Genomic DNA, 114,036 nt, shown 5'->3' with positions numbered 1-114,036 from the left:
TTTATACATCGTCGCGTAGGTAAATATAACTTTTTGCGCGTTGAGCGGCGGCGCCGTTCCGAACGCGCCTTGTCCGTTCGTCAGAGCGAGCAGGGCCAAGCGGCTGGGCAGGTAGAATCGCGGGTTCGAAATCTGTTTGTGCGCCCCGCGAAGTGAGTGAACCTGTGATGACCGACACGCCCTTTCCCTCGACCGACACGAATGCCGAGTTCCTCGGACCGGACGACAGCGTGCATGAAGAACGTCTGTGGCGCGACAACGGCTGGACCGCGCGCATCATCAAGAACGAAGACGACGAAGGCTGGGCCGTCGAAATGATCAAGGACGGCGAGGCGGAGCCTGCGCTCGTCGGACCGTGGACGATGGGCCGCAACAAGAAGGATCCGAAGCCGCTCGACGTATCGGCGTTCAACACGCTCGTGAAAACCGCGGCGGAAGTGCTGCGTCGTCACGAGCAGCAACTGCGCGCGCAACTCCACAAGACGGTGCGCGTGCCGAGCGCGGACGGCAACGACGAACTCGACATCACGCTCGACATCGTTCCCGACGAAGACGAGCCGTACGCACTGTTGAGCGCGCTCGATATTTTCGGCGAGCAGATCGCGCAAGTGCAGGTTGCGCCGACGTTCAAGCTCAGCAAGGCGAGCGCCGCGGCGTGGGTGGCAAACGAGTTTCGTCGGCCGGGGTAAGTGGCGGTTGTAGGCGCGGTTGCGTCGTGATCGGATCCACTGGTCGCTGACACTGCCGGCGATCATGGCGCAGCTGGCAGAGCGGCGCTGCTATGTCACTGGCCACTCGAACTGGCTCGTGGTCGAAAATATCGACGATCGTGGCGAAACGGTCGAATACGACGTCTCGCCAAACCCTATCTGCGCTTGCAGAAAATCGCGGTGATGAGCGGCGCGACGTGATGCACGATCGCCGTGCTGCCGGCGTTTTCAAGCGCGCTTTTAACATTGTCGTCGCTGCCGAACACGACCGCGCCATACGCGGACTGGGCGACCGGTTCGCCGTCGCCGACCCGGAACATCGGGTCGTCCTTTTCGAAGCCTACCACCGCGAATACGCGGAAACCGAACGCGGTCAGATGCACATCGGGCATCGGCGAAAACGCGTTGATCGAGTTGCTTTCGACGTGACTTGGCTTCGGTTTGATCAGCTGCTGCTGCATCAGATCGGCAATGAACTGGTGGCCGCTCTCATTGCATGTCAGCGGCGCGTCGAGCTCCACGGCGAACGAGGAAAGGGGCAGCGCGGCGGCGGCGGCAAACAGCAGAGGGACAAGGAGACGGTTCATGAGCGTAGGCGGGCGTCAACAGTCGATGTCGTGGATTAGCAACCACTGCGCCATCCCCCGGAGGGCACGAGCGGTGCTGCACATCGAACAGATTCCGCGTGACTGGCACAACTGGATTCGCACTGTACAGCGATTCGGTGAATTCCGCTTTGTGACGGACACACGAACGGCATTTGCAAATTGCAGAGAAACGTATGACATAACAGCAAGCTTTCAGAATCCCGTATATATTTCCGCCTTATGACTTCGCAACCCCGACCTCCAATCAACGTTCCGCCGCCGCGTACGTGGGACGCCCGGCTCGCCCGCCGGCTCGTGACACCGCTAGTCGACACCTGGGTCACCCCGAACCATTTGACCACGCTGCGCCTGCTGATCGGCGTCGCAGGCGCGCTGTGCCTTGCGCACGGGGGATTCGCGTGGGCCAATGCGGGCGCACTGCTGATCGTCCTGTCGAATTTCGTCGATCACACGGACGGCGAACTCGCGCGAGTGGGCGGCAAGTCGAGCCGCATCGGTCATTTTTACGACCTCGCCTGTGATGCGCTCGTGACCGTGATGCTGTTCGTCGGCATGGGTATCGGTGTCGGCGGCGCGCAGATCGACGTTTTGAAGCTCGCGCCCGGCGTGCTCGGCGCGGTGGCTGGTGTCGCGGTCGCCCTGATCTTCTTTTTGCGCATGCGGATCGAGGAAATGGTCGGCAAGGCCGGCACGAAGCAGGCATCGATGGGGGGCTTCGAAACCGAGGACGTGCTGTACCTGCTGCCCATCGTCACGCTGACGAATGTCGTCGCGCCGTTCGTGGTGGTCGCGTCGATCGGCGCGCCGCTGTTCGCCGTATGGGTGGTGATCGACTACTGGCGCGTCGCGCGCCGTAGCGCTCGCCCGACGGCCAAGGCCGCCAGCGCGTCTGAATCCCGTCAACAGCGGGCCAGCAAATGAATCTGCACGCCGAAGACGACGTGATCGCGCGCGTGTCGTCAGGCACGCCCGTGGCGGCGCTCACGCCCGCGCCCGATGCCGACCGCGCGGTCGCGAGCCGTACCCGCACGTTCGACAACGCGCGTCTGCGTAAAGACTTCGCCGCGCAGGACGCGTTTCTGTATCTGGACGAGTTCCTCGCGCGGGAAGTGACCGCGCAGCTGGTACACAGCGCGCGCGCGCTGCTCGACGAAGTGAACCGCAACTATCTGCCGGGTCACAAGCAGGGCGGCAGTGTCAGCCGCCATACGATCGACCGTCTGGCGCCGTTCATCGCCGAGCTGTATCGCTCGAAGGAGTTGATCGGCTGGCTCGAGCAGCTTAGCGGCGACCAGTTGCAGGTGTCGCCCGCCGACGATCCGCACGCCTACGCGCTCTACTACTACACGCGCCCCGGCGACCATATCGGCTGGCACTACGATACTTCGTATTACGACGGACGCCGCTACACGCTGCTGCTCGGCGTAATCGACGAATCGTCGTGCCGGCTCGACTACGAACTGCATACGCGCAATCCGGAGGTGCCGGACCAGCCGGGCTCGGTGCAGATTCCGCCGGGCGGCCTCGTGTTTTTCGATGGCGACAAGCTGCGTCATCGCATCACGCCGGCCGGGCCGAACGAGATGCGTGTGTCGCTGACGTTCGAATACGTCACCGATCCCAACATGCGGCCATGGCGCCGCTTCGTTTCCAACATGAAGGACGCGATCGCGTACTTCGGTTTCCGCCAGGTGTTCCGTCAGATGGCGTCGCGCGGCAAGGACGCCGCGTGAGTCGGGCGGCCCTGCTTCTGCTGTCGATTGGCTCGGCGCTGTTCGTCGGCCTGCTCGCCTGGCAGGGCTTCGGCTCGGTGGCGTCGACCTTGCTCGCAGCCGGCTGGGGGCTCGCGGTCGTCGCCGCGTTCCACGTGGTGCCGCTCGTGCTCGATGCGGCTGCGATCGCCGTGCTGTTCAGGCGCGACCACCCCTCGCGTGACGGTGCGCATGAAGGTCCGGCAAGCGGTGCAACCAGCCGCCCGACTAGCGCTGCACGAGCCGAACCCTCGCTGCGCGATGCGCTGTCCGCGCGCTGGATCGGCGAGTCGGTGAATAGCCTGCTGCCCGCTGGGCAGATCGGCGGCCCGGTGGTGATGGTGCGTCAACTGTCGCAGCGCGGCATGCTGCTGCGCGACGCGGCCGCCGCGATCACCGTCAGCACGACCTGGCAGGCGCTCGCGCAAATCGTGTTCGCGCTCGGTGGCCTCGCGATGTTCGGCGCGTACGCCGCGCACGGCACGCTGCACGACCTGCGCACCGCAACGCTGATTGCGACCGGCGTACTCGGCGCGCTGATCGCCGCGTTCTACTTCGCGCAGCGGCGCGGTCTGTTCGGCCGGCTGCTGGGCGTGGTGTCGAAGGTGTTCGGCAAGCGCGACTGGTCGTCGCTGATGACGCGCGCGGAAGCCGTCGATGCCGCCGTGCAGTCGCTGTACCGCGAGCGCGGCCGCGTGGCGGCGAGCTTTGCGCTGAGCCTCGTGGGATGGGTCGTCGGCACGGCCGAGGTATGGCTCGCGCTGCGTTTTCTCGGTCATCCGGTCGGCTGGATCGACGCGCTGCTGCTGGAAAGCATCGGCCAGGCGATTCGCGGCGCGGCCTTCATGATTCCGGGCTCGCTCGGCGTGCAGGAGGGCGGCTATCTGCTGCTCGCGCCGCTGGTGGGTTTGCCGCCCGACGCGGCGCTGGCGTTGTCGCTCGCCAAGCGTGCGCGTGAACTCCTGCTGGGCCTGCCGGGCCTGCTTGTATTGCACTTCAGCGAACGAAGCTGGCAACGGCGGCGCGCTCCACGGCGTGTGCCGGTTGCCGATTGACCTCCGTACTTTTTTCAAAGGACCGCGCATGCGCGCAATCATTCTCGCAGCGGGCCTCGGCCTGCGTCTCCAGCAGCCGCCGCAAGCCCAGTTTCCGAAATGCCTGTTGCAGTTCGACGGCATGAGCCTGCTCGAACGGCATCTGCAGATGCTCGAAACCGCCGGCGTGACCGACGTCGTGCTGGCGCTCGGTTTCCAGCCGGAATCCGTGCAGGCGGAACTCGCGCGCATCGACTGGCCGCACAAGGTCGAGACCGTGCTCAATCCGCGCTTCGATCTGGGCAGCGTGCTGACCGTGCATACCGTTGCCGACGCGTTGACGCGCGGCGGCGACGTGCTGCTGATGGACGCCGACGTGCTGTACGACGAGCGCATCCTGAGCGCGCTGGTGGCGGGCGAGTCGGTCAACCGTCTGCTGATCGACCGCGATTTCGAAGCGGGCGACGAGCCCGTCAAGCTGTGCCTGAAGGACGGCGTGCCGGTCGAGTTGCGCAAGCAGCTCGCGGTCAATCTGGAGTACGACACGATCGGCGAGTCGGTCGGCTTCTTCCGCTTCCGCGAGGAAACCGCGCGACGCTTCACGCAGATCGTCGCGGGCTATATCGACAGCGGCCGCGCGAACATGCCGCACGAAGAGGCGGTGCGTGACCTGCTGCTCGAGCGCAGCCAGGTGTTCGACACGGCCGAGGTGAGCGGCGCGCCGTGGATCGAGATCGACTTTCCGAACGACGTCGCGCGCGCCGCCAACGAGATCCTGCCGCAGTTGCAGCCGCTCGTCAGCGCATCGCGCTGAGGCGTCCGTGCCGCGCGCGAAGATGCACGGCAGCGCGCGATGGCACACGGCAAAATCCCCTCGCGCGACAACATTTGTTGTCGCCGCGATGCCATAATCGACGCTTTCCATTGATGGCTGGCCGCCCGTCGCCATGACAATGCTGCTCGCTTTAGGCGCTTTCATCGTTCCGCTGATCGTCGCGTGCGCGATGTTCATGGAAAACGTGGACGGCACGGTCATCGTGACGTCGCTGCCGGTTCTGGCACGCGACCTCGGTCATGATCCGATCACGCTGAAGCTTGCGGTCACCGCGTATGTGATCGGCCTTGGCGTCTTTATCCCGATCTGCGGCTGGGTCGCCGACCGCTTCGGTTCGCGCACCGTGTTCCGCACCGCGATCGGCATCTTCATGGCGGGCTCGCTGCTGTGCGCGGCCTCCACTTCGCTCGTTACCTTCGTGCTCGCGCGCTTCGTGCAGGGCATCGGCGGCGCGCTGATGGTGCCGGTGGGCCGCATCATCATCTTCCGGTCGCTGCCGAAGTCGGAGTTCATTCGCGCGATGAACTATCTGACGGTGCCGGCGTTGCTCGGTCCGGTGGTCGGGCCGCCGCTCGGCGGCTTTATCACCACCTATCTGCACTGGCGTCTGATCTTCGTGATCAACGTGCCGATCGGCCTGCTCGGCATCTGGCTCACCAACAAGTACATCGCCAATACGCGCGAGCCGCATCCGGGCCGGCTCGACTGGCTCGGCTTCGTGCTGTCGGCTAGCGGGGCTTCGCTGTTCATGCTCGGGCTCTCGCTGGTCGGCGGCGAACTGGTGTCGACGGGACAATCGGTCGGCATGTGCGTGACCGGCATCGTGTTGCTGCTGCTTTATGCGCTGTACGCGAGCCGCGTCGCGCTGCCGGTGCTCGATCTGCGTTTGCTGCGCATTCCAAGTTTTCATGCGAGCGTGATCGGCGGTTCGCTGTTTCGGATCGGTCTTGGCGCCGTGCCGTTCCTGTTGCCGCTCGCGTTGCAGGAAGGGCTCGGCATGACCGCGTTCAGAGCCGGCGCGATCACGTGCGCATCCGCGTTCGGTTCGATTTTCATGAAGACGGTGGCGTCGCGCATTCTCGAACGCTTCGGCTTTCGTACCGTGCTGATGGTCAACGCCGCGTGCGCGGGTCTCGCGATCGCCGTGTACGGGTTGTTCTTTCCCGGCACGCCGCATTGGGTGATCTGGTGCATCGTGCTGGTGGGCGGCTTCTTTCCTTCTCTGCAATTCACGTCGCTCAATACGCTGGCCTATGCGGATATTCCGGGCAGCGACGTCGGCCGCGCGACGAGTGTCGCGAGCGTCATCCAGCAGATGTCGCTCGGCCTCGGCGTGACGATCTCGGGCATCGTGCTGCAGATTTCGCATCGTGTGCAAGGGCATCCGAACATCGTGTTCTCCGATTTCTGGCCGGCGTTTCTCGTCGTCGGTCTGTTCTCGTGCCTGTCGATTCCGATTACGCGGCGGCTGCCGCGAGACGCGGGCGATGAGATCTCGCGCGGCCGTCGCGGGCGCGCGTAAGCCATCATGCGGATGTCGTCGTCGATGAGGAGGTCATGAACTTGTTTCGCAACGTCAAAGCTTCAACCAGTGCTTCGATCAGCGGTCTTGCCCTGATTGCAATCCTCTGCGTTTCAACCGGGTTTCTCGAGGCGGCGCCTGCTGTCGCGAAAGCGCCCGCGAAGACGCAACCGGCCGTGCTTGCCGGTTCGGCGATTGCGGTGCCGGACTCATACAGCGCCGATGCCGCCGAGCAGATCTTCAACGAAGGCGGCAATGCGGTCGATGCGGCCGCCGCGATCGCCTTCACCCTTGCGGTCACGTTCCCGGATGCGGGCAACATCGGCGGGGGCGGGTTCATGACGCTGTACGTCGACAACAAGCCGTATTTCCTCGACTATCGCGAGCGCGCGCCGCTCGCCGCGACGAAGAACATGTATCTCGACGACAAGGGCGAGATCATCAAAGGCATGAGCCTGGTCGGCTATCGCGCGGTGGGCGTGCCAGGCACCGTCGACGGCATATGGCAAGCGCAGCGCCGTTTCGGCAAGCTGAAATGGCAGCAGGTGCTCGCGCCGGCTATTCACTATGCGCGCGACGGCTTCATGGTCGCCCCGCAACTGCAGAAGCTGCGCGACGATGTGGCGAAGAACTTCGCGGGCAAGACCAATTTCGACACCTACTTCGGCAATCTGAAGCAGGGCGTCACCTTCAGGCAGCCTGACCTTGCCGCGGTCCTGCAGCGTATTTCCGATCAGGGCGCGAGAGATTTCTACACGGGCAAGACTGCGGATCTGATCGCCGCTTCGATGCGCGGCCACGGCCTGATTACGAAGGCCGATCTCGCGCAGTACAAGGCGGTTTGGCGCGAGCCGGTGCAGGCGAACTGGAACGGCTACCGCGTGATCACCGCGCCGCCGCCGAGTTCGGGCGGCGTCGGGCTCGTGCAACTGCTGAAGATGAAGGCCGATATCGCGCCCGAGTTCAAGAACGTGCCGCTCAATTCCGTGCAATACGTGCATCTGATCGCGGAGCTCGAGAAGCGCGTGTTCGCGGACCGCGCGCAGTATCTCGGCGACCCGGATTTCTACAAGGTGCCGGTCGCGCAACTGATCGACGATCCGTATCTGGCCAAGCGCGCGGCAGAGGTCGATCCGAATATGCCGTCGGACACGAAGAGCATTCAGCCGGGGCTCGGGACCTCGATGCCGGAGAAGGCGGAGACCACGCATTTTTCGGTGGTCGACAAATGGGGCAACGCGGTGTCGAACACGTACACGCTGAACGGCGCGTTCGGCTCGGGCGTCGTGGTGGATCGGGCAGGCATCGCGCTGAACGACGAGATGGACGACTTCTCCGCGAAGCCGGGCGCCGCCAACATGTTCGATGTGGTCGGCAGCGACGTGAATGCGATCGAGCCGAAGAAGCGCCCGTTGTCGTCGATGGCGCCGACGATTCTGACGAAGGACGGCAAGGTCGCGCTCGTGATCGGCACGCCGGGCGGATCGCGGATCTTCACGACGATCTTCCAGGTGATCAACGACATCTACGACTTCGACATGCCGTTGCCGGATGCGCTCGCCGCGATGCGTTTCCATCACCAGCTATTGCCGCCGAATACGATCTATTCGGAGCCGTACAAGCCGATCGAGGGCGAACTCGCGCAGCAGCTCGAGGCGAAGGGCTACAAGCTGGAAGGGCAGGAATTCACCGGCGATGTTCAGGTGATCAGGATCGATGGGGACGAGCCGGAGGCGGCGGCCGATCCGCGCGGGCGAGGGGTGACGCGGGTGGTTCGGTAGGGAGGAGAGCCGGTTGCAGCCATTCTCTTCGACGATAAGCCTAGGGTCTGTTTACATATGGAACGCACGTGCGTTGCCGCGAGAAGGGCCGCTCGCAAGGATTGCGACGCCGCGAATACTCGACGTATTCGCAAGGAGCATGACGCAGCGAGCGGCCCTTCTCGCGGCAACCCCAGTTCTGAATTCCATTCCAGGGGAATGCCCGCTATCGGCCGCATGGCGGCGTCGTGCGTCGCTCACGTGGCGCGGCCACGCAGCGCTCCTTACTCCTTGCCCTGCGGCCGATAGCGGGCATTCGCACGTGCGTTCCATATGTAAACAGACCCTAGTCCTGATCGACTTCGGGCCATAGTCTCGGGAATAGAAATCGAAGACTTTTCAATGGGAGTCCGAACGAGAGATTGCCGCGATGGGAAGGCGAGTCGAGCAGTCCAATATCAAGTAGAGAGCGCGTAATCCGGCGAGCCAGAACATCAGTAACGCCAAGTATCTGATTGAATTCGGCGCGGCTGACTGCACGCCGCGTCGCCACAAACTCCATCGCCAGTGCCGAGGCCTCCGGTTTGATCACCGATTTTTCGGAGCCGATCATCCACGGATTCGAATCGAGGTAACGCAATAGATCGAGCAGGCGATCTGCAATGCCATCGAACTCGGTCATGCGAACCATAAAGCTTACCTGGTCCAGGCAGCAATCGAGAAAGAACCGCGCGAAACGCACCAGGCCTTCCTGGGATAGATTGCCTCGGCCATCGAGGTCATTGCGGCGCGTCTGGTCGGCTTCGCTCAATCTTGCGTAGTACAGCTCATGTTCGCGTGCGAGACCGCGAAGCGGAGACCATAGGCCATGCGTCAAGTCGGCCGATCGTAAAGCGAGATGTGAATGCAGACGTGCCACCCGGCCATTGCCGTCTGCGAACGGGTGAGTCCATGCCAACCGATGATGCGAGCAGGCGATGCCGATCAACTGATGGTCCTTGATCCGTAGGCGCGCATATCGCTTGGCCCATGCATCGAGCAATGGCGCGATCATTTCAGGTTCTGGCGCGAGATGCCGGCCCACGGTGACGTCCGATTTGCGAAGTTCGCCCGGCACGATCGGTTCGCCCTCGCTGGTAAATCTCTCAGCGACCGGTAAATAGGAAAAAAATCGCTCATGAATGGCCGTAAGTCGTGCGGGCTCGAACAGGGCGGGCGTCGCAAGCAAATCCCACTCTTCTTCGAGCGAGGATTCCGTTGCAATATGCGCCATCGCAAGGCGCTGCTTTTTGCGCTCGGCGACGTCAGCTGAATAGTCGCGCTTGAGAGCGGCCTCGATCCTGGCGGGCGTGGTGTGCTGGCCTTCGATCTTATTTGTGTAGTACGAATTCATCGCACGCAATTGCGGGACGAGCGCCGCGGCCAATGGCGTCCCGCTTACGGCAAGGAGCTTTTGCGATGAGTCGACGAGTTCGGTCGTGCGCTCGATCAGCGGATCCAATACACGGTCCTCAGGAAACAAGGGTTCGAACGATACGACGGTCGTCATGGCGGATTGTAGGGTTTGATGTAGAGTTATATGTTGTTTATTATATCGTTCAATAAATTGATTTATAAGGATTTTAATTATTTCTTGTAGAGTCTAATGTAGGGTTTGCGGTAGGATGGCGCCTGACTGTTCACCCCGCAGTCCCCGGCAATCCCCCCATCACCCTGCCTGCTCCACCGGCGTCACCGTCAACTCCACCCGCTGCGCGCCGCGCAACACCGTCACGTTGACCGGCTTGTCGATACGCGAAGCATCGAGCGTGCGTTGCAGTGCATCCACATCCTGCACCGGCTGCGCGTCGATCGCGACGATCGTGTCGTCGGTGCGCAAGCCGCCGAGCGCCGCCGGACTGCCTTTGACGATCTCCATCACGCGCACGCCGCTTTGCGTGCCGAGCCCGAAGTAGCGCTGCACGCGCCGCGACACCGGCGTCGTCGTGCCGGCCACGCCGATATACGCGCGTCGCACGCGACCGTGCGCGAAGATCTGCATGATGACCCACTTCGCGGTATCGATCGCGGTCGCAAAACAGATGGCCTGTGCGCCAGGAATGATCGCGGTATTCACGCCGATCACCTGACCCGCCGAATTGATCAGCGGTCCGCCCGAGTTGCCCGGATTCAACGCCGCGTCGGTCTGGATCACGTCGTAGATCATGCGGCCGGAGTTCGAGCGCAGCGACCGGCCGAGCGCCGAAACGACGCCGGTCGTCACGGTCTGTTGCAGCCCGAGCGGGTTGCCGACCGCAATGGCGATCTGCCCGACGCGCAGCTTCGATGATTCGCCGAGTTCGACATGTGACAGCGGTTCCGGCGAACCGATGCGCAGCACCGCGAGATCGCTGCCGGGATCGTCGCCGACCAGATCGGCGTCGAACTTCGCGCCGTCGGCCAGCGTCACCTGGATATGCGTCGCGCCATGCACGACGTGGCTATTGGTCAGCAGGTAGCCGTCGGGCGTGAACAGGAAGCCCGAGCCGGTGCCGCCGCGCGCGCCGCGCCCATGCGCGGACGCGTCGCCGGGCAGCCGGCGTTCGACGGCGATAAACGCGACCGCCTGCTGCACGCGCTCCAGTGCACCGATCACGGTGCGGGAGTAGGCGTCGAGCAGCGCGTCGTCGTCGTGGGTCAAAAGGTCGGTGGATTGGGGCCCGGGGGCGTCGGATGCGGCGCTCGACAGGTCATCGATGAAGCGTGGGCGGCTTCCCATAACGATGCTCCGGATAGACGGGCTCCGAGATGCGGGGCGCTGCGCGAGTTTTCAAGTGCATCCCGGGGGCGTGGGCGGCGTCCCGGCCGCGCCGCCAGACCGGTGGCCACTGCCCGTGAGACACTTTCCCGGGCGGGCCGTCGCTCGCCGCTCGCTCGCGCCACGGAGACCCTGTTCATGTCCGCATCTAACGCTTCAGCGCCGCAATCCCCGCAGCCGGGTCCACGCATCGAGTCGCTCTGTGCGATCACGCTCGCCACCAGCGACATGCAGCGCGCCGTCGCGTTCTACGAAGCGCTCGGCTTCCCGCTCAAGTTCGGCGGTCCGCGCGAGGCCTTCACGTCGTTCGCGTTCGGCAGTTCGTATTTGAACCTGATCGCCGATGCGCGCGCGCCGGTCAACTGGTGGGGGCGCGTGATCATCTACGTGTCGGACGTCGACGCGTTCCATGCCAGGGCGGTGGCGGCAGGCTTGCAGCCGACGTTCGCGCCGTCGGATGCGCCGTGGGGCGAGCGCTATTTTCATATCACCGATCCGGACGGCCACGAACTGAGCTTCGCGCGGCCGCTGCCCTAGCGGCGGAAGTCGGGGCAAAACTCGCTATCATGGGGTTACCACGCATGTGCAGCGGCCGCCCACGCGGTAACACGGCTGACACCTCGCGCTTCGATAATCGAACGCGACCGCGTCGCGCTAGCCGCCGCGCACCATCCCATTCCTGTTGCGAGGAGAGCCGCAATGAAAGAGCCGGACCCGAGACCCGATATCGAACTGATGGCGGAGCGGCAACGCCGTTTCGAGGAAGACCTCATCGATGCCTACGACGAAGAACTCGAAATGGAGGTCGACGACCGCATCATCGACGGCCCGGCCGGCCTTACGCCCGAGCATCGCGAGGCGCGCAAGCAATACTTCCGCGAACTGTTCCGGCTGCAGGGAGAACTGGTCAAGCTGCAGGACTGGATCGTCGCGACCGGGCACCGGCTCGTCGTGATCTTCGAGGGGCGCGACGCGGCCGGCAAGGGCGGCGCGATCAAGCGCATCACACAGCGCCTCAATCCGCGCGTGTGCCGCGTGGCCGCATTGCCCGCGCCGAACAATCGCGAGCGCACGCAATGGTATTTCCAGCGCTATGTATCGCATCTGCCGGCGGGCGGCGAGATGGTGCTATTCGATCGCAGCTGGTACAACCGCGCGGGCGTCGAGCGCGTGATGAACTTCTGCACCGACGAGGAATACGAAGAGTTTTTCCGCTCGGTGCCGGAGTTCGAAAAGATGCTGGCGCGCAGCGGCGTGCAGATCCTCAAGTACTGGTTTTCGATCACCGACGAAGAGCAGGAAATCCGCTTCCAGAACCGCATTCACGATCCGCTCAAGCAGTGGAAGCTGAGTCCGATGGATCTGGAAAGCCGGCGCCGCTGGGAAGCCTATACGCTGGCGAAGGAGGTGATGCTGCAGCGCTCGCATATCCCCGAGGCGCCGTGGTGGGTCGTGCAGGCCGTCGACAAGAAACGCGCGCGCCTGAACTGCATTCAGCATCTGCTGAGCCAGGTGCCGTATCACGAGATCGAGCATCCGCAGATCGACTTGCCGTCGCGTGTCTATCACGAAGACTATAGCCGTCAGCCGGTGCCTCAGTCGATGATCGTGCCCGAGGTGTATTAAAAGCGGATCGTATGAAATAGCCGGCCAACGAAAAAGCGCGGTACGTATATCAGCGTACCGCGCTTTTCTTCTTGCTTCGCCCCGCCAGATCGGCGAACTCAGAACACCGAACGGAACACCCAGAACAGCCCGCCCGCGAGCGCGATCGACGCGGGCAACGTCAGCACCCATGCGAGGATCAGACTGCGCACCGTGGCCCATTGCAGACCCGAGCCGTTGGCCGCCATCGTGCCGGCCACGCCGGAAGAGAGCACATGGGTCGTCGACACCGGCAGACCGTAGACGTCGGCGGCACCGATCGTGACCATCGCGACGAGTTCAGCCGACGCGCCCTGGCCGTACGTCAGATGCTGTTTGCCGATCTTCTCGCCCACCGTAACGACGATGCGCTTCCAGCCGACCATCGTGCCGAGACCCAGCGCGATCGCGACTGCCACCTTGACCCACGGCGGAATGAACTTGGTCGCGTGGTCGATCTGCGTTCTGAAGTTGGCGATGATCTTTGCGTCCTCGGGCGAGAACTGCGGCTGATTGGTCTTCTGCATCAGACGGATCGCCTCGGAGGTGACATACATGTTGTTGCGCACGTTATCGACGATGCCTTGCGGCACCGCGGCCATCGAGCCCGACTCGCCGACCTGGCGACCGATCTGCTCGGTCAGCTGCTGCAGCGCCGGCAGCGTGGCGGGCGTCAGCTGACGGGTGCGCACGAAGGCCTCGACGTCGGCGCGCGGATCCGCGGAAGGCACCGCGCCCTGCGTGTAGCGCGACAGCGTCGCCGCGGTTTGATGCGCGACCGCGACGAAGTTTTGCGTTTGCGCCGGCGTGACCGCCTTGTTCAGCGCGTAGGCGGTGGGCACAGTACCGATCAGGATCAGCATGATCAGCCCCATGCCTTTCTGGCCGTCGTTCGAGCCATGCGCGAACGACACGCCCGTGCAGGTCAGAATCAGCAGGCAGCGAATCCAGAACGGCGGCGGCTCCTTGCCCTTCGGCTCGGCATACAGCGCGGGCACGCGCACGACGGCCTTCAGGATCAGCAGCAGCAGGCCCGCAAGCAGAAAGCCCACGATCGGCGAAAACAGCAGCGACTTGCCGACGCCGAGCGCCTGGTTCCAGTCCACGCCACTGGTGCCGTTCGCACCATGCAGCATCTGATTCATCAGACCTACGCCGATGATCGAGCCGATCAGCGTGTGCGAACTCGAAGACGGCAGGCCCAAAGACCACGTGCCCAGATTCCAGATGATCGCGGCGATCAGCAGCGCGAATACCATCGCGAAGCCGGCGGCGCTGCCAACCTGCAGAATCAACTCGACGGGCAGCAGTTGCAGCACGCCGAAGGCGACCGCCCCGCTCGACGTCAGCACGCCCAGAAAATTCCACGCGCCGGACCAGACGACCGCGATATTCGGCGTCAGCGCGTGGGTATAGATGACGGTGGCGACCGCGTTGGCCGTATCGTGAAAGCCATTGACGAACTCGAAGCCGAGCGCGATCAGCAGCGCGACACCGAGCAGCAGATACGGCAGTACCGAGCTTTCGCGTACCGGCTGCAGATCGTCTATCAGATGAACGCCGCAGTACACGACGCCCGCGATGAGCAGGGCAACGAAAATAACCAGGCCCGCGTTACGGCCTTTGCCGCTGGCGGCGCCTGGTTGCGGATACGAAAGTTCCGGCATGACGTGAGCCCCAAAAAGTGGTCGCAGAGTGTTTGATGCTGCTTTCGCTGTGTGTCGCAAGGATGACAACTACGTGACGGCATTGGGGGTGCTGGAAAAGCAGGCGCGGCGCGGCCTATGCTGCGCCGCTCACGCCGGTAAATGCTACGCAGGCTGGCGGACGGGAATAGTAAGATGTCCGAACCGGACTAAGCAAGTGATGAATGGCACGAGCGGCGAGCGGGCTTCGGTTGCGCTTACGATGCGCTGATTACTTCGCCGCTTGCGCTGCCACCGAGGGTGCGTTTATAAGCTTGCGCGACGATTTCCGCCGGTACCCCTTGCGACGGATCGCGGCCCATCGATTCGAGCGTTTCGGCGACCCACCCCGGGCTCACCACATTGACGCGGGCCTTGCCCCGCAACTCGAGCGCGGCCGAGCGCGCGAACGCTTCGACACCCGCATTGACGATGCTGACCGCGGCGCTGCCTTCCATCGGCTGTTGCGCAAGCACGCCGCTCGTCAGTGTGAACGAGCCGCCTTGCGACACATGGTCCACGCCGCAGCGCACCAGATTGACCTGCCCCATCAGTTTATTGGCAAGACTAAAAGAAAAGTCTTCGTCGCCAAGCGCCGCGAGCGGCGCGAATTTCGCGGAGCCGGCCGCGCAGATGATCGCGTCGAAGCTGCTGGCTTGCGCATACATCGCTTCGATGCTGCGTTTGTCCGACAGGTCGACGTGCAGTTCGGAGCCTTTGCGGCTCGCGCCGACCACGTCATGCTCCGTGGCGAGCAGCCTCACGATGTGCGAACCGAGCAGGCCGGTCGCACCGACAACGAGTATTCGCATACATCCTCCTAAGGTCTGTTTGCGGCATTTGCCGCGCGCTGCACACTGCATCGTCGCCGGAGCACTCGCCGAGCCGTGCAACGCGCGATCCTATCGGTCGAGGATAGACGCTGCCGGCGCGACGCGCCAACGCGTGAGGGAAGAGCCGGCTGACACGCGCCGCGATCCTCCTGAGCATCATTTTTGCTACGCTGGAAGTAAGGTCATGTTTCCCGGGAGCGTCGATGAAGCAAGACAGCGAGACAGTCAACGAGCCGGTAGAGGACGAACCGGCACAGCGTGCCTTCACTTCCTATGCCGCGCCGCTCGTCGATGAGGCAATCCGGCTCGCCAACAGGGTGCACGGCCGGGGTGCACGGCGACGCGTCACCCGAAGCGCTGCACAAACTGCGCGTTTCACTGCGGCGTTTGCGTTCGTTATGGTGGGCTTTCGCACCGCTGCTCGACAAGGGCGAAAATTCCCGGCAACGCGCGGTCTACAAGTTTCTCGCCACCGCGGCGGGTAAAACGCGCGATTGGGACATCCTGATCGCGTTGCTCAAGCAGCAAGACAGCGGCGCGCAAGCATTGATGCCGAAGCTCGAGCAGGCGCGCCGCGACACGCTGGCGACCAGCCGCGAGACGTTGTTGAACGCCGACGTCAAACACCTGCTGCGCGATGCGTTGGCCACCACTTCCGCGCAACTGCACGCCACGCACGATTCGGCTAGTGCGCTGCGCAAATTTGCCGCTCGACGCATAGGGGCGTCGGAGCGCTCATTGAAAAAGCGCATCAAAGGCGCGCGCCATGCGAAACGCTCGAATTACGCAGCCTTTCACGATGTCAGAAAAGCGGGCAAGAAACTGCGCTATCTGTTCGAGTTTTTCGGGCCGGTGCTTAAAACCAGCCATAAGCGCACGCTCAAGCGCCTGAAAAAAATCCACAAGCGCTTCGGCATGCTCAACGATACCGTCGCCAGCGAAACGCTGTTGCGCGACAATGCCGCGTCGCTTGCCGAGGCGGACCACATCGAAGCCGCGTTGGGTTGGCTCGACAGGAAACGCAAACGCCGCTTGCGCGCGGCGTCGGAGCTACTGGGCTGAGAGAGCGCGTTCGGTCCTCGCTAGCGCGGAGGATCCGCAGCCCAAAATGCACGGCGCACCGCGCTGCGGTCCGAAAGAATAGTCCGCGAAGGAGGCGAGGAGCGTGGCACCGCATGGGCTTTCGCTGCGTCATCGGCTGCGCCTGACGTTGCGCGCCGTTCGAGCCGGGATGACCCGCTATGTGGGCAACCGCCCGTGGGTGGCCGGCGTCGCCGGCACGCTCGTCGCGTTGGCGATGTCGATCCTGACGGCGGCGGAGGTCGGCGAAGGCCGCCGCGAAATGCTCGATCATGCGCGCCAGACGTCGCAAAACCTCGTGTCGATCATTTCCGCCGATCTCGCGCGCAACGTCGAAATTTATAGTCTGTCGCTGCAATCGATGGTGGATGCCGCGGGCGATCCGCTCACCTGGACGCTGCCGGTCCCGGTGCGCCAGGCGATGCTGTTCGATCGCGCGACCACCGCCGCGTTTCTCGGCGGTGCGTATATAGTCGGCGCCGACGGTGAAGTGGCCGCCGCGCAGTACGCCGACGCCAACACCACCGTCCATCTCGACGATCGCGAATACTTTCAGGTGCATCAGCGCAATCCGGCGGCGGGCCTGTATTTCTCGCATCCGTTCATGTCGCGGCTGCGTGGCGGCGAGCTGTCGATCGCGCTGACGCGGCGCATCGACGATGCGCAAGGCCGCTTTGCCGGCATCGCGCTGCTCGCGATCCGCATCGAGTACTTCCAGCACCTGCTGGACCGGATCGACACCGGCGAGCACGGCTCGGTTTTCATCGTGATGGCGGACGGCACGCTGCTCGCGCGCAAGCCGTTCGACGCGCGCGCTATCGGCACGAGCGTCGCCAAGTCGCCGACCTTCGCACCGATGACGGTGCACGACTCCGGCAGCTACGTATCGGTCTCGCGGGTCGACGGTGTGCGTCGCATCTTCACCTACACGCACGTACCGGGCACGCCGCTGATCGTGGCGATCGCGCCCGCTGTCGATGACGTGCTCGCGCCGTGGCAGCGTCGCAGCCACGTGGCCGCCGCGCTGACCATCTCGTTCGGCTCGGTGTTCGTGGTCGTGTCGTGGCTGCTCGCGTTCGCGCTGCGCGACAAACAGCGCGCGCAGGCCGCGCTGCTGCGTCTTGCCGCGACCGATCCGTTGACCGGGCTCAGCAATCGCCGCGTGCTCGACAAGCGGCTCGACGACGAATGGAAGCGGGCGCGACGCGACAACAAGCCGCTGTCGGTGCTGTTCATCGATATCGATCACTTCAAGCGTTTCAACGATACCTACGGCCATGAGAGCGGCGACGAGGTATTGGTCGCGGTGGCTGATTGCATCGCGTCCGTGGCGCGGCGCTCGGCCGATCTGGTCGCGCGCTACGGCGGCGAAGAGTTCGCGGTGGTGCTGCCGGATACGACCGCGCAGGGCGCGTTCGCGGTCGCGGAGCAGATTCGTCGCAAGGTGGAAAACCAGGTCATCGTGCGCGGACACGATGCGCCGCGAGCGGTGACGGTGAGCGTCGGCTGCGCAACGGCGCTGCCGAGCGCCACGGATGTCGCGAACGGACTCGAACTGATGGCGGTCGCTGATGGACAGTTGTATGTGGCGAAGAACGAAGGGCGCAATCGCACCCGGTCGGCGCAGTGGGACGAGTATTCGGCGACGCAGGGGGCCTCGCGCACGGGGGCGGCGCCTTAACGCCAGGTGTTCGTTCGCGTGAGCGTGAGCGCCTTCCCGGCCCAGATTGTCGCGACGCAGCGCAATTCAGGCGTGCTCCGCACTGCGCGGCGCGAAGCCGCGCAACGTCACCGCCGCTGGTGTTTCGTCCAGCAACGCCGAGCGCGGCCGATCGGCGGCCGCACCATCCGCGTGAGCCAGCAAGCCCACCGGGAAGCCACGCCGCTGCCATGCATCGAGCCCGCCGGGCAGTGCGCGAATCCGCGTGTAGCCATTGCTGCGCATAAGTTGCGAGACTTCGAGCGCGGTCGCGCTGTCCGGGCAGATGCAATAGATGACCATGTCGTGCGTGCGCAGCGCGCCGTCGATCTGCTCAGGCGAATGCGGATCGAGCGCGCGCGCGTCGGGAATCTGGCGTCGCAGATCGAGCAGCGCAGCGCCGGGCCGCGCATCGAGCACGCGGGACGGCGCCATGCGGCGCAGGCGGCCGGAGCGCCGCCAGCGCCACGGCATGCTCGACGCGGCGGCACTCGCCGATGAAGCCTGCGTCGGCGCGGCCAGCATCGGCGCGGCTTGGGCCGCCGTGGCTCGCGTGAACCGGCGCCGTTCGTAATATCGCAGATACAGCCGGTAGAGCAGATAGACGAGCGCCACCGCAAGAAGAATGTCGGCGATCGTGCCGCCGCGCTGCTCGACGAACGCGCGCAGCATATGCACCTCGCGTTCCACGGCCGCGCCGCCGAGCAGCCAGAACGTCGCCCACGCGATCACGCTCGCCAGATCCCATAGTGCGTAGATGCGGATGTCGACGGCGGTCGTACCCATCAGCGGCGGCGTGATCAGGCCGAGGCCGGGCACGAACTTCGAAACCGACACGAGCGGCACGCCATAGCGTTCGAATAGCTCGCGCGCGGTTTCCAGCCTCGTATCGACGGCGGGCGACAAGCGGCCGAGCCACGCGAGCAGTTTGCGTCCATACAGCCGGCCCGCTGTGAACCAGGTGCCGTCGCCGATCAATGCGCCCAGCACCGCCGCGCCGAGGGTCGGCCAGAACGCCAGGGTGCCCGCGGCGATCGCCGAGCCCGCGAACAGCAGCATCGGCACGGCCGGAATCGGTACGCCGAGGCGCGTCAGCAGGACGTTGACGAACACGATAGCGCTGCCCCAGGTTGAAACCGCCGACAACGGAAACTCGACCAATTGAGGCGCTCCTGTTGCTGCTGTTGGGCTGCCATGCGTGGACGGCCGGTGTCGACCATCGGCCTCAATCGTCAATACGCAACTAACTGTCAACCCCGCGTGCCCACCGCAAGGTGGCCGGCGTGCTTGAAGAGAGTGCGCGCGGGCGCGCACGCTGGATTCGCAGGGGCGGGGGCTGCATCGTCAACGAACCACAAGCGGCCCCCGGATCCACCTCATCAGGCATTCGGCATCGCCACCACGCCCGGATTCCCGACGATCGCCAGAAACTCCCGCCGTGTCGACGGATCGGTGCGGAACGTGCCGAGCATGCGCGACGTGACCATCGTGACGCCCGCCTTGTGCACGCCACGCGTCGACATGCACTGATGCGCGGCTTCGAGAATCACGCCCACGCCGGCCGGCTGCAGCACGTCGTTCAGCGTATCGGCGATCTGCACCGTCATCTTTTCCTGGATCTGCAGCCGTTTCGCGAACGCATCGACGAGGCGCGCGAGCTTCGAAATGCCGACCACGCGATGGTTCGGCAGATACGCGACGTGCGCGCGTCCGATGATCGGCACCATATGGTGCTCGCAATAGCTTTCGAAGCGGATGTCCTTCAGCACGATCATTTCGTCGTAGCCGTCCACTTCGGAGAAGGTACGCGCGAGGATGTCGCGCGGATCGACCTGGTAGCCGACGAAAAACTCGTCGTAAGCGCGCGTCACGCGTGCCGGCGTGTCGATCAGGCCTTCGCGCTGCGGATCGTCGCCGGCCCAGCGCAGCAGCACGCGCACGGCTGCCTCGGCTTCTTCGCGGCTCGGGCGTTCGGTGGCTGCTACGGGTTTGGTCTTCTTTGCCTTGCTGCTGGTCATGCGTCGCTCTCCTGGATCGCGCGTCGACGCTGCGCGGCGCGCGGGGTCAGTAACTGAGGTCATTGTTCCATGTTTTGCGCTGAAGGTGCCGATGCCCCTTTCGCGGCCGGGGCAGTCGCGGGCGTGCTGCGCACGGCTACTTTGGCCATTCGTCCATCGCATCGTTGAACAGCTCGGCGACCACGCCGCGCAGCCAGCTGCCGCGCGGATCGTTATGAAACTTGCGATGCCAGTGCTGCCGCAGGTCGAAGCGCGGCAGCGGCAGCGGCGGCTCGACGAGCATGATCGACGCATGCTCCGACACGTACGCGAAGCCGATCGCGTGCGGCACGGTCGCGAGCAGGTCGGTGCGCGCGAGGATGAAAGGCAGGCTCATGAAGTGCGGCGTTTCGAGCACCGCGCGTCGCTTGATGCGCTTCTTTTCGAGGTACTGCTCGAGCACTTCCTGGCTGCGTCCCTCGGCGCGCACGACCGCATGGCCGGACGCCACGTATTGCTCGAGCGTGAGCGGCCCCTTCGACAGCGGATGTCCGCTGCGCATCAGGCAGATGAAGCGATGCGTGAAGAGCCGCTGCTGAAAGAAGTTGTTGCCCGCCAGGTCCGGAAAATAGCCGACGGCGAGATCGACATCGCCCGATTCGAGCCCGCGTTCCACTTGCGACGGCGACAGCGTGACCGAGCGCAGATTCGCGGACGGCGCGCGCTCGGCGAACAGCTGCAAAAGACGCGGCAGAAACACGATTTCGCCGACGTCGGACAGCGCGATCGAAAACGTGTGCGTGCTCGTCGCCGGATCGAAATCCTGCACGTCGAGCATGCCTTTCTCGATGCGCAGCAACGCGTCGCGCGCGGCGGGCAGGATCGCGAGCGCGCGCGGTGTCGGCTCCATGCCTTTCGATGTGCGCACGAACAGCGGATCGTCGAAGTATTCGCGCAGGCGCCCAAGCGCGGTGCTCACGCGCGGCTGGCTCACACCGAGCTGCTCGGCGGCGCGGCTCACGTTGCGCGTGTCTTCCATCGCGACCAGATAGGGGATCAGGTTCAGATCCAGATGTGTCTCGGACATGCTTGTTATGGCTCGCGGGGCGGGCGGGGCAAGGGAATGCTTATGCCGTATCGCTATAGAGCCTAGTTGAAAAATCGCCCGTAAGCATAATGGGATTTTGCGCGGCCGGCATTTTCGCGCGCAGGGCGAGCGCTGGACGAGGGCATCCCGGACCTTCGCCGCCGCGCGCGGCGACCTATGATGAAGGGGGTTTCCCTGCCTTGACAACCCGCCCACAGGACAACCATAATCGCCGAAGCGTTCGCTAAACGAATCACTGTTCACGCAACGAACAATTCAGCGGCGAAGCAATCGAAGGCGCCAGCCCGCTCTCCCCCCTCGCGAGCCGTCGCCAGCATGCCCGGAGACTGTTTCCGCGCGAGCCTTGCCGGTTACGGCTGTCAGCCCAGCGGCACGTAGCGCCCCCAAAGGAAATTCGACATGATCAACAAGATTTTCGAGACACTTCAATCGGCGGTCGCCGATGTCCACGACGGCGCGACCGTCATGATCGGCGGCTTCGGCACGGCCGGCATGCCGTCCGAGTTGATCGACGCGCTGATCGAGCAGGGCGCGCGCAACCTCACCATCGTCAACAACAACGCAGGTAACGGCGATATCGGCCTCGCGGCGCTGCTGAAGGCCAAGCGCGTGCGCAAGATCATCTGCTCGTTCCCGCGCCAGACCGACTCGTATGTGTTCGACGCGCTCTATCGCGCCGGCGAAATCGAACTCGAACTCGTGCCGCAAGGCAACCTCGCCGAGCGCATCCGCGCCGCGGGGGCGGGCATCGGCGGCTTCTTCACGCCGACCGCGTACGGCACCAAGCTCGCCGAAGGCAAGGAAACCCGTCTGATCGACGGCCGTCACTACGTTCTCGAAGCGCCGCTGCACGCGGACTTCGCGCTGATCAAGGCGTACAAGGGCGATCGCTGGGGCAACCTGATCTATCGCAAGACCGCGCGTAACTTCGGACCGATCATGGCGAGCGCCGCGAAGACCGCGATCGTGCAGGTGTCGGAAGTGGTGCCGCTCGGCGGCCTCGATCCGGAAGAAATCGTCACGCCCGGCATTTTCGTGCAACGCGTGATCGCGGTGCCGCAAGCGGCGCATGCCCCCACGCCCAATCCTCACGACGCTGCTGCCTGACCCGGAGACCGACATGAAGAAACTGACTCGCGATGAAATGGCCAGGCGCGTTGCCCAGGACATCCCTGAAGGCGCTTACGTGAACCTCGGCATCGGCGTGCCGACGCTGGTGGCGAACCACCTCGCCGCAGACAAGGAAATCTTTCTGCACAGCGAAAACGGTCTGCTCGGCATGGGCCCGGCACCGGCGAAGGGCCAGGAAGACGACGAACTGATCAACGCCGGCAAGCAGCACGTCACGCTGCTGACGGGCGGCGCCTACTTCCATCACGCGGATTCGTTCGCGATGATGCGGGGCGGCCATCTTGACTTCTGCGTGCTCGGTGCGTTCCAGGTGTCGGCGAAGGGCGATCTCGCGAACTGGCACACCGGCGCACCCGACGCGATTCCGGCGGTCGGCGGCGCGATGGACCTCGCGATCGGCGCGAAGCAGGTCTACGTGATGATGGAGCATCTGACCAAGCAGGGCGAGAGCAAGATCACCGCCGAGTGCTCGTACCCGGTCACCGGTATCGGTTGCGTGACCCGTATCTATACGGACCTCGCAATGATCGACGTCACGAAGGAAGGCCTCGTCGTGCGCGAGATTTTCACGGACATCGGCTTCGACGAACTGCGGAAGCTGACCGGTGTGCCGATGACCGACGGCACGCAGGCCGCGCGCGCGGCCTGATGGTTGGCTGAGGCGTCGCGGCGGCGGTCTGCTTTGCGGCCGCGTCGATGGCGTCTCGTCTGAAAGCGGCATTGCGCGAACGGGCCAGCGCTGACGGGGCGAACTCCTCGTCAGCGCTGGCCTGGCAACTTCAGCGACGGGCTGACCGCGTTTGGCGCACAATACGCAGCACATACCGCGGCATACGCACGGCACGAGCGCTTGCTCCGCCACGGCGTCTGCTTCGAACCGCCGCGCGCCGTGCCGCTTCTTCGCTTCCGATTCCCTCAAACATCGTCGTCACCATGTTCGACTCCAGCGCCCGTCTGACTGGCCTTCTTTGCGGGACACAGCCGATGAACGACATCTGGGCGCCGCGTGCCACGCTGCAGCGGATGCTCGACGTCGAAGCCGCGCTCGCGCGTGCCTCTGCCGCGCACAAAGTCATTCCCGAATCCGCCGTCCCTGCGATCGAAGCGGCCTGCCAGGCCGACCAGCTCGACGCCGACGCGCTCGCACGCGACGCCGCGCTCGGCGGCAACCTCGCGATTCCGCTCGTCAAGCAACTGACTGCACGCGTCAAAGCCGCCGATGCCGAAGCTGGCAAATACGTGCATTGGGGCGCGACGAGCCAGGACATCATCGACACCGCGACGGTACTGCAACTGCGCGACACTTTCGACCTGCTCGACGGCGGCCTGCAAGCCACCTGCGACGCGGTCGCGAAACTCGCGGCCACCCATCGCGCGACACCGATGATCGGCCGCACGTGGCTGCAACAGGCGCTGCCGATCACGCTGGGTCTGAAGTTCGCGCAATGGCTCGACGCGCTGTTGCGTCATCGCGAGCGGCTCGACGCGTTGCGCGAACGTGTGCTGGTGCTGCAATTCGGCGGCGCGGCCGGCACCCTCGCGAGTCTGCGCGAGGCGGCGCCGCAGGTCACGCAGTCGCTCGCCAAGGAACTCGGCCTCGCGGTACCGACCTTGCCGTGGCACACGCAACGCGATCGCATCGCCGAGACGGCGTCGCTGTTCGGCATGCTGATCGGCACGCTCGGCAAGATCGCGCGCGACGTGTCGCTGCAGATGCAAACCGAAATCGACGAACTCGCCGAACCGGCTGCGGCCGGCAAGGGCGGTTCGTCGACGATGCCGCACAAACGCAACCCGGTCGGTTGCGCGGCGGTACTGACGGCCGCGACGCGCGCGCCCGGCCTCGTGGCGACCGTGTTCGCCGGCATGGTGCAGGAGCACGAACGCGCGCTCGGCGGCTGGCAGGCCGAATGGGACGCGCTGCCGGATCTCGCGCGCCTCGCGGGCGGCGCGCTCGCGAACATCGAACAGATCGCGTCCGGCCTGAGCGTGAACAAACCGCGCCTCGCCGCGAATCTCGACGTCACGCACGGCCTGATCCTCGGCGAAGCGGTGATGCTCGCGCTCGGCGATTCCATCGGCCGGCTCGACGCGCATCATCTGGTCGAGCGCGCGTCGAAGGCGGCGATCCGCGACGGCAAGACGCTGTATGACGTGCTCGCCGCCGACGCGGCCGTCACCGAACATCTTTCGTTCGAGCGCCTGAAGCAGCTGCTCGATCCCGCTCAATACGTCGGCCAGGCGCACGCATATGTCGACGCCGCCCTGACGCTTCACACCACGCGCGCGCAGCGCGCCCATTCCAAGGAGTAACCGGCATGCCCTACGCCGCAGTCAACGGCACCGAGCTTCACTATCGTATCGACGGTGATCGTCACGGCCACGCGCCGTGGCTCGTGCTGTCGAATTCGCTCGGCTGCGATATGTCCATGTGGACGCCGCAGGTCGCGGCGTTGTCGAAGCATTTCCGCGTGCTGCGCTACGACACGCGCGGCCACGGTCATTCGGAAGCGCCGAAGGGTCCGTACACGATCGAGCAGCTGAGCGGCGACGTGCTCAGCCTGATGGATACGCTGAAGATCGCGCGCGCGAATTTCTGCGGCATATCGATGGGCGGCCTGACCGGCGTCGCACTCGCCGCGCGTCACGGCGACCGCTTCGAGCGCGTCGTGTTGTGCAACACGGCCGCGCGCATCGGCTCGCCGGAAGTGTGGGTGCCGCGTGCCGCGAAGGCGCGCAGCGAAGGCATGTTCGCGCTCGCCGACGCGGTGCTGCCGCGCTGGTTCACGGCAGACTTCATCGAGCGCGAGCCGGTCGTGCTGGCGATGATCCGCGACGTGTTCGTGCATACCGACAAGGAAGGCTACGCATCGAACTGCGACGCAATCGACGCGGCCGACCTGCGGCCCGAAACGCCGGGCATCAAACTGCCGACGCTCGTGATCAGCGGCACGCACGATCTGGCCGCCACGGCCGCGCAAGGCCGCGAACTTGCGCAGTCGATTCCGGGCGCGCGCTACGTCGAACTCAATGCCTCGCATATCTCGAACATCGAAAAGGCCGGTGAGTTCACGAAGACCGTGCTCGACTTCCTGACGGAGGCAAAATGAACGACGAAGACCGTTACGAAGCCGGTATGGAGGTGCGTCGCGCGGTGCTGGGCCACGCGCACGTCGACCGTTCGCTCGCGAACCGCACCGAGCTGACCGAGGGGTTCCAGAACCTGATCACGCGTTACGCATGGGGCGAGATCTGGACGCGTGAAGGTCTGCCGCGTCATACGCGCAGCCTGCTGACGATCGCGATGATGGTGGCGTTGAATCGCAGCGAAGAACTCGCGCTGCATCTGCGTGCCGCGAAGAACAACGGCGTCACGCGCGAGCAGATCAAGGAAGTGCTGCTGCAGACCGCGATCTACTGCGGCGTGCCGGCGGCCAACTCCGCATTCCATCTGGCCGACAAGCTGTTTCGCGAGGATGATGCGGCGGCCGCGGCGGCGAAGTCGTAAAGACTGAGCACACGTAACTGGCCCTGCGCATCGCGCAGGATCAGGTCGAAGGTGAGGGCAGGCGTGCTCACGACGGACTCCGCAGCTCACGCAGGAAACGCTGCACGGCCACCCGCACGATCTGCTGCACCCGAAGGTGGGTCGCCTTCGACACCGCGCGCAGTTCATCGAGCAGTTCCTGCGGCAAGTACTGGCGGTAGGAAGGGTTGCGGTAGCGGCCGGCCATTTCAGTTCGTCCATTCCGACCGGCCGCGACAGGTCAGGACTGTCTTGCGTTCAATGCAGGCCAGCGGGCCAGGGCAATGAACCAGAGCAGAATGACGTTCACCACCGGAATGAAGGCAAGCAGCGACCAGGCGCCCGCATATCCCGCCTTCTTCAGGATCAGCCATAGCGGGATAATCTCCGCGATGACGACAACAAGAACAAACACCAGCCAGTGCCATATGGAAAGAGCGCCCACGCATACCTCCATTTTTTAAAGTTGACGGGCAGAGCTGAGTATAACGACGCACGGCTGACTCCTTTTTCAATATTTCCGGCTGCCATCGATGCCGCACAGCCGCTGCGCTTTACGCGCGAAGTCCTGCAACGCGGTCAGTTTCCGTATGGTCGCATCCCCGTCGCTGGTGATACCGGGAAGATCGTCAGCAGCCGCTGCGTCAAGTCCGGCTGTACCGGCTCCATCAGCTCCAACCATCCGTTCGCATCCGACCTTGCGGGAGGCGGCCAGACACTTCCGCGCCACGCAGCAGGCCGTACTCGACGCGTGCGAAGACTGGGAGGGCGATGGTTACATGCGGCCCGCAACGGGCTTTCGCGCCGGAAGCGGTATCGGATCGATTGCCCGCCTTGACGACTATCTCGTGGAAGCCTTACAGACGGATCCGAACCAGACGTACAGGCCGCGCGGGCAAGGGGTGTAATGACTGAAACAGAGCGAGGCAGGGGCCTTATGACGCGCTGCTCGCAGGCAAAAAAAGCCCCGCGCGATGCGGGTCCGGGTCTGAACTGGCGCGGTTCACTCGATATGCCTGTACCGAGTGTCCCCGCCGCCACGCTGCAACTGTTTCGAAACGATAAGAAACTGCTCGTCACTAATCGTACACTCCAGTTCGCCTATCTCGTACACAGCAATCAGCTTGATCTTATTTCCGTTTCGCTCCTCAAAGGTAATCTGATAGACTCCGCGCCACATTGGTTCGCCATCCTCATATTTACCGATCTTCTCGGACGCCAGTCGCACGGCCCTTGTTTTCGTAGCATCGAAATCCAGGGAGAGGATGTCAGTTTTTCTTAGCGCCATCTGGGCCACATAGGCCGGAAACCGGTCGCCGCATGGCGGGTATGGTCCGGGTTCCGCCAGGCATAGCGCGGGAAGGGATAGCAGCAGGACTGCAAAAGCGTGTTTCATGGATTCAAAGGACCTCACTCTATCTGCTTGAACATTCTGTCAGCCTCGACTCTTGACAGCAAATGCTTCGAAACGACAAAAACCTCTACGGCACTCATTGAGCATTCAAATTCGCCAGCGTCGTTCACAGCAATCACCTTGACCTTGTTTCCGTTTTTTTCGTGAAAGGTGATGTGATAGACCTCACGCCACAACTGTTCGCCATCCTCATCTTTTCCTATTTTCTCGGACGCCAGTTGCACGGCTTGGGTTTTCGTATAGTCGATATTGCCAAGCATGCCAGCCTTTTTTAGGCTGTTTTCGGCGATGTTGGTCGGCCACCCGTCGCATGGCGGGTTCGGTCTGCCTTGCGCCAGGCATAGCGCGGGAAGGGATAGCAGCAGGACTGCAAAGGTGCGTTTCATGGATGTTTCACCCTAAGCATTCTGTCGCCACTGTTCCAGATTTGCTTGCGGTATGGCAAGTGCAAAACGATACATCCATTTGACGCGTTGCCGGGATCGGTCTGGCTGTCGCCGTGGATCATGAAGGCGGAACGTTCGCCTAAGCACGTTCCGCAAACCGGGTTAAGCCGCATCGAGAACGGTCCAGTTTTAGGGTGCGGAAACGGTGCCGTAATTTCATACAGGCCAACGGGGATTGGTCCCCAGTCGCGGACATACTGGCTACTGTGTTTATTCTTGTGCTCCCCCTTGCCGGAATATCCCTTATCTGTGATTAATTTGTCGTTGTGATACAACAAGTGGCTCTCATGCTTGTAAATCCACACCATCGTCTTTTCCTCATTGGTTGTACGAACCAACGATTACACCAGATCATCTGGCTGCACACAATTTTTAAGATATACGTCAGTTTGATCTGCATCCCCGTATCGAGCCGACAGAGGCAAGTGCAATTGATCGCGAAAGATCACGGCTAATATGAGTATGGGGCCGATTCGTGGGGAAAACAAAACCACGCCGCAACGATTGCCGGCGCAACACAATGTAAAGAATGCGAATCAAAGCAACAAAAAAGAACGCGAAGATGCAGCCGCGACGAACGTTCAAAACGCAGATGTGCAAAAGCCGGACGTTACGAAGGTCGGCGAAGTGAAGCCTCAAGCCACGAAAACCGCAGCATACGAAAGCCGCAAAACGAAAACGCCTGTTACCGTTGTGAAGGAATGCGCGCCGTTCAGGACTGGTATCGAAGGAATCCGCACGGCATTCGCGAATTCGGCGCGCGTCGATATTTTTTATGCGGTAGTAGTCGCTACAACGCTCACCGGCGCCTGCACGCACACCGCGCGCAACACCGTCTCCTTGATCACCTCGCGCCAATGCGCGAGCGCCGCCTTGTCCATCAGCGGCTCGCCGAGAAACGCGCCGAGCGTGTACTGATTGGCGTTATAGAAATAGCCGAGCGACGCGATCATCAGATATACGTCGCGCGCCGCGATATCGGCGCGAAACACGTGCTGCGCGCGGCCCGCCTCCAACAGCCTCTGCACGACCGAAATCGCGTAGCCCGAAATCTCCTTGAGCTTCTGCGATTTTTTCGCATGCTTGCCCTGGTGCAGATTTTCGCTCGACAGCAGCGTCACGAACTCCGGGTGATCTAGGTAGTACTGCCAGACGAACTCGACCATCTGTTCGAGGCCATGCACCGGATCGCGCAGATCGAGATCGAGTTTGCTTTCCGCTTCGTTGAACTGCGTGTAGATCGTCTCCAGCACTTCGATGAACAGCTGCTCCTTGCTGCCGAAGTAGTAATAGATCATCCGGTCGTGCGAACGCGCGGCCTTCGAAATACTTTCGATGCGGCCGCTCGCATAACCCTGCTTCGCGAACACCCTGATGGCCGCCTTCAGGATCTTGGCGCGCGTGTCCTGCGCCTGTTTCGCGCGGATACCGATGGCGCCCGGCTTGCGGGCGGCGGTGGGGCTCATGACGGTCTCGGATCTCTTTGTCAGCGTAGGTTTGAACGGCGGGCGCACAGACTCAGCACGCCGATGCCGCATTGCACCATGATTCCGCGTGACGGAAAACACGTTGCACAGTCGATTTTGATCGAGTAGATTTCAATCGAGTTTGGTGTAGAAGATACTACATGAACGGTGAGTGACCGCAACATGAAAATGGGCGGACCACGCGGAAATGCCCTGAAACCGGGACGATTCGCGCACCACGCAGCACCGCCAGCCATGTCGCGCCTGTGATGTCGTAGGGAACCCCACGATGACAGAACATACGAAGGTCGATTTCGGTGCAGAGAGTGTCGATCGCGATACCGCGTCGACGCCGGGGCCGACCGTGCTCGCAAAGTCGGCGCCGCGCAGCGAGCGCATGGCCTCGAACAAGATCGAATGCAATGCGTGTCCGGTGCTGTGCCAGATCTCGGAAGGGCGCACCGGCGCGTGCGACCGTTATGCGAATGCGGATGGGCGGTTGATTCGCGTCGATCCGGTGGTGTTTCTGTCGCGTGCGAACGATGCCGACGCCGATCCGGCAAATGCGGCGATCGAATTCGGCACAGCCCCCGCCGCGGACCCAGGCACCACCGAACCCGCCCTCTTCGTCACCGGCGTCGGTGCCTCCTCGACCTATCCCGACTACAAGCCCGCGCCGTTCATCGTCGCGTCGAAGCTCGACGACGTCGACATGGTCACCGTCGTCACCGAAGGCATCTTCAGCTATTGCAGCTTCAAGGTGAAGATCGACACCGACCGCTTTCTCGGCCCCGAACAGGCCAACGTGCGCTGCGACGGCGAGATCGTCGGTCACGTGAGCACGGCCGAATACGGCTCGCAGATGCTGAGCCTCGGCGGCGTCCATCATCTGACCGGCGGCAGCAAGAAAGAAGGCCGCGTGAGCTGCGACATGATGCTCGCGCTCGGCAACAAGGAGGCGGTCGAGCTTGGTATCGACGGCGGCGCGAGTCTCGTGATTCGCGCCGGCGTCGCGCCGATCGTCGACGGTGTCGAGGAGCAGCGCATGCGCGTCGGCTGCGGCTCCGCGACGATCGGTATCTTCGCGAAGCAATGGTTCGGCCACGTCGATGAGGTGGTGGTCGTCGACGATCACATTACGGGCGTGCTGACCGAGCACCAGGCGGGCCGCTGCCTCGGCATGACGCGCTCGGGACTCAAGATACGCGGCCGCAAATCGACGCCGGGCCGCTATTTCCAGGTTGCCAATCCTGGCACCGGTTGGGGGGGCACCGACATTCAGGACCCGCTCGCGATCGTCGAAGGATTCGATCCGTCGGTCGCGAAGCCGGGCATGCGCGTGCTGATGGTCTCGACGACCGGCGAACACGTGCAATGGTACGAACTCGACGCACAGCTCGTGCCGCGCATCGCGCCGATGCCCGACGCGGTGCGCCGCACGGTCGAGCGGATCGGTGAGAACTGCGAGCCGTCGCTCGCGACGGTGCTGTTTCTCGGCGGCGCGGGCGGCAGTCTGCGCGCCGGCGCGACCGAGAATCCGGTGCTGCTCACGCGCGCGATCAAGCGCAAGCTCGTCAACGTCACGTGCGGCGGCGCGCCGGCTTATGTGTGGCCGGGCGGCGGCATCACCGTGATGGTCGACGTGACGCGCATGCCGGACCGCTCGTTCGGCACGGTGCCGACACCGGCGCTCGTCGCGCCGATCGAATTCACGATGACGTACGACACGTACCGCGATCTCGGCGGCCACGTCGAGGCGGTGCGCTCGTTGCAGAGCGTGCTCGCGAGCGGGCCGACGCATACGGAAGGCGCGCCGCTCGCGCGGCGGACGCTGGCTCGCGATCCGGACAATCCGTGGCCGCCTGCAATGCCCGGTTAAGCACCCTGACCAAAAAATCACACGATGACCCCCACCCGAACCCGCCTCGACGAACACCGCTGGCATTGGCAGCACGGGCCGATCGACCTGATCCTCGGCGCCGACGGCGAGCCCGACGCGGTGCGTGCCGCATATGACGCATGCTGGGAGCGCTTCAGTCCTGTGCTGGAAGAGCTGGTCCGCGAATTGAACGTGCTTCGGCAACCAGTGCAGGCTGTGGCGGCACGACATGATTGCCCGCTTCGAGGGCCGGTCGCGACGCGTATGTGGCATGCGTGTCATCCGCATCGTTCGAGCTTCATCACGCCGATGGCCGCAGTCGCGGGCAGCGTCGCCGACGAACTGATCGCCGCGTTCGCGCGCGACGGCATCGCGCGTGCGTTCATCAACAACGGCGGCGACATCGCGCTGCACCTGGCGGCGGGGCAGCAGTATCGGGTGGGCGTGTTGGCGGACCTCGCGCAAATTTCGGGCACGCGTTTCGCGCACGACCCCGCGCTCGACGCGCATCTGACGCTCGACGCTCGGCAGCCGATTCGCGGCGTCGCGACGAGCGGCTGGCGCGGCCGCAGCTTCAGTCTCGGCATCGCCGACAGCGTGACCGTGCTCGCGCGCGATGCCGCGAGCGCCGACGCCGCCGCGACGATGATCGCGAACGCGGTCGAGCTCGACCATGCGGGAATCGTGCGGCGTCCGGCGTCGTCGCTGAAGGACGATAGCGATCTCGGCGATCTGCTGGTGACCGTCGACGTGCCGCGTCTGCCGCAGCCGCTGATCGATTTCGCGCTCGCGCGCGGCGTCGATGTCGCGAAGCGGTTGCGCGGCCAGGGTTTGATCGAAGGCGCCGCGCTGTTCCTGCAAGGACGGGCGCGGGTCACCGGCATCGACGATTCACGCGCGTTGTCCGCCACGCGCGTTTCACTGACAACGGAGGCTCCGTGTTCGAAATACGCCGCGTGCTGACGCACGTCGAAGACATCTTTCACGAGTTCGGCCCCGCGCCCGCGCAGCCGCTCAAACGAGGCGCGATCGCCGCGGTGATGACGAATCCGTTCGCGGGCCGCTACGAGCCGAAAATCGAACATGCGATGGAAGCGCTGAAGCCGATCGGCTTCGAGATGGCGCAACGGCTGCTGACGGCGATGGCGGTGCCGCATGCGTCGATCGAAAGCTATGGGAAGGGCGCGATCGTCGGCGCGCGCGGGGAACTCGAGCACGGCGCGCTATGGCATGTGCCCGGCGGCTACGCGATGCGCGAGCTGCTCGAAAAGCACGGCGTGCCGACCCACGCGATCGTGCCGTCGACGAAGAAGGTCGGCGCGCCGTCCACCGCGCTCGACGTGCCGCTCACGCATGTCAACGCGAGCTACGTGCGCAGCCACTTCGATGCGATCGAAGTACGCGTGCCCGGCGCGCCCGCCGCCGACGAGATCGTCTACATCCTCGTGATGAGCACGGGGCAGCGCGTGCATGCGCGGGTGGGCGGCCTCGCGAAAGAGGCGATCGTCGGCAAGGATGGCTTGCGCTGAAGCGGCGCGCGGCAACCATACTGCAAGGCAACGAAACTCGGAGAGCGCAAATGGCAATCAGGCTTCGCAAGCTGGTCGTGCAGGTCGACGAAACACGCATCGAAATGGGCCAGACCGTCGAGCCGCCCGCGCGCCGCGCGGTCGCGATCGCGGTGATCGATAATCCGTATGCGGGCCGCTATGAGGCGAAGCTCGACGCGCTGATCGAAGCTGGCGAGGAACTCGGCGCGCTGCTCGGCAAGCGCTGCGTCGAGGCGTTGGGCATCGCGCCCGGGGCGGCGCAAAGCTACGGCAAGGCGGCGATCGTCGGCGAGGCGGGCGAGCTCGAACATGCGGCCGCGATCCTGCATCCGAAGCTCGGCGCGCCGCTGCGCGCGGCGGTCGAAAAGGGCGCGGCGCTGGTGCCGTCGGCGAAGAAGATCGGCACCCTGGGCACCGCGATCGACGTGCCGCTCGGCCACAAGGACGCCGCCTACGTGCGCAGCCATTTCGACGCGATCGAGGCGCGCGTGGCCGATGCGCCGCGCGCGAACGAAATCGTCGTGGCGGTCGCGGTGACCGCGTCGGGCCGGCCGCTGCCGCGCATCGGCGGCTTGCAGGCGAACGAGATCAAAGGCGAGGACGGCCTGCGCTGAGCGATCGTTTTTTTCGGCCGCCTGTTTGCCGTCGCTTGTTTTGCGGGTTGTTTCGCTGGTAGTGTCCTGCCGTTGACGCGGGCGCGCATGGTGCCGCCCGCGCAGCAACGTCCGCCGATCGGGCCGCTGCGCATGTTGCGCGCGCGCCGTTCGGCGAACCGCCGAGGGTCGCGATGCTTTCGAATCTGCTGGTACAACTGGTCAATGGACTCGCCGACGCGTCGACGCTGTTTCTGGTCGCCGCCGGTTTGTCGTTGATCTTCGGCGTGACGCGCATCGTCAACTTTGCGCACGGCTCGTTCTATATGTTCGGCATTTACGTCGCGTATAGCATCGCGAGCCGCTTTGGCCACACGGCGGGCGGCTTCTGGCTGTCGGTGCTCGCCGCCGCGCTCGCGGTCGCGGTGTTGGGCGCGCTCGTCGAAATCGTCGTGTTGCGGCGGATCTATCAGGCGCCGGAGTTATTCCATCTGCTCGCCACGTTTGCGCTCGTGCTGATCTTTCGCGACGCCGCGCTATGGCTTTGGGGCCCGGAGGATCTGTTCGGCCCGCGCGCGCCGCATCTCGCGGGCGCGGTCGACTTTCTCGGCCATCCGCTGCCCACGTACGACATCGCGCTGATCGTGATCGGTCCGGTCGTCTTGCTGCTGCTGTGGTACGCGTTGACGCGCACGCGTTGGGGCACGCTCGTGCGCGCCGCGACGCAGGATCGCGAGATGCTCGGCGCGCTCGGCATCAATCAGGCGTGGCTGTTTACCGGCGTGTTCTTCGTCGGCGCGTTTCTCGCGGGACTCGGCGGCGCGCTGCAAGGGCCGCGCATGTCGGCGAACCTGTCGCTCGACCTCGAGACGATCGGCAATGCGTTCGTGGTCGTCGTGGTCGGTGGCATGGGTTCGATTCCGGGCGCATTCGTCGCGGCGCTGCTGATCGCCGAGATCAAGGCGCTGTGCATCGGTATCGGGCACGTGACGATCTTCGGCATCGGTTTATCGCTGAGCCGCTTCACGCTGGTGGCCGAATTCGTCGTGATGGCGGTCGTGCTGGTGGTGCGGCCTTGGGGTCTGCTCGGCCGCGCGAGCGCCGCGGTGCGCGCGATGGGTACGCCGGAAACGCCATTGCGTCCGGCGGGCAGGCGTCTGAAGGGGCTGGCCGCCTTCGTGTTGCTGGTGCTGGTTCTGGCGCCGCTCGCGGCCAACGCGTTTCCGTATATGCCGGTGCTGCTGGTTGAAATCCTGATCGCGGTGCTGTTCGCGGCGAGTCTGCATTTCATCATGGGTCCGGGCGGCCTGCATTCGTTCGGCCATGCCGCGTACTTTGGACTTGGCGCTTACGGCGCGGCGCTGTTTCTGAAGGTGCTGAATCTGCCGATGGAAGCCGCGTTGCTGCTCGGGCCACTGCTCGCGGTGGCGGGCGCGCTCGTGTTCGGCTGGTTCTGCGTGCGACTGTCTGGTGTCTATCTGGCGATGCTGACGCTCGCGTTCGCGCAGATCGTCTGGTCGGTCGTGTTCCAGTGGGACGACGTGACGGGCGGCAGCAACGGCATTCTCGGTCTATGGCCGTCGAACTGGCTGTCTTCGCCGGTCGCGTTCTACTACCTGACGCTCGCGTGCGCCGTGCTCGGCGTGTGGCTGCTGCGCCGCATGCTGTTCTCGCCGCTCGGCTATGCGATGCGCGCGTCGCGCGATTCCGCGCTACGCGCCGAGGCGATCGGCATCGACGTGAAGCGGGTTCAGTGGGCGTCGTTCGTGATCGCGGCGTTGTTCTGCGGACTCGCCGGATCGCTGTACGCGTTTTCGAAGGGCAACATCTCGCCCGAAGTGATCAGCGTGAGCCGCTCGGTCGATGGCCTCGTGATGGTGCTGCTCGGCGGCTTGCAGACGTTGAGCGGGCCGATCGTCGGCGCGGCCGTGTTTACGTGGCTGCAGGACACGGTCGCGCGCCAGACCGACTACTGGCAGGCGCTGCTCGGCCTCGCGATCCTGCTGCTGGTGATCGCGTTTCCACAGGGTATCGTCGGCTTCATTCGCGAGCGTTTCGGCGACGCGAACGGCGATCAGGCCGACAAGACCAACGGCGGCGCCGCGTCGCCGTCGCAACGGGCCGCCGCGGTCAAGGAGGGGCTATGAGCCTGCTGCGCGTAAGCGGTCTGTCGAGATCGTTCGGAGGACTGAAGGCGGTCGATAACGTTTCATTCGATCTCGAGGCGGGTCAACTGCTGGCGCTGCTCGGCCCCAACGGCGCGGGCAAATCGACTTGTTTCAACATGGTCAACGGCCAGTTGCAGCCGTCGTCGGGTTCGATTCTGCTCGACGGTCACGAACTCGTCGGCATGCGGCCGCGCGATATCTGGCGGCGCGGCGTCGGCCGCACGTTCCAGATCGCCGCGACGTTCAACTCGATGACGGTGCTCGAAAACGTGCAAATGGCGCTGGTGTCGCGCGAGAAAAAGACCTTCGGCCTCTGGAAGCCAGCGGGCTCGCACCATGCCGACGAAGCGTTCGCGCTGCTCGAACAGGTCGGCATGGGCGCGCACGCGAAGCGCGCGTGCGGCGTGCTCGCGTATGGCGACGTGAAGCGCGTCGAGCTTGCGATCGCGCTCGCGAACCGGCCAAAGCTGCTGTTGATGGACGAACCGACCGCCGGCATGGCGCCGAAGGAGCGCAACGAATTGATGGCGTTGACCAGGCGGCTGGTGACCGAACACGAGATCGGCGTGCTGTTCACCGAACACAGCATGGACGTCGTATTCGCGTACGCCGACCGGATGATCGTGCTCGCGCGCGGCAAGCTGATCGCCGAAGGCGACGCCGACACGATCCGCAACGACGCGCGCGTGCAGGAGGTCTATTTCGGCACCGGCAAGACGTTCCGGCCGCACGCGCCACTGCAAGACGCGTCAGGCAGCGCGCGGGATCGTGGAGCATTGCAATGAGCGAACCGATGCTGAAAGTCTCCGGCCTCAATGCGTTCTACGGTCGCGCCCACATCCTGTTCGACGTCGGCCTCGAAGTCGGCCGCGGCGAGGTGGTCGCGCTGATGGGCCGCAACGGCGCCGGCAAATCGACGACGATGAAAGCGGTGATGGGACTGCTGCCGCGCCGCCACGGCGAAGTGACGTTTCGCGGCCAGAACATCAGCGCGCTCGCGCCGTACAAGATCGCGCGCATGGGCGTCGGTTTCGTGCCCGAGGACCGCCGCGTGTTCGCGGACCTGACGGTGATGGAAAACCTCGACACGGGCCGCCAGCCGCCGCGCGCAGGCGCGCCGCAATGGACGCCCGACAAGCTGTTCCACCTGTTTCCGAATCTCGGCGAAATGCCGAAGCGCCCCGGCGGCCAGATGAGCGGCGGCGAGCAGCAGATGCTGACCGTGTCGCGCACGCTAATGGGCAATCCGTATCTGGTGCTGCTCGACGAACCGTCCGAAGGCGTGGCGCCGGTGATCGTCGAGCAGATGGCGAACATGATTCTCGAACTGAAACGCGAAGGGCTATCCATTCTGTTATCCGAACAGAATCTGCACTTCGCCGAGCTGGTCAGCGACCGCGCGTATGTGCTCGAGAAAGGGCAGATCCGTTTCAGCGGGACGATCGGCGAACTCGCACGGAACGAAACAGTGAGGCGCGCTTATCTGAGCGTGTGAATTCATCGCGTAGTGTCGGCGAAAGGAGAGGCAGATGGCGGCAGAGACGTTGACAGGCTTGTCGGGCAAGGTCGCGGTAACGAACATCGGGCTGCTGCTGTCGGGCGATATCGATCAGCCGATTCTCGACGCGGACACGCTGGTGATCGACGACGGCTTGATCGTCGCGCTCGGCCGCGAGAAAGACTGCGATCTCGAAGGCGCGCGCACGACGGTCGACTGCAAGGGCACGACGGTCGCGCCGGGCCTGATCGACTCGCACGTGCATCCGGTGTTCGGCGACTGGACGCCGCGCCAGAATCAGCTCGGCTGGATCGAGTCGAATCTGAACGGCGGTGTGACGACGATGATCTCGGCCGGCGAAGTGCATTTGCCTGGCCGTCCGAAAGACGTGCTCGGCGTGAAGGCGCTCGCGATCACCGCGCAGCGCTCGTTCGACGGCATGCGCGCGGCCGGCGTCGGTGGCGGCGTCAAGGTGCTGGCGGGCGCGCCGGTGATCGAGAAGGGCATGGTCGAGCAGGACTTCAAGGAGCTGTCCGAAGCCGGTGTGAAGCTGCTCGGCGAAGTCGGCCTCGGCAGCGTGAAGGGCGGCGAGGAAGCGCAACAGATGGTCGCGTGGGCGCGCAAGTACGGTATCCAGAGCACGATTCACACGGGCGGTCCGTCGATTCCGGGCTCCGGCCTGATCGATCGGGACGTGGTGCTCGCCGCCGATGCCGATGTAATCGGCCACGTCAACGGCGGCCATACGTCGCTGTCGTACCGGCACGTGTGCGATCTGTGCGAGCAGTCGAGCCGCGCGCTCGAAATCGTCCACAACGGCAACGAGCGGATCGCGTTGCTGACCGCGCGCCATGCGATCGAACTGAAATGCCCGCATCGGATCATTCTCGGCACCGATAGCCCGGCCGGCTCCGGCGTGCAACCGCTCGGCATTCTGCGCATGATCGCGCTGATCTCGAGCCTCGCCGACGTCCCCGCCGAAATCGCGTTCTGCTTTGCGACCGGCAATACCGCGCGGCAGCGCCATCTGCGCCAGGGGCTGATCGAGGTGGGCCGTCCCGCCGATCTCGTGTTCATGGACCGCGCGCAGCATACGGCCGCCGACACGCTGCTCGAAAGCTTGCAGCTCGGCGATATTCCGGGTGTAGGGATGGTGATGATCGATGGTCTGATCCGCTGCCGGCGCAGCCGCAATACGCCGCCCGCGACCGAAGTGCCGGTGGTGCTGTGAACGCGCGGCGCGACAGGGTGCTCGCATCATGATGAACCGCGCCGCTCAGCTCGTGCTGAAGGTGAACGGCGCGACGCATGTGGTCAGCGCGGCGGCGCAGACACCGCTGCTCTACTTGCTGCGCAATGATCTCGCGCTGAACGGGCCGAAGTTCGGTTGCGGTCTCGGCGAATGCGGCGCCTGCACCGTGCTGCTCGACGGCATGCCGACGCGCGCCTGCGTGACGACCGCCGAAGTCGCGCTGGGCCGCGAGATCACGACGCTCGAAGGGCTCGGCACGCGCACCGCGTTGCATCCGGTGCAGCAGGCGTTCATCGACGAACAGGCCGCGCAGTGCGGCTACTGCCTGAACGGCATGATCATGACCGCGAAGGCGCTGCTCGATCGCGATCCGCATCCGAGCGTCGCGACGATCCAGCGCGAGCTGTCGCGCAATCTGTGTCGCTGCGGCACGCATGTCGAGATCGTGCGCGCGGTGCAGCGCGCGGCGCAATTGCTCGACGCGCAAACGGACGTGGACGACGGAGCGCGCGTATGACCGGGCCGGACTTCAGCGTCGATCGTCGTGGCGCGACGCCGTCGCGCAAGCAGTTGTACGACGCGCACAGCGTGCTGATCGTCGCGCGGCCGCCGCATGCACCGGTCAAGGCCGCGCTCGGCCAGCCGGGTTCGCGTTCTTCGTTCGTGCCGACCGAGGCGGATCTGTTTCTGGTCGTGCGCGACGATGGCAGCGTGGTCGCGTTCAACGGTCACGTGGACCTGGGCACCGGCATCGGCACCGCGCTCGCGCAGATCGTCGCGGAAGAACTCGATGTGCCGTTGACGCGTGTATCGATCGTGCTCGGCCATACCGGCGAAACGCCGAACCAGGGGCCGACGATCGCCAGCGCGACGATCCAGATTTCGGCGGTGCCGCTGCGGCAGGCGGCGGCGCAAGCGCGTCAGTATCTGGTCGCGCAAGCGGCCGCGCGCCTGAATGTAGATGCGAACGATCTCGACGTGCAGGACAGCCGCGTGTTTCCACGCGATGGCGACCCGGCGCAGGGCATTCACTATGGCGAGCTGATCAAAGGCCAGCGTGTCGAACTGCTGCTGTCGAACGATGCGCCTTTGAAACCGCCGCACGCGTATCGCGTCGTCGGTAAAAGCGCGCCGCGTGTCGACATTCCCGCGAAGGCGACCGGTGAGCTGAGCTTCGTGCACGACGTGCGCGTGCCCGGCATGCTGCATGGACGCGTGGTGCGGCCGCCTTATGCGGGCGTCGCGCAGGGTGAGTTCATCGGGCATAGCCTGCTGGAAGTGAACGAAGCGGCGATTCGCGATTTGCCTGGCATCGTCAAGGTGGTCGTGATTCGCGATTTCGTCGGTATCGTCGCCGAGCGTGAGGAGATTGCGCAACAGGCGGCGCAGCGGCTCGACGTGCGATGGAAAACGGTCGATGGCCTGCCGCCGCTCGACACGAGCGAGCAGGTCGAAGCGGCGTTGCGCGCGAATCCGGCGACGCGGCGCGATCTGGTGATCGAAGGCGACGTGGATGCGGCGCTCGCGCAAGACCCATCGCGCACGTTGGAACGCACTTACGTGTGGCCGTTCCAGATGCACGCATCGATCGGCCCGTCGTGCGCGGTCGCGGACTATCGCAACGGAGACGGCGACGACACGCAGCTGAAAATCTGGTCCGGCACGCAGAACCCGCATTCGCTGCGCGCCGACCTCGCGTTATTGCTGACACTCGACGAAGCGCGCATCGACATCGTGCGGATGGATGCGGCGGGCTGCTACGGACGAAATTGCGCTGACGACGTCGCCGCCGACGCCGCGCTGCTGTCGCGCGCGGTCGGCGCGCCGGTGCGCGTGCAGCTATCGCGCGAGGACGAACACGCGTGGGAACCGAAGGGCGCCGCGCAACTGATGGACGTACGCGGCGCGCTCACCGCCGAAGGCGAACTGGCCGCCTACGACTTTGCGACGCGCTATCCGTCGAACGACGCCCCCACGCTCGCGCTGCTGCTGACCGGCACGATTTCCGCGCAGCCGCAGGTGTTCGAGATGGGCGACCGCACGGCCGTGCCGCCGTACGACTATCGCAGCATGCGCATCGTCTGCGACGACACGCCGCCGATCGTGCGCGCCGCGTGGCTGCGCGGTGTGTCCGCGTTGCCGAACACGTTCGCGCACGAGTCGTTCATCGACGAACTGGCCGAGCAGGCCGGCGTCGATCCGGTCGAATTCCGCCTCACGCATCTGACCGATCCGCGCGCGATCGACCTCGTCAAGGCGGTCGCGGCGAAAGCCGGGTGGCAACCCCGCGAACCCGCGTTCAGAACGCGCGGCGAGGACGACGAAGACGGCAACATCGCGCGCGGCCGCGGCATCGCGTACGCGCGCTACGTGCACAGCAAATTCCCGGGGTTCGGCGCGGCATGGTCCGCGTGGGTCGCCGACGTCGAAGTCGATCGCAACAGCGGCGAACTGGCGGTCACGCGCGTCGTGGTCGGCCAGGACACCGGCACGATGGTCAATCCGGATGGCGTGCGTCACCAGATTCACGGCAACGTGATCCAGACGACGAGCCGCGCGCTGAAGGAGCAGGTCAGGTTCGGCGACAACGCGGTGACGAGCCAGGAGTGGGGCGCGTATCCGATCCTGACGTTCCGCGAAGTGCCGGTGATCGACGTCGTGATGATGCCGCGCCACGGCGAGCCGCCGATGGGCGCGGGCGAGTCGGCGTCGCTGCCCGGCGCGGCCGCCATCGCCAATGCGCTGTACGACGCGACGGGGGTGCGCTTCCGTCGCCCGCCGTTCACGCCGGAAAAGATCCGCGCCGCGCTCGCCGACGCGCAGGCGGAAGACGCCGCGGCGGCGCGCAGGAAAAAGCGCTGGCGGCGCGGCTTTTTCGGCTGGTTGGCCGCGGGCGCGGTCGGCTGGCTTGGCGCGCTGTCGTTTGCCTCGGTTTCCAGCGCGCCGCTTGCGCCGATCACGCCGCCGCTTGCAAGCGCGTTTGCGCCGGAACTGGTCGCGCGTGGCAAGCTGCTCGCGTCGCTCGGTAATTGCGCGGTTTGCCATACCGCCCACAACGGCGTGCCGAACGCCGGCGGCAAGCCGCTCGCGACCCCGTTCGGCATCGTCTACAGCACCAACCTCACGCCCGACGGCCAGACCGGGATCGGCCACTGGTCGCTCGAAGCGTTCGTGCGCGCGATGCGGCACGGCATCAGCCGCGACGGTCATCGGCTGTATCCGGCGTTTCCGTACACGTCGTTCCAGAACATCTCCGATGACGATCTGCACGCGCTCTACGCGTATCTGATGTCGCAAACGCCGGTGCGCAGCCGGCCGCCCGAAACGAAGCTCGCGTTTCCTTTCAGCGTGCGTCCGCTGATGGCTGCATGGAACGGCCTGTTTCTCGGCCGCACCGCGTTTACCGCCAACCCCGCGCAGAGCGCGCAATGGAATCGCGGCGCGTATCTGGTGAATGGCCTTGGCCATTGCAGCGCGTGCCACACGCCGCGCAACGCGTTCGGCGCCGAGAAAACCGGCGCGGCGTTCATGGGCGGAGGCAGCGCCGAGGGCTGGGAAGCGCCCGCGCTGTCGGCGTTGTCGAATGCGCCGGTGCCGTGGAGCGAGGACGAACTGTTCCGCTATCTGCGCGACGGTCACGCGCCGTTGCACGGCGTCGCGGCCGGGCCGATGGCGCCGGTGATCGGCGATCTCGCGGCGCTGCCCGACAGCGATATCCGCGCGATGGCCGTCTATCTCGCGTCGCTCAATCCGCTGGAGGCGAACGCCGATCCGGCCGCAACCGCGCGCGAATACGAACAGGCCAGCGCGATGACGGGCGCGCCGGTCACGGCGGGTGCGCGGCTTTTCGACGGCGCGTGCGCCGCGTGCCATCACGCTGGCAGCGGACCTCAGTTGTTCGGCGCACATCCGTCGCTGGCGCTGAACACGAACCTGCACGGCGCGACGCCGGACAACCTGATTCGCGTGATTCTCGACGGCATCGGCTCGCCTGCGCGGCCCGAACTCGGTACGATGCCGGCTTACCGCGACAGTTTCAACGACGCCCAGGTCGCCGAGCTCGTGTCGTTCCTGCGCGCGCAGTTCGCGGGCGGCAAGCCGGCATGGCAGGACGTCGCCGCGAACGTGGCCAGAATCCGCGCGGAACCGCGCGAGCAATGAGCCGCCAGCCGTCGTCCGAAGGTGCGCAGGTCCACGCGCTTGCACGTCCTCACGTTCGCATGTCTGACTAAAACCACCATTCCTTCTGATAACGGAGAAACGCATGACCACGCGCGCAGGATGGATCTCTCGCCTCATGGTGTCGACCGTGTGCTCGTTTGCCGCGGCCGGCGCGAGCGCACAGCAGACCATCAAGATCGGTGAGATCAATAGCTACAAGGCGCAGCCTGCCTTTCTCGGGCCTTACAAGCAAGGCTGGAATCTCGCACTCGAGCAGGTGAACGCGGCGGGTGGCGTGCTCGGCAAGCAGCTCGAAGTTATTTCGCGCGACGACAACGGCAACCCCGGCGACACGATCCGCGTCGCCCAGGAGCTGATCGCGCGCGAGCAGGTGCAGGTGCTGTTCGGCGGCTTCCTGTCGAACACGGGCCTCGCGCTCGCCGACTTCGCGAAGCAGAAGAAGATCTTCTTCCTCGCGGCCGAACCGCTGACCGACAAGATCGTCTGGGCCGATGGCAACAAATACACGTACCGTCTGCGTCCTTCAACCTACATGCAGGTCGCGATGCTGGTGCCCGAGGCCGCGAAGCTGAAGAAGAAGCGCTGGGCGATCGTGTATCCGAACTACGAGTACGGGCAATCGGCGGTGGCGACCTTCAAGAAGCTGCTGACGGCCGCGCAGCCGGACGTGCAGTTCGTCGTCGAACAGGCGACGCCGCTCGGCAACGTCGACGCGGGCGCCGTGACCCAGGCGATCGCCGACGCGAAGCCCGACGCGATCTTCAACGTGCTGTTCGGCGCCGACCTCGGCAAGTTCGTGCGCGAGGGCAATACGCGCGGGCTCTTCAAGGATCGCGCGGTGGTGTCGCTGCTGACCGGCGAGCCCGACTACCTCGATCCGCTCGGCGCCGAAGCGCCGACCGGCTGGATCGTGACCGGCTACCCGTGGTATTCGATCGATACGGCCGCGAACAAGCAGTTCGTCGACACGTATCAGGCGAAATATCACGACTATCCGCGGCTGGGCTCGGTGGTCGGCTATTCAGCGCTGATGTCGATCGCGGACGGCATCAAGAAGGCGGGTTCGACCGATCCGGACAAACTCGCCGCCGCGTTCAAGGGGCTCAACGTGCAGACGCCATTCGGCCCGATCATGTACCGCGCGCAGGACAATCAGTCGACGATGGGCGCGTATGTCGGCGTGACCGGCGTGAAGGACGGCAAGGGTGTGATGACGTCGTACCGCTATGTGGATGGCGCGAGCGTGCAGCCATCGGACGCCGAGGTGAAGAAACTGCGCCCGGCGGATTGAGGACGTGGCGCGCGGCGGTCCGTCGTGACTGCCGCGCAATGGCCGCGCGAGTGTTGGTGAATGCACGTCCGCAGCGGCTTTTGCCACGTGCGGGCGGCTTTGAAAACGGCGGTTGCCGTCGGCGAAACCTACTCTTCCGCGTCGTGCTCCGTGACGAAGCGCTTCAGATAAGCGAGCACGGCCGCTTCCATCGCGCGATGATCGGCGGTGTTTTTCGAGCCCGCGTTTTCTTCATCGCCGAACAGTGTGGACGGCGCGTTGTGCACGTCCACTTCCTGCCCTTCGCGGAACACGCGAATTTCGTGGACGTCCTCGACGTACTCGGCGATCCAGTGCACGCCCTCGATATGCGTGCCAGCGCGAACCGTAACTATCTTCATGGCTGTCTCCATGCAAGGCGGTCGATTTGAGTTTGCGCTTCGGCGCTTACTCCCGTCCCATGTCCACCACCATACGCCGTCCCGCCGACGCACGCGAGTCCCGCCGCGCAACCGCCGCCGGACCATGGCGCGGATGGGCGCTCCGGCACGCTCGTTGCTGAACGATAGAGACTCACCCATAACCGGAGAACCGTCATGCCAGAGCAGAAAACCTTGAAGCGTGCCGAGGCCGATAAACGCGCCGGCAAATCAGCGAGTACTCAAGCGGGAGAGTTCGTCAAGGAACAGGTGGACAAGGTCCGCGCCGGCAAGCACGGCGTGCGCTCGCCGAAGCAGGCGATCGCGATCGGGTTGTCCGAGGCGCGGCGCGCGGGCGTCGACGTAAAGCCGCCGAAGAAGGGCGCCACGAGCGAGGCGACCCGCAAGAAAGCGCAGAAGGACAGCGCGGCGGGCAAGCACGAAGGCGCCGCGAAGAAGAGTGCGAGCAAGGAGTCGAGCGCGAAACGCTCGCGTGTGTCGGAGAGCGTGCTCGAGCGCGAGAGCAAGGCCGGGGCGTCGTCGGCGGCGATGTCGAAGCAGGCGAAGTCGGCGGCGGCCAAGCGGCCAGCCGCGAGCCGCTCGGCCGCAGCCAAAAAGGCCGCTGCGACGAAGGGCGCGGCTGGACGCTCCGCTGCCGCGAAAAAGGCCGCGCAAACGCGGGCCTCGCGCGCGCATCACTGAGCTTGCGGCTCGCAAAGCGGCAGCAATAAAAAAGAGCGGCGCACGCATGCGCGTGCCGCCGCTCTTTCGTCGTCGCCTGGTGGCGCGCTTGCGCGCCTTCTTACTGCACCGTCGCCAGCACCTCGCCAACGGTGCGGAAGAGCCGCGCGATCTGCTCTTCGTCGATGATCAGCGGCGGCGAGAATGCGAGGATGTCGCCGGTGAAACGGATCAGCACGCCTGCCTCGAAGCATTTGACGAACGCCTCGTAGGCGCGCGCGCCCGGCGCTCCGTCGCGCGATTCGAGCTCGATGCCCGCGACGAGGCCGAGATTGCGCACGTCCTTCACGTGCTTCGCGCCGCGCAGCCCATGCGCGGCGTCTTCGAACGTCGGCGCGAGGCTGGCCGCGCGCTCGAACAACTGGTCGCGGCGGTACAGATCGAGCGTCGCGATCGCGGCCGCGGCAGCCGCCGGATGCGCCGAGTACGTGTAGCCGTGGAACAGCTCGATCGCGCCCGCCGCGCCGCTGCCGACGACCGTGTCGTGGATCGTGCGGCTCGCCGCGACCGCGCCCATCGGAATCGACGCGTTGTTGATCGCCTTCGCCAGCGTGATCAGGTCCGGCGTGACGCCGAAGTGTTCGCTCGCGGTCGCCTTGCCGAGGCGGCCAAAGCCCGTGATCACCTCGTCGAAGATGAGCAGGATGCCGTGCTTCGTGCAGATCTCGCGCAGCTTCTGCAGATAGCCTTGCGGCGGAACCAGCACGCCGGTCGAGCCGGCCACCGGTTCGACGATCACCGCGGCGATCGTCGAAGCGTCGTGCAGCGCGACGATGCGCTCCAGCTCCTCGGCCAGATGCGCGCCCCATGCGGGCTGGCCTTTCGAGAACGCGTTGTGTTCGAGGTTGTGCGTGTGCGGCAGATGATCGACCGCCGGCAACAGCGCCCCCGAAAACGTCTTGCGATTCGGCGCGATACCGCCGACCGAAATCCCGCCGAAACCGACGCCGTGATAGCCGCGCTCGCGGCCGATCAGACGTGTGCGCTGGCCTTCGCCGCGTGCGCGATGGTAGGCGAGCGCGATTTTCAGCGCGGTGTCGACCGATTCGGAGCCCGAGTTCGTGAAGAAGATGCGATCGAGCCCTTCCGGCATCAGCTCGGCAACCTTCTTCGCCGCTTCGAACGCGAGCGGGTGGCCCATCTGGAAGGTCGGCGCGAAGTCGAGCGTCGACAGCTGCTGCGTGATCGCGGCGATGATTTCATCGCGGCCATGGCCGGCGTTCACGCACCACAGCCCGGCGCAACCGTCGAGAATCTCGCGCCCGTCGGTGCTTCGGTAGTACATGCCCTTCGCCGATTCCAGCAGGCGCGGCGCGGCCTTGAACTGGCGGTTGGCGGTGAAGGGCATCCAGAAGGACGACAGATCGTCGATGACGGGGCGCGAAGTCATGGCATCTCCTCGAAGTGGCGCGGTTGGGGCTTTAAGCGTAGCCAAACTGTAGCCCTCGCGGTTTAATGGCGGCATAAACAGTTGACCAAGTGTGGTGTCAACTGTGCTGGTGGATTCGCGCGAACTGTTCCGGTAGGCGGGCGGTCCGCGGTCCGTCTTTTTGCCCCTCGTTTTTCGCCCGAAACATGATCGAACTGGACCTTCAACGCGACCGGCGCGCGGCGCCGACGCTCGTCGAACAGGTCGTGCAGAGCTTCGCGCGCGCGATCGACTCGCAATCGCTGCGCGCCGGCGCACTGCTGCCGTCGGTGCGGCAGCTTGCCCAAAGCCACGAGCTGAGCACCTTCACCGTGACCGAGGCGTACAACCGGCTCGTGTCGATGGGGCTCGTGGTCGCGCGGCGCGGCTCCGGCTATCGGGTGGCGGCGCGCTTGCCGTCCACGCGCGCGGCCGTCGCCGACTGGACGCCGCCGAGCCTGACCGCGACGTGGCTGCTGTCCGACGTGTTCGCCGATCACTCGGTGCCGATCAAGGCGGGCTGCGGCTGGCTGCCGAGCGAATGGACCAACGAGAGCGGCCTGCAGCACTCGCTGCGCGCGCTGAGCCGGGTGCCGGCCGCGCGGCTCGGCGACTATGGCCATCCGTACGGCTTCGCGCCGCTGCGCGAGCGCATCGCCGAACAACTCGACCGGCGCGGGCTGCCCGTCGACGTCGCGAACGTGCTGCTCACGCAGGGCGCGACGCAGGGGCTCGATCTGATCGTGCGCACGCTGCTGCGCGCGGGCGATGCGGTGATCGTCGAAGATCCCGGCTACTGCAATCTGCTGCAGATCCTGAAGCTCGCCGGGCTGGTCGTGCATGGCGTGCCGCGCACGCCGGCCGGCGTCGATACGGACGTTCTCGCAACGCTGGTCGCGCGGCACAAGCCGAAGGCGATCTTCGTCAACACCACGCTCCAGAATCCGACCGGCGCGACCTTCGGCATGTCGGCCGCGTTCCGCTTGCTGCAGATCGCCGAGCGCGAGCGCATCTGGGTGATCGAGGACGACGTGAGCCGCGAACTCGCGCCGGCCGGCGCGCCGCTACTGGCGGCGATGGAAGGCTTGCAGCGCGTGTTGCACGTCGGCGGCTTTTCGAAGACGGTGACGCCGTCGCTGCGCTGCGGCTATGTGGTGGCCGAGCAGGCGGTGCTGCGCGAACTCGCGCGCACGAAGATGGCGGTGGGGCTGACGTCGTCGGAAACGATCGAGCGGATCGTCGACAAGGTGCTGGTGGAAGGGCGTTACGCGCGCCACGTCGAGATGGTCAACGAACGGCTGAAACTCGCGCACGTGGCACTCGAAGAACGGCTGGACGCGCTCGGGCTCGAGGTGTTTCACCGGCCGCGCGCGGGGCTCTTCATGCTGGCGCGTCTGCCGATCGAAGCGGAGCGCGCCGCCGAGGTCGCGACCGCCGCGCTCGCGCACGGCATCTGGCTCGCACCGGGCTCCTACTTCCGTCCCGACGACGCGCCGAGCGCGTGGTTCCGCTTCAACGCGCCGTATTCGAGCGACGACGCGTTGTGGCGCTTCATCGAGCGGGTCGGGCAGGGGGCGTGGTAGACGCGGCGGCGCGCGCCGAAAGCTCAGCCGCCGTGCCCGATCAGCTTCAGCGCGATCGGATACAGCGACGCGACCAGCAGCAGCGCCATCGCGATGTTGAAGACGCGCAGCCGCTTCGGGTTCGACAGCACCTCGCGCATCGCGGTGCCGAAACCGGCCCACACGCAGATGCACGGAAAGCCGATCACATAGAACACCGCAGCCATCGCGACGGCGTTCATGCCGAAGCTGTTGCTCAGGTGAATCGTCGTCGCGGCGGTCAGCACCATCATCCACGCCTTCGGATTGACCCACTGAAACGCGATCGCCTCGTGAAAGCGCATCGGGCGACGCTCGCCGTTCCTGAGCTTCAGTTCGCCCGACGTGCCGATTTTCCACGCCAGATACAGCAGATAAGCGACGCTGACGACTTCGAGCACCGTATACAGCACGGGGAAATGCACGAACGCCTCGCCGAGGCCGATGCCGACCGACAGCATCAACAGCACCACGCCGACGCTGATGCCGGACAGATGAGGCAGCGTGCGGCGAAAGCCGAAATTGACGCCCGACGCGAGCAGCATCGTGTTGTTCGGACCGGGCGTGATCGAGGTGACGAGCGCGAACAGGATGCCGGCGGGCAGCGCGCTGAGAGTGACGAAAGACATGGGGGCTCCGGTGTCGCCAACAGAAAAACGGTGAGGCTCATTCTAGCGACAGGGGCCGGTACAGTACCTGTACGGTTTTGAAAATGATGTCCGGTACGGATCGATGATGACTTGATTGGCCGGAAAGCGTCGCCACGCGGCGTTTCAACACTCGGTAGTTAACATATGTTGCAATTATTTTTTTAATGGCAACATATGGAGACGGCTGGCGCAGCAGCCCGCCATCCATCAGGAACCTGCTGCACGATTGGAGATACCCATGAAAGTGATGAATTGGTCCACTGTTGCCATGCTCGTGGCGGCAACGTTGGCGAGTCCGGGCGCGTTTGCGCAGGACGCGACGTCCACGCTCGCGAAGATCCAGCGAAGCGGCGTGATCGCGATTGGCCATCGCGAGACGTCGGTGCCGTTCTCGTACGTCGACGCGAACAACGAGGTGGTCGGCTTTTCGCAGGACCTGTGCAACAAGGTCATCGACGCGGTCAAGGCGAAAACGAAGCGTCCGGACCTCAAGGTGCGCTTCATCCCGGTCACCTCGCAGAATCGCATTCCGCTCGTGCAGAACGGCACGGTCGATCTCGAATGCGGCGTGACGACCAATCTCGTCGCGCGCCAAAGCCAGGTGGCGTTCGCCGACACGTTCTTCGTCGCGACGACGCGTCTTCTGACGCGCAAGGACTCGGGCATCAAGGACTTTCCGGATCTCGCGGGCAAGACGGTCGTGACGAATCAGGGCACGACGTCCGAGCGCATCCTGCGCAAGATGAACGAGGACAAGAAGATGAACATGCAGATCATCAGCGCGAAAGATTACGGCGAAGGGCGTCTCACGCTCGAAAGCGGCCGCGCCGTCGCGTACATGATGGATGACGTGTTGCTGGCCGGCACGCGCACGCTGACCGCGAAGCCGTCGGACTGGATCATCACCGGCACGCCGCAATCGTCGGAAGCGTATGGCTTCATGTTGCGACGCGACGATCCGGAGTTCAGAAAGCTCGTCGATGACACGCTCGAACAGGTGATGAAAGGACCGGAAATCCACACGATGTACGACCGATGGTTCATCAAGCCGGTGCCGCCGAAAAACATCAGCTTCGACTTTCCGATGAGCGATTCGCTGAAGCAGCTGTACGCGCAGCCGAACGACAAGGCGCTCGAATAACGGCTTTGGCCGCTATTGCGCGTAGGAATGGTTTCTAGTGGCAGTCTTTTGCTCTTTCCTCTATACCTGGCTATAGGCGGCGGGTTTCGGTTGAACGTCGCCTATAGCGGGAACGGAGGTGCAAAGTGAAGAGGCCGATGGAATCTTCGCGGCGCGGACGGATTTTCCCCAGTGGAATTCTTCGTGCTGCGCTGGCGTTGGCAAGCGGCGTATTCATGGTGTCCGCAAACGCCGACGCACAAATGCGCGCGATTACGATCGTATCGGGCACTTATGGCGAGAATTGCGGCGCGCCGCGCGGCAACCTGACTCGTGAGCTCGAGCGTCATTGCAACGGACGGGAAACTTGCGATTACGCGCTGCCCGGCCTGCACAAAGGTGGCACGACGATGGCATGCCCACGCGACTTCCACGCCGAATGGCAATGCGACCACGCGGACTTCCACACTGCGGCGCTGGGTCCCGGCGCGAAATCGGGCGACACGCTCGTGCTGGGTTGCGTCGAGTCGCGTGGCGCGGGCAAATAGCTCCGTGCGCGAATAAAAAGGCCGAGACCCTAACGGGGGCTCGGCCTTTGATTTTTGCGGCGGTCTTTTTAGCTGGCTTTACGAACCGGCGCGAACCGGCGCGAAGCGCCGCTTGCTGAGCGACGGCTTGACCAGATCGCTGCGCGACACGATCTCCCACCAGACGCGTGCTGTTGCGATCGGCGACCACCGGCAGGCGTTCGAGCCCCAGCACGGCGAGCCGCGTCGCCACCAGCCGGCAGGTTTCGGATGACAAAGCAAACGCGGTGTTGTGTTGCGCGAACACGTCGGCGAGCGTCATCGCGCGCTTGTGTTCAGTGTCCTCGGCGCAGAAGCGTTCGAGCAACATGCGGTCGGCCACGCCGATCACCGCGCCGTCGCGCACCACCGGATACGCGCGGCGCAGCTGGTTCGCGCCGAACAGCGTCTGCAGCGTTGCGCCGAGCGTCGTGGCGGCATCGACCGATTCGACCGAGGCGGTCATCACTTCGTCGACATAGTGGCGCTCGAGCGGATCGACGCCGTACTCGCGATAGATGTGATAGCCGCGTCGCGCGATTTTCTCGGTCATGATCGAGCGCCGCATCACGACCGTGGAGAAGCCGTGCGCGATCAGCGTTGCCGTCAGGAGCGGCAACAGCGCGTTGGCGTCGTGCCTGAGGCCGAACGCGAACACGATGGCCGTCAGCGGCGCGCCGAGCGTGGCACCAAGCGTCGCGGCCATGCCGGCCGCCGCGCCCGCTACGAGCAGCGTCTTGCGTTCCGCCGACGTGACCTTCACGCACTGCGCGATCAGCGAGCCGAGCGCGCCGCCGGTCATGATGATCGGGCCTTCCGCGCCGAACGGCCCGCCGCTGCCGATCACGATGCCCGACGACAACGGCTTGAGCACCGCCACTTTCGGCGACATCTTGCTCTTGCCGAACAGGATCGCCTCGATCGCCTCGGGAATGCCGTGGCCGCGAATCTTTTCGGAGCCGAAGCGCGCCATCAGCCCGACGATCAAACCACCGATCACCGGCACGCCGATCACCCAAATGCCAAGCGTATTGGTGGCGGGCGAACGGTCGACGAACGACAGCGTGCCGAAGAAAAACAGATTGGTGAACAGGCGAATCAGGTTCAGCAGAACAAAGGCGGCAATCGTGCTGACGAAGCCGATGCCCGCGGCGAGCGCGAAGATGCCGGGCAGCCGTGCATTCGCCGCGAAGTCGCGTATGTGGGAATCCATGCTCATGGTTAGTCGAGGTCGATCCGTGGAACCTGGAAGGAGCCTTCGAGCGATCTCAATTCGGCGCGATGCAGTGCCGCAAGCCGTTCGAGTACCCGTTCTCCCGCTCTTTCGAGGTGTACTTCAACCTGGCGGCGATCGGTCTCGCTGACCTGGCGGCGCACGAGATTCAGTGCCTCGCAGCGCGATACCAGCGCGACGACGCCGTGATGTTGCGCCTGCAGACGCTCCGCGAGTTCGCCGACGGTCGCCCAGTCGCGCTCCGGATAGCCCTTGATGTGCAGCAACAACAGGTATTGCAACGGCGTGATGCCCTCGCTTTGCGCGGCCTGCTCCGAGAAGCGCTCGAAGCGCCGCATCTGATAGCGAAACTGCGACAACTGCTCGAAATCGCTCTTAACGAGCTTGCGAGTCCGTACTTTCATGGCAAGTCCGCCAATGTGAAGAAAACCGAAAATATATCACGTGATGATGTATTTAAGCGAATTGCGGCCGTCGCAACGGCATCGCGCGGCAGGTCTGCTCGGTCTTTTAGTTGAAAATCAGGCCGCCTCGCGGGCTCGGGTGGCGGTTTGCCGATACAGGCCGGAGATCAGGTCCACCTGCGTGATCATGCCGACCACGCGGCCCGCGCGATCGAGCACCGGGATGTGGTGATGGCCGAAGTTCGCGAACATCGGCACCAGTTCCGTGATCGGATCGGTGGCGGCGGCGCGCGTGCCCGGCGACACCGACACGACGTGGCGCGACATCACGTCTTCGCAGCGCAGTTCGTTGAAGCTGCGCGAGAACGCCTGAAGCTGCGTTTCGCGCAGCAGCGAATAGAGATCGTCGGTGTCGATGTCGAGCAGTGCGTCACGGCGCCCGAGCACGGCTTTGACGTCTTCGCGCGTGAAGCCGACGCGCGCGGCTTCGTCGGCGGCCCGGCTCGGCGTCGCGCGGTCCTGGCGTCCCGCATGCGGATAACGGTGGCCGGTTGCCGCGTGATAGACGAGCGCCGCGAACAGCAGCGCGGCCGACTGGATCGCGATCGGTTCGAGCACGAAGCGGTAGCCGAGCGCATGAATGACCGGGCCGCCCAGCACCGCGGTCAACGCGACCGCGCCCGACGGCGGGTGCACGCAGCGCAGCGCGAACATGCCGGAGATCGACAGCGCCACCGCGAGGGCGGCCGCCAGCGTCGGATCGCCGATCAGCATCGCGCAGGTTACGCCGACCGTCGCGGACACGAGGCTACCGCCGATGATCGACCACGGCTGCGCCAGCGGGCTCGCGGGCACCGCGAACAGCAACACGGCGGAAGCGCCCATCGGCGCGACGAGCAGCGGAATATTTGCGACGGGACCGAGCAGCAGATACATCAGACCGCCGGTGAACGCGATGCCGAGCAGCGCGCCGAGGCACGAACGCGCACGCTCGTGCCATTTCACGGTGACCGGTGCGGGGAGAAAGCTGGCAAGCCAGCCGAGAGCAGGAGAGCGGGACAAGCTAGGAGCAGAAAGTAGTCCATGATGCCGGGCCCGAGATTACCGGGGAAACCCTGGCAACGCGAATACAGTCTGGTCATGATTATATGTCAATATGATATAAAAGTTCTCCCCCCCCGCGCGGCGCGCGGAATCTGTCGCATCTCGCAGACAGTCGAGAACACAGCCGACGTGCTTCAGCATGGCCCTTAAATCACCCCTCGGCGCGTTCTTTTTTGTCACGTCGTGATATAAAATGAGAGCAGACGGATTGAGAGGACTGGTTGGCCGTTGCCTGATAGACCGATAAAGGAGCCATCATGATGATCACGTTTCAATCGACGGCGTCGCCGGATGTCGTCATGCTCAGGGATCTCGCACAATATCTGCTTGGTCTGATCGGCAAGCGGCTCGGCGCGCGGGGCGTTATCAGCCACGACGAGCTGCCCCGCGCGATCGATCGGCTCGAAACCGCCATCACCGAAGACGCGGCCGCGGAAACGACCCTCGAAGCATTGCACTGCTCAACCAGTAATCAACGCGAGTCGCGCAACCGGCTGTCGCAGCGCGCGTGGCCGTTTCTGGACATGATGCGTGCGGCGCGCGACTCGGACGCGGACATCATCTGGGGGCTGTAGTTCGTCGAGGGAATCGCGATGAAACAACTTGCGTCGTGTCGACGTTTCGCAATCGTCCTTATTTCGGTTTGCGCCGTTCCGCTTGCCTATGCGTTCTCACCCGCGCAGCAGACCGGCCGGTACCCGCAGCCGGTGTGCGGCTCTTGCACCGCATCGTGCGGCACGGGGGTGCGAAGCAGTGTGATCGGCGTGTACGGCGGCACCGTTGTCGACCAGTTGTCCAGCGGAGCGGTGGTGCTCGTGAGATGGCCGAACGGTTCGCCGCACGAGGCATGGACCGCTCGGTCGCATGGCTATGGTCTGCCCGTCGATCCCGCGGCAAACGCTGCTCATGTTTTCTTTCTGTGGCCTGAGTCGTAGCGCGGTGTTCCTGATCGCCGTGCCGAGCAACCGCCATTTCAGGGCAGGGATTCGGTGGCCGCCGAAACTGGCGAATAGTGCCTGTTTGACGGCGTTTCTGTAGGTATTTGCATGCATCGGTGTCGCACGGTATATATCACGAACTGACATATAATTAATTGATCACGTGCCGCACGGCGCAAGGAGGTTCTCATGTCGAGCTTCAGGCGCATTCTTCTCTGCTACGACGGAACTCGCGAAGGACAACACGCGTTGAAGGACGGTGCCGCTCTCGCGCAAGACCTGAACGCTGAAGTGCACCTGCTTTCCGTGCTCAACAATACGGCGTGGATGCAGGGCGCGGACATCACGTCCACGGTGCCGATCGATTTCATCAACGAATCCGCCAAAACGCTGCTCGACGAGGGCCTACAGAAGCTCGCCGCACGCGGAATTCGCGCGACCGGTCATCTCGCGATCGGCGAACCACTCGATGAGATTCCGTTTTTCGCTAACGATCTGAAGGCCGATCTGGTCGTCGTCGGTCATCGTCGCAGTCACGGACTCGCGCGATGGTGGGGTGGCCGGCACGACGGGCTGCTGCTCGATCGCGTGACGTGCAGCGTGCTCGTCACGATGGGCGCGGCAACCGATGCGCCGGCCGCAGCCGCAGGCACGGGCGAGACCGCGCGGTCCGCCGAACATTCATGAGCGTTGTGTTGTGTGTTGAGTTGTGTTGCGTTGGCACGGAGGCACATCATGAAAGACGTCGACGAACAGTTCAATCATCCTCATCCTCAGCCCGTCAGGCACAGCGATAACGAAAAGAGCAAGCTGCCGCAGCGCGCCGCCGATGCGCAGCGGCCGAAGAAAAAACCCGAAGGCGAGCCGCCGGTCGAGTAACGAGGGGCGGCGCCACGCCGTTCAGTTCGCGCGGAAACACTAAAACGCTGCCAGCCCGAAAGGCTGGCAGCGTTTTAGTGATGCATGCAAACCGCTGGCACAGGCGACCGACGTCACGTCAGACAATCAGAAGTCGGTGCTGACCGACAACAGGAACGTACGCGGTGCGCCCTGGGTCAGGTACGTCGTCGCGCCGTAGGCCGACACGGCTGACCAGTACGCCTTGTTCGTCACGTTCTGCACGGTGGCGCGCAACGTCGTCCTCTTGCCGTAGATGGACGTCTCGTAACGCGCCCCCAGGTCGAAGCGGTTCCACGACGGGATCGACAGCGTGTTGGCCGCGTTCGCTTCCTGCGCGCCGGTATGGATCCAGCGCGCGTTGACCGCGAGCCCCGGCACCATCGGAATGTCGTAATCGGCGCCCAGATTGAACAGGAAAGTCGGCACGCCCACCGGACGGTTGCCGTCGTAGGTTCCGCCTTGTGTGTTCTCGAGCGTCGCGTCCATCAGCGAAGCGCCGGCCAGCAGACGCAGGCCCTTGAGCGGCTCGCCGTGCACTTCGGCTTCGAGACCGCGATGGCGTTCGTTGCCGTTCAGGCCATAGATATGCGTGGCCGGGTCGGTGAACGCCGACGGCTGTTCGATCTGGAAAGCGGCAAACGACGCACCGAGCCTTTCGGTGTCGTACTTGACACCCACTTCCCACTGCTTCGTGCGGACCGGCGCCAGTTGTTGACCGTAGTTCAGCGTGCCCGCCGGCGCGATGCTGCCCGCGGCCAGCGCTTCGCTGCGGTTCGCGAAGATCGACACGTTCTGCGTCGGGCGCAGAACGAGGCCGAACAGCGGCGTCGTGATGCCGTCGCTGTAGTTGCCGCTGCCGATGCCCGTGTTGTCGTAGTTGGCCGTCGCGATCTGCTGGCGACGCGCGCCGACCGTGAACAGCACCCGGTCATGCAGGAAGCCGAGCGTATCGGACGCGGACACGCTGCGGATCACCGTGGTGGCCGTCATGCCCGGATCGGCCAGGTTGCCGCCTGACATCGTCGTGGCCGGGTAAGGCGTCTGCACCGTGTTGTAGAGCGAGACCGGGCCCATGAAGGCGTAGGTCCACGCGGAGTTGGTGTTCTCGCTCGTGATGGCGCCGCCCGCCGCAACCCTATGCGAGACCGGGCCAGTGTCGAAGCGGCCGCGCACGCCGACTTCGGCGGAGCTCGAATTCTGGTTGTACGGCACGCCGAGACGGGCACCGGTGACGCCGGTCGACGAATAGGTCGGCGAGTAGTACTCACCTTGCTCGACCGTGCGGCGCACACCGCCGGTCGCATAAGCGGTCCAGCCCGGCAGGAAGTCGTATTCGGCCTTCAGGATGCCGACGGTGTCTTCGAGGTTCGTGTACGACCAGTTCTGCGCGTAGTTGTACGTTGCCGGCGGCACGGCGGGAATCGCGTCGGTGAAGTAGACGACCGGGCGGCCGTCGCTGACGTGCTCGCGCTGATACAGGAAGTCGCCGGACAGACGCAGCTTGTCGCCGCGCCAGTCGAGCGCGACGGCCGTAGTGTTGTCGCGGCGGTGTTCGCCGTCGATGCTCGTCTCGCCGTCACGATTCGCCTGGTTCACGCGAATCCCGAACTGGCCTTCGCTGCCGAAGCGTCGGCCGACGTCCACGTGCGCGCCGAACTCGCCGGAGCCGCTGGTTGCGAGTGTCACGTTGGTGGTCGGCGTGTCCTCCGCTCGCTTCAGCTGCACGTTCACGCCGCCGCCGATCGCCGAGCCCGTCGGCGAAGCACCGTTCAGGAACGCGTTGGCGCCCTTGAACACGTCGACCCGCTCGACCGCCGCGGTCGAGACCAACTGGCGCGGCGTAACGCCGTACAGACCGTTGATCGAGATGTCGTCGGCATTGAGCTGGAAGCCGCGAATCACGAACACTTCCGAGAAGTTGCCGTAGCCGTACGCGGTTCGCACCGACGGGTCGTTTTCGACCACATCGGCGAGCGTGCGCGCCTGCTGATCCTTGGCGCCTGCTGATCCTTGGCGCCTGCTGATCCTTGATCAGCTTGGCCGTGTAGGTCGTCATGCTGAACGGCATGTCGATGTTGCGCTGCTTGCCGAGCACACCGTAGTCGGCGCCGCGCGCGACCTGGCCGCCCGCGTATGTCGGCGACAGGTCGCCGGGCAACTCTTCGACGGCGGCCGCCTGAACCTTGATGGCGGGCAGCGTGCCGTCGGCGGCGGGGGCGGAGTCGGTGGATTGAGCGAACGCGCTGGCCGGGACACTGAAAGCGACGGCGATGGCGGCGAGGATGGTGGCGCGATGCAGAGTGGCTTGAGCAGGCGTGGCCTGCGGGCGATTCCAGCGTGAAACGGACATGAATTGGAAAGTAGGCGTGGTCGTCGATCTTCCGTCCCGGGGCGCTAGTTGGAATCCGGGCGGCATTTTTCCTGGTTGCACGCGCGGACGATGTCATTTATGTAAGCAGTCCGAGCGCGAGACGAAAGGTTCGGCGGAAGTACAGTGCAAATAGGAATCATTCCCATTATAGAAGCGCAACGATTTACAGAACTGATGGCAAAAGTGGAGGTTTTGATGACGTCAAGCCGCCGCGACGCGCCGGTTTGACGCCGCCGCAGCCGCGGTACAGCGCTTGCTACCTACCCAAAGGTTTACTCGCAGGCCGCCATACATGCCACGAAATCCGACAACCTGCCAGAGGTGGAGCGCCCGAGAGGTCCAGCTATTGCACGGCGTGCCGCGCGTGCTCGTCATCGACGACAACGAGAACGCCGCCGAAGCGCTTGCCACCTGGCTTTCCTACGAGGGCGTCGAGGCGCGCGCCGCGACCGGCTGCACGGCGGCGCTGCACTGCGTGCGCAACTGGGTGCCCGACGTCGTCGTGCTCGACATCATGATGCCGGAGCGCGACGGCTACGAAACGGCGAGCGCGCTGCGCCGCTATCTGCCGACGCACAGCCTCGGCATCGTCGCGTTTACGTCGCTAGACGAGGACCACGTGAGGCAAACCGGCCGCGAGCGCCACAACTTCGACGGTTATTGCCAGAAGGGCACGGCGCCGGCCGCGCTGCTCGCACTGCTGCGAGGGTTGTGGCGCGGCTAGCGATGGGGCGCGCGTCGATAAAAAAACGCGGCGGCGTGGGCATCGCTCCACACCGCCGCGCTTTTCAACCGCGCTTTTTTGTCGGACCCGCAACCCGCCGCGCTCAACTGCTCAGCTCTTTCGCGCGGTCTGTATCCAGCCGGCTTGCACGCCGAACTGCGCGATCTGTTTCGCGACTGCATCGGCGAGGCGCTTTGCATCGTCCGACACGCCCGCGCGCTTCGTTTCGGTCACGCCGTGCAGGCCCGCGCCGGCCGCTGCCGCGGTCGCGACGGTGCCGGCCGCCGCGCCGACCCCGGCGGTTTCGACCATGCCGGGCATCTTGCCGCTGTCCGCGTTGGCCGTGAAGCTCTGCACGACACGCGGCGTGCCGCCCGCGGGCTGGTAGACGATCCGCACCGCGCTGCTCACCTCGCTCTTGCCCGCGCCCAAGCCGATCAGCGTGCGGCGGCGGCGATTGCCGGCGTCGATCGTCTCGAAGCTGCCTTGCACGAGCAGCACGTTCTGGCCGGCGGGCACCGGCGCGTCGGTGCGCACCGCGTGCAGACCCATCGCCTGCAGCTGATGGACGATCTCGTCGGCGACCTGCTCGCGCACCTGGGCGGCATCGGCAACCTGCTGCTGCGCGCCCGACGAGCCCGACATCTGCATCTTCAGTTTTTGCAGCATGCCGCCGTTGTCGAGCTTGACCTGCTGCGGATCGGCATCGAACGTGTAGACGTAGATCGTGTCCGGGTGCATCGTCGATTGCGTGCCTGCGTCGGCCGTCGCGGACGTGCTCGTCGCGCTCAGATTCGTGACGCTGGCGCCGGCGCAGCCGCTCAGCAGCGCGCCGCCGCACACGAATGCCATGCAGGTGAAACGAGCGGCGTTCTTTTTGATGAAGTTCACTGAAGTCAACATGATGATCCTGTGGTCGGCACGCGGTGCCAGTCTGTTCGAGTCCATCGCCGATGATCGGGCAACCGGGGGATCGTCGATCATCGGCGAAGGGATTCGCACGTGAAGCCTTTCGATCTCATGCGTCTGTGATTCGTCACGCACCGGCAGCGAACGAAGTATGGGTGAGCGGCTCGCCGAACTCCATTCAACAATTATTTCGAGCGATGTCACGGCGAAACGAAGAAGAGCGCGCGGACGTCGAGCCGCCGATCAGCTCAAAGCGAGCTTGACGATGCAGCACAGGACGAAAACTAGCAGGGCGGCGGCAATGGCCATGTCCAGCGGATAGCGCATTCCTTCACCCTGCCCTGACGTTGCGGAGCTCCTATCGTAATCACCTGACGGAAGATGAAAAGCATCAGTGAAGCGCCAATGTGGGACAGGCAACGTAGTCCCGGAAAGCCGCGCGGGGCGGGGCTGCGGGAGCGCACGGACGAGATGCGGCGATGGAGCGGTCGCTCGAACGCGCTCGCATGCTCCGGCGCAAAGAAAAAGCGCCACGTGGCGCGGCGCTTTATTCGCAATTCGCGATGAAAATTTATTGCGGTTGTGCCGCTGGCTGACCCGGCGGCGTGCCATGCGGCGCCTTGTTCGCCGCCACGAGATCTTCGGCGAGACTCGTGCGTAGCGTCGCGATCGCCTGCTCGGGATTGGCGGGCTTCAGCTGCTCCCGTGCGAGCGAGTCGTACACGTAGTGACGCAGCATCCGATCCTGGGTCTTGTTCAGAACCTCGTGGTAGACGGCGACGATCTCGCCTTCATGACCGTTTAGCGCGTATAGACGGCGCAGTTGTTCGAGATCATTGATCACCGCGAAAGCTGGGCTCGGGTGACCCATCATCGGACCATGCCCCGGCGGCCCGTCGCCGCGCGGGCCGCCGTCGTGCATAGCGGCGGGCGGGGACGGCGGCATGCCGTCGTCGGCGAGCGCGGCCGTCGCGATGATGCCAAGAACCGCGGCCACGGCCGCGCCGAAGAATGCGTTTCTCATGATGTCGCTCCCATCGAAAACAGCGCCGGCGCCACGATGGACCGGCTCCTCGCAACGATAGTCGACCCGCTGATTCGTCGGGTTACGAAAACCATTCAGTAACTTTCCGAGCCTTTCGCGGCGCGCGGCCAAGCGGCGCGCGGCTCTGCGGCGCAGACCCCGAAGCGACGCACGTTGCCGTGAACCGGTTTTCGCCAGGGTGAGTCCGCTGGCGCAACCCAGCCGGATAGCGCATGATTGCTCCGATGTGCCGTGCGACCCCAAAAGCACCTTGCTGTGGCGGCACGCGCGGCACACGCAGCCGCCGGCATCGGCGTCGCGCCTGGTGCGGGCGACGCCGAGGCGATGAGTCTTCAACCGCAAGGAGGATTTCGCATGGACCGACCCGATGCAGCCAATCCGTTTGGCGATCTAACCAAAATGCTGGAGCAGTTCAAGCTCCCCGGATTCGACGTGCCCGCCATCATGGAAGCGCGCCGAAAGGACATGGAAGCGCTGGTTCAGGCGAATCAGACAGCATTCCAGGGGATGCAGTCGCTCGCGCAGAAACAGGCCGACATGCTGCGCACCACGCTGGGCGAGCTACAGGCGCTGACTGCGCAGCTCACGGCGGCCGGCACCGCGCCGTCGACCAAAACCGCGGAGCTGATCCAGCAGAGCCTGCACAAATCGCTCGCCGACATGCAACAGCTCGCACAAGCCGCGTATCAGACGCAGGCGGAGTCGTATGGGGTGATCGCGAAACGCGTCGAGGAGAACGTGCAGGAGTTGAAGTCGCTTCTTCAGCAACCGAAGAAGTAGCGCACGCCGCGTGTTCCGGACGATCTATGAAGCGGAGGGCCGCCAGGCCCTCCGCTTTTTTTTTGCCCCGTCGGGATCTGTGCCGCAAGCCTCATGTAGTCAGAGGAATGCGGACTCCGCCCGCTCGTTATTCGGCAGACGCTTACATCGAAGAACAAACGCTGCTCACGTTCGCAACTTTTACGCGTGGCGGCCGCAATTTTCGCAGTCGGTCAGTTCTAAATGTCAGACGGAAACCGAATAAGCGTCAAAGCATTGTCGCCAAAAGGCTTTGCCCACGCTGATCAAACCTGATCGATCGATTCAGGAACTCCGAACAGTTTCGATCGCGCCGCAAACGATTGCCGCGCGCCATTCCCCTGACTAAAGTTTCGCCTCGCCTTTCCGTAGACGCATTCACGCAGCCCAACCGGCGTGAAGGCAACCGGCTTTGCCGGTCAGGTGTGCGCCCCTAGTCTCGCGTTTGTGATCGGCTACATGCAGGTCGCGGCGTTTCACCTCGAAGGAAATCTCTTGAAACCGATGCTTCTCACCCGCATTGCCTGCGCAATGCTCGGGGCGAGCTGCGCGTTGCCGTTCGGCGCGCACGCGACGCTCGGCCAGAACGCCAGCACCGTCGACAGCGATCAGACGCGCCTGCATGCGGTTGCTCGCGCGGCCAGCGCACAGGGCGCGTATTCAGTGCATGCGCTGACGCTGCCGTCCGGCACCCAGGTGCGCGAATACGTGGCGGCCAACGGCATCGTGTTCGGCGTTGCGTGGGATGGCCCGACGCTGCCCGATCTGAAGGCGATGCTCGGCGCGTCCTTCAATGCCTACGTCGCCGCCAGCGCGGCGCGGCGCGGCGCGCCGCTCGCGGTCTCGACCAGTGACCTCGTGGTGTTCTCGAGCGGCCATCTGCGCGCGTTCACCGGCTACGCCTATCTGCCGCAGGCGGCGCCCGCGGGCGTCGACGTCAGCGTTATTCAATAACGGAGCGAATCATGCGATCCAGGTCTTCGTGGATGACTCTGCTGGGCGCGGCGCCCATCGTGGTTCTGGCGCTGCTGTTGAGCGCGTGCGGCGGCGGGGGCGGCAGCGCGAGCACCACGGCCGATTCGAGCACCTCCAGCAACTCGAACGGTTCGAGCAGCTCGACCAGCTCGTCGGGTTCGACCGTGACCAACACGTCGCCGTCGCCGCAGGTGCTGGCCGCCAACGCGGTGCGCGTGACGGTCGACTCGGGCGTCAGCAACGTGCCGAACATGCCGTTCGTCAGCATCACGATCTGCGCGCCCGGCACCAGCAACTGCCAGACGATCGATCACGTGCTCGTCGATACCGGCTCGTGGGGCGTGCGCGTGTTCGCGTCGCAATTGCCCGCGTCGATGAGCCTGCCGCAGCAGAAGGACGGCTCGGGCAACCTGGTTGCAGAATGCATGCAGTTCTTCGACGGCTACACGTGGGGCGCGGTGAAGCTCGCCGATGTGCAGATCGCCGGCGAAAAAGCCGCTGCGCTGCCGATCCAGGTGATCGATCCGGGCTACGCGTCGCTGCCGGGCGATTGCGCGGCCGTCGGCGCGGCGCGCAACACGCCGGCCGCCTTGCAGGCGAACGGCATTCTCGGCATCGGCGTGTTCAAGCACGACTGCGGCGCGAACTGCGTGCAGCAGGCGATCCCCGCGACCTACTATGGTTGCAGCGGCACCAGCTGCACGTCGATACCGCTCGCGCAGACGTACCAGGTCGCCAATCCGGTGCCGTACTTCGCGACCGACAACAACGGCTCGATGCTCAGTCTGCCGACCGTGTCGGGCGGCGCGCCATCGGTGTCGGGGCAACTCGTGTTCGGCATCGGCACGCAGAGCAACAATGCGCTCGGCGGGGCCCAGGTGGTCGGTGTGAGCCCGTCGAACGGCACGTTCACGACGGTGCAGAACGGCACCACGTATACGCGCAGCATGATGGACAGCGGCTCGACGGGACTCTTCTTCCAGACCACCTTGATGCCGGCCTGCGCGAGCCCGAACAGCGCTTATTACTGCCCGAGCTCGACGCAGCAGTTGAGCGCGATGATCGAAGGCGTGAATGGTACGACGAGCGCGGTGACGTTCAGCGTCGGCAATGCGATGTCGATCGCGCAGACTTATAGCGGCGACTCGGCATTGCCGCTGCTCGCGGGCCCGGCATTCGTCACGTCGACGGTGTTCGACTGGGGGCTGCCGTTCTTCTATGGTCGCAATGTCTATGCGGCGATCGAGCAGCAGTCGACGCCGGGTGGGACGGGGCCTTATGTGGCGTACTGAAGTGGCGAGCCGAGCGCGTGTAGCCGGTTGCTCGCGGCTCGATGATGAGCGTCATATGCGCCCGCTGCCGGCTGGTCCGGCGGCGGGCTTTTTTATGCGCTGGTTGGCTCGCGGATGCCCCGCTTGTCGCGCTTGTCACCCGCTGCCGCGATCACGCGATGCACAAAGCGCAGCTTGTCGACCACCGGCGCGGCGAGCGTGAACGGATAGCCGTCGGGCATGCCGAGACTGCGATTCAGACTGTTCAGCGCATAGGTGAGCGGAAACCAGCGCTTCATCAGATTGCCGAAGCTCGCGTCCTCGACCGGCGTGCGGTCGGTCAGCGTCGGCTCGCTCGGATCGTCGGGCAGCAGCGCGAGGCCGTAAGACGTCGACGTGTCGAGCACGTCGACGATCAGCAGATAGTGCGCCCATGTCTCCGCCCAGTCTTCCCACGGATGCATCGTCGCGTAAGCGCTGATGTACGACGCCTGCCAGTCGGCCGGCGCGCCGTCGCGATAGTAGGCGTCCAGCGCTTCGCCGTAGTCGGCCTGCTCGTCGCCGAACAGCTTGCGAAACGGTTCGAGCCAGCGCGGCTCGGTTTCGATCAGGTGGCGGAAAAAGTAGTGGCCCGTCTCGTGGCGGAAGTGGCCGAGCAGCGTGCGGTACGGCTCGCCCATCGCGGTGCGCACTTTCTCGCGATGCGCGTCGTCGGCCTCGGCGATGTTCAGCGTGATCAGCCCGTTGTCGTGACCGGTCATCACGGGTTTGCCGTCGCCGCCGTCGGCGAGAAACTCGAAGGCGAGACCGCGCTCGGGGTCCGCGTCGCGCGATCGCACGTCGAGGCCAAGCTCGGCCAGCGTGTACAGCAGACGCCGCTTCGCGACTTCGAGCCGGTACCAGTAGAGCCGGTTTTCCGGTTCGCTCAGGTTCGGAATCGTGCTGGTCAACTGGCAGGCGTGGCACAGCGTGTCGGGCGAATCGGCCGGGATCATCCAGTTGCAGACGTTTTCGACCGCGTAGTTGTGGCATTGTCGGAACAGCGCGCCATTCGCCTCGGGATGCAGGCTGCGCCAGCGGCCGTCGCCGGCGTCCCCGAACGCGCTGATTTCCCGCAGTTCAGGCAGATAGCCGAGCAGCGACTCGCAGCGCTCGCAGCGGACGTTCTCGTAGAACACGAGGTGCGCGCAGCGATTACAGTGGAAGGTTTTCATCGGGCGGGCCTCGTGATCGGTGCTATGTCGTTTGCGATGATGAGCCATGGTAAGCGGCATCATCAACGCGATAGCGGACGAAAGCCGGTCGCAATCTTCATGCCGCGATTGCAAGACGTCACCGCTTTAACGCACAGTACGGTCATGATCGTGCATCGGCGCTGCGCCGCTTTGGTGCACGGTCCGAGGCGAGCCCGCGGCAGGGCGCGAGGTACGCCATGCAAACGCAGTTCAGACAACACCAAACGATTCATACGGGTTTGTCCAGCAACGGCATAGAGCTTGCTTTTTTGGCGGGCTGCCCCCTTCGTCGAGGAGTCCGGAGTGTCCATACGCGTCGCGTTGCATCACGTTACTCATTACCGCTATGACAGGCTGGTCACGCTGTCACCCCAGGTCGTGCGGCTGCGGCCCGCGCCGCATTGTCGTACGCCGATCCTGTCGTACTCGATGCGCGTCGAACCCGCGGGGCACTTCATCAACTGGCAGCAGGACGCGTTCGCCAACTATCAGGCGCGGCTCGTGTTTCCCGAGCAGACCCGTGAGTTCAAGGTGAGCGTCGATCTGGTCGCCGAAATGGCCGTCTACAACCCGTTCGACTTCTTTCTCGAACCGTCGGCCGAGCAGTTTCCGTTCGACTACGCGCCGGAGCTGGCGGCCGAACTCGCGCCCTACTGCGTGAAGCGGCCGATGACGCCGCGCTTCGCCGAGTTCGTCGCGAGCATCGACCGCACGCCGGCCGGCACCGCGGACTTCCTGGTGGCGCTGAACCAGCGGCTGCAACGCGAGATCCGCTACCTGATCCGGATGGAGCCGGGCGTGCAGACGCCGGAGGAAACCTTGACCAATGCGGCGGGCTCGTGCCGCGATTCGGGCTGGCTGCTCGTCGAGACGCTGCGGCAGCTGGGCTTCGCGGCGCGCTTCGTGTCGGGCTATCTGCTGCAGCTCGCGCCCGACGTCAGATCGATCGACGGCCCGAGCGGCACCGAGGTCGACTTCACCGACCTGCACGCGTGGTGCGAGGTCTATCTGCCAGGGGCGGGCTGGATCGGGCTCGATCCGACCTCGGGGCTGCTCGCGGGGGAAGGGCACATACCGGTCGCGTGCACGCCGGAGCCGGGCAGCGCGGCGCCGATCTCGGGTGCGGTCGACGAAAGCGAGGTCGAGTTCGGACACACGATGTCGATCGAACGCGTGCTCGAGTCGCCGCGCGTCACGAAGCCGTATAGCGAAGCCGCGTGGCGCGACGTGCTGAAGATGGGCGCGCGGGTCGACTACGAACTCGCCGACATGGACGTGCGACTGACGATGGGCGGCGAGCCGACCTTCGTATCGGTGCGCGATCGCGACGCCGCCGAATGGAACACCGACGCGCTTGGACCCACCAAGCGCGGCTACGCGGTCGCGCTGATGGACCGGCTGCGCGACCGCTACGGCGCGAACGGCTTCCTGCATATCGGCCAGGGCAAGTGGTATCCGGGCGAGCAACTGCCGCGCTGGGCGATGTCGCTGTACTGGCGCGCCGACGGCGAGCCGTGCTGGCACAACCCGGCCCTGTTCGCCGACGAACGCGAGCCGGGCCGCTACACGGCCGCCGACGCGCAACGCTTCATCGCGCATCTGGCCGCGAAGTTGTCGCTCGACGCCGACTGCATCCAGCCAGGCTACGAAGACACCTTGTACTACCTGTGGCGCGAGCGTCGCCTGCCGGTCAACGTCGATCCGTTCGACGCGCGTCTGGACGACGAGCTCGAACGCGCGCGACTGCGGCGCGTGTTCGACGCCGGGCTCGCGAGCCCGGCGGGCTACGTGCTGCCGCTCGGCCGCGAGCGCGGCGCGCCGGGCATCGCGCCGACGTGGATCACGGGCCGCTGGTTCTTCCGCGACGAACGCATGTATCTGATTCCCGGCGATTCGCCGATGGGCTACCGGCTGCCGCTCGAATCGCTGCCGTGGGTGTCGAAGACCGACTATCCGTATCAGCACGCGCACGATCCGTTCGCACCGCCGCAGCCGCTGCGCACGGCCGCGCAGTTGCGCGTGCAGTACGAAGGCGGGCGCGAGGGCCGGCAGGTCGCCGAGGAACAGACCAGCGCGCGGCAGGCGGCCGCGCTGTCGCTGCCGGCGGCCGATCTGCTGAGCGGCATGCCGCACGGCGGCGTGCTTGCGTATGCGCCGCAGCGCCATGACGAATCGCTGCCCGCGCGTGGCGAATCGTCGAAGGACACGCTGCGTACCGCGCTGTGCGTCGAGGTGCGCGACCCGAAACGCGCGGCCGGCCCGGAAGCCGAAGCCGATTCGTTCGGCAGCGGCCGTACGCTGCTGCACGTATTCATGCCGCCGCTGACCGATCTCGACGACTATCTCGACCTGCTCGCCGCAGTCGAAGCGACGGCCGCGGAGCTGAAGATGCAGATCGTGCTCGAAGGCTATCCGCCGCCGCGCGATCCGCGTCTGAAAGTGCTGCAGGTGACACCGGACCCCGGCGTGATCGAAGTCAACATTCATCCGGCCGCGAACTGGGACGAGCTCGTCGATCACACCGAGTACCTTTATCAGTCGGCCGCGCACAGCTATCTGAGCAGCGAGAAGTTCATGCTCGACGGGCGCCACACTGGCACCGGCGGCGGCAATCACTTCGTGCTCGGCGGCGCGACGCCGGCCGACAGCCCGTTCCTGCGCCGGCCCGATCTGCTCGCGAGCCTGATCGCGTACTGGCACAACCATCCGTCGCTGTCGTATCTGTTCTCGGGGCTGTTCATCGGACCGACGAGCCAGGCACCGCGCGTCGACGAAGCGCGCAACGATCAGGTCTACGAACTCGAGATCGCGTTCTCCGAACTGCAACGCCAGGTCGATCTGCTCGGCGGTCGCGACAGCGGCAACCCGCCGCCGTGGATGATCGACCGCGCGCTGCGCAACATCCTGATCGACGTGACCGGCAACACGCACCGCGCCGAGTTCTGCATCGACAAGCTGTATTCGCCCGACGGCCCGACCGGCCGCCTCGGCCTGCTGGAGCTGCGCGGCTTCGAGATGCCGCCGCACGCGCGCATGAGTCTCGTGCAGCAACTGCTGCTGCGCGCACTGGTCGCGCGATTCTGGCGCATGCCGTACACGCAGCGGCTCACCCGCTGGGGCACCGAGTTGCACGATCGCTTCCTGCTCGGCACTTTCGTGAAGATGGATTTCGACGACGTGCTCGCCGAGCTCGGCGAAGCCGGCTTCGCCTTCGATAGCGCGTGGTTCGCGCCGCACTTCGAGTTCCGCTTCCCGCTCGTCGGCGAGATGACGCTGAGCGGCATCGACCTGACGATCCGTAATGCGCTCGAACCATGGCACGTGATGGGCGAGGAGGGCGCCAGCGGCGGCACGGTGCGCTATGTCGATTCGTCGGTCGAGCGGCTCGAGGTGCGCGCGCTCGGGTTGAACGGCAATCGTCACGTGCTGAGCGTCAACGGCGTGCCGGTGCCTTTGCAGCCGACCGGCCGCGTCAGCGAGTACGTGGCCGGCGTGCGTTTTCGCGCGTGGTCGCAGCCCTCGGCGCTGCATCCGACGATCGGCGTACACGCGCCGCTCACGTTCGACCTCGTCGACACATGGAGCGGCCGCTCGCTCGGCGGATGCCAGTATCATGTCGCTCATCCGGGCGGGCGCAACTATCAGACCTTCCCGGTGAACGCCTACGAGGCGGAAAGCCGGCGACGCGCGCGCTTCTTCGCGTCGGGTCATACGCCCGGGCCGCTCGCCGTGGGCAGACCGCAGCGCAGCCGCGAATTTCCGTTCACGCTCGATCTGCGCCACAGTTGAAAAACACGCATCACTGACAGCAAACGACCTTGGCCTTTCAATCGACTTTGCCCTTCGAAGCGTCCGCCATGCCGGCGGACGCTTCGTCCCTGTTGCGATTGCTGCCGGGTCATGACGGACATTGGGACGAGCTGCGCGACGCGTCGGGCGCGCTGCGCGAGCCCTGGCGGCAGTTCTTCGCACTGCTCGACGAGGACGGCGTGGCGCGGCTCGCGGACCATCACGCGTCGATCGCGCAGCAGATCCGCGACAACGACATCAGCTACAACGTCTACGCGGACAACGGCAAGTCACGGCCATGGGCGCTCGACCTCCTGCCGTTCCTGATCAGCGAGGCCGAGTGGGCGCACCTCGAGCGCGGCGTCGCGCAGCGCGCGCATCTGCTCAACGCGATCGTTGCCGACATCTACGGACCGCGGACGCTGCTCGAAGATGGCCGACTGCCGCCCGCGCTGGTGTTCGGCCATCCGGGCTATCTGCGTTCGGTGAAGGGCTTCACGCCGCCCGGCGGTCAGTATCTGCAGGTCGTCGCGCTCGATCTCGCGCGTACGCCGGGCGGCGAGTGGAGCGTGATCGCGCATCGCACCGAGGCGCCGTCCGGTCTCGGCTACGCGCTCGAAAACCGCCTGATCGTGTCGACGCTCCTCGCGGAGCCGTTCCGCTCGCTGCGCGTGAGCCGGCTCGCGCCGCTCTATTCGCAACTGATCGCGACGCTCGTGCAGGCCGCGCAAGCGACGATGCGCAACGAGGAAAGCGCCGACGCGTCACCGCATATCGCGCTGCTCACGCCTGGGCCGTACAGCGAAACCTATTTCGAGCATGTGTTTCTGGCGCGCTATCTCGGCGTCACGCTGGTCGAAGGCAAGGATCTGACCGTGCGCGGCGACCGGCTCTATCTGAAGACCCTGGCCGGCCTCGAACGCGTGCACGTCGTGCTGCGCCGTCTCGACGACGCATTCTGCGACCCGATCGAACTGCGCGCCGATTCGACGATCGGCGTGCCGGGGCTGTTGCAGGTGATGCGCGCGGGCAATGTGATCGTGTCGAACGTGCCCGGCTCGGGGTTCGCCGAGTCGCCGGCGTTGCACGGTTTCATGCCGGGTATCGCCGAAGCGTTGCTCGGCGAAGAGCTGCTGCTGCCCGGCGTGCCGACCTGGTGGTGCGGCGAACGGGCCGCGCGCGAGCATGCGTTCGCGCATCTCGACGACGCGTTCATCGTGCCGACCTGGCCGCTCACGGGACGCGACACGCCGCCCGGCATCGAAGGGGGCAGGCAGCCGCTCGCGACATGGCGCGAGCGCATCGACGCGTTGCCCGACGCGTTCACGATCCAGCAGGAGCAGCGCTTTTCCTGCACGCCGCGCTTCGAGGAGGGCACGATCGGCGGAAGGCCGTCGGTGCTGCGCGTCTATGCGATTGCCGACGTCAACGGCGGCTGGCACGTGATGCCGGGCGGTTTTACGCGCATGGCCGCGGAGCGTCAGACCACGGTATCGATGCAGCACGGCGGCAGCAGCGTCGATACCTGGGTGCTGTCGAGCCAGCCGAGCTCGACGTTCACGCTGCTGCCTTCGCCGATGCAGCCCGCCGATCTCACGCGCAAGCATCGCACGGTATCGAGCCGCGCCGCGGAGAACCTGTTCTGGGCGGGCCGCTACGGCGAGCGGGCGGAAAACAACGTGCGTCTGCTGCGGCTGATTCTCGGCTCGCTCGAAGGCAACGACGCCGATTCGATGTTCGCGACGCTGGTCGAACTCGCGACATGGTGCGGCCTCGTGCAGTCGGGCGACCTGGCGTCGCCGCACGGGCTGCCGTCGCCGCAGACGTTCGAGCGCGCGCTCGTCGCGAATCTCGGCGAGAGCGCGGGCAGCGTCAGCATCAGCCAGAACCTCAATTGCCAGGCGCGCGCGAACGGCGAGGTGCGCGGGCGTTTGTCGAATGATCATTGGCGCATGATCCTCGCGGCGCGCAACGACTTTCAGGACGCGTTGCAGGAATTGCTGCCGGCCGTGGACGCGGGCAACGGCGGTGCGGGCGCCGCGAGTAGCGGTAGTGCGTTCGATCGCTACGACCGCGTGACGCTCGCAAATGCGCTCGAGCGTCTGTCGGTGCAACTATCGGCGATCAGCGGCGCGCAAGGCGACCGCATGACGCGCGATGAAGCGTGGCGGCTGCTGTTCGTCGGGCGTCATATCGAACGCGTCGCGACGATGGCCGCGTTCATGCGCGGCGTCGCCGTGAACGGCCAGCTCGCGACGCCGGCCGGCTTCGATCTGCTGCTGCAAATGTTCGACAGCACGCTCACGTATCGCTCGCTGTATCCGGGACGTTTCGAAGTACCGGCGCTGCTCGATCTGCTCGTGATCGAACCGCATAATCCGCGTGGCATTTATGGCGTGTACGAGCGCCTGCGCAACAAACTCGACGAGATCGCCATCGCGGCGGGCAGCGTGCGGCATCGGCCGTTCGCGGAGCTGCTGCCGCCCGTCGAATCGCTGCCGACGCTCGAATCGCTGTGCGAGGTCGACGAACAGGGCTCGTATGGCAAGCTGATTGCGCTGTGTGATCAGATCGGCGGCTTCGCCAACGCGGCCGCGCATGAGATCAGCGCGCGCTATTTCAGTCACGCGACCACGGTTGCCTCGCAGGTGTGGGCATGAAGAACGCGTCGACGGTGCTGTCTGTTTCGCATCGCACTGTTTACCATTACTCGACGTATGTCGAAACCGCGCAGCATCTGGCGACGATCCGGCCGCTCGCGTGTCCGTGGCAGCGTGTGATCTCGCGCAGCGAGCGCATCGAGCCGCAGCCGTCGTATCAGCATAGCCGCATCGACGCGTTCGGCAACGACGTGCTGTACTTCGCGCTCGATACACCGCACGAGCGCCTGCAGCTCGTCAGCGAAACCACGGTCGCGCTGACGCCGCGCTGGACCGACCTCGACGCCGAGGCCACCCCGCCCTGGGAGACGGTGGCCGAGGCGCTGCGGTTTCGCGTGGGCGGCGCGTTCCGTGCCGAGGCGGAGTACTGCTTCGCTTCGCCGAATATTGCGCTACGGCCGTCGCTGCGCGCGTATGCGTTGCCGAGCTTCACGCCCGGCCGGCCGCTCGTCGCGGGCGCGATCGATCTGATGCATCGGATTCACGAGGACTTCGCGTACAAGCCGTCGGCGACGCTGTTCGATACGCCGGCCGAACGCGCGTTTGAGCTGAAGAGCGGCGTGTGTCAGGATTTCGCGCAGGTGATGATCGGCTGTCTGCGCTCGCTTGGCTTGCCCGCACGCTATGTCAGCGGCTATCTGCGCAACGATCCGCCGCCGGGACACCCGCGCCTGATTGGCGCGGATGCTTCGCACGCCTGGGTGTCGGTGCATTGTCCGGCTAGCGGCTGGATCGATCTCGATCCGACCAATGACGTGCTCGCCGATCTGGATCATGTGACGCTCGCGATCGGGCGCGATTACAGCGATGTGTCGTTACTACGCGGGACGATTCTCGGCGGCGGCGCGCATCGGATGGAAGTCGGGGTGACGGTGCTGGAGTTGTGATTGCGGGCGCGGTTCGGTGCCGGTATTGGACCGAGGTCGGCCAACTATTCGCCCCGCAACTCATTGTCGAGCAGAACGCGAATAAAGCCGAATCGCGTTGACTGTCTGTGGCCCGGAACGCTGATCGACCAGCTACGATTATTGGCCTTCTCGCGCAATTCAGGCTCCGCTAGAAGTCCTGCTGTGACTGTCGAGGAAAGACACGAACGCCGCAACCTGCTGGAGCTCATGATCCAGATCGGCGGACAGCATCGCTGGCTACATAGCGACATTCGATGGAGTAAATATCGCACCATGAGTAGACAACCGATTTTGCGCGGTGGCCTTCTCGCGGCATTGCTTGCCGTGTGGTTTTGCTTGGGACGCCCGGTTATTGCTTGTACTATCGGAGAGGTAGCGGCTATTGAGTTGCCATTCAACACGGTTGAACTTTCAAAGGAAAATCGGCGCGCAATCGCAGAGGCGGTGGAAGAGGCAAAGAAGTGGCCTGACGTGCAGATTCAGGCGATTGTGATGGCCGGTGCATATATTGGCGAGCACGATCTTGACGTCTTGCAGGAGCGCCGCGGGGAAAACGTGCAAGCGTATTTGAGGAAGCTCGGTATCAGAAGTGAGAATATCTATATCGTGCCGAAAACTCTTACGGATGGGTTCGTGGTGAAGCGGGCTGACGGTGAACTAGCTGTCCGCCAGATCGAAGTCGAGTTGCATCCGATCTGTAAAGGTAGCTGCGCATGGATGTGCAACGATCCAAGAGTGACCCCACGCACCAGGGTTATCAACACGTAAGCACACGAATAGGGTCCGGCCTCGGCGGGGCCTTTTCATTCCAGCGTGAAACAGAATCACAGATCGCGCGCCGAGACATGCAGCGACCGGGCACCACCACGACCGAGCATAGGCGATATCACCGATGAACTCGATGTCGGTCAGCACGAAGCCGTTAGGACCCATCCAGCTCAGTTCAACATCCTGCAGCGGCGGCAGCGGTTGCGTATCTGCCGAGCCGGATTGCTGGAAGCTCGCCACCTTGCTGGTGCGCTTGTATTGCGCGGACTGTTCGTGATTGATGGTTACGTCGCCGCTTACGGGCTCGGCAGCTTCGATATCGCGTTTGTGCCGGTCTTCGCCGCGCTTGCGCATCGGTGGGTGGCAAGTACTCTCATGGGCTTCGTAATGGCTATCAGGATCAGGAATTCTCGGCACGGGGACAGCGCGAACAATTCCGGCGCCTTTACCGCGTGACTTGCAGAACCCCCATCATTGTCACAGCGTTTCGCCGCGCGATATCGCGATAGCAGTTGTTGAACAGGACGTGTGTGCGCGCCGTGCGCCCCGCAATGTCCTCAATCGGTGGCGCGAGTTCGCGAAGATCGTCGTCGCTATAGTCATGGTTGAACCGTTCCGCCGCCGACTCGGCGCCGCTCAATGTCGACGCGTTGCGGCCATGCAGCCGTACGATCGCGAGTTCGGGCGACGTCGCTTCCCAAACTGAGTGCGCGCGCTTCGTCACGCCTTCCGGCGCACCGACAATCACGTGAACGAACCCGCGTTCACGCTCCATCGCAAGGGTTGACTCGCGGTGCTTATCGCTGAACCGGCTCTCGTGCCGAAATTCGAACGCGGTCACAAACGGGTGCATGCGCTCGGCGCAGTGCTCGACGTGCCTCATCGCTTTCGGTACTGCGGTTATCCAGTTCGGAAACTGGAATAGCACCGCGCCGAGTTTGCCCGCCACACGTGCAGTGGCTGCAGGGCCGCAAAGAAGCGCGCCCACAGTTCCTCGATAACTGGCGGCGGTACATCCTTGTAATAGAGATTCTTCTTGCCTGCTAGGCCATGCTGCCCCCGTTCATGCCGCAGGAAAAAGGAATTCGCTGGATGAGTGCCAGGGTTTGCTGAACTCGAAGGCGTGGAATTCATTGGATTGCAGGGCATGCCCATCGTGACCAAACCCGCCAGAAAGCAGCAATCTCCCTCCCGTCTCGCTGTAGACGCTCTCCAGTATGAACGCCTCGCGCTTGCCGCCTTCCATCTTTGCGACCGGCAGGGGCAGCAACTCCGACATCTGATTACACTTGCGACCTCGATGTTCAGGAGTCTTGCTGTGACTGTCGAGGAAAGACACGAACGCCGCAACCTGCTAGAGCTGATGATCCAGATCGGCGAGAACTACCACGCGACCAACCGCTGCGATCAGGAACTGTTCACGGTGCTTGCGCTCGACGCCAAGGGGCTTCCTAACCGCCAACTGACACCGGCGGACGCGGCAGCGATTCTCGCTGACGCTGCGCAGGGCGCGAACGGGAAACTGGCGGCTATGGACGCCTCATGGACAAAGCACTAACCGGCGTCGATGACTTACGGAAAAAGCGGCTCAATGCCGCTTTTTTTGTTGACGGTGATATTGGAAAACTGCACCTGAAAATGAGATAGGCAGAGCAATTGTGAAATTCCGTCAAAACGGTTTTATCTCGAATTAAAGTAATTGACCGTGTCACGTTTTGGACGGTTAATTCGTCGGGTGTGTTCCGGAAAATCAGCAGAGGTCAGATGGAACAACAGAAACAGGATGAAACCGGGGGCAAGGAAGAGTGCCAGCTTTGCCGTATCACCTATTCAATCTACTCTAACTTTCCGCGAATGCCATCCGCGATGGCGCTCAACGCCGAAACCGGCGAATGGTTTCCGTTCGATAGGCTGAAGTCGTATTCGAACGGTTACGACATGGCTGAAGCCCTGGGTTACGCATGGGCGTGCGATTGTCGCGAGCGTGCCCCCAAGCGGTTCAATGAGCAGTTCGAGCTAAGAGACTCCACCGGCAAGCGACAGACGGGGGTGCGTTACCGGATACGCGTCGGTTCGAGGGTCATCGCGAAAGGTGTCACCGATTTTCAGGGGCGTACCCAGCGTGTTTCGACAGATAACGCAAAGCAGGTGTCTATCGAAGTTGCCGGGCCATAGCGGTGGACAGCAGGTAAGTCTCTTATCACGGGAGAGCAGATGACAAATGAATTCTTGAACAAAAATAGCCAATACCTCAAGACCGACGAGAATGAAGAATGGACCGAGATCGGCACAGCCATTACCAATACAACTCCTGGGTCAATATCCAATGTCGTAATCAATACGACGCCTATCTGTCCAAACATGAGCAACAAGGAATTCCGAAAGGAGGTCATGCGTGCCCGCGATATTGGTGTGGAGTTGGTCAAGCGACGCATCGAGGGTCTGGCGCGTTGGGACGAGAAGGAGCGGGCGCGCGTGACAACTTTCTTTGCCCGCGCAGACGACGCTACAAAAAAGGTACTGAGCGATGGACTGCCGCGATTGCTCGCGGCCATGCAGCAGCTAGTGCCAGAAAAGATCGTACGATTTGACAGTGAAACGAATAGGATGCTGTCGTGTGTACCCAAGCCGGATTCGGGTAAGAATCACGCCGCGGTCTGTAAGCCAGATTCGGAAAAGCGGGTTATTGCTATCTATTCCGCGTTTTGCGGCAGTCCATTTGGCCAATTGTGGAAACCGTGCAAAATAAAAACAATAATCCACGAATGTACGCACTTCACGGATACGTTTAATTCGCGAGACGAGATCTATGTCGATACGGAATCCGGGGCGCGAATATGGGCGGAAAATCATCGAGAAAAGGCGATTCGAAACGCGGATAGCATAACCGGATATATAGCAACTTTCGATAAAGACGTAGAGGAAAAGAAATGAGCTTTCGCTACCGCACACTTGTCGCTGTGCTTAGCTTATGCGCTGGTCTTTGCGGACCAGTTTTCGCAGAACAATCAATCAACGCCGTGGCGAAGCATAGGCCATCCAGCACTGGATGTCGCTTCGTGGAGCACGTTGAACTGCAATTGCCGTTCAACACCATTGCGCTCTCGAAGGATAACCGGCTGTCAATCGAAAAGGCTGTGAAAGAGACGAAGAAATGGCCGGACGTGAGGATTCAGGCAATTGTAATCGCTGGCGCATATATCGGCGAGCGCGATCTGGATATCTTGCAGGATCGCCGTGGCGAGGTGGTGAAAGGATATCTGAGGAAACTTGGAATCCCGAGTGCAGACATATATGTAGAGCCTAAAACTTTGACCGATGTGTTTGCGCAAAAACTTCCCGATGGTAGCACTCGTGTTAGTCAAATCGAAATCGAATTAAGTCCGATTTGCAAGGGTAGCTGCGAATGGATGTGCGACGATCCACGGCTTTGGCCACCTACCACGCCTACCAACCCGTAAGCACACGAACAGGGCCCCGCCTCGGCGGGGCCATTTGAAGGTAGATCACGCAGGCAAGCGGCACCACCACGACTGGGCATAGGCGACGTCACCGATGAACTAGATGCCGGTGAGCACAAAGCCGTTTGGCCGCGAGTGTCGCAAAATGGCCGAACTGAGCCGGACCATCAGACATCGTCTGCCCGACCAAGTCCAGACTTCTACACCTGAAGAACTCATTGGCTGTTCGCTTGGGTTGCGAAGACTTCCATGGGGAATTCAGGCAATGGCGCTTCGTTCACCGCGCAGCGAACGCCTGCATCCATTCCAGTCTTCAGCCGAATGCCGCAGCAGCAGATGACCAAACATCACTACTTTCGGCGCGTAAACCGCATTGGGCGCAGCGGTAAAAGCTTCGGCCGTCAGGGGAGCTTCCCAGTAACATCTGGCCAAGACATGATTGGCAGCAATGTGCCGGTGGGCGACATCCGCGTCAGTCTAGCGATTTCGCGCCGGCAATCAGGCCATCAAGTATCTTCGCCGTGGCTTTGCGGTCCGGATAGGCCCTGCGATTGCTGCTCCCACCGGGTGACTACATCGAGGCGGCGAAAACCATAACGCTGTTCAAGTGCGTCGAGCGTGGCGCAGCGGCGCAGGTCGTCAAAAAGCAGCGAGGACTCACGGAGATTCGATGCACGCGAGCGCCGGCAGGTGGCGGCGCCAGTGCTTCTGTTTTCTTCCGATCACGTGCACGAGTCGTAGTCACGCACTCCGACGGTTCGGTCCATTGGGTAGCTCGTCCGGATACATCTGTTCGGCCGCCAGCCTTGGGACGATCCTCGGCGGCGGCGCGCATCGGATGGCACTGGGGATAACGGTGTTGAATTTGCGATGGCGGGTTCAGTTCGTCGCCGGTATTCAAGTCAGTTCAGACATAATGTAGAAAACGTCGCCGGAGTTCACCCGCTCATGAAGTCTCGTTGCTTGGCAGCAGTTCTCGTCGTTCTCGCTACCGGCTGCACATCGACTCCGGCGAACAATCAGCCGGCGGTCGATACGAACGCCTACATCCTGCACGTTCCAGACGGCGCACCGTCCACTGACTCCACGTCAAGACCACCGAGACTCACTGTCGGCACCAGCTATTCCGACACGCAACTTATTCTGCCTTGGTTCCTCAACGACATCATCAACTTCGTCAACTATCGCTAGTCCGGTGCGCGGGGGCACTCGGGTGACGAGATCACTTTCGGGGTTCCTTCGCCTATCCTTACACTGAGAAATCCTTCAGGCACGCTTTGCGGGAACGGGCGCAGCACCCGATTTCATTTGGCGAACGTGGATGGACACGCGATACTTATAGGCCGTAGTACCCTTCGCAGACTCGGTCAATGGCGGCCGGGCCTGCGTTCGAGCTCTTTCTTCAACTCGCAGCCAGGATCAAAGCCGACGGAATACCAGGCTGGCATTGACGCCCCCAAAAACCAAAGCCATTGGAGATCGCATATTCCGTCGATATCTTGCGGGCCGATCCGCTGACAATGTCGATGCCTTCCGCTGTCGGAACAGGCCGTGTCAAGTTGAGTGTAGGAGGCGCAAGCTGGTCACGCAGCGCAAGCACGGTGAAGATTGCTTCCACGCCGCCAGCCGTCCCAAGCAGATGTCCTGTCGAGGACTTGGTGGCTGACACGGCGGGACCTCGACCTATTCCAAATATAGCCTTTATGGCAGCCAGCTCACTAATGTCGCCTACCGGCGTGGACGTCGCATGGGCGTTCAAACGCCCGATCAGCTTTGGTTCAAGTTTCGCCTGCTGGATCGCCAGTTCCATCGCTCGTCATCCGCCGGCACCGTCTTCGGGCGGAGACGTCATATGGTGTGCGTCGGCGCTCGTGCCATAACCGAGCACTTCCGCAATCGGAGCGGCGCCTCGCCGCAATGCGTGCTCCAGTTCTTCTATGACGAGCATGCCGGCACCTTCTCCCATGACAAAGCCATCTCGTCCAGCGTCGAACGGGCGGGATGCCTGTCTGGGATGGTCATTAAAGCCCGTGGACATGGTTCTTGCGGCGGCGAATGCCCCCAGGCTGACTCGATCGATGCAGGCCTCCGCTCAGCCACACAGGGCAATATCGGCTTCGTCAGCACGAATCAGGCGTGCTGCGTCGCCAATGGCCTGTGCGCTGGCAGCACATGCAGTAACCGGCGCGCCGAGGGGACCACGAAAGCCGTGGCGGATGGATATTTGGCCAGCTGCCATATTGGCCAGGAAACTGGGAACGGTGAAAGGTGAACGCGGAATTTTCCTCGGGATGCCCGCTTGCGTGCACCGCCAGCGGCAACAAAAGGCGCGCGGGGCGATCCTGCGGTTAGCGTGGCTAGAAACAGCGGGCGGGTGTGACAGTAGTGCTGGCGTGACAGCGCGTATGACTCAAATCGGCCAGGTGAACTATCATGGTAGAAGCTGCATTTATCAGCGCAGGAGCACATCATGACCTCCAATCCATCCGCTGAGCCGACCGGCACCTCTCTCGACCCCGCGCAAACTTCCGCCGGCAAGACTCGCCAGCCCGATCCGAAGGGCCTGAAAAATCCGACCCCAGACGACCTTCCTAACGCCGACGCGGCAGAGCCCGAGCCTCACGAGCACCTCCCGTCCAGAAGCGACGACAACTGATTCAACACAGCCGGTGCCGACGTCGTCCGCATGACAATCCACGCGGCAGGTTCGCGAGTGGATCGCGCATGCTTTCGCGCCGACGCCTTGAAGTCGGGGAGCGCTCGCGGTTCACGCAAATGGCTCGATGCATTTCGTCCAACAAAGTCACGGCCCAGTTTGAACCGCACAGGAGCAAATCATGCAGAACGTGCTGGTAGGTTATGACGGGTCGGCGTCCGCGCAACATGCCGTTGCTTTCGCGGTCGATCTCGCGAAGCGTTTCGACGCGCGCTTGCATGTGCTCGTCGTCGCGCGCACGCCGGACTGGGGTGCGATAGAAGTTGAGCGAAAAAATCTGATCGATCTGGAAGTGCGCCATGCCACCGCGATCCTCGACGACATGAAGGCGAAGCTCGCCGCTTCGATCGGGGCCGTGGAGTTCGATCTCGTGGTCGGCCCGCCGGCAAAGGAGATCGTGCTGTACGCGGAGCGGCATGCTATCGACCATCTCGTGGTGGGGCATCGCGGACATACGCCGTTCGATCGCTGGCTGATCGGTTCGGTCGCCCGCCAGGTGCTCGCCTACGCGCCGTGCGCGGTCACCATCGTGCGCGATCCGGCGACGATGAAAAAATCGCGGCATGAGAGCGAAGCACCATCGGCATAAAATCCGCAAACTGCTGCAGATGATGGGCTCAGGACAAACGCGACCGATTTCGCAAGCTGGAAGCAGCTTGAGCGTAGAGACGCAGAGAACGCTTGCGTTAACGAACAAAAGCTCGCATGGCCGCGCCTATCAGCTCGCTGCCGAAACGCCGGAGCTCATGATTCGCATGCTGATCGTGGGTTACTGCTTCGGTGTCCGGTCCGAGCGACGGCTATGCGAAGACCTTTGAGCTTCCCCGACGACATCATCAACTTCGTCAACTGTCGCCAGGCATCGAGCGCGTCGCGCGGCTCTTCACATGATCGATGAACGCACGCAGCTTCGGCATGATCTGGCGGCGGCTCGGATAGTAGAGAAACACGCCCGGGACCATCGGCGCGTACGCCTTCAGAACGTGCAGCAGCTTTCCCGTTCGCAACCCCTCGGCGGCCATCGGCTCGGGTAGCTGGGCAAGGCCAACGCCTTCGATCGCCGCGCCCAGCACGCTCGGAAAATCGCTGGCGATGAAAGGACCGGAGACGGCGATCTCGATCGGCTGGCCGTTATCGTTGAACGACCACAACGCGAGCGCGCCGCTGGAGCGCCGCCAGCGAATGCATGCATGCTCGCGCAGATCGTCCATTTGCTCGGGGCGGCCGCGCGCCGCGAAATAGGCAGGACTTCCCACGACGACAAAACGGAACGGTGCCGTGAGCGGCACCGCGACCATGTCGGCGGCGACGAACTGGCCGAGCCGGATGCCGGCGTCGAAGCCTTCCGTCGCGAGATCGATCAGCTCCTTGCTGGCCGCTATTTCCACCTCGACCTCGGGATTGGCCTTGCAGAATGACGCGATCAGCGGCTCCAGCAGGATCGGCACGACTGCACGCGGCACGGAAAGACGCAACAGGCCGGACGGTCGCTCGCCGAGTCCGCGCGCCACCTCGCTGGCGGCGACGAGTTCCTCGAAGGCGGGCTTGGCCCGAGCGAGAAAGCGCTCGCCGGCTTCGGTCAAGCCGACGCTGCGCGTGGTGCGGATGAAGAGCGTCGCACCGAGGCGGGCTTCGAGCACACGCACCGCCTGACTGACGGCCGACGGCGTCACGCCCAGTTGCGCGGCGGCCCCGCGAAAACTGCGATGCTCGGCAACGCTGAGGAAGACTTCGACGCCATCGAGCGCGCCCTGCCTGACTGTGAAGTTCTGCTTCATAGCCTGTCAACATTGTGAGGAATAGTCACCCGCGCGAGACGATGGTACACCTAACACCTGCGCGTCCACCTTTCGACAGGAGGCATCATGGCACCGCGGCTTCTCTTTCAGTTGCATCTCGTTCTGGGCTATGTCGCCTGGCTATTGTGCTTCGGCACCTACGTCTGGCCGAAGCTCAAGTCGATGGCTCCATTCGACGCGCAACGCGCGATCGCCACGTTGCACAGCTTCCGCTTCTTCGGGCTCGCCTTTCTGTTGCCTGGTGTCGTCAGTCCGCAACTGTCCGCGAGCTTCGCCGTGTTCGCCGCCTATGGGGATTTCGCCACGGGGGTGCTGGCGATGCTGGCGTTGCTGACGGCCCGGATACGTCCGCTTTTCTGGTCGTTCGTCGTCGCTTTCAATCTGGTTGGTATGGCCGACCTGATCATCGACTACTACCACGCAACCGCGGCCGATCTGCCCGCGCATGCAGGCGAGCTGGGCGCCTTGTACGCGATTCCGATCATCTATGTGCCGACGCTGGCGATCACGCATGTTGCCGCCTTTTATCTGATGTTGCGCCCTCGGCTGAAGCGGCGTCACGCCCGTCCTTCCGTCGGCCGTGACATTTCCCAGGCGTAGCCTGCCGCACTGGCCGCAGTTCGGCCACGTAACGAGGAATCCGATCAGCATCGAGCGACGTTTTTACGCCTTCCACCTGCGTTATGCTGTCGGTCGTCGAGTCGATGCTCGCGGCCTGAAAGAAGCAGGTGCGCAAACCCGGCCTGATGCGGCCGGGTGGTACCCTTCACCGGCACTTCCGGCTTTCGTGCATGCGACCTGCTTCTCGCGTCCCTTGGCCCGACGACGCGAGCAAACGCCCGGAACGACCACTGAACTCAGCGAGGTGCCGACGTGAAATACTGCATGCTATTTCTGCCGCTCGTTCTCGCCGCCTGCGCACAGGCACCGGAAGTGACAGCGCCGGCGCCATCGGCAACCACTGCGGCCGCCAACCCGGCGTCGCCGACCGGCACCGATCTGTTGACCCGATACCACTGGCAACTGAACAACGCGATCGATCGCAATGGCACGCACATCGATGCCCTGTTCGTCCGCCCAGACAGGCCAGTGCAGCTCGACTTCAGTCCGTACCGGATCACCGTCGTCAATAGCTGCAACAGCATGGGAGCGGGTTACACCGTCAGGAAAGGGTATTTGCAGATCGGCCCGATGGTCAGCACGATGATGGCCTGCCACGATGCCGCGCTTGCCGCACTCGACGATGCGATCTCGCAGCGTGTGCGCGGCAGCGTCAACGTGACCCTGCTCGCGCGGGACAACGCGCCGAGCCTGCAACTGGTCACCGATAGCGGCGACACGCTGAGCTTTAGCGGTGTGCCCACGGCCGAGACGCGCTACGGCGGCCCCGGTCAAATAGCGTTCCTTGAAGTGGCGGCGCAACCGGTGCCGTGCAACCATCCGTTGATGCCGAACGCGCAATGTCTGCTCGTGCGCGATCGCTTCTTCGACGAGCAGGGCCTGGCGACCGGCACGCCTGGTCCGTGGCACCCGTTGAATCAGGATATCGAAGGCTATACGCACACGCCGGGCATCCGTAACGTCGTGCGCGTGAAGCGTTTCACAGTCAGGAACCCGCCTGCCGATGCGCCGTCGGTCGCTTATGTGCTGGACCTGGTCGTCGAATCGGAGAAGGTCGGGCAGTAATGCTTCTTCAAACGGGCCGCCAGGCACATTGGCGGCACGGCTCCCCACCAGCGTGACTTCACCCCTTCTGAATCAGCCGCCCCAGCGGCGCGAGCGGTCCCACCGGCAGGTATTCATACTTCATCAGCCCGTCAGCCACGAGCGGCAAAGCGTTGAGTATTGCCTTGGCCTCGTCGACCGACCCGACGTTCATCAGGAAAATCGGTCCGGCCTTGTCGCGGAACCAGAACTGCTCGACCTTGCCGTCGAGATAAAGCTGGAGCGTGGCCGGCACCTCGTGGGGCATGTGCTGCTGGAGCTTGTCCGGGGTGAGGGTCGGTTGTGCGGTTGCGATGGCGAAAACTTTCATCAGTGACCTCCTGGGTCGACGTTGGTTGCGATGTACAACGGGGCTCACTGTAGCCCTCGGTCGGGAAAAGCTGTATCGTCGCAAATGACAACTTTAGGGTCATTTACGCCATGCGCATCGCCGTGCTCGCCTTGCAGGGGCTGTTCGACACCGGTCTCACCGTCATGCTCGACGCGTTCTCGCTCGCCAACCGGTTCGCGGCCGCGAAGATGGGCGGTCGGCCGCACTTCGAACTGTCGGTCGTCGGCGTGCGCAAGAAGGTTCGCTCAGGGCAGGGGCTGACCATCCCCGTGCAAGCGATCACCGCGGACCTGAAGCCGGACTGGGTGATCATTCCCGCGCTCAGTACCGGTACGCCGGAGCAGCTGGTACCCGCGCTCGAGCGGCCGGACGTGCGCGACGCCAGGGTGCAAATGCTGGCATGGCATGCACAGGGCACGTTGATCGCCGCGTCGTGCATCGGCACGTTCCTCGTCGCGGAAACCGGACTCCTCGATCATCGCGAAGCGACCACGACCTGGTGGCTGGGTCCATTGTTCCGGCAACGCTATCCGGCCGTGTTGCTCGACGAGTCGCGCATGCTGGTGCCATCGGACGTCGGTGTGACTGCGGGCGCGGCGATGGGGCATCTCGATCTCGCGCTGTGGTTGATCCGCCGCGCGAGCCCCGAGCTGGCTACGCTCGTGTCGCGCTACCTGCTCGCCGACCTGCGCTCATCGCAGGCGCCGTACATCATCCCGAACCATCTGGCTCAGGCCGATCCGCTGATTCAGCGTTTCGAGCGATGGGCGCGCGATCATCTGAAGGAAGGGTTCTCGCTGCAGCATGCTGCGGCCGCACTGGCGACGAGCGCGCGTACGCTGCAGCGTCGTTGCCAGGACGTGCTCGGCAAATCGCCATTGGCTTACTTTCAGGATCTGCGTGTCGAGTATGCGCAGTCGCTGCTGCATGGCAGCGGCCTCGGCATCGACGCGATTGCGGCCGAGGTCGGCTATGTCGACGGTGCCACGTTGCGCACGCTGTTGCGCCAACGGCTCGGCAAAGGCGTGCGCGATCTTCGTGCGGATCTGCGTTGAAGGCTATAGCGAGCGCGGCAGCGAAGCCGATTGCAAAGTCGACTCTTACGCGCTTTCCGGATCGCAACCGACGATTGAATGTGCTGGCCGCCTGGCTGCAATGCATGCCGTGGCCCGCCGGCGGCTCGCGGCACGCCGCTTGCTATGCACCGCATTGCCGTATACCTTCGCGCCCCACATCCACCAGCGCAGACGCGGCGTGCGAGATGAAGCCGACTCGTGCGACCGCGTCTCCAAATCAAGATGGAGACAGTCATGCCCATGCAGCGCGCCGTTCCGTCATCCTTCTCTTTTGTTCCCGTCATTTCCGTCGCGTCATTGCTCGCGGTTCTATCGTTGAGCGGCTGTGGGGGCAGTGACAACATTCAGTCGACCGCCGCCGCGCCGCTTAGCTGCGCGCAGCTGACCGGCAAGAACGTGCCGGCGTCAGCAATCGGTTTGCCGACCACCGGCGCGACCGTGACCGCAGCGACCGTGATGCCCGCGTCCGGCTAGGGCGCGCAAGCGACCGGCGAGTATTGCCTCGTCAGCGGCGCGATCAGTCCCGTCGATCCCGCGGCGCCGCAAATCAAATTCCAGATCGCGATGCCGACCAACTGGAACAGCAAGATCATGATGTTCGGCGGCGGCGGCTACGACGGCACGATTCCCGCGCCGACAGGCAACGTGCCGGCCGGCCCGACCGCGCAACTGACTCCGCTTGGCCGCGGCTACGCGGTGTTCGCGAGTGACTCGGGACACGAGGCCAATGCGCTCGGCAGCGAGGACGCGTCGTTCGGCGTGAACGACGAAGCGATGCAGAACTTCAACGGCGACGCACTGAAGAAAACCCGCGACGCGGCCGTCTATCTGATCGACGCGCGCTATGCGGTGAAGGCGCCGAAGCGGGCGTATTTCGCGGGCGGCTCGTCGGGCGGACGCGAGGCGCTGGCGGTGGTGCAACGCTGGCCGCAGGATTGGGACGGCTCGATCGTGCTGTATCCGGCATGGGCGGCCGCGAGCCTCGATCTGCAGTTCGGCCGCATCACGCGCGCACTGGCGGCGCCGGGTGCCTATCTCGACCAGGCGAAGCGCAAGGTGCTGCTCGACACGGTGCTCGCGAGTTGCGACGCGCTCGACGGCGTTGCCGACGGTCTGATCAGCAACGTCGCCGCGTTCAACGCGACCTTCAATCCCGCGACGGCGACGCTGAACGGCACGCCGCTGCGTTGCGCGGGCGGCGCCGATACCGGCGACACCTGTCTGTCCGACGCGCAGATCGCGGCGCTGAACGTGTACAACACGCCGATCACGTTCGGCTACACCCTCGCGAGCGGCGAGACGCAGTATCCGGGCTTCAACGTGTACGGCGCCGATCTCGGCATCGCGAATCCTTCGGCGTTGCAGCCGACAGTGACCACGCTCGCGCTCGGCATGTCACAGCCCGCATCGCCGATGCCCACGACCGCGCCGTATCTGAGCGTGTTCTGGGACCAGTGGATCCGCTACTTCGTCACGCGCGACCCGAACTACAACTCGCTCGCCGTCGATCCGCAGAATCCGGGCAGTCTGCAGGCGCGCATCAGTCAGCTGACGGGCCTGCAGGACGTCAACAAGACGGATCTGTCGGCCTTCAATGCGAAGGGCGGCAAGATCCTGATGGCGCACGGCATGGCCGACGCGCTCGTCAGCACGCGCTCGACCGAGCAGTACTATCAGCGTCTGCAAGCGACGATGGGCGTGTCCACCGTGGCGAACTTCGTGCGCTTCTACGAGATTCCCGGCTATGGCCATGCGGTCAGTACCGTGTTCAACGCGTCGTGGGATTCGCTGACGACGCTCGAAAACTGGGTCGAAAACGGCGTGGTGCCGCCCGCGCAGATCGTCGCCGATACGGCGGGCGTGCCCGGACGCACACGGCCGCTGTGCCAATATCCGACCTTTCCGCGCTATAACGGCTCGGGCGACGTGAACGTCGCGGCGAATTTCACCTGCGCAAGCCAGTAGGCGCCGTTCAACTGACGTTGAAATGCACGCGGATGTTTTGCGTGCTTTCGACGGGCCGGCCATCGCGCAGCGCGGGAAAAAAGCGCCAGCGCCGCAACGTGTCGAGCAGCAGCTGATTGAGACGCGGGTTCGGCGTCGCGTGAATGAGCTCGACATCGACCGAGCCGTCGGCGTGGATCGTGAAGCGGGCTGTCGCGATCGTCTGATAGGCCTGCTCGCGCAAGTCGTCGGGCAGCGTCGGTAGCGGTTGCGAGATGGAGCGGGCGGCGGTGTTGGAGCTTGCCGAGGCGGCTGGAGCGGCGTCGTGCTGTGCGGACGATTGCTGCGATCCCGCGGCGGCCGTTTGTTCCGGCTGATCATCTTGCGACGGGCGTTGTGCCTGACTAGCAACCGGTATCGACGGCGCTGCGGCAGCGGGCGTCGTCAGCGTCTGCGGCCTGGTTGGCACAGGCGGCACCGCGCGATGCGCTGAGGTACGCGATTGCGTCTGCGCGTGCCGTGGCGCCTGTTCCGCTGGAATCGCAACCGGAGTTTGCGACGGACGGGATTCAGGCGGCGCAGGCTCGTCGAGCACGACCACGCGCATATCCAGTGGAGCAGGCGGTGGGGCTGGCTGACTCGACTTCAGCAACCCGGACGACAGCGCAGCCAGCACCAGAAGCCAGATACCCAGCGAGATCAGACAAGCGACGGCGGTACGCAGCGGTCCCACAACGTGCCCCCCGAACAGCTCGCGGCAAGCTTTAATCACGATGCACGGCGATCAGAAAGTGTTCGGCGCCCGCGCGTCGCGCCGCGAGCATGGCCTGCACGACCGCGCCGTGACCCGCGTGATCGTCGGCCGCGATGACGACGTTGCCGTCCGCGCGCAGCAGGCGCTTCACTTCAGGCTCGATCTGATCCGCGCGAACGACGTGGCGATTGACCGAGACCTCGTCGTTGCCGTTCACCGATATCGTCAGCGGCTCGCTCGTGCTGATCGGCTGCGCGCGTCCCGAAGGCAGATTGATCCGCACCGCGTCGAGACGTTGCATCGCCAGCGAGGCGAGCATGAAGGTCGCGAGCAGAAAGAACATCACGTCGATCATCGGAATGATTTCGATGCGGCCGCGCCGCGAGGCGCGCGAGCGTTTGAGTTTCATCAGCGCTCGCCTCGCGCCTCTTGTTGCAGGCGCAGCGCGCTGAGTCGCGCGTTGGCGAACAGTTCGAGTTCATCCATCAGACGCTCGAGCCGCCGTGAAAAATAGTTGAATGCGAACAGTGCGAAGACCGCGACGATGAGTCCGATCGCGGTCGCCACCAGCGACTGTGCCACCCCGCCCGTGACACCGCCCGGATCGACGAGCCCATTGCCGCCGAACAGCTGGAATGACTTCATCATCCCGACGATCGTGCCGAGCAAGCCGAGCAGCGGCGCCGCCGTGACGATCGTCTCCAGTAGCCACAGACCGCGGCCCATGTCGCGCTCGATCTGCGATGCGATCGATTGCGCCGACGCCTCGCGCAGCCACAGCGGCGAGTCGGATTCCGACAGCCACGGCGCGGCCATGCGCCGAAACGCGTGGTGCGGGGCGAGACGGTCGAGACGGTTGTCATCGGCTGACGACGTGGGTTGCAAAACACGCGCCGGTGCGCTTGCGAAGCGGGCAAACACATACGCCCGCTCGATGATAATGGTCAATGCGAGCACGCCGAGCACGCTGAGCGGATACATGATCCACCCGCCGGTGCGCATCGCCGCGATAAAGCCTGTCCATTCCTGCATGATGGTTCTCCCTGCCGTCGATCAGAAGTACTTGGTCACGCCCGCATAAACCGCGAAATGCGGACCGTACTGCGGCGCGCCGACGCCGATGCCCGAGCCGTCACGCAACTCGTACACGCGGTTGAATGCGTTGATCACCACCAGACGCGCGTCGAACTTGCCGATCATCGGCTCGTTGAAGTGCTGGATTACGCCGAGGTTGAACTGCGCATAGACGGGCAGGCGGTCGGTGTTCGCAAAGCCGCTGCGCAGGCCGGAGCCGACGATTCCGTCGAACGTGAAGGTGGTCTGGTGGAAGTCGTATGCCGCGCCGAACGATGCGGTCACGCGCTGGTCGTGATCGAGGTACACCCAGTTGTTCGAGATGTACGCCAGTTCGTCCGCACCGAAATTGAACTGCGCGGAGTTGATGTTCTTGCCTTGCGCGCGGCTATACGCGAGGTTCAGATACGCGGAGAGATTGTCCTGTTTGTAGTTGGCGGTGAATTCGACGCCATACGTTCTGCCGTACTGGTAGTTGAACGGCGTGTAGATCAGCGCGGAGCCGAACTGTCCTTCGTCGAGCAGGTCGGTCGATTTCTTGTAGTACGCGTCGAGTCCGAGCGTGACGGCAGGGCCGAGTTTCTGCGTGATGCCGAGATCGAAATAGTGGCTGCGTTCCGGCTGTACAGGATCGTTCTGTGTTACCGAACTCTGATTCGTCGTGCCGTCGAACTTCGATATCGTCGAGCCGGACACGAGTTCGAACGGCGGCGGCGTGAAGTAGCGCGCGTAGCCGGCGTGCAGCGTCGTCGACGACGTGAGCGTGTAGACGAGGCCGACGCGTGGGCTCAACTGGCTCGCGCTCGTGTACTCGTCCATGCGGTCGTAGCGCAAGCCATAGTTCAGCGTGAGCCGGTCGGTCAGCTTCCATTCGTCCTGCGCGTACAGGCTGTACAGATAGCCGGTCTTGCTGCTGCTGTCCTGGATGTTGAAGGGCACGTCGGAGAGCTGGTTGCCGTCCGCGTCGGCGGGGAACACAGACACGTTATTGTCGAATATCGCGTGTTCCTGCTGGAAGAAGACGCCCGTGCGAACCGTGTGACTGTCGTTGATGCGCCAGGTCGTATCGACCTGCACGCCGTTGGCTGTGTTGCTATGGAAGTCCTCCGATGCCACGCCGTTGAACATCAGGTCGCCGATCGGATCGGGGTTGAACTTCGTGCGCGTATAGCGCGTAAAGAAGGCGACCTGGTAATCGAGCGCGCCGCCGTTGGTGCCTTGAAGCGCGAGCGCCGCGAAATTGTTCAGCTCCGATTGGGTTTCGTTCAGTTGCGACGAATCGAACGTGCTGTGGCCGTTGAGCGCGAAGTTCGGCGTGAGCCCCGGCGTGTTCGGAATCTCGAACTGGTTGCTGGTCGCGCCGAACAACAGACTCACACGCGTGAGCGGATTGATCAGATACGACAGATAGCCGAATGCATTGCCCTGGCGCGTGTGATCGTGAATCGCATTGGCGCTCGCCGTCGGATTCTCGATGCCGAGATTGTTCATGCCGAGCGAGCCGCTCAGGTAGTAGCTGAACGGTCCCTCGCTGCCGAACACGTCGGCACTCGTTTTGACGGTCTGATGGCTGCCGCCGAATACGTCGATCGAGCCGCCGCTGCCCATGTCGCCCGATTTGGTGCGGATGTCGACGATACCGGCCGTGCGGTAGCCGTACTGCGCGGGCAGGGCGCCAGTGAGCAGGTTCATTTGATCGATGATGCGCGTATCGAGCGACTGGCCGAAGCCGCTGATCGGCTCCGGAATGATGATGCCGTTGATCCGGTATTGCAAATTGGCGTGCTCGCCGCGCACGTGCAGCTGGCCGTACGAGTCGTTGGCGACGCCGGGCGCTTGCAGCAGCACCTGATTGAGCGGCGTGTTCGCGCCCGCCGGCATCGTGTCGATGTCCGCCTGCGTGAAGCGATAGACGCTGCTGCCCGTTTCGGGCAGCAAGCCGTTGCGGGCAGCGTTCAGACGTTGTGCGTTGACCTGCACGTCGAGTGTATCGCTCTTTTGCAGTTGTACGCTGACGCTCGCCGGGGCGCCGGACTGGGCGGTCGCGATGCTGCTGCCGCTTGCAAAACCGGCCGCGGTGACGACGACCGCATACGTGCCGGGCGCCACGCCGTCGATCGAGAAGTGGCCCGACGTGTCCGTGTTCGACGTGCCAATGGAGGCGCCGCTCGCGTCCTGTACCTCCACTTTCGCGTGAGCGACGGGTCGGCCCGCGGGATCGGAGACCGTGCCCGTCAATATGGCGTTGCTCGGCGCGCCCCATGCGTTCGAGACGGCGGTACAGAACACGATCGCCGCCTGTGCGGTCAGTGTGCGTTTTTTCATTGTTGTTGCTCGCGCTATGGACGATGCGTTGATGAACAGAAGCGTTCGGCAAAAGCTCGCCCACCTCGCCCCTGGCCGGCAGGGGAAGGACAGGCGAACTGGAGGTTGACGACGCGCGATAGCAGGCCCGTCGATCAGGACTACTTTTCGATGAGAACGGTAATGGCGATGACGGTCATAAGTGGTCGTTGAGCATGGACTGTCCGCTCATAGGTCGGACGGATTTTGTCGGACGTCGCAGTGGACCGGTGTGACAAACGGCAGGGCTGGAGCGCCAATTTTTGGTCATGTTATAACATATCAATTACAGCTGGCAAGTCGCAAGATGAAGGCCGCCGTAGCGCAACGGGTGAGGCATTTGCCCGTTGCCATTCGAAAAACTTGACACAGTGCATATGCACACATAAACTTCGCTCCATGAACCGTCCTCTCTCCTACGACGAATGCAACTGCTTCGCGCTGCGCCAGGCGGCGCGGCACGTCACGCAGATGTACGAGCGGCATCTCGGCAGCGTTGGGCTGACCGCTGCGCAGTTCACGATCCTCGCGAAGCTCGCGCGCACACCGAACCTGCCTATGGCGGAGCTCGCGGACGCGATGGTGATGGAGCGCACCACGCTGGTCCGCGCGATGAAGCCCCTGCAGCGCGACGGCCTCGTGCTGGCCGAGGCGGCGGACCACGACAACCGCACGTTGCTGTTCAGCCTGACGGAAAAAGGCAAGACGACGTTCGATCAGGCCTCCGTCGCATGGCGCGCCGCACAGGACGAATTCGAAAAGAAGTTCGGCCGCGCCCGCGCAAAGACGCTGCGTACCGAGCTGTTCAGCATCACCGGTTAGATCGCGCGTAGGAACCCGCTTCGGCGGGTTTTATGACGCCGCTTAATGTGCATATGCACTAACGAGTAAAGGAAGTGCAGCGAATGGAAGCGCTTTTCGACGACGACTGCTTTGCGATCCGCCAGGCCGCGCGTCACGTATCGCAGATCTACGACCGGCACCTGTCGAATGTCGGGCTGACCATCACGCAGTTTTCGCTGCTGGGGCGCCTGAAGCGCACCGGTCCGATGACGATGAAGCAGATCGCCGAGGCCATGCGCATGCAGCGCACCACGCTGGTCCGTACGATTCAACCGCTGCGACGCGACGGGCTGGTGTCGAGCGAGGCGATGGGCGCGGATGCGCGCGCGCTGCTGATCTCGCTGACCGCCGCGGGCGAAGAGCGGCAAGACGCAGGCCGCGCTCATTGGTATGCCGCCCAGGCCGAGTTCGAGCACCGCTTCGGCGAGGAGCGCGCGGCTGCACTGCGCACCGAGTTGTTTGCGATCACCCGGGATACGCTTTGACATAAACGCTGAAGATAGCGGAGGCCGGCGCACTGCGCCGTTTTTTTCAATCTGAAGAGTGCATACGCACATATCGACACCATGTCCACAACTCCTTCGACCGTCGCGCCGCCAAGCGCGGTACAACCCGCCAGACAGGCGCGGCGTATCCCGTGGATGCTGCTCGCGATCCTCTCCGTTCTCGTCGTGTTGGCGCTTGCCACTTCGTACTGGTTCTTCGTCGGCCGCTTCGTCGAGAGCACCGACGATGCGTACGTCGGCGGCGACGTCACGGTGATGGCGCCGAAGGTCAACGGCTTCGTCACCGACGTGCTCGTGCGCGACAACGAGTTCGTGCACGCCAACCAGGTGCTCGTGCGTCTCGATGCCCGCGACTACGACGCGCGCCTCGCCCAGGCCAGCGCTGAAGTGGAGAGCGCGCAGGCCGCCGTCACCGAACTCGAAGCGAAGAAATCACTGCAACTCGCGGCGATCAACGAGCAGGCCGCCGAGGTCCGCGCGTCGGGCGCCGAGCTCACACGCAGCGCCGCCGACCAGACGCGCTACCGCGAGCTCGTGAAAGACGACGCGGTGTCGAACCAGGTCGTCGAGAAGGCCGACGCCGATCTGGCCAAAGCGCGCGCGGCGGTCGATCGCAGCAGCGCGGCGCTGCTCGCGGCGCAACGCCAGATCGCGGTGCTCGACGCTCAGATCGGCGACGCGAAAGCGCGCATCGCGACCGCGCAGGCCGCGCAGCGCGTCGCCGCGTTGAACGTCGAGTACACGACGATCCGCTCGCCGATCGATGGCTATGTCGGCAATCGCACCGCTCGCGTTGGGCTGCTCGCCAACACGGGCGTGTCGCTGCTGACCGTCGTGCCGGCGAGCGGTTTATGGATCGACGCGAACTTCAAGGAAGATCAGCTGCGCAAAATGCATTCGGGCGACAGCGTCGACGTCGAACTCGATGCGTCGAGCACAACGCTGCACGGCGTGGTCGACAGTCTTGCACCGGCGACCGGTGCGACCTTCAGCGTCTTGCCCGCGGAAAACGCGACCGGCAACTTCACGAAGATCGTGCAGCGCGTGCCGGTGCGCGTGCGCCTCGACGTGCCGAAGGACATGCAGGGCGTGCTGCGTCCGGGCCTGTCCGCGACCGTGAAAGTGCACCTCGATGCGGGCCATCCGGCCGCGCAGGGATGAACCGATCATGACTCACGCTTTTGACAACCCCGCCGACCAGCCGACCCGCACCAAGGTCTTCGCATTCGCGCTGATGTGCCTCGGTTTTTTCATGGCGACGCTCGATATCCAGATCGTCGCATCGTCGCTGCGCGATATCGGCGGCGGACTGTCCGCCAGTCAGGATGAACTCTCCTGGGTGCAGACCTCGTATCTGATCGCGGAGATCATCGTGATTCCGATGTCGGGGTGGCTCACGCGCGTGTTCTCGACGCGCTGGGTCTTCACCTTCTCCGCGTTCGGCTTCACGGTCACCAGCATGCTGTGCGGTCTCGCGTGGGACATCAACTCGATGATCCTGTTTCGCGGTCTGCAAGGCGCGCTCGGTGCCGCAATGATCCCGACCGTGTTCACGACCGCGTTCGTGCTGTTTCCCGGCAAGCAGCGTTTGATCGCGTCGACGACGATCGGCGCGCTTGCGTCGCTTGCGCCGACGATCGGCCCGGTGATCGGCGGCTGGATCACGTCGCAATGGTCGTGGCACTGGCTGTTCTATCTGAACCTGGTACCGGGCGTCGCCGTCACGCTGTTGGTGCCGAAGTACGTGCATATCGACAAGGTCGATCTGTCCTTGCTGAAAAAGGGCGACTACTTCGGCATCCTGCTGATGTCGGGTTTTCTCGGTTGCCTCGAATACGTGCTCGAAGAGGGACCGCGCAAAAACTGGTTCGGCGACGACGTGATCGTGCTGTGCGCGTGGGTCGCGGCCATCTGCGGGTTTCTGTTCCTCGTGCATGCGTTCACCGCGAAGGAACCGATCGTCGATCTGCGCGCACTGGCGTTGCGCAATTTCGGTATCGGCAGTCTGCTGTCGTTCATTACCGGGATCGGAATCTTCTGCACCGTGTTTCTGACGCCGGTGTTTCTTGCGCGCGTGCGCGGCTTCGATTCGTTGCAGATTGGTCTCGCGTTGCTGTCCGTTGGCTGTTTTCAGCTGCTCGCGCTGGCCGCCTACTCGACGCTCGCGCGCTTCGTCGATATGCGCATGCTGATGGTGTTCGGACTCGCGCTGTTTGGCATCGGCTGCTATTTGTACGTGCCGTTGACGAACCAATGGGGCTGGCAGCAGTTGCTGATTCCGCAAGCGTTGCGCGGAATTGGCCAGCAATTCTGTATTCCGCCGATCGTGACGATGGCGCTGGGTGCGTTGCCGCCGTCGCGGCTGCGCTCCGCGAGCGGGCTGTTCAATCTGATGCGCAATCTCGGCGGTGCGATCGGCATCGCGGTCAGCAGCACGATGTTGAACGACCGTCTGAACCTGCACTACGAACGGCTCGACGAACATCTGAATGCGGGCCGTCCGGTCGTCGAATCGATCTTGCAGAAGCAGGCCGAGTATCTGTCGGCTGTTGGTGGTGATGTCTTGAACGCCGCGAGTGCGGGGCTCGCCGAATTGCACGCGGCATTGATGCGCGAAGCGCTGGTGCTCGCATTCTCGGACGCCTTTTTGGCGGTTGCGCTGTGCTTCGTGGTCGGCTTGCTGAGCGTGCTGTTTTCGCGCCCGTTCGGCAACACCGCGCCCCCGCCCGATGCCCATTAGGAGACCAACATGAAACGAATCGTGATGAAGTTACTGGCGAGCGCGGCGTTCCTGACGCTCGCGGCCTGCGCGGTGCAACCCGCGACGCACGGGGATTTGCCGCATACGGTGCAGACGCTCGCGCCGGCCGCGTGGAGCGTCGACGCGCCGCAAGACAGCGTGAACACCGATGCCTGGTGGGCGCAATTCGGCGATCCGGTGATGCATCAGCTGATCGAATCGGTGTTGACCGGCAACCTCGACGTGCGGGCCGCGGCCGAACGCGTGAAGCAGTCGCAGGACCTGGTGACGCAGAATCGCGCGGCGCTGCTGCCGGAGCTGAATGCGAACGCGGGCGCGTCGACCGAGCGGCAGAACACGCCGCCGCCGCTCGGCTATGTGCGCCAGGCCGGCTTCGGCCTCGCCGCGAGCTGGACGCCGGACGTGTTCGGCGGCGAACGTCTCGCGGTGCTCGCCTCGCAGGCGCAGGTGTCGGGTAGCGTTGCGGCGCTGAACCAGTTGCGGCTCGCGCTCGCCGCGAACACGGCGGCTGCGTATATCGATCTACGCTGGGCGCAGGCGCAATTGCAGATCCTCGACGACAACGAGCAGATTCGCAGCCGCGCGCTGAAGCTCACGCAGGAGCGTCTGCATTACGGCCTGTCGACGCAGCTCGACGTCGCCCGCGCGCAGAATCAGTTGCAGGACTTGCAGGCGCAGATTCCGCGCATGCAATCGGCGGTGCAGCATCAACTGAGTCTGATCGCCGTGTATTCGGGGCGTACGCCGGAAAGCCTCGATACGCTGCTGCTTTCTAACGCGCGCGAGATTCCGGTGCCTGCGCAAAGCGCGCCGCAGGTGTTGCCGTCCGACGCGTTGCTGCATCGACCCGACGTGCGCACCGCCTATGCGCTCGTCGAACAGCGTGCGGCGGAAGTGGGGGTATCGAAGGCGCAGCGCTATCCGCAGTTCAAGATCAACCTGACGAATGGGCTGCTCGCATCGTCGTACCTTGGCTTGCCGACGCTGACCGACAACCTGTTCAGCGCTGCGTTGAATGCGACGAGCCCGATCTTCAACGCCGGGCGCATCACCGCGAACATCGACGCGAGCGAGAGCCGCATGCGCGAATCGCAGCTCGGCTTGCAACAGACGATGTTGCAGGCGCTGAAGGAAGTCGAGGACAATCGCAGCGATCTCGTCAGCGGCGCGGTGCAGGTGCAGCGCCTGGCCGGTGCGCTCGATGCGTCGAATCACGCGCTGCGTTTGTCGACCGAGCTGTATAAGGGCGGTGCGTCGAGCTTCCTCGATGTGCTCGACGCGCAGGAAGCGTATCTGCGCGACTCGGAGTCGCTCAACCAGGCCCGTCGCGAGCACGCGCTTTCGGCGATCGCGCTGTACCGGTCGCTGGGGGGCGGGTGGGAGCAGGGGGAAACGGTGGCGGCGCAGTGACGGCAGCGACATGAAAGCGTATGGGAGGGTTGAAGTCCGATCAAGCGTTTCGCAATCGTGCCTCGCACGCACCATCTGGCCGACACCACCCGCCTGCTGGCAACACTCCCGGAACCGATCCCCCAATCTTTGCTACATTCCTGCACAAGCACCGAATACGCGGCACCATGAAGATGCGTCCGCCAGCGACGCGCATGATCGGCAAATCGAAATCTTTCAAGAGGCTCAAGATGCGAATTCTGGTAGTAGGAGCGGGCGCGGTAGGCGGTTATTTCGGCGGACGTCTGGCCGCGGCGGGGCAGGATGTGACCTTCCTCGTACGCGCCGGTCGCGCGGAAAAGCTACGGAGCGACGGCCTCGTCATCAACAGCCCGCGCGGCAATCTCCAGTTGCCCGACGTGAAGACGATACTGGCCGGTGTCGCCGCCGAGCCGTTCGACCTCGTGCTGCTGAGCTGCAAGGCCTACAGTCTCGACGACGCGATCGATTCGTTCACGCCGTTCGTCGGCGAAGACACGCTGATCCTGCCGATGCTCAACGGCATGCGCCATATCGACGTGCTGACCGCGAGCTTCGGCAAGGAGCGCGTGCTCGGCGGTCAGTGCGTGATCGCCGCGACGCTCGATGCCGAGCAGCACATCGTGCATCTGAACGACATGCACGCGATCACGTTCGGCGAACTCGTGGGCGGCACCTCGGAGCGCACCGAGGCGATTGCCGATGCAATGTCCGGGGCGAACTTCGACGTCGCAATCAGCGACAACATCCTGCTGCGCATGTGGGAAAAATGGGTGTTCCTCGCCACCTTGGCCGCGAGTACGTGCTTGATGCGCGGCTCGGTCGGCGATATCCTGGCTGCGCCGGACGGCAAGCGCGTGATTGAGAATCTGCTCGGCGAATGCCGCGCGGCGGCCGAGCACAACGGCTTCACGATGGCCGCGGACTTCGACGTGCGCGCTACCCAGGTGCTGCTGACGCCGTCGCCGCTGACCGCGTCGATGCTGCGCGACGTCGAAAATCGCTCGCACACCGAGGCGGATCATATCCTCGGCGACCTGATCTCGCGCGGCGGCGACGCGCAACAGGGCGAACACGGCGTGTCGCTGCTGCGCATCGCCTATAGTCATCTGAAGACGTACGAAGCTCGCCAAACCCGCACTTCCTGACGGCTCGCCGCGGCCGACGCGAACGCGGATCGGGCGGATGGCGCGACGCACGCGAGCGCCGCCGCAACCTGACGATCGGAGGTCAAGCATGCCGGCTCCAACTGGATCGGTGCCCGCGCTCAGCGCCGCTTCCGCGACCGTGTTCTCGATCGGCATCGTGTTTCTCGGCTACTGGGGTATGTATGAGCCAACTGCCTGGCACAAGGCCGACGTCGTGGTCTTTGTGCTCGCGCTGGCCGGCTTCGCGTGCCTGGGCCTCGTGCCATGGATGGCGACGAGTCCCGTCGAGCCGGAGAACAGCGACTCACGCGTGCGTATCGCGCGGCATCTGTTTCTCGCGGGCGTGACCGCGATATGGCTCGCGGTGGCGGTCTCCGTGATCTTCTGAAGCTCCGCGAAGACGCGCCGCTGCTTACTCCGGCATGTTCCTGAACGAGACCGCAATGCGGTTCCAGCCGTTGATCGCAACGATCAGCGGCGTCAGGTCGCTGATTTCCTGCTCGCTGAAATGCGGCTTCACCGCGTCCCACACCGTATCCGGCACGCGCGTTTGCGCGCGTCGGGCGTCCGTGGCGGTAAGCTTGCGTTCGCCACTGGTCGGTCGAAATAACCATTTCGCCGATATTTGAGGTAACCACCCGAATGGACATTCACATCGCGGTCGAAGGCCATCACGATCTGTCCGGACAGATTTATCGGCAGTTGCGCGCGGGCATTCTCGAAGGGCGCCTTGCCGGCGGCACGCGTCTGCCGTCCACGCGCGATCTCGCGACGCAGCTCGGTGTGTCGCGCAAGACCACGCTCGACGTATTCGAGCGGCTGCTGTCAGAAGGTTATCTGAGCGCCCGCGCCGGTTCGGGCACCTTCGTCGCCCTGATCGTCGGCAAGCTGCCGGACAAGGCACGGCTCGTCTACGTGACGCCTTCGCATCTTCGGCTATGGCAGTATCGCGGCCGAACATATCGACACGGCGCTGACGACGCTCGCCGACATCCTGCAGCGCATCGCACGCTGAAACGGAGCTCGCCGCAAGCGAGGCGTGGGCATCGTCGAAACGTTGGGGGGTGCGTTGCTTGACGCGTCAAACGAAGAAAATGCCCTGTTTCAAGGGGCGAAAACACCGGCTCGCCCCGACGCAACCGCCTCGAAACCACGGCCGAAACGAACTGTAACGAGCGTTACTCCTGCATGTCAAAGAGCTCGCCACGCGCGTTTTAGCCGCTAAAACAGGGACTAAAACGTGTTGCACCGTCGGCGCCGCGCAAAAAACTTCATCGCAATACATAAAAGAGTCGCGCAAATCGCTTTAGCGCTTGTAGAATCCGGCGTTGAAGCGTGCACATACGGTGTGCGCTTCGAGCAATTCACTGACCACAACAGGTAGGAGAAACATGCCGACTTCCGCAAAAAAGGTGGCCAAGAAGGCTGCTGCCCCGGTACCGACCAAGAAGGTTGCTGCAAAGAAAGTTCCTGCGAAGAAAGCCGTCGCAGCCAAGAAGGTCGCCGTGAAGGCGTCTGGCGCACCGTCGCCGATCAAGGACACCTTCACGAAGGCCTCGTTGGCAGCTCACATCGCTGAACGCGCTGCAGTGGAACCGAAGACCGCCAAGGCCGTGCTGGCCGCGCTCGAAGACACGATCCTCGGCACGGTGCACAAGAAGGGCGCTGGCGAATTCACGCTGTCGGGTCTGCTGAAGATCGTCGTGCAGGCTGTGCCGGCGAAGAAGAAGCGCTTCGGCAAGGACCCGTTCACGGGTGAAGAGCGCTGGTTCCCGGGCAAGCCGGCCAGCGTGCGCATCAAGACACGCGCGCTGAAGAAGCTGAAAGACGCAGCGGCAGCCTGAACGCGTTGCTCGCACGACTCAGGCGTCGGCATGGCGCTGTTGTGTTTAACCATGCCTGACGTTTGAGTGCGTGAAAAAGCGCCTGCATGCAGGTGATCGAAGTCCCCGTGGATGAAGATTCACGGGGACTTTCTTATGCGCTCGCTTCGTAGTGCGCGTCGAGTCCATTGGCGAAACGGCAAGCGCGCCCTCTCATAGTGTGCTCCCTGATGGCGCACACGCACCTGACTGGCGCATCATGATCCACGACAGTACGATCAACGCAATCCGACGCCCTGCGGATGCGCCATTAGCGGGCACGGCAACGCGCTCTATCCCGACACATTCAATGGCATAACGCTTGCTTGATCGAAGGTCGAATACCGAATGCGCAGCGCATTCGCCTTCTATTTGACAACAAGACTGGGGCTGACATGCGATGCTATGACGAGATGCGCCATCACGCCGATGGCGTACGGCCGCATTACGCGCGCTTTGAGCGATGGTTGGACAGTCAGGGCGATGAAGCGATCGCGCGCAAACGCGCGGAAGCGGACCTGCTGTTCCGGCGCGTCGGCATCACGTTCGCAGTAAACGGCGACCTGTCAGGCACCGAGCGGCTGATTCCCTTCGATCTGATTCCGCGCATCATCCCGCGCGGCGAATGGCAGACGCTCGAAGCGGGTTTGCGACAGCGCGTGCAGGCTCTCAATCTGTTTATCCACGACGTCTATCACGATCGCAACATCGTGCGCGCGGGCATCGTGCCGGCCGACCAGGTCTATACCAACGCGCAGTATCGTCCCGAGATGCAGGGCGTCGATGTGCCGCTCGGTGTTTACGCGCATATCGCGGGCGTCGACGTGGTGCGCGCCGGCGATGAAGGCGAATTCTACGTACTCGAAGACAATCTGCGTGTGCCGTCGGGCGTGTCGTACATGCTCGAAAACCGCAAGATGATGATGCGGCTCTTCCCCGAACTGTTCGTGCAGAACCGCATCGCACCGGTCGCGCATTATCCCGACCTGCTGCTCGATACGCTGCGCTCGGTCGCGCCCGCGGGCGTCGACGATCCGGTCGTCGTCGTGCTGACGCCGGGCATGTACAACTCCGCGTATTTCGAGCATACGTTCCTCGCGCAGCAGATGGGCGTCGAGCTCGTCGAAGGCAAGGATCTGTTCGTCGACGACAACTACGTGTTCATGCGCACCACGCAAGGACCGAAGCGCGTCGACGTGATCTACCGGCGCGTCGACGACGATTTTCTCGATCCGCTTGCGTTTCGCCCCGACTCCGCGCTCGGCGTACCGGGTCTGCTCACCGCCTATCGCGCCGGCCGCGTCGCGCTCGCGAACGCGATGGGCACCGGCATCGCCGACGACAAATCGATCTACCCGTACGTGCCCGACATGATCGCGTTTTATCTTGGTGAAAAGCCGATTCTGAACAACGTACCGACCTATCAGTGCCGTAAGCCCGAGGATCTCGCCTATACGCTCGCGCATCTGCCGGAGCTGGTGGTCAAGGAAGTGCACGGCGCGGGCGGCTACGGGATGCTGGTCGGCCCCGCCTCGACGAACGCCGAAGTCGAGGCCTTCCGCGAGCGGCTGATCGCGCGTCCGGCCGGTTATATCGCACAGCCCACGCTGGCGCTGTCCGCGTGTCCGACTTTCGTCGAATCGGGCATCGCGCCGCGCCATATCGACCTGCGGCCGTTCGTGCTGTCGGGCAAGACCACCACGATGGTGGCGGGCGGCCTCACGCGGGTCGCGTTGCAGGAGGGCTCGCTCGTCGTCAATTCATCGCAGGGAGGCGGGACCAAGGACACCTGGATGGTCGACTGACGCGGTTGCCGCCGCGCTTTTCGCCTCGCTCGCAACGGAGCAGAGCAGGGCGCGACACTCGCAACCTGATGCGCGCTGGCGCTCAACGGATAACCAGCGCGGACCTTCGTCGCTGACGAAGGCCTCGCGCGTTCAGATCACAGACATGGAACGTCGTCATGCTTAGCCGAACCGCCGATCACCTCTTCTGGATGGCCCGCTATATGGAGCGTGCGGAGAACACCGCCCGCATGCTCGACATCAACCTGAAGGCGCAACTGCTGCCGCAGACGGCCGAACAGGAGGCTCGCGCGCAGCGCTCGGTGCTGCGCATCTCCGAGCTCGAAAGCGCCTTCGCGCAGCGCTACGACGAACCGACGCGCGACCACATGCTCGACTTCATGATCGCCGACGCAAGTAATCCGTCGAGCATTCATTCGTGCCTGCAGGCCGCGCGTGAAAACGCCCGCGCGGTGCGCGGCACGCTGACGACCGAGTGGTGGGAAACCATCAACGACACGTGGCTCGAATTCAACGAGCGGCTCGCGAGCGGGCAGGCCGCGAGCAATCCGGGCTCGTTGTTCGAGTGGGTCAAGTTCCGCTCGCATCTGTCGCGCGGCGTGACGATCGGCACCGCGCTGCAGGACGACGCGTTCTTCTTCACGCAGCTAGGCACGTATCTGGAGCGCGCCGACAACACCGCGCGGATTCTCGATGTGCGTTTCGCGAACGTCGAGCCGAATTCGCGCGACGCGGCGCGCCAGCTCGAGGACTTCTATTACTGGACCTCGATCCTGAGTTCGGTGTCGGCGCTCGAGATCTACCGCAGGGTATATCGCGACGTCGTGACGCCCGCGCGCGTCGTCGAGCTGATGATCCTCAATCAGCAGATGCCGCGCTCGCTGCTCGCCTCGCTCGACGGCGTGTGCAGCAATCTCGCGATGCTGCGCACATCGGGCTCGAACCAGTGCGAGCGCTTCGCCGGCAAGCTGCGCGCCGAGCTGTTGTATGCCGACATCCGGCAGATTTTCGAAAGCGGTCTGCACGCCTATCTGACGCAGTTCCTCGCTCGCGTGTTCGATCTGGGCAATCTGGTGGCGCGTACTTATCTGATGCTGCCAGTGGCCTGACGGAGTTTTCTCATGTACCTGACGATCCGCCACGACACCTCTTACCGCTACGAAGCGACGGTTCACTATTCGATCCAGCAGTTGCGCCTGACGCCCGCGAGCGGCGCCGGACAGACCGTGCGGCGCTGGAACATCGACGCGCCGGGCAAGCTCGACGCGACGCTCGACGCCTACGGCAACGTGCTGCACACGCTCGTCATGAACAAGCCGCACGACGAGATTCATCTGCGCGTGTCGGGCGAGGTGGACACGATGCCGCTCGTCGACGGCGTGCTGGGTGATCCGCCCGGCCCGATTCCGCTCGAGCATTTCACCTGCGCGACGCGTCTGACCGAAGCCGACGGCGCGATCCGCGAACTGGCGGAGTCGGTGGCGAATCTGGCGAGCCCGGCAAGCCTGCTCACGCTGTCCGAGCAGATCGTGCAGCGCGTGCAGTACCGGCCCGGCGTGACCGAGGTTACGAGCACGGCCGCCGAGGCGCTCGCGCTCGGCAACGGCGTGTGCCAGGACCATGCGCATCTGATGCTCGCGTGCTGCCGCGCGCGCGGCGTGCCGGCGCGCTACGTGAGCGGATATATCGAACCCGGCGACGTGCCGCATGGCGCGAGTCACGCGTGGGTCGACGTTTGGCTCGAAGGCAAAGGGTGGATTTCGATCGACGTCACGCATGCCGGGTTTGCGAGCGAGATCTACTGCCGGCTCGCGGTCGCCCGTGACTATGAGGCCGCGGCACCGGTGCGCGGCCGACGCATCGGCGGACTCGAAGAGGAGCTTCACGTGGCGGTGGCGGTCAGCGCGCAGATGTCGCAGTAGCCGCGTTGCAACGCCAACGCGCGCGACGGCATTTAACATGCCTGCCACGTGTTCGGAATCAGCTGCCAAAAGGCTGCAAAAAAGGCTGCAAAAGAGGCCGTAAACACGGATAAAAGGCGCCTGTGCGCCGCATTACAATAGCCCCGTTCCTTTGCCTTCCGCGGATTCCTTATGACTTACTGCGTAGCGATGGCCGTCAACGACGGCCTCGTATTTTTGTCCGACACGCGTACCAATGCGGGCGTCGATCACATCAGTACCGCGCGCAAGATGTCGGTGTTCGAGCAACCCGGCGAACGCATGCTGGTGCTGCTCGGCGCCGGCAATCTGTCGATCACGCAAGCGGTGCTGCACGAGCTGTCCGAGCCCGCCGATGCCAGCGAGCCCACGCTGTGGAGCGTGCCGACCATGGCGGACGCCGCGCGCGTGGTCGGCAGCGCGGTGCGTCGCGTGCATGAGCGCGAGGCCGAGGCGATGCAGAAGTTCGCTGTCGACTTCAATTGCAGCTTCATTCTCGGCGGCCAGATCGCGGGCAACCGGATGCGCCTTTTCATGATCTACGCGGCGGGCAATTTCATCGAGGCGTCGGCCGTGAATCCGTATTTCCAGATCGGCGAGGCGAAGTATGGCAAGCCGATAATCGACCGGGTTCTGACGCCGTCCACACCGCTCGACGAGGCCGCGAAGTCCGCGCTGATCTCGATGGACTCGACGCTGCGCTCGAACCTGTCAGTGGGCTTGCCGCTCGATCTGCTCGTGTACGAGAAGGATGCGCTGCGCGTCACGCGGTTCGTGTCGATCGATCGCGACAACGCGTACTTCGACATGCTTCACCGCACGTGGGGCGAGCGTCTGCGCCAGGTGTTCGCCGAGATTCCCGATCCGGACTGGCAGCAGTCGCTGGATGCGCCGTCGCCGCAGTCGGAGCGGGCGCTGGTGCTATATCGCGCGCCGGTCGGCGCCGATGGCGTCGAGCATGAGCAGGATGTGTCGCCCGCGCAGATTCTCGCGCAGGCCGACAAGGGCAAGGCGCAGCGGCGCTAGCTGCGTTGGGTTCGGAGCGCGCGTCAGGCTCGCTCGGGCCCGCACCAAAACCTCAGGACGAAAAAAAACCAGCCGTCGGCATCGCCTCTGGCTGGTTTCTGGTCTCTGGCTACGCAGCTCGTCAGCTGCGTAGCAGGTCCGATTCGAAGTCCGATTAGAACTTGTGACGGATACCGAGGCTGACCATGACCTGGTTGCTGGTGCTCGACTGGTTGCCATACGAACCGATCGAAGCCGTGGACGAAACGAGTTCGCCCGTAGCCGGATCACGCTGTTGGCCGCTTGCATGCTGCCATGCGGCGACCGTGTACACGTCGGTGCGCTTCGACAGCGAGTAGTCGCCGCCCAGCGAAACCTGGTTGTACGTTGCCTTCGCGTCGCCCGTACCGCGGGTGTACGCGTAGCCGATACCCAGCAGGGCTGCCGGCGTGATCTGGTAGCCGACGTACACGCGGCCGACGTTGAAGATCTGCGTCGACGTGAACGCCGATTGTGCGTCCGGCTTGTAGCGCGCGTTGCTGTACGACAGGTTAGCCGTCAACGGGCCCGTCACGTACTGAGCAGCTGCCGAAGCGATACTGATCGACTTCGCCGTGGTGTAAGCCTGGTTGATGCCTGCGTTGTCCGGGAAGTTCGTGTCGAACGTAGCGCCGGGGACCGTCGTGCTGTTCCAGCCCGTGCGGACAGGAAGGTTGGTGCTTGCGTTGTCAGTCCTCAGGTAGCCACCCGCGACGCTGAACGGACCCGTTGCGTACGTTGCTGCGCCGGCCCACGTTTGACCCGAACCCGTCGCGCCTGCGACGCCGCCCAGAGCGTACATGCCTTCGACCTGGAAGCCCGACCACACCGGCGACACATACTTCAGCGAGTTGTTCACGCGGAAGCTGTTGTCGTTGTTGTCGACGTCACCCGGCGTAGCGAACGTGCTGCCGAAGTAGTTGTCGCCCGTCAGCGGCTGGATCATGTCGACCAGCGGGTCGTATTGACGACCAGCCGTGAAGGTGCCCCAAGAGTCGCCCGTCAGACCGACGTAAGCCTGACGACCGAACATCAGGCCGCCTTGACCGAGCTTGCCGGTGTTGATGTCAAAGCCGTTTTCCAACTGGAAAATTGCCTTCAGGCCGCCGCCGAGGTCTTCCGTGCCCTTCAGGCCGAAACGGTTACCTTGCAGGTTGCCGCCAAACATTTGTACGAGGCTACCGCCGTGGGGCGTAGCGTTGTTCACGTACTGGACCGATTCATCCAGCACGCCATACAGGGTCACGCTGCTTTGCGCGTGAGCGATGCCGGCGACGCCGAGGAGCGCCAGCGAGAGGGTAGACAGTGCGATTCGTTTCATCCATTTCTCCACGCAGATGATTGTTCGTTGTTGCGGAAAGCAGAATAGCTCAGCGGCTCGGCGGGGTAGAAACGGAAAAAAAAGAGTGTCGCCAAAAACTGACAATCGATGCAAACCCTTGTATTTAAAGCTCTCGACGATTGTTTCCATTTGCGCAACATTTATTGGTCTGATGTGCATTATTGTTGATTTGTTGATAGTGACTGGGTGAACGAACGCACGATGAGCATCGATTTGCATGCTAAATGTAATCTAGTCGTGTACGCGTCCACTCGTCCTTGTACTGAAATATAAAAGAGACGGCTGACGAAAGGACTAGACAGGCTGGACAGAAGGGGCGCGTTGTGTGTCCAGGCGCAATTGACTGGATTGACGGCGCAACACGTGCATCTATAAGGGTATGGACGGTAGCGTGGTGTGAAGCGCCCGCTTCAGCGCCGGTCGGCGCCACGGCGCGCCATGGCCGCGGCCGTGAGCCCCGCGGCGGCCGCGAGCAGCACCGAGGTCCACGGGTTGCGTCGCACGTAGCGGTCGGCGGCCGTCGCCTGGCGGCGCGCTTCGACGAGGGCGGACGCCGCGAAACGGGTGGCTTGCGCTTCGGCGTCGAGCACCTTGCGCGTAACGTCCACCGCGGTCTCATGCGCGGAGCGCCTTTGCGCCGCCGCGTTGATTCCCGCGGGCAGCGGCGTAGCCGTTTGGCTGGCAACACCCACAGCAGCGCGAGCAGACGGCGCGGCATTTGCCGCGACGGTCGATGCCGCCAGTACCGACGCGAGCTTCGCGCGGCTGCCCGGCGGCGACTCGCCCTGCATGCCCCAGCCGCCACGCGGATCGTGCAGCCGGCCGCGCGCCGCCGAGAACTCCGCGCCGAGCAGCAGCACCAGCGCCGAGAAGTACAGCCACATCAGCAGCACCGCGAGCGAGCCGGCCGCGCCGAACGCGCTGGCCATTCCCGCATGCGCGAGATACAGCGCGAACAGCTTCTTGCCAGCCGTAAACAACACGGCCGCGACGATGCCGCCCACCACCGCATCGCGCCACAGCACCCGAGCGTCGGGCAGAAACTTGAGCAGTCCGGCGAACGCGAAGATCAGCACCAACAGCCCGACGCCGAGCTGCAGCAGATTGCCGATCACGACATACGGCGAGTCGCCCCACAGCCAGTTGCCGATAAAGACGATCACCGTATCGAGCACCAGCGACACGATCAGCAGGAACGCGACGCCGAGCACGAGCCCGAACGAAATCAGTCGCACCCGCACCAGCGCGAGCCAGCTGGAAGTGCGCGGCCCGCTGTACGGCCACACTATATTGAGCGCGCTGTTCAGCGACGAGAACGTCGCCGACGCGCCGATCGCCAGCAGCGAGAACGAGATGATCGTCGCGATGCCGCCTTTGGCGCCCGCGTGATGCGCGTTCTCGACGATCGTCTGCACGCCGGCCGCGGCCTGGTCGCCGATCAGGCCGTTGATGTGGCCGAACAGCTCGCCGCGCGCGGCCGCCGGGCCGAAGAACCAGCCGGCCACTGCGATCACCATCACGAGCGTCGGCGCGAGCGAAAACGCCGCATAGAACGCGATGCTCGCCGCCAACGCAGGACAGCGGTTCTCCGCGAACTGCCGCAGTGCGCCCATCGCCCAATTGGCCTGATGACGCGCGGCCTGCTGGAGGTTCTCGCGAGAGAGCGTGTCGATGTCCATGATCGTGTCTGAATCGTGAGGGCGCCTTCAGGGTGTTTGCTTCATTGCCTTTCGCAAACCTCGTGCCCGTCACTATACAAGTTAAGCGGCGCGCTGCATGGCCTGCGTTCATGGCCTGTTTTGCGGCCCGTTTCGCGGCCGCCCGCGTGTACCGCTAGAATGCAGCGGGTTAATGTCACCTTTCCGCTCATCATGCATTCGCACGAACTCGTACAGCAACTGGACGTCATCGAGCGCGACCAGTGGAGCGCGCATCTGCCCGCGCACGTCATCGAACAATTGCCGGCGCGCGGGATCACGGTGTTCGCCGTCACCGACGACGCCTCCGACACCGCCGCATTCAGCGCTCGCTACGGCTTCGGTCTCGAAGACTGCGCGAACACGATCGTGATCCGCTACAGGAAAGAGGGTGGCGAGCACTTTGCGGCGCTCGTGTCGCTCGGCTCGCGGCGGCTCGACATCAACGGCGCGGTGAAGGCCGCGCTCGGCGCACAGCGGCTGTCATTCGCGACGCGCGAGGCGGCGGTCGAGCATAGCCAGATGGAGTTCGGCGGAATTACCGCGTTCGGTCTGCCGGCCGACTGGCGCATCCTCGTCGACGCCGCCGTGATGGAGCGTGCGCAGATCGTGATGGGCGCCGGCGTGCGCGCGGCCAAGCTGCTGATGTCGCCCGACGTGCTGCGGCAATGGTCGCGCTGCGAGGTGGCGGCGCTGACGCTGCCTGCTGACGGAAACCCGCAACCTTGAAGCCGCACTGAAGTTTTCTTCCGTCGCGCCGTTAATCCCGACAACGACATGAAACGTTTGCGGCGTCCGTTCGCGCGGACAGCCGCCGACCACGACAAGGGATACGGAAGATGGAACGGTTTCGCCTGAAAGTGCGGCTGTGGCTCGCGCTCGCGGTGATGTGCATGGGCATTCTGGCGATCGGCCTGTGGGGGGCGTTCAAGACACGAGACACGATGATCGCCGATCGCGAGGGCGAGCTGAAAAACGTGGTCAGCATCGCGTACAGCGTGCTCGATCGCTACAACGCGCTCGTCGCGGCCGGCACGATGCCGCTCGCCGATGCGCAGCGCGCCGCGATGGACGACCTGCGCGCAATGCGCTACGACGGTGCCGGCGGCTATCTCGTGCTCGAAGACAGCCGCGCGCACGTGCTGATGCATGCCACGCGCGCCGACCTCGTCGGCAAGGACATGACCAACGTCACCGATCCGGACGGCCGCCACGTGTTCAAGGAAGGTTCCGAGCAAACGCAGCGCGAAGGCGAGGCCTTCGTTCAGCTGCAGTTCCCGAAGCCCGGCACCGACAAGCTTGCGCCGAAGATCAACTACATGCGGCTTTACAAGCCGTGGGACTGGACCATCGTCACCGGCGTCTTCACGGACGACATCGACGGCGTGTTCTACCGCACCCTCGTGCAATACGTGATCGCGGCGGTGGTGCTTTGCGCGCTCGTGTCGCTGGTGATCGGCGTGATTCTGCGCAGCATTCTGCGTCAGCTTGGCGGCGAACCGGCGTACGCGCTGCAGATCGCGTCGCGTATCGCGGACGGCGACCTCGACGTGGTCGTCGACGCGAAGGCCGGCGACAGCACGAGCCTGCTCGCCGCGATGAAACGGATGCAGCAGCGTCTCGCGCAGGCGATCGAGCAGATTCGCGGCGGCGCGACGCTGATTTCGTCGGTATCGAACGAGATCGCCGCGGGCAATTCGGACCTGTCGCGCCGCACCGAGCAGCAGGCGGCCGCGCTCGGCGAGACCGCGTCGAGCATGGAGCAGATCACCGCGACCGTGCGTCAGAACGCCGACAACGCGAAGCAGGCGAGCCAGCTCTCGCACAACGCGTCGGAGACCGCGGCGCGCGGCGGCGCGGCGGTCGGTCAGGTGATCGACACGATGCGCGGGATTTCACAGTCGTCGCACCGGATCGGCGACATCATCGGCGTGATCGAAGGGATTGCGTTCCAAACCAATATTCTCGCGTTGAACGCGGCCGTCGAGGCGGCGCGCGCGGGCGAGGAGGGCCGCGGTTTCGCGGTGGTCGCGGGCGAAGTGCGCACGCTCGCGCAACGCAGCGCGGCGGCCGCGAAGGAGATCAAGGCGCTGATCGAGGAATCGGCCGCGCAGATCGCGGGCGGTTCGGAGCACGTCGGACGCGCGGGTGACACGATGCAGGAAGTCGTGCAGGCGGTACGTCGTGTCAACGACATCATGGGCGAGATCAGCGCGGCGTCGGCCGAGCAGACCTCGGGCATCGAGCAGGTCAACATCGCGGTCGCGAGCATGGATCAGACGACGCAGCAGAATGCGGCGCTCGTCGAGGAGGCGAGCGCGGCGGCCGATGTGCTGAAGACGCAGACCGGGCAGTTGTCGGCGGCGATCGCGGTGTTCCGGTTGCCCGAGCAGCGCTAAAGCACCAGGCCGCGTTGTCGACGCGCGCGCGAATTCACCGCGCGCGGGCTCGCAACGCGGTGCGTGTCTCACGCCAGGCCGATCCCCGCGCCGCTCAACAATTGGCGGTTGCGCTCCGACAGATTCTTCATGCGCAATTGCTTGCCTGCCTTGCGATAGCGCTCGGCCAGACCCTGCAACGCGGCGAGCGCCGAATGATCGGCGAGCAGCAGGTGACTGCAATCGACGGTCACGCTCGCCGGGTCGCGCGCCGGATCGAACAGCTCGTGAAAGCGCGTCGTCGACGCGAAAAACAGCGTGCCGCGCGGCACATAGGTCTTATGGCCCGCTCGATCCTCGGCATGCGTATGAATTTCGCGCGCGTGCTGCCACGCGAAGTTGAGCGCGGCGATCACGATGCCGCACATCACCGCGATCGCGAGATCGGCAAACACCGTGATGATTGTGACCGCGACGATCACGAGCGCCATCGAGCCCGCCGCGCCCGAAATCATGCCGGGACGTCCGCCAAATAGCGCGGTGACGGTGCAGATAAAGAATGCGCCGTACAGACCCATCAACGGATTCAGATGGGCGACGAGCGCAAAGGCGATGCATTCGGGCACCAGCGCGAACGACGAGGTCAAGCCTGCGAGCACGTTGCTGCGAATGCCGGACAGCCTGGCGGGCCGACCGGAAGCGTGACTAGCGGTGTTCATGTTCTACGAGGTGGCGCGCGAGCGCAATGCTGAGGCTTGTATGGGCTGCGCTGGACTGGCGTGGCAACGCGCGGCTGCGCGAAGGATTGCGTCCGCTGGGCGCGGACGGTTTACGAAAGGCGTGAATTCTACCGTAGCGCGATGAACGGCGCTGGCGAAGCGGGCGGGAACGCTATGGCCCGAACGCGCGGCGCGGATCTGTCGTGCAATCGCGCGGTGCGCTCGCGCCACAAATCCGCAAGAGGGAAAGCTCCGCTCAGATACTCAGATAATCAGCCGCGACACCTTCGTGCCCTCGAGCGACACGCCGGCCATCAGGCCGCCGTTGGTCAGCACGAAAGCCTGCACCGGGCTCGTCGCGGTCGACGAATCGACCGCGCCGTTCGCGCCGACTTTCAGCACGGCGACGGTCGCATTCGCGCCGACTGCCCAGCCCTGGCTGTGCATGAATTCGTCGAGCGCTTCCTGCGTCATGAACAGAAACACGAGCGCCTTCGACTGTGCGCCGATCTGCAACCCGAACGAGCCCGCGACCGTGCTGTAGTAGCCGACCGTGCGGCCGCCGATGCGCATCGCCCCTTCACCATACTGTCCGCCGACCCAGAAGCCGGCCGAGATCACCGATGGAAACACCAGCACGCCGCGCGCTTTCGCGACGAGCTCACGCGCGCCGTCGACGTTTTCGTAGAGACGCGCGAGCGTCGAGTCGACGCCGGCGTTGATCGTGTCGCGCTTGCCGGCGTTGGCGGACGGCGATGCGTTCGAGGACGGCGAAGTCGTCGTGCAACCGGTGAGGCTCAGACCTGCGACGGCCAATGCAGCGCTGCCGGTCATGATGAATTGTCGTCTGCGCATGACGGTTTTCCTTTGCGTTTCTCACGCGTGTTGTACGTTTTGGAAGAGTGCGGCGAGTCGCCTGCTTTGCTTTGTTCTCATATGCACGCGGGAGGTTCCGTGCGCGCGGTCATCGCAGCCAGGCGGCGGCGTGCCGCGACGTTCGCATCGCGGGAGTCCACCGCTCAAACAGCAGATAGCGTGCCCAAGGGCCGCGCCGCCTTGCGCGAGAGCGGCGCGGCCATTGCAGTTCGGGTTTTTGCGTCGCTTTCCGTCACGCGTCGTCGCTACGCCGTTGGGCGAATGTTCTGGTTATGGCGGAACAGGTTGCGCGGATCGTAGCGGTTCTTCACGGCGACGAGCCGCTCATAGTTGGGCCCATAGGCATCCGCGATACGGCCGCCTTCCTCCTGCGTCATGAAGTTGACGTACACGCTGCCGAGCGCAAAGGGGCGCGACGCGTCGAAAAAGTCGCGCGCCCATTTGACACAGCGCTCGTCGTCGCGCGCATCGTCCCAGCGGCCGTGCACGTTCATCGCGTATTGCGTCTCGCGACTTGGGTAAGCGGTCGCGTCGACCGCCACGCGCTGCGTTTGCGCGCCGATCAACCCGAAGAAAATTTCGCATTGCGCGGACGGCAGTGTGTCGATCGCGCGGATCAGCGCGTCGATCAGTCCATCGTCGATGGTGGCGAGGTTGTGCGACTTCCAGTAGTTGCGCGCGCCCGGCGTGAGCAGCGGATCGAAGGCCTGTTGCCAAACTTCATAAGGCATCGGACCGAGATGTGCGCCGAGCGGCTTGCCGAAGCCGCGCACGGCTTCCACCGCGGCTGGGCCTTTTTCGACCGGCCCGTTGTAGCACATCGCGAACACGAGCACGGGTTGGCCGTGCACGTCGGGCGGCAGGAACGGCAGCGGTGGCGCGAGCCGCGCGACGGCCCAGACGGCCAGCTCGTCGGGCATCGCGGGCACGGCATCGCGGTATTTGATCAGCGCTTCCTTCGCGTCGGCGAGCGGCAGCACGACGAGGCCGCCATACACGAGCGGGCCGACCTCATGCAGCGCGAACTCGAATAGCGTAACGACGCCGAAATTGCCGCCGCCGCCGCGAATCGCCCAGAACAGATCGTCGTGCGAAGTGGCGCTCAGGCGGCGCAATTCACCGTCCGCGGTGACGATGTCGGCCGCGACGAGGTTGTCGATCGTCATGCCGTAGCGGCGGCTCAACCAGCCGAAGCCGCCGCCGAGCGTCAGACCCGCGACGCCGGTCGTCGAGTTGATACCGAGCGGCGTCGCGAGTCCGAATGCCTGCGCTTCGTGATCGAGATCGTGCAGCGTCGCGCCCGGTTCGACATAGGCGCGCCGCGCTTGCGGGTCGATGCGCACCGATTTCATCGTGGACAGATCGAGCACGAGGCCGTCGTCGCACACAGCGCTACCGCCGATGTTGTGGCCGCCTCCGCGAATTGCGAGCGGCAGGCCGTTGTCACGCGCGAAGGCGACGCCGCGGCGCACGTCGGCAACACCCGCGCAGCGCAGGATCATCGCGGGAGAACGGTCGATCATTGCGTTCCAGATGCTGCGCGCCGTATCGAAGCCCGGCGTGTCGGGCAGCAGAAGCTGACCGCGAAGTCCGGATTTGAATTCGTCGACCGCACTGCTGGAGATAGTAACCATGTTGTACCTCGTCGAAGAGGGGAAGGCGCTCGCAGAACACTGCTCCGCAGACCAAACAAAAATGCGGGCGGTGAATGAAAGCGGATTGAGAGGTTCGGCTGCGTGCAGTAAACGGGGCGACGCGTCGAAGTCAAACAAAGGTTTACCCGCGTTGGTGGGCGATCCCGCGCGGTGGCTCGTGGGGACAGGCTTTTGCGGGCAGGGCAACGACGATACGCGGCGGTACCGCCGAAGATGGTGGGAATGCTCCGGGAAAAGCGTGCGCGCTGATGTGTTGGTTATCCGACGCGCTGGTGGTTGTGCCACGACACTTTGCATATGGGCGTGGCTCGTGATCGCGTGCGACCGAGGCACACGTTCGACGACTGTGCGAGGTAGCGCACATCGCGACAGCGATTTTCGCGACGCACGCGCATTGCCCGACGACGCGTAATGTTTCGCACGCGCGTTTCGGTGATTTTCATTGCGTTGTCTATTGGATTGCTCTCATTCGGTCTTTCCTATTTTTATTTTTATGTGCGAATGGCCACATGAATAAAACGAATGATGTGTAAATGGTCGGTATTTGTCCGATAAAACCAAAGGCTAATTTTCTTTTTGCTGATCCGATTGCATTGAGCGCGATAGTTATTAACTTCCTGTCTGAAGAATATGAAGTAGCGGATTTGGCGGGCGGAACGCCGTTGAACGCCGCCTGACGGGCCGTATCGGCAATATCGCATTGCGTGGTCTAGCGCACGGTCGAGCGGTTGCGGTGCGAATAACTTCAACGTCCATCAAGCCTCGCTGTGCGGCTCTCACGATCATGTGCGCGCACGGCCAGCCGATTCTCTCGAAGCACGCCAAATCGGACCGGGGATTTTCCGTGAGAGAAGTTTTTAGTGCGAACGCATTTTTAATTCGCATAAAGCGAAGCTGCGCAGAGGCTTTGACTTTTCGTTTTGTTGGCGAGCGGAGATTCACTCGTTAATTGGACCGGTCTTTTTGGTGAAATAATTCGGAGAGTGAAATGAAGAAGCAAAGCGGGGACGCGTGGATATTGGGAACGCGACGGGCGGCTTTGGCGGTCGCGGTCAGTCTTTATGCGGCGATGGCGGGTGCGCAGACGAATTCGGGGAGCACCGCCGCGCCGGCAACGAATCCCGCAGTGATGGTGCTCGCCGAGGCTAGCGTGCACGGCGGATGTCCGTCGGGCGGCGGGCCGGGTTGCACGTCGCAGGGATTCGGGCAGCTCGGGGCGGGCGCCTTCGGCGTCGCGGCGGCGGGGCTCGGCCCGACATCGCCCACCGGCTCGCCGGCGGGCAACGGGACGTCCTCGACGGGCACGGGCGCGGGAAGCGGTGGCGGGAATAGCTCGGCTAATTCCGGCCCGGGCGGGGTGGGCCCGGGAAATACCGGCGGCAACAACGGCAATGGCGGTGCCGGCGACAACGGTAACGGCGGCGCGGGTAGCGGTGGTGGCGGGAACGGCTCGGGGAATGGCGGCACGGGCGGCGATGGCGGCGGTAACGGAGGCGGTGATAACGGCGGGGACGGTGGTGGGGATGGTGGTCATGGTCATGGTCATGGGCATGGGCACGGCGGCGATGGTGACGGCGATGGCGGCCATGGACATGGCCACGGTGGTGATGGTGACGGCGATGGCGACCATGGACATGGCCACGGCGGTGATGGTGACGGCGATGGCGGTCACGGCCATGGCCACGGTGGTGATGGTGATGGCGATGGCGGTCACGGCCATGGCCACGGTGGTGATGGTGATGGCGATGGCGGCCATGGTCATGGCCACGGCGGCGATGGTGACGGCGATGGCGGCCATGGACATGGCCACGGCGGTGATGGTGACGGCGACGGCGGCCATGGACATGGCCACGGTGGTGACGGTGATGGCGATGGCGGTCACGGTCATGGTCATGGTCATGGTCATGCTGGCGATGGTGACGGCGATGGCGGCCATGGCCAAGGCGGTGACGGCGATGGCGATGGCGGTCACGGTCATGGTCATGGTCACGCTGGCGATGGTGACGGCGATGGCGGTCACGGTCATGGGCACGGTGGTGACGGTGACGGCGATGGCGGCCATGGCCACGGTGGTGATGGTGACGGCGATGGCGGTCATGGCCATGGCCAAGGTGGTGATGGCGATGGCGGTCATGGCCATGGGCGCGGCGGTGATGGTGCCGGCGATGGCGGTCATGGCCATGGCCAAGATGGTGACGGCGGCCGCGGCGATGGCGGCCACGGCGCCAGCGGTCACGGCGACGGCGGTCATGGCGACGGCGGCCACGGTGACGGCGGCCACGGTGACGGCGGTCACGGTGACGGCGGCCACGGTGACGGTGGTCACGGTGACGGTGGTCACGGTGACGGCGGTCATGGTGACGGCGGCCACGGCGACGGCGGCCACGGCAGCAGCGGTGGCGAAGGCAAAGGCGGTTCCGGAAACGGCGGCCATGGCGGTGAAGGCGATGGCGGCCAGGGCAACGGCGGCTACGGCCACGGCGGCCATGGTGGTGAAGGCGGCGGCCAGGGTAACGGCGGCTCCGGCAACGGTGGCCATGGCGGTGAAGGCGGTGGCGGCCAGGGCAACGGCGGCTCCGGCCACGGCGGCCATGGTGGTGAAGGCGGCGGCCAGGGTAACGGCGGTTCCGGCAACGGTGGCCATGGCGGTGAAGGCGGTGGCGGCCAGGGCAACGGCGGCTCCGGCCACGGCGGCCATGGTGGTGAAGGCGGCGGCCAGGGCAACGGTGGTTCCGGCAACGGTGGCCATGGCGGTGAAGGCGGTGGCGGCCAGGGCAACGGCGGCTCCGGCCACGGCGGCCATGGTGGTGAAGGCGGCGGCCAGGGCAACGGC

Annotated in this window: 104 protein-coding genes and 8 pseudogenes; 71 read left to right on the top strand and 41 right to left on the bottom strand. The window is 64.2% G+C overall.

The genetic code is table 11. The annotated features are described in order from the left end of the window. Positions 1–167 precede the first annotated feature (167 nt). The gene (locus HDG32_RS03650) at positions 168–689 is read left to right on the top strand and encodes a hypothetical protein (RefSeq protein WP_184024828.1); all 522 of its coding nucleotides are present in this window, start codon (positions 168–170) and stop codon (positions 687–689) included. A gap of 176 nt (positions 690–865) precedes the next feature. On the opposite strand, the gene HDG32_RS03645 is transcribed toward HDG32_RS03650, so the two are convergent. Beyond that, positions 866–1,297 (bottom strand): hypothetical protein, encoded by a 432-nt coding sequence (locus HDG32_RS03645; protein ID WP_184063271.1) that lies wholly within the window; start codon positions 1,295–1,297, stop codon positions 866–868. A gap of 240 nt (positions 1,298–1,537) precedes the next feature. Here HDG32_RS03645 and HDG32_RS03640 point away from each other — a divergent pair, with 240 nt between their 5' ends. The 6 genes from HDG32_RS03640 to ggt all read left to right on the top strand — a co-directional run bounded on the left by HDG32_RS03640 (position 1,538) and on the right by ggt (position 8,241). Next, entirely contained in the window at positions 1,538–2,239 is a 702-nt protein-coding gene (locus HDG32_RS03640) for a CDP-alcohol phosphatidyltransferase family protein (protein WP_184063268.1), read from the top strand. Further along, positions 2,236–3,051, top strand: coding sequence for a 2OG-Fe(II) oxygenase (locus HDG32_RS03635; protein ID WP_184063265.1), 816 nt, complete (start codon positions 2,236–2,238; stop codon positions 3,049–3,051). Before HDG32_RS03640 ends, HDG32_RS03635 begins: the two co-directional genes overlap by 4 nt. Next, complete coding sequence (locus tag HDG32_RS03630; RefSeq protein WP_184063263.1) at positions 3,048–4,124, top strand: lysylphosphatidylglycerol synthase domain-containing protein; 1,077 nt, start codon at positions 3,048–3,050, stop codon at positions 4,122–4,124. The genes HDG32_RS03635 and HDG32_RS03630 overlap by 4 nt, the downstream gene beginning before the upstream one ends. Before the next feature lie 28 nt (positions 4,125–4,152). After that, positions 4,153–4,917 carry an NTP transferase domain-containing protein gene (locus HDG32_RS03625; RefSeq protein WP_184024855.1) on the top strand — a complete coding sequence of 255 codons (765 nt, stop codon included), beginning with the start codon at positions 4,153–4,155 and terminating at the stop codon, positions 4,915–4,917. Positions 4,918–5,056: 139 nt separating this feature from the next. After that, positions 5,057–6,460 carry an MFS transporter gene (locus HDG32_RS03620; RefSeq protein WP_184025626.1) on the top strand — a complete coding sequence of 468 codons (1,404 nt, stop codon included), beginning with the start codon at positions 5,057–5,059 and terminating at the stop codon, positions 6,458–6,460. 35 nt (positions 6,461–6,495) lie between these two features. After that, a complete protein-coding gene (gene ggt, locus HDG32_RS03615; RefSeq protein WP_184063260.1) occupies positions 6,496–8,241 on the top strand; it encodes a gamma-glutamyltransferase in 1,746 nt (581 codons plus the stop codon). A gap of 325 nt (positions 8,242–8,566) precedes the next feature. Here the strand turns inward: ggt and HDG32_RS03610 are convergent, their stop codons facing one another. Beyond that, a complete protein-coding gene (locus HDG32_RS03610; protein ID WP_260335514.1) occupies positions 8,567–9,721 on the bottom strand; it encodes a Fic family protein in 1,155 nt (384 codons plus the stop codon). Between the two features lie 207 nt (positions 9,722–9,928). Next, on the bottom strand, positions 9,929–10,978 hold the full coding sequence (locus tag HDG32_RS03605; RefSeq protein WP_184063254.1) for a S1C family serine protease: 1,050 nt from the start codon (positions 10,976–10,978) through the stop codon (positions 9,929–9,931). A gap of 177 nt (positions 10,979–11,155) precedes the next feature. On the opposite strand from HDG32_RS03605, the gene HDG32_RS03600 reads away from it, so the two are divergent. Continuing rightward, entirely contained in the window at positions 11,156–11,554 is a 399-nt protein-coding gene (locus tag HDG32_RS03600; RefSeq protein ID WP_184063251.1) for a VOC family protein, read from the top strand. A gap of 162 nt (positions 11,555–11,716) precedes the next feature. Continuing rightward, positions 11,717–12,643, top strand: coding sequence for a polyphosphate kinase 2 (gene ppk2 / locus HDG32_RS03595; protein WP_184024931.1), 927 nt, complete (start codon positions 11,717–11,719; stop codon positions 12,641–12,643). 98 nt (positions 12,644–12,741) lie between these two features. On the opposite strand, the gene HDG32_RS03590 is transcribed toward ppk2, so the two are convergent. Then, on the bottom strand, positions 12,742–14,328 hold the full coding sequence (locus HDG32_RS03590; RefSeq protein ID WP_184063248.1) for an inorganic phosphate transporter: 1,587 nt from the start codon (positions 14,326–14,328) through the stop codon (positions 12,742–12,744). Positions 14,329–14,564: 236 nt separating this feature from the next. Beyond that, complete coding sequence (locus HDG32_RS03585) at positions 14,565–15,158, bottom strand: short chain dehydrogenase (RefSeq protein ID WP_184063245.1); 594 nt, start codon at positions 15,156–15,158, stop codon at positions 14,565–14,567. Between the two features lie 224 nt (positions 15,159–15,382). Between HDG32_RS03585 and HDG32_RS03580 the strand changes: the two are divergent. Together HDG32_RS03580 and HDG32_RS03575 are read left to right on the top strand one after the other, a co-directional pair. Beyond that, positions 15,383–16,241, top strand: a pseudogene (locus HDG32_RS03580) (CHAD domain-containing protein). A gap of 103 nt (positions 16,242–16,344) precedes the next feature. Continuing rightward, the gene (locus tag HDG32_RS03575) at positions 16,345–17,940 is read left to right on the top strand and encodes a sensor domain-containing diguanylate cyclase (protein WP_184063242.1); all 1,596 of its coding nucleotides are present in this window, start codon (positions 16,345–16,347) and stop codon (positions 17,938–17,940) included. A 66-nt stretch (positions 17,941–18,006) separates the two neighbouring features. Here the strand turns inward: HDG32_RS03575 and HDG32_RS03570 are convergent, their stop codons facing one another. From HDG32_RS03570 to HDG32_RS03560, 3 genes are all read right to left on the bottom strand, one after another. Continuing rightward, positions 18,007–19,119: a VTT domain-containing protein gene (locus tag HDG32_RS03570; RefSeq protein WP_184063239.1), complete on the bottom strand. Its 1,113-nt coding sequence runs from the start codon at positions 19,117–19,119 to the stop codon at positions 18,007–18,009. Between the two features lie 218 nt (positions 19,120–19,337). Continuing rightward, positions 19,338–19,976, bottom strand: coding sequence for a GTP cyclohydrolase I FolE (gene folE, locus HDG32_RS03565; RefSeq protein WP_184063236.1), 639 nt, complete (start codon positions 19,974–19,976; stop codon positions 19,338–19,340). 136 nt (positions 19,977–20,112) lie between these two features. Then, positions 20,113–21,042: a LysR family transcriptional regulator gene (locus tag HDG32_RS03560; protein WP_184063233.1), complete on the bottom strand. Its 930-nt coding sequence runs from the start codon at positions 21,040–21,042 to the stop codon at positions 20,113–20,115. A gap of 420 nt (positions 21,043–21,462) precedes the next feature. Between HDG32_RS03560 and HDG32_RS03555 the strand changes: the two genes are divergently transcribed. From HDG32_RS03555 to pcaC, 5 genes are all read left to right on the top strand, one after another. After that, positions 21,463–22,170 (top strand): 3-oxoacid CoA-transferase subunit A, encoded by a 708-nt coding sequence (locus tag HDG32_RS03555; protein WP_062131411.1) that lies wholly within the window; start codon positions 21,463–21,465, stop codon positions 22,168–22,170. Positions 22,171–22,183: 13 nt separating this feature from the next. Further along, positions 22,184–22,843, top strand: coding sequence for a 3-oxoacid CoA-transferase subunit B (locus HDG32_RS03550; RefSeq protein WP_184063230.1), 660 nt, complete (start codon positions 22,184–22,186; stop codon positions 22,841–22,843). Between the two features lie 284 nt (positions 22,844–23,127). After that, the gene (locus HDG32_RS03545; protein ID WP_184063227.1) at positions 23,128–24,507 is read left to right on the top strand and encodes a 3-carboxy-cis,cis-muconate cycloisomerase; all 1,380 of its coding nucleotides are present in this window, start codon (positions 23,128–23,130) and stop codon (positions 24,505–24,507) included. A gap of 5 nt (positions 24,508–24,512) precedes the next feature. Beyond that, positions 24,513–25,304, top strand: coding sequence for a 3-oxoadipate enol-lactonase (gene pcaD, locus HDG32_RS03540; RefSeq protein ID WP_184063224.1), 792 nt, complete (start codon positions 24,513–24,515; stop codon positions 25,302–25,304). After that, the gene (gene pcaC, locus HDG32_RS03535) at positions 25,301–25,702 is read left to right on the top strand and encodes a 4-carboxymuconolactone decarboxylase (protein WP_184063222.1); all 402 of its coding nucleotides are present in this window, start codon (positions 25,301–25,303) and stop codon (positions 25,700–25,702) included. The genes pcaD and pcaC overlap by 4 nt, the downstream gene beginning before the upstream one ends. Positions 25,703–25,769: 67 nt before the next feature. Here the strand turns inward: pcaC and HDG32_RS03530 are convergent, their stop codons facing one another. From HDG32_RS03530 to HDG32_RS03505, 6 genes are all read right to left on the bottom strand, one after another. Beyond that, positions 25,770–25,928, bottom strand: coding sequence for a hypothetical protein (locus tag HDG32_RS03530; RefSeq protein ID WP_184063220.1), 159 nt, complete (start codon positions 25,926–25,928; stop codon positions 25,770–25,772). Positions 25,929–25,961: 33 nt separating this feature from the next. Continuing rightward, on the bottom strand, positions 25,962–26,165 hold the full coding sequence (locus tag HDG32_RS03525) for a hypothetical protein (protein WP_008922557.1): 204 nt from the start codon (positions 26,163–26,165) through the stop codon (positions 25,962–25,964). A gap of 558 nt (positions 26,166–26,723) precedes the next feature. Next, positions 26,724–27,116, bottom strand: coding sequence for a hypothetical protein (locus tag HDG32_RS03520; protein ID WP_184063218.1), 393 nt, complete (start codon positions 27,114–27,116; stop codon positions 26,724–26,726). A 14-nt stretch (positions 27,117–27,130) separates the two neighbouring features. Then, the gene (locus HDG32_RS03515; RefSeq protein ID WP_184063216.1) at positions 27,131–27,520 is read right to left on the bottom strand and encodes a hypothetical protein; all 390 of its coding nucleotides are present in this window, start codon (positions 27,518–27,520) and stop codon (positions 27,131–27,133) included. Beyond that, positions 27,517–27,888 carry a tlde1 domain-containing protein gene (locus tag HDG32_RS03510; RefSeq protein ID WP_184063214.1) on the bottom strand — a complete coding sequence of 124 codons (372 nt, stop codon included), beginning with the start codon at positions 27,886–27,888 and terminating at the stop codon, positions 27,517–27,519. Before HDG32_RS03510 ends, HDG32_RS03515 begins: the two co-directional genes overlap by 4 nt. Positions 27,889–28,353: 465 nt before the next feature. After that, complete coding sequence (locus HDG32_RS03505; RefSeq protein ID WP_184063212.1) at positions 28,354–29,046, bottom strand: TetR family transcriptional regulator; 693 nt, start codon at positions 29,044–29,046, stop codon at positions 28,354–28,356. A 289-nt stretch (positions 29,047–29,335) separates the two neighbouring features. Here HDG32_RS03505 and HDG32_RS03500 point away from each other — a divergent pair, with 289 nt between their 5' ends. The 11 genes from HDG32_RS03500 to HDG32_RS03450 all read left to right on the top strand — a co-directional run bounded on the left by HDG32_RS03500 (position 29,336) and on the right by HDG32_RS03450 (position 43,459). Further along, complete coding sequence (locus HDG32_RS03500) at positions 29,336–30,925, top strand: 6-hydroxynicotinate reductase (protein ID WP_184063210.1); 1,590 nt, start codon at positions 29,336–29,338, stop codon at positions 30,923–30,925. A 24-nt stretch (positions 30,926–30,949) separates the two neighbouring features. Beyond that, positions 30,950–31,888: a UPF0280 family protein gene (locus HDG32_RS03495; RefSeq protein WP_184063208.1), complete on the top strand. Its 939-nt coding sequence runs from the start codon at positions 30,950–30,952 to the stop codon at positions 31,886–31,888. Further along, positions 31,864–32,454 (top strand): amino acid synthesis family protein, encoded by a 591-nt coding sequence (locus HDG32_RS03490; RefSeq protein WP_184063206.1) that lies wholly within the window; start codon positions 31,864–31,866, stop codon positions 32,452–32,454. The genes HDG32_RS03495 and HDG32_RS03490 overlap by 25 nt, the downstream gene beginning before the upstream one ends. 50 nt (positions 32,455–32,504) lie before the next feature. After that, positions 32,505–33,089, top strand: a complete 585-nt coding sequence (locus HDG32_RS03485) for an amino acid synthesis family protein (RefSeq protein ID WP_184063204.1) — start codon at positions 32,505–32,507, stop codon at positions 33,087–33,089. Between the two features lie 173 nt (positions 33,090–33,262). Further along, positions 33,263–35,215, top strand: a complete 1,953-nt coding sequence (locus HDG32_RS03480) for an ABC transporter permease (RefSeq protein WP_184063202.1) — start codon at positions 33,263–33,265, stop codon at positions 35,213–35,215. Next, entirely contained in the window at positions 35,212–36,021 is an 810-nt protein-coding gene (locus tag HDG32_RS03475) for an ABC transporter ATP-binding protein (RefSeq protein WP_184063200.1), read from the top strand. The genes HDG32_RS03480 and HDG32_RS03475 overlap by 4 nt, the downstream gene beginning before the upstream one ends. Continuing rightward, positions 36,018–36,731 (top strand): ABC transporter ATP-binding protein, encoded by a 714-nt coding sequence (locus HDG32_RS03470; protein ID WP_184063199.1) that lies wholly within the window; start codon positions 36,018–36,020, stop codon positions 36,729–36,731. The genes HDG32_RS03475 and HDG32_RS03470 overlap by 4 nt, the downstream gene beginning before the upstream one ends. A 34-nt stretch (positions 36,732–36,765) precedes the next feature. Then, on the top strand, positions 36,766–37,965 hold the full coding sequence (locus tag HDG32_RS03465; RefSeq protein WP_184063197.1) for an amidohydrolase family protein: 1,200 nt from the start codon (positions 36,766–36,768) through the stop codon (positions 37,963–37,965). A gap of 31 nt (positions 37,966–37,996) precedes the next feature. Beyond that, on the top strand, positions 37,997–38,503 hold the full coding sequence (locus tag HDG32_RS03460; RefSeq protein ID WP_090807233.1) for a (2Fe-2S)-binding protein: 507 nt from the start codon (positions 37,997–37,999) through the stop codon (positions 38,501–38,503). Next, positions 38,500–42,147, top strand: coding sequence for a molybdopterin cofactor-binding domain-containing protein (locus HDG32_RS03455; RefSeq protein WP_184063195.1), 3,648 nt, complete (start codon positions 38,500–38,502; stop codon positions 42,145–42,147). The genes HDG32_RS03460 and HDG32_RS03455 overlap by 4 nt, the downstream gene beginning before the upstream one ends. A gap of 103 nt (positions 42,148–42,250) precedes the next feature. After that, positions 42,251–43,459 (top strand): ABC transporter substrate-binding protein, encoded by a 1,209-nt coding sequence (locus HDG32_RS03450; protein WP_184063193.1) that lies wholly within the window; start codon positions 42,251–42,253, stop codon positions 43,457–43,459. Positions 43,460–43,587: 128 nt separating this feature from the next. On the opposite strand, the gene HDG32_RS03445 is transcribed toward HDG32_RS03450, so the two are convergent. After that, entirely contained in the window at positions 43,588–43,839 is a 252-nt protein-coding gene (locus HDG32_RS03445) for a hypothetical protein (protein WP_018423554.1), read from the bottom strand. 195 nt (positions 43,840–44,034) lie between these two features. On the opposite strand from HDG32_RS03445, the gene HDG32_RS03440 reads away from it, so the two are divergent. After that, the gene (locus tag HDG32_RS03440; protein WP_184063192.1) at positions 44,035–44,559 is read left to right on the top strand and encodes a DUF6496 domain-containing protein; all 525 of its coding nucleotides are present in this window, start codon (positions 44,035–44,037) and stop codon (positions 44,557–44,559) included. Between the two features lie 100 nt (positions 44,560–44,659). On the opposite strand, the gene HDG32_RS03435 is transcribed toward HDG32_RS03440, so the two are convergent. Further along, entirely contained in the window at positions 44,660–45,988 is a 1,329-nt protein-coding gene (locus HDG32_RS03435) for an aspartate aminotransferase family protein (protein WP_184063190.1), read from the bottom strand. A 185-nt stretch (positions 45,989–46,173) separates the two neighbouring features. Between HDG32_RS03435 and HDG32_RS03430 the strand changes: the two genes are divergently transcribed. After that, positions 46,174–47,589 carry a PLP-dependent aminotransferase family protein gene (locus HDG32_RS03430; RefSeq protein ID WP_184063188.1) on the top strand — a complete coding sequence of 472 codons (1,416 nt, stop codon included), beginning with the start codon at positions 46,174–46,176 and terminating at the stop codon, positions 47,587–47,589. A gap of 23 nt (positions 47,590–47,612) precedes the next feature. On the opposite strand, the gene HDG32_RS03425 is transcribed toward HDG32_RS03430, so the two are convergent. Continuing rightward, on the bottom strand, positions 47,613–48,236 hold the full coding sequence (locus HDG32_RS03425; protein WP_184007090.1) for a LysE family translocator: 624 nt from the start codon (positions 48,234–48,236) through the stop codon (positions 47,613–47,615). A 37-nt stretch (positions 48,237–48,273) separates the two neighbouring features. Beyond that, a complete protein-coding gene (locus HDG32_RS03420; protein ID WP_184063186.1) occupies positions 48,274–48,465 on the bottom strand; it encodes a hypothetical protein in 192 nt (63 codons plus the stop codon). Between the two features lie 30 nt (positions 48,466–48,495). Between HDG32_RS03420 and HDG32_RS03415 the strand changes: the two genes are divergently transcribed. Beyond that, positions 48,496–49,398 carry a glutamate/aspartate ABC transporter substrate-binding protein gene (locus tag HDG32_RS03415; protein ID WP_184063185.1) on the top strand — a complete coding sequence of 301 codons (903 nt, stop codon included), beginning with the start codon at positions 48,496–48,498 and terminating at the stop codon, positions 49,396–49,398. 215 nt (positions 49,399–49,613) lie between these two features. Beyond that, positions 49,614–49,925, top strand: a complete 312-nt coding sequence (locus tag HDG32_RS03410; protein ID WP_184063182.1) for a hypothetical protein — start codon at positions 49,614–49,616, stop codon at positions 49,923–49,925. A gap of 78 nt (positions 49,926–50,003) precedes the next feature. Here the strand turns inward: HDG32_RS03410 and HDG32_RS03405 are convergent. The 3 genes and pseudogenes from HDG32_RS03405 to HDG32_RS03395 form a co-directional block, all read right to left on the bottom strand. Beyond that, positions 50,004–51,162 (bottom strand): annotated as a pseudogene (locus HDG32_RS03405) (chloride channel protein). A gap of 2 nt (positions 51,163–51,164) precedes the next feature. Continuing rightward, on the bottom strand, positions 51,165–51,581 hold the full coding sequence (locus HDG32_RS03400) for a MarR family winged helix-turn-helix transcriptional regulator (RefSeq protein ID WP_184063180.1): 417 nt from the start codon (positions 51,579–51,581) through the stop codon (positions 51,165–51,167). A 117-nt stretch (positions 51,582–51,698) separates the two neighbouring features. Continuing rightward, positions 51,699–52,643: an HPP family protein gene (locus HDG32_RS03395; protein WP_184063178.1), complete on the bottom strand. Its 945-nt coding sequence runs from the start codon at positions 52,641–52,643 to the stop codon at positions 51,699–51,701. Positions 52,644–52,942: 299 nt separating this feature from the next. On the opposite strand from HDG32_RS03395, the gene HDG32_RS03390 reads away from it, so the two are divergent. The 3 genes from HDG32_RS03390 to HDG32_RS03380 all read left to right on the top strand — a co-directional run bounded on the left by HDG32_RS03390 (position 52,943) and on the right by HDG32_RS03380 (position 54,502). Next, positions 52,943–53,260, top strand: a complete 318-nt coding sequence (locus tag HDG32_RS03390) for a DUF1840 domain-containing protein (RefSeq protein ID WP_018423542.1) — start codon at positions 52,943–52,945, stop codon at positions 53,258–53,260. Between the two features lie 552 nt (positions 53,261–53,812). Continuing rightward, on the top strand, positions 53,813–54,310 hold the full coding sequence (locus tag HDG32_RS03385) for a universal stress protein (protein WP_184025075.1): 498 nt from the start codon (positions 53,813–53,815) through the stop codon (positions 54,308–54,310). 48 nt (positions 54,311–54,358) lie between these two features. After that, on the top strand, positions 54,359–54,502 hold the full coding sequence (locus HDG32_RS03380) for a hypothetical protein (RefSeq protein ID WP_184063176.1): 144 nt from the start codon (positions 54,359–54,361) through the stop codon (positions 54,500–54,502). Positions 54,503–54,628: 126 nt separating this feature from the next. On the opposite strand, the pseudogene HDG32_RS03375 reads toward HDG32_RS03380, so the two are convergent. Then, positions 54,629–56,873: pseudogene (locus tag HDG32_RS03375) on the bottom strand (TonB-dependent receptor). 313 nt (positions 56,874–57,186) lie between these two features. On the opposite strand from HDG32_RS03375, the gene HDG32_RS03370 reads away from it, so the two are divergent. After that, the gene (locus HDG32_RS03370) at positions 57,187–57,618 is read left to right on the top strand and encodes a response regulator (RefSeq protein ID WP_184063174.1); all 432 of its coding nucleotides are present in this window, start codon (positions 57,187–57,189) and stop codon (positions 57,616–57,618) included. 111 nt (positions 57,619–57,729) lie between these two features. On the opposite strand, the gene HDG32_RS03365 is transcribed toward HDG32_RS03370, so the two are convergent. Together HDG32_RS03365 and HDG32_RS03360 are read right to left on the bottom strand one after the other, a co-directional pair. Further along, a complete protein-coding gene (locus tag HDG32_RS03365; RefSeq protein ID WP_184063172.1) occupies positions 57,730–58,521 on the bottom strand; it encodes a DUF4410 domain-containing protein in 792 nt (263 codons plus the stop codon). A 577-nt stretch (positions 58,522–59,098) separates the two neighbouring features. Beyond that, positions 59,099–59,551 (bottom strand): hypothetical protein, encoded by a 453-nt coding sequence (locus HDG32_RS03360; protein ID WP_184063170.1) that lies wholly within the window; start codon positions 59,549–59,551, stop codon positions 59,099–59,101. 375 nt (positions 59,552–59,926) lie between these two features. Between HDG32_RS03360 and HDG32_RS03355 the strand changes: the two genes are divergently transcribed. The 3 genes from HDG32_RS03355 (at position 59,927) to HDG32_RS03345 (ending at position 62,637) form a co-directional block, all read left to right on the top strand. Next, positions 59,927–60,352, top strand: coding sequence for a phasin family protein (locus HDG32_RS03355; protein ID WP_184063168.1), 426 nt, complete (start codon positions 59,927–59,929; stop codon positions 60,350–60,352). A gap of 522 nt (positions 60,353–60,874) precedes the next feature. Next, on the top strand, positions 60,875–61,324 hold the full coding sequence (locus HDG32_RS03350) for a DUF2844 domain-containing protein (RefSeq protein ID WP_184063427.1): 450 nt from the start codon (positions 60,875–60,877) through the stop codon (positions 61,322–61,324). An 11-nt stretch (positions 61,325–61,335) separates the two neighbouring features. Continuing rightward, positions 61,336–62,637, top strand: a complete 1,302-nt coding sequence (locus tag HDG32_RS03345) for a DUF3443 domain-containing protein (protein WP_184063166.1) — start codon at positions 61,336–61,338, stop codon at positions 62,635–62,637. Positions 62,638–62,729: 92 nt separating this feature from the next. Here HDG32_RS03345 and HDG32_RS03340 read toward each other — a convergent pair whose 3' ends face one another. Beyond that, positions 62,730–63,830, bottom strand: coding sequence for a putative zinc-binding metallopeptidase (locus HDG32_RS03340; protein WP_184063164.1), 1,101 nt, complete (start codon positions 63,828–63,830; stop codon positions 62,730–62,732). Between the two features lie 324 nt (positions 63,831–64,154). Between HDG32_RS03340 and HDG32_RS03335 the strand changes: the two genes are divergently transcribed. From HDG32_RS03335 to HDG32_RS03315, 5 genes are all read left to right on the top strand, one after another. Continuing rightward, a complete protein-coding gene (locus HDG32_RS03335; RefSeq protein ID WP_184063162.1) occupies positions 64,155–67,640 on the top strand; it encodes a DUF2126 domain-containing protein in 3,486 nt (1,161 codons plus the stop codon). Positions 67,641–67,708: 68 nt separating this feature from the next. Next, positions 67,709–70,300, top strand: a complete 2,592-nt coding sequence (locus tag HDG32_RS03330; RefSeq protein ID WP_260335512.1) for a circularly permuted type 2 ATP-grasp protein — start codon at positions 67,709–67,711, stop codon at positions 70,298–70,300. Then, positions 70,297–71,187, top strand: a complete 891-nt coding sequence (locus HDG32_RS03325; RefSeq protein WP_184063158.1) for a transglutaminase family protein — start codon at positions 70,297–70,299, stop codon at positions 71,185–71,187. Before HDG32_RS03330 ends, HDG32_RS03325 begins: the two co-directional genes overlap by 4 nt. 183 nt (positions 71,188–71,370) lie before the next feature. Further along, positions 71,371–71,976: a hypothetical protein gene (locus HDG32_RS03320; RefSeq protein WP_311539342.1), complete on the top strand. Its 606-nt coding sequence runs from the start codon at positions 71,371–71,373 to the stop codon at positions 71,974–71,976. Between the two features lie 45 nt (positions 71,977–72,021). Further along, positions 72,022–72,432 (top strand): hypothetical protein, encoded by a 411-nt coding sequence (locus HDG32_RS03315; RefSeq protein ID WP_184063156.1) that lies wholly within the window; start codon positions 72,022–72,024, stop codon positions 72,430–72,432. Here the strand turns inward: HDG32_RS03315 and HDG32_RS03310 are convergent. Next, positions 72,422–73,020: pseudogene (locus HDG32_RS03310) on the bottom strand (DUF72 domain-containing protein); the annotation flags it as partial. The gene HDG32_RS03315 and the pseudogene HDG32_RS03310 overlap by 11 nt on opposite strands. A gap of 19 nt (positions 73,021–73,039) precedes the next feature. After that, positions 73,040–73,255 (bottom strand): hypothetical protein, encoded by a 216-nt coding sequence (locus HDG32_RS03305; RefSeq protein ID WP_184063435.1) that lies wholly within the window; start codon positions 73,253–73,255, stop codon positions 73,040–73,042. Positions 73,256–73,294: 39 nt separating this feature from the next. On the opposite strand from HDG32_RS03305, the gene HDG32_RS03300 reads away from it, so the two are divergent. The 5 genes from HDG32_RS03300 to HDG32_RS03280 all read left to right on the top strand — a co-directional run bounded on the left by HDG32_RS03300 (position 73,295) and on the right by HDG32_RS03280 (position 76,628). Continuing rightward, positions 73,295–73,534: a hypothetical protein gene (locus HDG32_RS03300; RefSeq protein WP_184063421.1), complete on the top strand. Its 240-nt coding sequence runs from the start codon at positions 73,295–73,297 to the stop codon at positions 73,532–73,534. Positions 73,535–73,740: 206 nt separating this feature from the next. Next, positions 73,741–74,151 carry a hypothetical protein gene (locus HDG32_RS03295; protein WP_184063154.1) on the top strand — a complete coding sequence of 137 codons (411 nt, stop codon included), beginning with the start codon at positions 73,741–73,743 and terminating at the stop codon, positions 74,149–74,151. Between the two features lie 39 nt (positions 74,152–74,190). Continuing rightward, positions 74,191–74,910 carry a M35 family metallo-endopeptidase gene (locus tag HDG32_RS03290; RefSeq protein ID WP_184063152.1) on the top strand — a complete coding sequence of 240 codons (720 nt, stop codon included), beginning with the start codon at positions 74,191–74,193 and terminating at the stop codon, positions 74,908–74,910. Further along, on the top strand, positions 74,907–75,437 hold the full coding sequence (locus HDG32_RS03285) for a hypothetical protein (protein WP_260335511.1): 531 nt from the start codon (positions 74,907–74,909) through the stop codon (positions 75,435–75,437). The genes HDG32_RS03290 and HDG32_RS03285 overlap by 4 nt, the downstream gene beginning before the upstream one ends. A gap of 963 nt (positions 75,438–76,400) precedes the next feature. After that, positions 76,401–76,628 (top strand): hypothetical protein, encoded by a 228-nt coding sequence (locus tag HDG32_RS03280; RefSeq protein WP_260335510.1) that lies wholly within the window; start codon positions 76,401–76,403, stop codon positions 76,626–76,628. 228 nt (positions 76,629–76,856) lie between these two features. Here the strand turns inward: HDG32_RS03280 and HDG32_RS03275 are convergent. Beyond that, positions 76,857–77,709, bottom strand: a pseudogene (locus HDG32_RS03275) (beta-ketoacyl-ACP synthase II); the annotation flags it as partial. A gap of 198 nt (positions 77,710–77,907) precedes the next feature. On the opposite strand from HDG32_RS03275, the gene HDG32_RS03270 reads away from it, so the two are divergent. The 3 genes and pseudogenes from HDG32_RS03270 to HDG32_RS03260 form a co-directional block, all read left to right on the top strand. After that, positions 77,908–78,093, top strand: coding sequence for a hypothetical protein (locus HDG32_RS03270; protein WP_184063148.1), 186 nt, complete (start codon positions 77,908–77,910; stop codon positions 78,091–78,093). Positions 78,094–78,274: 181 nt separating this feature from the next. Then, positions 78,275–78,742 (top strand): universal stress protein, encoded by a 468-nt coding sequence (locus HDG32_RS03265; RefSeq protein ID WP_184063146.1) that lies wholly within the window; start codon positions 78,275–78,277, stop codon positions 78,740–78,742. 148 nt (positions 78,743–78,890) lie between these two features. Next, a pseudogene (locus tag HDG32_RS03260) lies at positions 78,891–78,968 on the top strand (transposase); the annotation flags it as partial. A 30-nt stretch (positions 78,969–78,998) separates the two neighbouring features. Here the strand turns inward: HDG32_RS03260 and HDG32_RS03255 are convergent. Beyond that, positions 78,999–79,931: a LysR family transcriptional regulator gene (locus HDG32_RS03255; RefSeq protein ID WP_184063144.1), complete on the bottom strand. Its 933-nt coding sequence runs from the start codon at positions 79,929–79,931 to the stop codon at positions 78,999–79,001. A gap of 87 nt (positions 79,932–80,018) precedes the next feature. Between HDG32_RS03255 and HDG32_RS03250 the strand changes: the two genes are divergently transcribed. Then, complete coding sequence (locus HDG32_RS03250; protein WP_184063142.1) at positions 80,019–80,552, top strand: hypothetical protein; 534 nt, start codon at positions 80,019–80,021, stop codon at positions 80,550–80,552. A 273-nt stretch (positions 80,553–80,825) separates the two neighbouring features. After that, positions 80,826–81,638, top strand: a complete 813-nt coding sequence (locus tag HDG32_RS03245; RefSeq protein WP_311539336.1) for a DUF4377 domain-containing protein — start codon at positions 80,826–80,828, stop codon at positions 81,636–81,638. 58 nt (positions 81,639–81,696) lie between these two features. Here HDG32_RS03245 and HDG32_RS03240 read toward each other — a convergent pair whose 3' ends face one another. Next, positions 81,697–81,987 (bottom strand): hypothetical protein, encoded by a 291-nt coding sequence (locus HDG32_RS03240; RefSeq protein WP_184025141.1) that lies wholly within the window; start codon positions 81,985–81,987, stop codon positions 81,697–81,699. A gap of 110 nt (positions 81,988–82,097) precedes the next feature. Here HDG32_RS03240 and HDG32_RS03235 point away from each other — a divergent pair, with 110 nt between their 5' ends. Further along, positions 82,098–83,063, top strand: a complete 966-nt coding sequence (locus HDG32_RS03235) for a GlxA family transcriptional regulator (RefSeq protein ID WP_184025144.1) — start codon at positions 82,098–82,100, stop codon at positions 83,061–83,063. A gap of 261 nt (positions 83,064–83,324) precedes the next feature. Then, a pseudogene (locus HDG32_RS03230) lies at positions 83,325–85,049 on the top strand (tannase/feruloyl esterase family alpha/beta hydrolase). Positions 85,050–85,056: 7 nt separating this feature from the next. Here the strand turns inward: HDG32_RS03230 and HDG32_RS03225 are convergent. Genes HDG32_RS03225 through HDG32_RS03210 form a run of 4 tightly spaced genes read right to left on the bottom strand, consistent with a single transcriptional unit; the run spans position 85,057 to position 89,181 of the window. Continuing rightward, complete coding sequence (locus tag HDG32_RS03225) at positions 85,057–85,800, bottom strand: TonB family protein (RefSeq protein ID WP_311539333.1); 744 nt, start codon at positions 85,798–85,800, stop codon at positions 85,057–85,059. Further along, complete coding sequence (locus tag HDG32_RS03220) at positions 85,793–86,191, bottom strand: biopolymer transporter ExbD (protein WP_184007118.1); 399 nt, start codon at positions 86,189–86,191, stop codon at positions 85,793–85,795. Before HDG32_RS03220 ends, HDG32_RS03225 begins: the two co-directional genes overlap by 8 nt. Beyond that, positions 86,191–86,814 carry a MotA/TolQ/ExbB proton channel family protein gene (locus tag HDG32_RS03215; RefSeq protein ID WP_090807159.1) on the bottom strand — a complete coding sequence of 208 codons (624 nt, stop codon included), beginning with the start codon at positions 86,812–86,814 and terminating at the stop codon, positions 86,191–86,193. The genes HDG32_RS03220 and HDG32_RS03215 overlap by 1 nt, the downstream gene beginning before the upstream one ends. 21 nt (positions 86,815–86,835) lie before the next feature. Next, positions 86,836–89,181, bottom strand: a complete 2,346-nt coding sequence (locus tag HDG32_RS03210; protein WP_184063140.1) for a TonB-dependent receptor — start codon at positions 89,179–89,181, stop codon at positions 86,836–86,838. A gap of 417 nt (positions 89,182–89,598) precedes the next feature. Here HDG32_RS03210 and HDG32_RS03205 point away from each other — a divergent pair, with 417 nt between their 5' ends. The 7 genes from HDG32_RS03205 (at position 89,599) to HDG32_RS03175 (ending at position 96,273) form a co-directional block, all read left to right on the top strand. After that, positions 89,599–90,021, top strand: coding sequence for a MarR family winged helix-turn-helix transcriptional regulator (locus HDG32_RS03205; protein ID WP_184063138.1), 423 nt, complete (start codon positions 89,599–89,601; stop codon positions 90,019–90,021). Between the two features lie 83 nt (positions 90,022–90,104). After that, entirely contained in the window at positions 90,105–90,527 is a 423-nt protein-coding gene (locus tag HDG32_RS03200; protein ID WP_184025155.1) for a MarR family winged helix-turn-helix transcriptional regulator, read from the top strand. Positions 90,528–90,608: 81 nt separating this feature from the next. After that, positions 90,609–91,709 (top strand): HlyD family secretion protein, encoded by a 1,101-nt coding sequence (locus tag HDG32_RS03195; protein WP_184063136.1) that lies wholly within the window; start codon positions 90,609–90,611, stop codon positions 91,707–91,709. A 7-nt stretch (positions 91,710–91,716) separates the two neighbouring features. After that, on the top strand, positions 91,717–93,288 hold the full coding sequence (locus tag HDG32_RS03190; protein ID WP_184063134.1) for a DHA2 family efflux MFS transporter permease subunit: 1,572 nt from the start codon (positions 91,717–91,719) through the stop codon (positions 93,286–93,288). A gap of 9 nt (positions 93,289–93,297) precedes the next feature. Beyond that, positions 93,298–94,719, top strand: coding sequence for an efflux transporter outer membrane subunit (locus HDG32_RS03185; protein ID WP_184063132.1), 1,422 nt, complete (start codon positions 93,298–93,300; stop codon positions 94,717–94,719). Positions 94,720–94,949: 230 nt separating this feature from the next. Next, entirely contained in the window at positions 94,950–95,885 is a 936-nt protein-coding gene (panE, locus tag HDG32_RS03180) for a 2-dehydropantoate 2-reductase (protein WP_184063130.1), read from the top strand. Positions 95,886–95,973: 88 nt separating this feature from the next. Then, entirely contained in the window at positions 95,974–96,273 is a 300-nt protein-coding gene (locus tag HDG32_RS03175; RefSeq protein WP_184063128.1) for a hypothetical protein, read from the top strand. Positions 96,274–96,297: 24 nt separating this feature from the next. Here the strand turns inward: HDG32_RS03175 and HDG32_RS36150 are convergent, their stop codons facing one another. Further along, complete coding sequence (locus tag HDG32_RS36150) at positions 96,298–96,429, bottom strand: hypothetical protein (RefSeq protein WP_409339999.1); 132 nt, start codon at positions 96,427–96,429, stop codon at positions 96,298–96,300. Between the two features lie 98 nt (positions 96,430–96,527). On the opposite strand from HDG32_RS36150, the pseudogene HDG32_RS03170 reads away from it, so the two are divergent. From HDG32_RS03170 to HDG32_RS03145, 6 genes and pseudogenes are all read left to right on the top strand, one after another. Further along, a pseudogene (locus HDG32_RS03170) lies at positions 96,528–96,779 on the top strand (GntR family transcriptional regulator); the annotation flags it as partial. A gap of 497 nt (positions 96,780–97,276) precedes the next feature. Beyond that, entirely contained in the window at positions 97,277–97,729 is a 453-nt protein-coding gene (locus tag HDG32_RS03165; RefSeq protein ID WP_184063126.1) for an HU family DNA-binding protein, read from the top strand. A 413-nt stretch (positions 97,730–98,142) separates the two neighbouring features. Further along, the gene (locus tag HDG32_RS03160; protein WP_184063124.1) at positions 98,143–99,552 is read left to right on the top strand and encodes a circularly permuted type 2 ATP-grasp protein; all 1,410 of its coding nucleotides are present in this window, start codon (positions 98,143–98,145) and stop codon (positions 99,550–99,552) included. Between the two features lie 158 nt (positions 99,553–99,710). Next, positions 99,711–100,661 carry an alpha-E domain-containing protein gene (locus tag HDG32_RS03155; protein WP_184063123.1) on the top strand — a complete coding sequence of 317 codons (951 nt, stop codon included), beginning with the start codon at positions 99,711–99,713 and terminating at the stop codon, positions 100,659–100,661. 12 nt (positions 100,662–100,673) lie between these two features. Further along, the gene (locus tag HDG32_RS03150) at positions 100,674–101,474 is read left to right on the top strand and encodes a transglutaminase family protein (RefSeq protein ID WP_090807138.1); all 801 of its coding nucleotides are present in this window, start codon (positions 100,674–100,676) and stop codon (positions 101,472–101,474) included. A 171-nt stretch (positions 101,475–101,645) separates the two neighbouring features. Further along, a complete protein-coding gene (locus tag HDG32_RS03145) occupies positions 101,646–102,518 on the top strand; it encodes a proteasome-type protease (RefSeq protein WP_184063121.1) in 873 nt (290 codons plus the stop codon). Positions 102,519–102,672: 154 nt separating this feature from the next. Here HDG32_RS03145 and HDG32_RS03140 read toward each other — a convergent pair whose 3' ends face one another. Further along, positions 102,673–103,857 (bottom strand): porin, encoded by a 1,185-nt coding sequence (locus tag HDG32_RS03140; protein WP_184063119.1) that lies wholly within the window; start codon positions 103,855–103,857, stop codon positions 102,673–102,675. Between the two features lie 431 nt (positions 103,858–104,288). Then, complete coding sequence (locus HDG32_RS03135; RefSeq protein ID WP_184063117.1) at positions 104,289–105,557, bottom strand: YihY/virulence factor BrkB family protein; 1,269 nt, start codon at positions 105,555–105,557, stop codon at positions 104,289–104,291. A 192-nt stretch (positions 105,558–105,749) separates the two neighbouring features. On the opposite strand from HDG32_RS03135, the gene HDG32_RS03130 reads away from it, so the two are divergent. Together HDG32_RS03130 and HDG32_RS03125 are read left to right on the top strand one after the other, a co-directional pair. Then, positions 105,750–106,304, top strand: a complete 555-nt coding sequence (locus HDG32_RS03130; protein ID WP_184063114.1) for a YbaK/EbsC family protein — start codon at positions 105,750–105,752, stop codon at positions 106,302–106,304. Between the two features lie 110 nt (positions 106,305–106,414). After that, complete coding sequence (locus HDG32_RS03125) at positions 106,415–107,974, top strand: methyl-accepting chemotaxis protein (protein ID WP_184063112.1); 1,560 nt, start codon at positions 106,415–106,417, stop codon at positions 107,972–107,974. A 68-nt stretch (positions 107,975–108,042) separates the two neighbouring features. Here HDG32_RS03125 and HDG32_RS03120 read toward each other — a convergent pair whose 3' ends face one another. The 3 genes from HDG32_RS03120 to HDG32_RS03110 form a co-directional block, all read right to left on the bottom strand. Continuing rightward, positions 108,043–108,672, bottom strand: coding sequence for a SulP family inorganic anion transporter (locus tag HDG32_RS03120; RefSeq protein ID WP_184063110.1), 630 nt, complete (start codon positions 108,670–108,672; stop codon positions 108,043–108,045). A gap of 264 nt (positions 108,673–108,936) precedes the next feature. Continuing rightward, positions 108,937–109,527, bottom strand: a complete 591-nt coding sequence (locus HDG32_RS03115; RefSeq protein ID WP_184007138.1) for a YSC84-related protein — start codon at positions 109,525–109,527, stop codon at positions 108,937–108,939. Positions 109,528–109,793: 266 nt separating this feature from the next. After that, positions 109,794–111,182: an FAD-binding oxidoreductase gene (locus HDG32_RS03110; RefSeq protein ID WP_184063108.1), complete on the bottom strand. Its 1,389-nt coding sequence runs from the start codon at positions 111,180–111,182 to the stop codon at positions 109,794–109,796. A gap of 554 nt (positions 111,183–111,736) precedes the next feature. Between HDG32_RS03110 and HDG32_RS03105 the strand changes: the two genes are divergently transcribed. Then, complete coding sequence (locus HDG32_RS03105; RefSeq protein ID WP_184063106.1) at positions 111,737–111,880, top strand: hypothetical protein; 144 nt, start codon at positions 111,737–111,739, stop codon at positions 111,878–111,880. A 197-nt stretch (positions 111,881–112,077) separates the two neighbouring features. Here HDG32_RS03105 and HDG32_RS03100 read toward each other — a convergent pair. Beyond that, positions 112,078–114,036: hypothetical protein (locus HDG32_RS03100; protein WP_184063104.1), on the bottom strand; the 1,959-nt coding region annotated here is incomplete at its 5' end.

It is taken from the genome of Paraburkholderia sp. CI2, assembly GCF_014201055.1.
GTDB classification, from domain to species: Bacteria; Pseudomonadota; Gammaproteobacteria; order Burkholderiales; family Burkholderiaceae; genus Paraburkholderia; species Paraburkholderia tuberum.
The sequence above is the reverse complement of the archived record's forward strand: the minus strand, read 5'-3'. Positions and strand labels throughout refer to the sequence as shown.

Bases quoted from the DNA above. Each gene is read 5' to 3' on its own strand.
- HDG32_RS03265 (WP_184063146.1), top strand. From the start codon at position 78,275: ATGCAGAACGTGCTGGTAGGTTATGACGGGTCGGCGTCCGCGCAACAT.
- HDG32_RS03650 (WP_184024828.1), top strand. From the start codon at position 168: ATGACCGACACGCCCTTTCCCTCGACCGACACGAATGCCGAGTTCCTC.
- pcaC (WP_184063222.1), top strand. From the start codon at position 25,301: ATGAACGACGAAGACCGTTACGAAGCCGGTATGGAGGTGCGTCGCGCG.
- HDG32_RS03445 (WP_018423554.1), bottom strand. From the start codon at position 43,839: ATGAAGATAGTTACGGTTCGCGCTGGCACGCATATCGAGGGCGTGCAC.
- HDG32_RS03120 (WP_184063110.1), bottom strand. From the start codon at position 108,672: ATGAACACCGCTAGTCACGCTTCCGGTCGGCCCGCCAGGCTGTCCGGC.
- HDG32_RS03590 (WP_184063248.1), bottom strand. From the start codon at position 14,328: ATGCCGGAACTTTCGTATCCGCAACCAGGCGCCGCCAGCGGCAAAGGC.
- HDG32_RS03105 (WP_184063106.1), top strand. From the start codon at position 111,737: ATGGTCGGTATTTGTCCGATAAAACCAAAGGCTAATTTTCTTTTTGCT.
- HDG32_RS03330 (WP_260335512.1), top strand. From the start codon at position 67,709: ATGCCGGCGGACGCTTCGTCCCTGTTGCGATTGCTGCCGGGTCATGAC.
- HDG32_RS03250 (WP_184063142.1), top strand. From the start codon at position 80,019: ATGGCACCGCGGCTTCTCTTTCAGTTGCATCTCGTTCTGGGCTATGTC.
- HDG32_RS03635 (WP_184063265.1), top strand. From the start codon at position 2,236: ATGAATCTGCACGCCGAAGACGACGTGATCGCGCGCGTGTCGTCAGGC.
- HDG32_RS03325 (WP_184063158.1), top strand. From the start codon at position 70,297: ATGAAGAACGCGTCGACGGTGCTGTCTGTTTCGCATCGCACTGTTTAC.
- HDG32_RS03240 (WP_184025141.1), bottom strand. From the start codon at position 81,987: ATGAAAGTTTTCGCCATCGCAACCGCACAACCGACCCTCACCCCGGAC.
- ggt (WP_184063260.1), top strand. From the start codon at position 6,496: ATGAACTTGTTTCGCAACGTCAAAGCTTCAACCAGTGCTTCGATCAGC.
- HDG32_RS03290 (WP_184063152.1), top strand. From the start codon at position 74,191: ATGACAAATGAATTCTTGAACAAAAATAGCCAATACCTCAAGACCGAC.
- HDG32_RS03340 (WP_184063164.1), bottom strand. From the start codon at position 63,830: ATGAAAACCTTCCACTGTAATCGCTGCGCGCACCTCGTGTTCTACGAG.
- HDG32_RS03355 (WP_184063168.1), top strand. From the start codon at position 59,927: ATGGACCGACCCGATGCAGCCAATCCGTTTGGCGATCTAACCAAAATG.
- HDG32_RS03605 (WP_184063254.1), bottom strand. From the start codon at position 10,978: ATGGGAAGCCGCCCACGCTTCATCGATGACCTGTCGAGCGCCGCATCC.
- HDG32_RS03140 (WP_184063119.1), bottom strand. From the start codon at position 103,857: ATGAAACGAATCGCACTGTCTACCCTCTCGCTGGCGCTCCTCGGCGTC.
- HDG32_RS03295 (WP_184063154.1), top strand. From the start codon at position 73,741: ATGGAACAACAGAAACAGGATGAAACCGGGGGCAAGGAAGAGTGCCAG.
- HDG32_RS03155 (WP_184063123.1), top strand. From the start codon at position 99,711: ATGCTTAGCCGAACCGCCGATCACCTCTTCTGGATGGCCCGCTATATG.
- HDG32_RS03430 (WP_184063188.1), top strand. From the start codon at position 46,174: ATGATCGAACTGGACCTTCAACGCGACCGGCGCGCGGCGCCGACGCTC.
- HDG32_RS03150 (WP_090807138.1), top strand. From the start codon at position 100,674: ATGTACCTGACGATCCGCCACGACACCTCTTACCGCTACGAAGCGACG.
- HDG32_RS03175 (WP_184063128.1), top strand. From the start codon at position 95,974: ATGCCGGCTCCAACTGGATCGGTGCCCGCGCTCAGCGCCGCTTCCGCG.
- HDG32_RS03135 (WP_184063117.1), bottom strand. From the start codon at position 105,557: ATGGACATCGACACGCTCTCTCGCGAGAACCTCCAGCAGGCCGCGCGT.
- HDG32_RS03505 (WP_184063212.1), bottom strand. From the start codon at position 29,046: ATGAGCCCCACCGCCGCCCGCAAGCCGGGCGCCATCGGTATCCGCGCG.
- HDG32_RS03460 (WP_090807233.1), top strand. From the start codon at position 37,997: ATGAACCGCGCCGCTCAGCTCGTGCTGAAGGTGAACGGCGCGACGCAT.
- HDG32_RS03210 (WP_184063140.1), bottom strand. From the start codon at position 89,181: ATGAAAAAACGCACACTGACCGCACAGGCGGCGATCGTGTTCTGTACC.
- HDG32_RS03145 (WP_184063121.1), top strand. From the start codon at position 101,646: ATGACTTACTGCGTAGCGATGGCCGTCAACGACGGCCTCGTATTTTTG.
- HDG32_RS03465 (WP_184063197.1), top strand. From the start codon at position 36,766: ATGGCGGCAGAGACGTTGACAGGCTTGTCGGGCAAGGTCGCGGTAACG.
- pcaD (WP_184063224.1), top strand. From the start codon at position 24,513: ATGCCCTACGCCGCAGTCAACGGCACCGAGCTTCACTATCGTATCGAC.
- HDG32_RS03345 (WP_184063166.1), top strand. From the start codon at position 61,336: ATGCGATCCAGGTCTTCGTGGATGACTCTGCTGGGCGCGGCGCCCATC.
- HDG32_RS03555 (WP_062131411.1), top strand. From the start codon at position 21,463: ATGATCAACAAGATTTTCGAGACACTTCAATCGGCGGTCGCCGATGTC.
- HDG32_RS03220 (WP_184007118.1), bottom strand. From the start codon at position 86,191: ATGAAACTCAAACGCTCGCGCGCCTCGCGGCGCGGCCGCATCGAAATC.
- HDG32_RS03585 (WP_184063245.1), bottom strand. From the start codon at position 15,158: ATGCGAATACTCGTTGTCGGTGCGACCGGCCTGCTCGGTTCGCACATC.
- ppk2 (WP_184024931.1), top strand. From the start codon at position 11,717: ATGAAAGAGCCGGACCCGAGACCCGATATCGAACTGATGGCGGAGCGG.
- HDG32_RS03480 (WP_184063202.1), top strand. From the start codon at position 33,263: ATGCTTTCGAATCTGCTGGTACAACTGGTCAATGGACTCGCCGACGCG.
- HDG32_RS03165 (WP_184063126.1), top strand. From the start codon at position 97,277: ATGCCGACTTCCGCAAAAAAGGTGGCCAAGAAGGCTGCTGCCCCGGTA.
- HDG32_RS03415 (WP_184063185.1), top strand. From the start codon at position 48,496: ATGAAAGTGATGAATTGGTCCACTGTTGCCATGCTCGTGGCGGCAACG.
- HDG32_RS03515 (WP_184063216.1), bottom strand. From the start codon at position 27,520: ATGAAACGCACCTTTGCAGTCCTGCTGCTATCCCTTCCCGCGCTATGC.
- HDG32_RS03545 (WP_184063227.1), top strand. From the start codon at position 23,128: ATGTTCGACTCCAGCGCCCGTCTGACTGGCCTTCTTTGCGGGACACAG.
- HDG32_RS03530 (WP_184063220.1), bottom strand. From the start codon at position 25,928: ATGGCCGGCCGCTACCGCAACCCTTCCTACCGCCAGTACTTGCCGCAG.
- HDG32_RS03190 (WP_184063134.1), top strand. From the start codon at position 91,717: ATGACTCACGCTTTTGACAACCCCGCCGACCAGCCGACCCGCACCAAG.
- HDG32_RS03255 (WP_184063144.1), bottom strand. From the start codon at position 79,931: ATGAAGCAGAACTTCACAGTCAGGCAGGGCGCGCTCGATGGCGTCGAA.
- HDG32_RS03215 (WP_090807159.1), bottom strand. From the start codon at position 86,814: ATGCAGGAATGGACAGGCTTTATCGCGGCGATGCGCACCGGCGGGTGG.
- HDG32_RS03485 (WP_184063204.1), top strand. From the start codon at position 32,505: ATGGCAATCAGGCTTCGCAAGCTGGTCGTGCAGGTCGACGAAACACGC.
- HDG32_RS03270 (WP_184063148.1), top strand. From the start codon at position 77,908: ATGACCTCCAATCCATCCGCTGAGCCGACCGGCACCTCTCTCGACCCC.
- HDG32_RS03360 (WP_184063170.1), bottom strand. From the start codon at position 59,551: ATGAGAAACGCATTCTTCGGCGCGGCCGTGGCCGCGGTTCTTGGCATC.
- HDG32_RS03125 (WP_184063112.1), top strand. From the start codon at position 106,415: ATGGAACGGTTTCGCCTGAAAGTGCGGCTGTGGCTCGCGCTCGCGGTG.
- HDG32_RS03470 (WP_184063199.1), top strand. From the start codon at position 36,018: ATGAGCGAACCGATGCTGAAAGTCTCCGGCCTCAATGCGTTCTACGGT.
- HDG32_RS03620 (WP_184025626.1), top strand. From the start codon at position 5,057: ATGCTGCTCGCTTTAGGCGCTTTCATCGTTCCGCTGATCGTCGCGTGC.
- HDG32_RS03380 (WP_184063176.1), top strand. From the start codon at position 54,359: ATGAAAGACGTCGACGAACAGTTCAATCATCCTCATCCTCAGCCCGTC.
- HDG32_RS03305 (WP_184063435.1), bottom strand. From the start codon at position 73,255: ATGTCGGAGTTGCTGCCCCTGCCGGTCGCAAAGATGGAAGGCGGCAAG.
- panE (WP_184063130.1), top strand. From the start codon at position 94,950: ATGCGAATTCTGGTAGTAGGAGCGGGCGCGGTAGGCGGTTATTTCGGC.
- HDG32_RS03385 (WP_184025075.1), top strand. From the start codon at position 53,813: ATGTCGAGCTTCAGGCGCATTCTTCTCTGCTACGACGGAACTCGCGAA.
- HDG32_RS03390 (WP_018423542.1), top strand. From the start codon at position 52,943: ATGATGATCACGTTTCAATCGACGGCGTCGCCGGATGTCGTCATGCTC.
- HDG32_RS03285 (WP_260335511.1), top strand. From the start codon at position 74,907: ATGAGCTTTCGCTACCGCACACTTGTCGCTGTGCTTAGCTTATGCGCT.
- HDG32_RS03645 (WP_184063271.1), bottom strand. From the start codon at position 1,297: ATGAACCGTCTCCTTGTCCCTCTGCTGTTTGCCGCCGCCGCCGCGCTG.
- HDG32_RS03370 (WP_184063174.1), top strand. From the start codon at position 57,187: ATGCCACGAAATCCGACAACCTGCCAGAGGTGGAGCGCCCGAGAGGTC.
- HDG32_RS03365 (WP_184063172.1), bottom strand. From the start codon at position 58,521: ATGTTGACTTCAGTGAACTTCATCAAAAAGAACGCCGCTCGTTTCACC.
- HDG32_RS03205 (WP_184063138.1), top strand. From the start codon at position 89,599: ATGAACCGTCCTCTCTCCTACGACGAATGCAACTGCTTCGCGCTGCGC.
- HDG32_RS03520 (WP_184063218.1), bottom strand. From the start codon at position 27,116: ATGAAACACGCTTTTGCAGTCCTGCTGCTATCCCTTCCCGCGCTATGC.
- HDG32_RS03410 (WP_184063182.1), top strand. From the start codon at position 49,614: ATGGTGTCCGCAAACGCCGACGCACAAATGCGCGCGATTACGATCGTA.
- HDG32_RS03625 (WP_184024855.1), top strand. From the start codon at position 4,153: ATGCGCGCAATCATTCTCGCAGCGGGCCTCGGCCTGCGTCTCCAGCAG.
- HDG32_RS03400 (WP_184063180.1), bottom strand. From the start codon at position 51,581: ATGAAAGTACGGACTCGCAAGCTCGTTAAGAGCGATTTCGAGCAGTTG.
- HDG32_RS03495 (WP_184063208.1), top strand. From the start codon at position 30,950: ATGACCCCCACCCGAACCCGCCTCGACGAACACCGCTGGCATTGGCAG.
- HDG32_RS03200 (WP_184025155.1), top strand. From the start codon at position 90,105: ATGGAAGCGCTTTTCGACGACGACTGCTTTGCGATCCGCCAGGCCGCG.
- HDG32_RS03350 (WP_184063427.1), top strand. From the start codon at position 60,875: ATGCTTCTCACCCGCATTGCCTGCGCAATGCTCGGGGCGAGCTGCGCG.
- HDG32_RS03450 (WP_184063193.1), top strand. From the start codon at position 42,251: ATGACCACGCGCGCAGGATGGATCTCTCGCCTCATGGTGTCGACCGTG.
- HDG32_RS03600 (WP_184063251.1), top strand. From the start codon at position 11,156: ATGTCCGCATCTAACGCTTCAGCGCCGCAATCCCCGCAGCCGGGTCCA.
- HDG32_RS03500 (WP_184063210.1), top strand. From the start codon at position 29,336: ATGACAGAACATACGAAGGTCGATTTCGGTGCAGAGAGTGTCGATCGC.
- HDG32_RS03420 (WP_184063186.1), bottom strand. From the start codon at position 48,465: ATGGATGGCGGGCTGCTGCGCCAGCCGTCTCCATATGTTGCCATTAAA.
- HDG32_RS03640 (WP_184063268.1), top strand. From the start codon at position 1,538: ATGACTTCGCAACCCCGACCTCCAATCAACGTTCCGCCGCCGCGTACG.
- HDG32_RS03475 (WP_184063200.1), top strand. From the start codon at position 35,212: ATGAGCCTGCTGCGCGTAAGCGGTCTGTCGAGATCGTTCGGAGGACTG.
- HDG32_RS03130 (WP_184063114.1), top strand. From the start codon at position 105,750: ATGCATTCGCACGAACTCGTACAGCAACTGGACGTCATCGAGCGCGAC.
- folE (WP_184063236.1), bottom strand. From the start codon at position 19,976: ATGACCAGCAGCAAGGCAAAGAAGACCAAACCCGTAGCAGCCACCGAA.
- HDG32_RS03440 (WP_184063192.1), top strand. From the start codon at position 44,035: ATGCCAGAGCAGAAAACCTTGAAGCGTGCCGAGGCCGATAAACGCGCC.
- HDG32_RS03235 (WP_184025144.1), top strand. From the start codon at position 82,098: ATGCGCATCGCCGTGCTCGCCTTGCAGGGGCTGTTCGACACCGGTCTC.
- HDG32_RS03560 (WP_184063233.1), bottom strand. From the start codon at position 21,042: ATGTCCGAGACACATCTGGATCTGAACCTGATCCCCTATCTGGTCGCG.
- HDG32_RS03185 (WP_184063132.1), top strand. From the start codon at position 93,298: ATGAAACGAATCGTGATGAAGTTACTGGCGAGCGCGGCGTTCCTGACG.
- HDG32_RS03510 (WP_184063214.1), bottom strand. From the start codon at position 27,888: ATGGTGTGGATTTACAAGCATGAGAGCCACTTGTTGTATCACAACGAC.
- HDG32_RS03435 (WP_184063190.1), bottom strand. From the start codon at position 45,988: ATGACTTCGCGCCCCGTCATCGACGATCTGTCGTCCTTCTGGATGCCC.
- HDG32_RS03115 (WP_184007138.1), bottom strand. From the start codon at position 109,527: ATGCGCAGACGACAATTCATCATGACCGGCAGCGCTGCATTGGCCGTC.
- HDG32_RS03160 (WP_184063124.1), top strand. From the start codon at position 98,143: ATGCGATGCTATGACGAGATGCGCCATCACGCCGATGGCGTACGGCCG.
- HDG32_RS03195 (WP_184063136.1), top strand. From the start codon at position 90,609: ATGTCCACAACTCCTTCGACCGTCGCGCCGCCAAGCGCGGTACAACCC.
- HDG32_RS03455 (WP_184063195.1), top strand. From the start codon at position 38,500: ATGACCGGGCCGGACTTCAGCGTCGATCGTCGTGGCGCGACGCCGTCG.
- HDG32_RS03110 (WP_184063108.1), bottom strand. From the start codon at position 111,182: ATGGTTACTATCTCCAGCAGTGCGGTCGACGAATTCAAATCCGGACTT.
- HDG32_RS03425 (WP_184007090.1), bottom strand. From the start codon at position 48,236: ATGTCTTTCGTCACTCTCAGCGCGCTGCCCGCCGGCATCCTGTTCGCG.
- HDG32_RS03550 (WP_184063230.1), top strand. From the start codon at position 22,184: ATGAAGAAACTGACTCGCGATGAAATGGCCAGGCGCGTTGCCCAGGAC.